Origin of the sequence: Tenacibaculum sp. A30, from assembly GCF_051200845.1 — a bacterium.
GTDB lineage: Bacteria > Bacteroidota > Bacteroidia > Flavobacteriales > Flavobacteriaceae > Polaribacter.
In genome coordinates this window covers 2138604-2253946 of the sequence record NZ_CP195160.1, presented here as the reverse complement: position 1 = coordinate 2253946, position 115343 = coordinate 2138604, and the positions used below count along the sequence as shown (strand labels likewise).

Genomic DNA, 115343 nt, shown 5'->3' with positions numbered 1-115343 from the left:
GGCATTGTGGGTATATAAATACCAACACCACACCCAAAAGCTATCCCAAGAAAAATTTGCAAAGCACCCCTTACAAAAATTATGCAAGGAGCTACACAGGTTTTTGTATCAGCATCTACAATACAAGATAGATACCTACGACCAATTATTACGTAGCCCTGCCTGTGCTTGGGCTACTCGCTCACAGGGATTGGATTGCAAGAGTTATAGCATTTTCGCAAGCTGTGTGTTATTAAATTGTGGGGTTACACACTACTTGCGACGTGTTATACAACAAGAGGGGGAGGGCTACAGCCACGTATATGTAATAGTTCCCAAAAACCAACACACATTTGACCTAAACGACGGGTACTATACCATAGACGGCACCTTACAAACATTCAAAGAACAGGACATACACCAATCTGACGATGTACTAATGACACCCAAAACCCAAGGTTTATCAGGAGCTATTGGTGGAGAACTGGTAAAAGGTGTTGGAAAACTAGTGAACTATGCCGTGAGTGAATTCATACAAGAAATGAACTCCTGTAGTGGTTCGTATTACGATGCCTCAGTAGTAAAACTTAAAATCAGACGTGATTTACGAGACAAGCTACAACAAAAAATCACCCAATTAGGCGAAGCCATCACCTTTAGAAACCGTGCAAGGACACAACACTTGTTCAACGAAATTTTCAAAGAAGTAGATTTAGGTATTGCCCATTTACGCAACGAAACCGCTTATAGTTCCTACGAACATTGCGACGGAGAAACCCTAGCCCATGCGCTAGCCTTTGCGGAAAAATTAAAAACATTTATCGATAATTTTTTCGAAGAATTTAAAAAGCATGCCCCTTATTTCAAGGTAGAAGAATTTACCAAGTCAGCCAATGTGAACAGTAGAACGCTCTATTTTGTGGTGGAGAATGAAACCAACCCCATCGTAGCCGACTACCGCTTTATTGTTCTACGAAAAGAAATATCCACCTATGGACTAGACCCGATATTTCCATTTGAAGCCAATGCAGAAAAATGGCTAATAAACAACCTAGCCCATTTACAAAAAACCTATAACGACGGACGGGAAAAAAGCTATGAAAAAGAAATAACCCCACTGTTAGACAAGGTAAAAGCCTTACGAGCCAAAGCACATTTAGGCGGAGAAATGCTGTATTATTTCGAACAACCCTTACAACGAGAACTCTACAAAGTATGGTTGCGATACGATGCAAACTACACCCAATACCTAAAAGAAGAAGCTCAAAACACACGTACCGCTAATGAATTAGCCCTACGAGACTATCAAGAACGCTTTAAAAAAAATGTGGCAGAAGATAAGCAAGCCAAAAAGCGCAAGCGATTAAAAATCCAAGTAGGTATTGGCGCAGTAGCCTCCGCCTTGCTCGTATTGTTTTTACAAAAAAATAAAAAGTTATGAATGAAGAATTTGACACCATAGGCACGCATGTCCCGTATGGGCTGTATGGTTGGTTCGACGGCTTTTGTCCCTCCAATGGAATTGCCAGTCGATTGAACAACCAAGCCAAAGGCGTATGGGCGCAAAAAGCCGAATGGGACAACAAATACAAGGCACTCCAAAACGGACGACAAGCCGCCGAATGGGAAAGCCTTAAAAAAGAAGTACGGCGCTTAGAACAAGCCATAAAAGCCGAGCAACAACAATTAGCCCAAGAAGAAGGCATCGCTGATGCGTTAGGCTTAGGCGCTTGGTGTAACGGTGCAGTCTCCAAAAGAAAAAAAGCCGAAGAAAGTTTGCGCAATGCAGAAAAGTCCCTAGGACATATCAAAGGCGCTTTTCAAACCTTGGAACGTCAACAGACCCAAGGTATCAAAGAAGCCAATGCAGTCATTAAAGCAAACCAACAAAAGCTCAATGCCATTAAACAAAGCATTGTCCAAGTCAAACAAAAAATTGCAAAGTACAAAGCAGAAAGAGACCATGAAAAAGCCCAAGCAGCCAACGCCACACCCGCCGAGGTTAGCAACGCCAAAAAGAAACGCATTGCAGGAATCGCCAAAGAAAACGCACCGCTGATACTAGGAGGTATTGCACTGTTAGGCGCAGTGGTCTATCTCAATAAAAGAAGTCCAACCCACAAAACGGTGAAGTCCGTAAGTGTATAAAACTAAGAACGATGAATTTGTTACAAACACACCTATTGCTTGCCGAACAAGAAGAAGCTTTAGAAAGCCAAGCACTTTCTAAACCACAAGCAAGCGGACTTCATGGATTTTGGGACGGAGCGAACCTAATGGGAATAATCAATACCGTTGGCGGAACATGGTCGCAAATAGAACAAGCCCGAAACGGAAAACCAGTCTATGTACAACAAGCCAATGGAGAAACCAAGGACATTGCTCCGATGCTAATAGCCAAGTTAGAACAACAAGCACAAGCACAGCAAACCTCGGTAGACAACTTGGTAAAAATGATGCAGCTACAATTACAAACGCAACAAGCCCCTAAAAAAGACAACACGCTGTTGTATGTAGGAGTTGGAGCAGGCATACTCGTATTGTTAGGAGGCATGTACGTAATGACACAAAAAAAATAAACGATGAGAAAAGAATCAATAGAAAACTCGGTAGTCAGTTTGCTAAGTATGAGTGCAGGCGCAATGCTTTCACGTGTAACCGCTAAAAAGCTACCGATGCAAAACACCAAGCTCAAAAAAGGCATGTTAGCCTTAGTAGGGGTCGTAGGCGCAGCCTATTTGGACAGGAAAACCACAGGCAAAGCCATTGCACAAGATATGGCGATGGGAACAGCCGTCACCCAAACAGGCGAACTTGTCAAAGAACTGTTGGATGAAAAGTTACAAAACAATCCGCTATTACATTCCGCTTTAGGATCTCCTTATGACAACTGGAACGAACCCTTTGCGCTAGATAGCACCGACTTTTTATCAAGTTACACCAGTCCCAACTACGATGGAATTTCCGAAGACATTTCCTACGAAACCGTAGAAGATTTTAATAGCTAAAAAAACAAAAAGAGAAAAAGATGAATTTTTTAAGAAACGAAGAACCTTATTTACGAGTAACCGAGTATTTAAAATACAAGAACTCCAAACGCAAAGAAAACGAAAAGTGGAACATCAGTGCGATGAAGCCCATGCCAAGCTTTTTATACGCCAACAAGAAAGTAGATGTAGGCGGTACGGTGTCCCTGTTAACAGGTTCATCGGTAGCCAAAAGAGGCGTTACTAATTTTGACGGAAACTCCCTAGTCAAAGGACGTGTGTTTGTAGCCAATGGCATCACGTTTAAATGCGCCATTGACGATGCAAGTAAACCAGAGCAAGACATTGCCTATAGCATTGCCAAAGTCCCAAATACCTTAATGCAATCGATGGTCGTAGTCAAGCAAAAAAACGAAATCCTAATTGAATTACCGATTTGTGACATTTTAGGCGCTACCGAAAGCGGTAACCACTATTTCAAATTAGGCTCATTTGCCCTGTTGGAAGACGACACCATTACCGAAATCGAAATCCAATACCCAGAAGGAGCAAAAATCACGTTAGAAGACGGAAAAGCCCTGTTCGCTTCTGCACGCTTATCAGGATTTGCCACCTATCAAAAACGCTAAGCTCATTTTTATAACCACACTTTGCGCTAAGACAAGCGCAAAGTGTTACCACAAGCACCAAAGATGAAAAAGATATACAAACGCATAAAAATCAACAAAGACCTTTTAAAGACCAATCTTCCTCCTGAAGAACTCTTACAAAATGAGGTCAGCGACACCATCCCCACAGGAAAAGTAATCGGAGTGTATTTTATCTCCTATATGCCCCCTATGGACACAGGTATGCCCACAGGAGAAACCATGTCGAGATTAGTTCCTTTTGGGATTTCTCAAACAGACATTACCCTGAAAGACAGTAGAGGACATTTGCTGACGGAGACCACGGACATCAAAGACTATGAACACAAAAGCGGCGGCTATAACGAGGGCTTTAAAGAACTTGACTTTGAAAGCAAAAACGAACGAGTGACTATCAGTTGGGAAACCCTAGGAAGCAGACCCATTTGTGGCGAGTTCATTTTTGAGATAGAATCCCCTAACCCATGTTAAGGATGAAAACCATATACCACAGCGAACAGTTTACCGATGATTTTGAGATAAACTTTTCCGAGAAGAACGATTGCAAAGGTGTTGTAAAGCTTGAAATACACCCACACGAGCTAAGTGTCCCTTTGCTTATCAAAGACGGTTCAGGACAGCGAATCACTGCCCAAGCCCCTTTTATCATAGACACCAACCATCCAATTGTAGACGGCTTGATACGCTTTGAATTTTCAGAATATCCAGCACTCACAGCCGTACACACAACACCTTTTAAAAAAGCCATAGTAAGGTATTTATATTGTGAATAATCAATTATCGAACATAGTAGAAAGCCACCTACAAGGAGGAAGCAATCATGTCATCAAGGTATCGAGTAACGGCGTAAAACTTGTCAAGTCTACTTCGGCACAGAAGTACGCCTTTACCTTAGAAGATATTGAAAGCAAATACGGTTCGATAGCCCAATTTTTACAAGCCTTACCCCAAAAAGGATTTAGCGGAGCGGTGGTCTTTACCCTACAAAAAACCTATACCAAGGATGGGAAGACCACCTATCACACGCTACAAACACTCACAGAAAAATTAACACAAGATATGAATGCTACCGACCCCACCACCGCCTTTTTAGGAGCGCCAGAGCTGATGGCAAAGATGGTACAAGCAGAACGTTCGGCAGACTATAAAGAACAAGTACAAGAGCTAAAAGAAACCGTCAAAGACCTGCGTTCTCGCAACCGAGTATTAGAAGAAGCCAATAGCTCGCTTACTATTAAGTTAGAGACAGCAAAAGAACGAGAAGAACTCAGAGTTGAGCGAGAACTGCTGAAGAAAAAAAGCTTTTTAGAAACGCCCGCCTTTGAAAAGACGATGGAAACCTTGGGCGGGATGCTTCCTAAAATCTTAGAAGCTTCAGGAGGCAATGTCGTAGGACACCCGAGCCAGTTAGCAAGCCCGAATGTTTCGCCCATACAAAAAGCCTTTGTACAAAAGCTTTCCACTGCCACCGACGAACAAGTGATGTTTTTTAACTATTTGCTTGACAACTGGCAAGAAGATTTAATCACACAAGTAGCACAGATTATCGAACAACAAGAACACCATGAAGATACAAACTAAAAAAGAAGCCATTGCCCAATTAGAAAAATTACCAGAAAAAGTATTGATACGCCTAGCAGAGCTATCCAGTCATAAAGAAGCACAAAGCTACTTTGCATGCCCGATAAAATACGGCGCAGTCAAGAGCTTTTTGAAGTAGAAAGCAATAATAAGATACAGGAGAAAAAAAGCGATGAAAAAGAAAACAAGTGTATCGAAAATTGCCACCCGAAACAACGCTAAAAAAGCGGTAAGCAAAGCCAATGAAGCCAGTGCCTTTTTACTAGCCAATAAACCTTTACTGATAGTAGCAGGCGGAAGTGTCGTAGCATATTTCCTATACAAAAGACTCAAACAATCAGCCGATGCGGTAACCGAAGTCTTTCAAGACGTAGCAAACGACCATATCGAAGCAGACCTACACATCAACACAGGAAAGCTAAGCATCAATAAAGCACAAGCGAAGATTTTAGCCAAGTCCTTACTAGATGCTTTTAACGATACCGCTTTTGGACTTCCTGCCACCGATGAAGCCAAAGTACAACAAGTCTTTGACAAATTACAAACAGGCGATGACTTTAGGCTCGTGTATAAAATCTTTGGCAGAAGAAAACGCATGGGAGGCAAAACCCCAACGGTATGGCTCGATAAAAAGCTTGCGGACGATTACGATTTAATCTACTGGCTCAAAGCAGAGATTTCAGAGACGTGGGACAGGCAATTATACCACCAAATCAAACAACGAGTACAAAGCGCAGATATGCCCTTTTAAACAAAAAAAATGAAAAAGAACAATGGAAGCAAGTTTACCAATTTACGGGTTGGCATGTCCCGACACCCAACAAGCCCAAGAAGAATTTGACACCAAAAAAAATTGCGGATGTACGATGAATACAACAGCACAACAATTAATCAGCGGAATCATTATCAACGGAAGCACAGGAAAACCCTTTGAAGCAGGGCTTGTCAATGTGTACAATACCCAAACCAAAAAAGGAACAACACCCGATGCAAACGGAGCATTTCAATTGTATGCCAGTCCTACCGATGTGATACACATTTCCTTTGTGGGTTATGATACCCTACAAATAGCAGCTTCAAAACTACCTGCCACCATCACGTTGCAGGAAAGCTCGGAACTACTATCAGAAGTAGTGATAACCGCTAATAAGAAAGGAGATAACAATTATATCTATGCCAGTATGGGACTGTTAGGCTTACTGTTTATCTATGCGATTGCCAAGGATAAGAAAAAGAATAAAACAACGACCTAATGGAATTTATACTCATGCACTGGGAAAAAATCACAGGTATTTTAGGACTGATTTTTTCCTTTTTCGCAGGCTTTAAAATGCGGAAGATACGCCACCAAGAAGCCAAGAACCTAGCCCTAGAAAGACGTTACAAAGCCGATTTACAAAAGCTAGAGAATTACAAACGAGCCTTTGACATCAATGCAGAAATGATAGAAAGCATTAAAAGTGATTTTATGGCTCGTATCGGTTCACTACATCAGTATATCGAACAATTGGAACACATGAACACAAAGCTACACAGCATTGTAGCCAAGCAACAAAAAGAACTCGACAAATACATTACAAAATATGGAAAAGACATTTAAAATACTCAGTGTTGTTTTACTGCTACTGATTACAGGATGTGGGACAACCAAACACAGTAAGACACATAGTTTAGAAACCCAAGAGGATAGTGTTTATATACAAAAAGACAGTGTACACAGCATCACTATCAATAGCGCTATTCAAGACAAAATATTTATAAAGGTTGCCACTGGAGATACCTTACTAGACAGCCTTGTAAATCAAAAATTACAACACTTTGCCAGTAGCAAACAAAGTGGTACAAACAGTTATAGTGTTCGCTACGATACCCAAGCCCAAGGATTTGAGATACGCAGTACCATAGGCACTACCAAGGAAGTTGTAACCAAACAACGGGATAGTATATCAACGAGCCAGTACAAAAAGAAAAAACAAGAGCAAAAAGAGCAAACGACAACACACCGATTGCCCTTGTGGGTTTGGGTACTGCTCTTAGTGCTTGCAGGCATGGTCTATGGAATCGTCAAAACAACCTAAAACCACGAATGAACACAAGAAAGCTATGGGTCGTTGGAGCAGGTATAGGCTTGGTAACCCTAACCGCTTTTATCAACCAAAAGAAAGCCCAACTGACCCGTATAATAGAACAATTACAGTTTCGTGTTTCAGGAATTAGAAATGTGCAGCTCTCATGGCAACACATCGCCTTAGAACTAGACATACAGCTACAAAACCCAACAAAGGAACATTTGAACATCAATACAGGCTTTATAAGTGCAAAAGAGCTACGAGTGTATGAAAAGAAGACAGGGAAACAATTAGCCTTTACCAAGCTGAATACCCATCAAATTAGTATTCCTAGTGGTGGTATGTACCAGTTACCACCTACGCACATTAACCTGCCAGTACTCACCGTAGGACAGTTGGTGTTTGAAGAGCTTCAAAAAAAGAAACAGGACTTTATAAAAGCGTTGCGATTTGAACTGGACGTAGCCACTTTAGGAAACACACGAACCGTACAATTTTAAAAAAGAAGAAAAAGAAAAAAAGAAAATGGCAAGCTATGAACTATTCAAACCCTCTTTAGAACAAGCAGAGGGCGGGTATCAAAACCTAAAAAACGACAAAGGAAACTACAACTCAAAAAAAGAACGAGTCGGAACCAATCACGGAATCTCCGCTAAATTCTATGAAAAGATACTAGGCAGACCTCCGAGTATCAGCGATATGAAAAGCCTTACCAAAGTAGAAGCCCATATCCTTTTTAAAAATGAGTTTTGGGACAAAATGCGAGCCGATAGCATTCGTAGTCAAGCAGTGGCAGAAATGATAGTCGACCATGCAATAAACGCCAATCCAAGAGTAACCGCAGGTATCGTGCAACGCTCTTTAAACCGATACTTTGGCAAAAACCTACAGGTAGATTATGTCATAGGATCTAACACTGTCAAAGCCATTAACTCGGTAGATGCCAAACAGCTTTTTGAGCGTATAGGAAAAGAACGTCTCGCCTATTATAAACGCTTAAAAGACTACCAATACTTTGCTACGAGTTGGACAGGGAGAGTGTTTGCACTAGCCCATAAGTTTGGTGTTGACCTCAAAAAAAAAAGGCAACAACGTTGCTGGTAAGTATTACTAGTATAGCCCTTATCAGCTATGTGATATATACAAAAGCTAAAAAGAAAAAGAAAAAATAAGATGAATACTATACAAAAATTTCAAGCCTTAGACGGCAAGGAAGTCAGCCGAAGTACGTTAGAAAGATTAGTAACACAGGCAAAAAAAGAAAACAATACTGAAGTTATTTATAGAGTCTCAAAAATCTTAAACGACCACCCTAAATACACGACGTTTAACATTTCAGTCAAACGATATGCCACAGGACTGAACGCACCAAGGCATACAGGAGCATACAAAGAAGCCTTAACCAGTTGCGGACGTTTGCGCAAAGGATGGCGTTTTATCAAAGGACGTGTAGTCAAAGCAAGCGCCAAAGTACCCAAACCTACTCGAAAAGGATTGGCAGCCCCAAAAAGAAAAGAGGGATTGACCGCTAGTGGACGTTTGAAAAAAGGCTATAAATATGCAAAAGGAGGTAGGATTGTAAAAGCTACCTCAAAAAAAAAGTGTTGTAGCGCCTGCCACTAAACCCCAACAACCTGCTGAAAATATCCCCTTAGAATTTTTAGCAGGTTTAGACTTCATTCAGGAAGAAGACACCAACACCACAGGGCTGAATGCACCTGTACGTCCCGACCAAATCTATCAGATGATTACGGATAAACTTATCAGTGCTATTAAGAGCGCTAAAGGAACACCAAAATTGGGATGGGATGATGCCTTTTTAGAAAAAGGCGGGTATCTATCGCCTGTAAGCTTTGCCTCCAAAAAAGCCTATAGAGGTATCAATATCATACTGCTAAAAAAAGGCAATCCCTTTGGAGCGTATCAAAACCCTTATTTCTTAACCTTTAAGCAAATACAAGAAGCAAAGGGGAAACTCAAAAAAGGCGCTAAAGGATTAGAAGTAATCTACTTTACCCGCTTGTATAAATTTTCAGATGCTCAAAAAGGACTCGAATACGCCACTTATAACAAACAAAAAATGCAAGACTTTTTACAATCGAAAGGCTATGATACGAGTCATTTTGATTTTCTCGTACAGACCATTCCTATTTTAAAATACTATACGGTGTTCAATGGAGCAGATATTGAGGGGATTGATTTTGGATTGAATAAGCTCACCGCTTTAGAAAAAGCACGTTTAGGCTTTGTTGCACCAAGTACCCCTCATAATACAGAAGAAAAGAACCCGATAGCAGAACTTATCATTCAACACTTTCCGAAAGACAGTGCGAAGATAGTACACGGATTTAAAGGAGCGAGTTACAATGTAGCACAAGACAAAGTAAAAATGCCCAAATACGAAGCTTTTTATCAAAGTGTAGACTACTACAGTACGCTATTCCATGAAATGATACACAGTACAGGACACCCAAGCCGATTGAACCGTCCTTTTGGAAAACGTTTTGGCGATGTGGTGTATGCTAAAGAAGAACTCATAGCAGAGTTTGGGGCGGTGTTTTTATCCGCACAAGCAGGGATTTTATGGAAGACACAAGCAAACCATGCGGATTACCTAAAAAACTGGCAATTGGCGTTACAATTTATGCAAGAAGATACAAAGCTTTTGATGCGTGCAGCTAGTGAGGCACAAAAAGCAGTGGATTATCTCTTACAAGTAGACACCAACAAAGAACCCAAGTTTTACAAAGCGCTGGTAAAAAACAGTCAAAAAGCAAGCCCAAAACCAAGGAAAATACCCGCTTTAAATAAACCGAACAATAAAGTATCAGAGTCACGACCAAAGAATAATATACCAGGGAATCTCAATACAAATTCGGTAGCCTACAAACGAAAGCAATTACGACATAGAACCTTTGAGTATTACCAAATTGAGGATGCTGTATTGGCAAGCTTTTTAGGAAAACTAGAGATAAAAACCAAAGAAAGTTTAGTGATTACCTTAGCAGGGAAACGAGGTTCAAGCAAAACACACTTTGCGTTTAAGTTTATCAATGTACTAGCTCAAAAATACAAGGTTGGTCATGCCTCTATGGAAGAACACCCTGAAAGTGCGTTGTATTGGGATAAAGCAGACATGTATTTTAACGAAGTAGCAGAACGGAATTTATCCAATCCTGATATTGAAAACCTAAACCAATTAGACAAGCTGATTAGAGAAAACGATGTGATTGTGATTGATAGTTTTGCTAAGTTAAAGGAACTGGATAGCAAATTTGAAATTGACAAAGACTTGCGAAAGAAGTACGACGGAAAATTGTTTTTTATCATCTTCCAACAAACGGCAGACGGTAAAATGCGTGGTGGTGCTAAAAGTGGCTTTGATGGGGATTGTATTTTCTTTACCGAGAAAACAAATCATTACAAGACCAACTTTATTTACACGGATAAGAACCGTTATCAAGATAAACCACTCGATGAGTTGAAATACAATATTTATTCAGGGAAACTCGACCCGATTATCTCTGAAGAAGTGGTTACAGAAAATGAGATACCGAAAGAGGTGGAGTTTTAGAAAAGTTAGAAAAAGTAAAAAAAAAGGTTGGTAATGAAACGATTGTTTGACTACTAGTCTTGCTCTTAAAGAGGTAGAAAAGTTACGTGTAAGGATATATAGAGAGTTATTTTTTTAAACGCAAAATATGTAAACGTAACTTTTCATACTCTACTATTTTTCAACTATAATTTCTCGTATTAAACTTTCTATTTTCTTATTACTGAATTGTTTTCTGAATTTAATCTTAATTGTATCTCCAAAGAACTTTTCTGCGTGTCTAATTTTCTGTTTTTCCTCATTTCTCAAGTTCTCTTCTGCTGTGTTTTTTGTTTCTACAACAAAGTATAGTTTTTTCGATTTGTCTTCATAATTCAAAACATAAGCAAAATCAGGTGAATAACTTTTTCCGCCAGCAACAGGAATCTTAATTGAGTTTTTTGGGATTTTAGAGAAAACAACTACTTCTTTCAAATTTTGTTCAATATTTTGTTTTTCTAATTCAGAATCGTAAAACAATTCATCCAATAAATACGTATCGGCAACTTTATTCTCTGAATACATAACACCAACATCAGAAGCAGAAATTTCTGTTTTTACAGTTCCATCTGGGTGTGTGAATTTAGTTGGATGAATTTCGTTGCTCACTTTTTGATATTCAATTCCAAATTTATCTATTGCGTTAAACATTAAATAATTCTCGAATTTTTGTTTAATAATACGAACTGTGGCAATATTTAGAAATTTGTTTATATCAATATTAGAATCAATAAAAGAACTGTTTAAAGTCTTTATATTGATATTTAGTGCTTTTGCTAATTCCTTCAAGAAATTACTGTATTTCATTGTAGAAATTGGCGTTATTTCATTTCCGTAAATTTCTTGTTCTTCTTTAACTCCAGCAATGTTGTCAGTTATTTCAATTTGTGCTGTTCTTTCTTTTATACCTTCAATAGTAAAATTGCTGTTCTGCTCATTCAAGAAATTTATAAAAAGTGATTTGAACTTGTCTTCTTTTTCAAACTTGTATTCTAAAATTACCTTTTCATTTAATTTCTCCCACAGTTCTTTTAATTCGCTGTATTTTTCTGTACGTATACTAACTTGCTTTTTCTTATCAGTAGATTTTCTAACTTTATTAGAGCCAACACCTTCAAATATTTTTGGATAGTTATGTTTGATAAAGTCAAAACCACCTTCTTTGAATTTATTAGACCTTGTAACAACATTATTTTCGTCTAATATTTCAAATAAATCATCTTCTGTCGTTTCGTATAATTCGCAAATTTTCTTAACAATATCGTCTGATATTTTTTCTGGAATATCTTCTATTGAAATTGCTCCTGATTTCTCATTGATTTCATTTACTAATTTATCTACAAAATCACTTTCTGTAAAATCTACAAAGTAGTTTAAATAAAACTGTTCGTCTTTTACTCGGTTACCGTATTCATTTACAGGAAGTCTTAAACCTCTACCAACTTCTTGCAGTTTAGAAATATCACTACCGCTACTTCTTAGTTTGCAAATCTGAAAAACATTAGGATTATCCCATCCTTCTCGTAAAGTCCATTTAGAAAAAATAAATCTTCTGGGATTATCTAGTGAAAGCATCTTTTGCTTATTATGAAGAATTTCATCTAACTGGTTTTCAATATCATCATCCTTATCAGAATCCTTGCCGCTTTTATCAACGGCAAAATAACCTCCGTGGGTTTTTCTGATATCTTCTAAAGTTTTTTCAAGATAAGCTTTGTAAAAGGTGTTCTTTTCAGTTTTGAGTAATGTTTCTACTTCTGCTTTTATTAAACTTTCAATAGTGGTTCTTAAATATCCATTTTCGTTTCTATACTCTTCAATATTATCAATGAAGAAGAGTGTAATAGGTTTAATTTTTACACTTCGTGTAAGTAATTGTTTTTCGTTTTCAAAGTGGCTTTTTATGGCTTTTTGAATCATTATTTCTTGCAGTTTTTCTGCATAAGAATAAGGATTTAATTTATCGCCTTTTGATAATTCAATTCCATTAGATAAAACAACTTTGCTTTTATTTAAACTTTTTACGTACAAATCTTCCATTGCAGAATGTACTCTTTGTAAACTTTCTTTTTTAGTAAGCTTAAATGTCTTTTTACTCTTGTCTTCCAATAATTCAAAAGTGGCTTCTTTTCCGTCCGTATTATTGAGTTTTACAATAGCATTCTTTCCGCTTTCAAACTCTGTAATATGACCTATTACACCTTTTACTAAATTACGATTGAAGGAATCGACCGCAGTTAATGTATAAATTAAGTTATGATAGTCTTTAACTTTCTTCTTTTTTAGTTTACCTAATTCATCTTTAACTTTTATTTCTTTCTCTGGAAATGTAGCACCATAGCGCAATATAAATTGCGGGTTCATTTTCAGAATATTCTCAAAAGTTGTTTTACCTGTTCCAAACTTATGAGGTTCATCTATAATTACGAACGGACTTACTGCTGAAATTGCCTTAAACGGAATAGTGTGCTTATCAAAAATACCTTTATCAAAACTCTTTTGCATTGTTTCAGAGTTTATCATTCCTGCATTAATAACCATTACTTGAATGCTGTTTTTTTCATAAACTCCTGCATTTACAAAACTGTTTACAGCAGGTGGCATAAACGATTTTTTATTTTTACCACCTTTTTTACTTTCTACAATATGCAGTTTAATGGTTTTGCCGTATTGTTCTTTAAAATGTGCTCTTGCACTATCACTTTTTAAAAAATCGACTGTTCCAGCTTTAATAGAAAGTGTAGGAACAATTACAATAAATTTAAAAAGACCGTAGTTTTTATTGAGTTCAAAAATGGTTTTGGTGTAAGTATAGGTTTTTCCTGTTCCTGTTTCCATCATAATATCTATGATGTTACTGTTTAGATTTACCTTTTCTTCAATATTATTTACCTTTTGTAATGCTAATATGTTTTTAGGATAGGTATTATTACCATCATAAATTTTCAAGACAGGATTCAGAAATTGCTTATCAACTCCTTTTGGGTTCTCTATTTCTAAATTATCAAAAACAGATACAGTACTTTTTACCGCTTGTGATTGATGCTGAAGATTTTTTTCAAAGTTAAATCCTTTCATATTAGTAGCGTGTTATAAAGTCAATATCAATACTTTTTTTGTTAGCGTAAGACTTAATATTTTCGCTTATTTCACGTAAACTTTTACTCTCAAAATGATAACCAAAGGCAATGATTGTAGTTGGGTTAAAACTTCTATCGCTATCTATTTTTTCTAACAAGGCTTTTAAATGTTGTGTTTTAAAACCTTTATCCATTAAATACAACTTCTCACTTACATAATATGCTGTATAGCCATTTAAGTCTGTTTCTTGGATGGTTACGGTAAGTGGAACACCATCATAAGTTTTCCAAGTAACCAATAATGCTTTTAAGTCTTCTTCGGTAAGTTTACTTTCGTCAAACATTTCGAATTGACTGCCTAATTCATCTGCTTCAAAGTTGTAATCTTCCCATATTGGCATAGTTTCGAATACTTTAAAGCCTAAATCTTGATTGGATAAGTCTTTGTCTTTGTGGTCTTCTTGTATTTTTTTTGATGCACGAATGAGACGCTCTTTAGTAATATCAAAAATGGTAGGTTTATCTATTTTTAATTCATCTTTCACAAAATCGTAAGCTGTTTTATTGCTTTTTGGGTCTATGAGTTCTGGTAATTGTGCCAAAATAAATTTTCTGTTTCCTCCATCTTCTGCATTGAGTTGCATCACGGCATCTCCTGTGGTGCCTGAACCTGCGAAGAAGTCAAGAATCAAATCATTTTGTTTCATTCCAATAATTAATAGGTCTTTAATAAACGGAACAGGCTTTGGACCTTTAAATATTTTCTTACCAAAAAATGTTTTTAACAGGGTGGTAGCAGTACTTGTGCTATAATCAGATTTATAGAAGAATGATTTAGGTTTTTTAGTAGGTAAATCTCCAAGCTTTGGTCTTTGCTTCTTATAAATTGATTTTCCACCACTTCTTGCATCAGTTACAATCAAATTAAATGTTTCGTTTTTAATTTTAGGCTTACCCCAAGACCAAGATAATTCCTCTTTTTCTTCATTAATGGGATATATTATAGTGTCTTGTTTAGATAATGGCTTATCGTCATCAGTAACATAAATTTTATTTTCTTGAGAAATAAAAACTGGAAACCAACCCTTTGGTCGATTAATTCTTGAAGCATCTTCACCAGTTCTTCTTAATCCATCTGCTTTTTTCCAAAGTCCATATTCATCTTCATTCCAATTATTAAAAATTTCTTCCTCATCAATATCAAATTCAAACAATTCACATTTTTCTTTATTTTTTGCGTAAATCAAAAAATATTCGTGACAGTCTGCAAAGCCAAAATTATCTTGATTACCTTTAAGGTTCATTATTGTCGGAATTTCTCCAACAAAATTTTCCTCCCCAAAAACTTCATCCATCAAAAGTCTTAATTGTGCTACTTCATTATCATCAATAGAAATAAAAATGGCACCATCAACTTTTAGAAGTTGTTTGGCAATATAAAGTCTCGGATACATAAACGTTAACCAAGCAGAATGTGAATTACTTTTGCTTTGTGTAAAGTCTAAAATTCGTTTAGCTCGTTCTTCACTTACTCCTGCCAGCTCCATAAGCGTAGGTACGTCAAATTTACGGTCATCTTCATACACGAACCCATCACTACCAGTGTTGTATGGTGGGTCAATGTATATCATTTTTACTTTTTCATAATAGGCATTTGATAAGTGCTTTAAAACTTCTAAATTATCGCCTTTTATCAATAAGTTTTCAGAGTTTTTATTGTCGCCTTTTTGGTTAAATGTTTCATCTTCTTTTAATAGCGTAGTGGTTTCGTCTGTTGCTAATAAACGAGCGTAAGATTTACCCAACCAATCCATTCCGTAACTTTCTTTTGAAAAGTTGATTTCGTTTTTTGAAAGTTGGGTTTTGAATTTTTCAAAATCAAATTCTCCGTTTTTGTCAAAACAGCTTGGGAAGTTTTGTTTTAGTATTTCCAAATCCTTATTTGGTGGTTGTATGTTGCCTGTTATTTTTTGTTCTTTACTCATCTTATTTCCCAATATTATTTTTCGCTATCTACTAACAAGTCTTTTGCGTTGACTTGAAGTATTTCTGCTATTTTGTATAAGTCTTCTAAACTTGGTTGTCTTTTATTTCTTGCGTATTCATTAATGGTTGGATAACTTTTGTCCATTTTTTCAGCAAGCCAAGTTTGACTAATTCCTTTGTCTTTTAAAACTTCTTTAATTCGGTTCACTTTAAACCTTTTTTATAATTCGGCAGAAAGGTAGCAAAAATTCATTGTTTAATAATGAAAATATTAATTGTATTATAAGAAGCAACGTAGGGAAAAGGTAAGCTCTTTTTGTTTTTTCAGGCAGTACTTAACTTTGTACGTTGGATTAAAAGCTAGAAGTTAGTTTGTTTATACAATTTGATAAAGACTATATTTATAAATGGACAATCTTAGTAAATAAAAAATAGATTATTCTTGAAATACAGGAGTAGCTTAAAAATCAGAAAACTACCTACTTATTTTTCTAAATGTTTTTATATATTTAGGGTCAAAAAATTGTACCACCCTTAAAAAACATCTATGAACATAAAAGCCAAACTCTTTGTGTGTGGAGAGGAACGAGAATTAATCTCTACAAGTTTAAATTACATTCGTCTTACCGATTGGAACGGTAAACCTACATCAGCCCTAATGGGAGGTGCTTTTACCGTTACTTTTGAACCAGAAATGTATGATGATACCTTTATTGAATGGATTATAGCCGATAGAAAAGACAATAAAAAAATACGTCATCCTTTTAATCTTTACCTATTAAGGGATGGGAAAGTAGTTTTTTATGAAGATGATTTTGATGGAGTAGAGCTATTCCAATACAACTTTCAAGACGGTGTACTTATAAATTACCATGAGGTTTTTGATAATCAAAAAGGTATGCAGGTTACCTTAACCATATCGCCTGCAATGCAAGACTATCGTTTTTTTAACAATAGTACCGATTGGCGTAGAAAAAGTAGAACTCGTTATATAAAACCGTGGCAAGAGAGTTTTATACCACCTATAGAAGATACTCCTTATAAGGCGAAAGAAGACACAACACCTCGTGTTGTAAAAGTAAACTGGATTAATAAGAGTAATGAAGTTGTAAATAGTAGTCATTACGAAGAAAACTTAGGTCTTGAAATAGATTTGAATAACCCTAATGGAGGAAAGGTAAAAATTAGTATTGCAAAAAAAGACAATACTAGTTTTGATAATAATACTAAAGAAATAGTATTGGAAGAACATGTTGCTGGTAATAAAGTAACTATAACCGACTTTAAAATAAAGAAAGAGTGGGAAGATTTTAAAAATGTAGAGATAGATGAACTGGTTGCTACTGCTACTTATTTTGACAGTACTAAGGAAAGCACTTCTTTAGAAATTATAGCACCGCCTAAAGTAATTGTAGACTTTAGACCTAGTAAAAATTATAGTGGGGAATACGGTTTTGATTATATAAGACATAAAAAAGAGAAAGATGATTATGTTACTTATGAAGATATTGTAGGACCTAATCAGTACAATGATTTTAAACTAAAAAAACGAGTAAAAAAGTTTAAAAAAGACCCTCTTAAATATAAAAAACTAAAAGACAATGAGTATAAAACGCTTACATTTCCTTGGTATAAAGATAGTGCAGGGAAAGAAATTGAGTACATACAAAGTTGGTTAACTTTATATCCACAGCAAACCGTAACATTAAGCTTGCAGTTAGAAACGATAAATAACCCTAAAAAGTTAGATATTTGTTTAGAATACAACACCGAATTATTTAAGTTAAGTACAGATACTATACCAGCTCAAAGTAAAAAGAAAAAAAGATTAGATGACTTTTTAACCGTTGAATGTTTAAAGGAGTTTAGTACCGACCAAACCATTAAGGTTATGTATGGTAACCAACAATTAGGGCAACTAAACATTTTAGCCAATGCTAAAAGTAAACGTAAAAAATTAGATGTTGTTTTTGTGGAGGTAAAAACTGATTTAAAAGGTAAAGGTAAACCTGTAAAAGGAAATTCTACAGGCAAGAGAACATTTTTAACCCAATATTTACAACAAGCCTTAATTAAGCCCAATATTATAATTGAAACTTTGGATTTAAAAAAAGATAAAACCTTTAATAAGCAAGTTGACCCAAAAGGTCAAGGATATATTGAGAATAGAACAGGCTTACACGATTATTTAAATGGTAAAATGGATACTAAATATAACAACTATTTAAAAGTTTATTTTATTGGCGATCAATGTCCTGTTCTTGATAAAAATGGAAATAAAACAAATAGAAGAGTTAACGGACAGTCTAAAGACTTTAATTCGGACGCAGTTGTATTGTTTAAAGGGCATAACGTGGCTACAGTAGCTCACGAAGCCTTGCATGCTTTAGGTTTGTATCATACTTTTTCTTCAAAAGCAAATTATACATATAAAAAAGGAGAAACCTATAATATTATGGATTATTCGCATTGGGGTATTTATGGTAATAAAAAACGAATATTAACATGGCTTTGGCAATGGAGAAAACTATGGAATAATACACTAATAAAGCCCGAATAATATGAAAAACAGAATATTTACAATATTAATAATATTGTTTACCTCGTGTAACGCTCAAAAAACAACAATTATGAAAAAGTTTGATATAGGAAAGTTTAATAAACATAAAGATACTATTCGTTATGAATATTACCAAACTCTAGAAAATGGAACTGTTATAACGCAAAGAGAAGATAATGATGAATATATTGAAATTATAAAATATAAGGATAAATATATTCAAGAGTTTAATTCATATTATAAAAATGGAAAATTAAAAATAAGCGGTTTTTTTCTTGAAAACGATTTTTATTCAGGTATATGGAAAGAGTACGACGAGAAAGGTAATTTGATAAAAGAAACCAATTATGACAAAGGTTACAATTATACATGGGAAGATTTATTAAAGTTACTTAAAGAACGTGAGGTAAACGTAAAAGACACGAATAATACAACGATTAGAAAGGATGATGGAGAATGGTGGATTTATTATGTGAAAGGACTTTATATTTATAATATCCGTATTAATGGAAAAACAGGAAAAATCACGTTGGATGATAAAGATATTTTTGAAGAAGGCTCATAGCACTAAGTTGTTTATTCTTTATATGGGATTTATTGTTGTTACAGCTTGTAACGCTCAAAAAATAACAACGATGAAAAAAATTGATATAGAAAAATTTAATAAATATAAAGACACAATTCGTAATGAATATTACCATGTTTTAGGTGATGGAACTATTGTAGAACAAATGGAACTTAAAGAAGTTTTTGCAGAAACTATTAAGCAAAAAGAATCTTTTTTTGAAGTAAAAAATCAATACTATAAAAATGGAAACCTTAAGATAACAGGAAAATATTTTAATTCTAGTTTCCAAAAAGGCATATGGAAAGAGTACGACAAGAAAGGTAATTTGATAAAAGAAACCAATTATGACAAAGGTTACAATTATACATGGGAAGATTTATTAAAGTTGCTTAAGGAACGTGAGGTAAACCTAAAAGACACGAATAATACAACGATTAGAAAGGATGATGGAGAATGGTGGATTTATTATGTGAAAGGACTTTATATTTATAATATCCGTATTAATGGAAAAACAGGAAAAATCACATTGGATGATAAAGATATTTTTGAAGAAGGCTCGTAAAGTTAAAAACTATTAAGAACTTATTTTATTGAATGGTAAATGCTCAGTTCTTGATGAAAAAAATAGGCAAAAAATATGAAAAATTGTATAATAGTTTTTATAGGGATATTACTTCTTTCTTGTTCTGTATCCTGTCAAAAGAACACAAATAAAATATCAAATAAACAAACTAGCACCTACTATAAAAAATTTAGTGAAGGCGGATATTTGACCTATGATGATGAAACAGAAATTCTTTTTCAGAAGTTTCATTACTCAGATAATCATACCAGTAAAGTTCATTTTTTAGATATAAAAAAAGATACTGTTGTCGTAAATACAAAAAAAATAAAAGCACCTCCTTTTATAAAAGATTTTTTTTTATTAGAAAAGAACCTAATAGTGCTAAGTTCAATACCAAGAACATTAGGGAAAAATCTAAAATCTACAGATTCTTTGATTAAATATGACAAAAACTTACAAGTTCTAGAAAAAAAAGACATGGATATCTCAAAATATCCAGCAGGTAATGGCTTTATTATTGGGGGTAGTGACAGATTATTTTATATCACAGAAGGATTTAAATATAAGAAAACACCAGAACTAATAATTTCACAAATAGATACTAGTTTTAATATTAAAAATCAAATAAAAATTAAAACTAAAGAAAAAAGTGCCTTTAGATATTACCCTCTGAAATCTGTTTTTATTAAAGATATCGGTATCGTAATTGTATCTACTATTACTTATCATAATAGAGAAAAACCTATTTTTAAAATAGAGATGTTTGATTTTGATTTAAAAAAACAATGGTCTCAAGATATTGAGGCTAGTTCTATAATTGATTTAGGGTATTCTATATCTAAAAACAAAATATTTCTTATTTCTGAAAAACAGGGAAATAAAATTAATATTTGGGACTTTAAAGGAAATAGGCAAACTAAAACTTATTATTCTACTGCTAAATTAATAAGCTCTACATCAAATGATAATTATATATATATACTAAATAATGAAGGTAAAGAAACTTTTGTTAGTATAATTGACTATTCAGGGGAAATAATTGATAAAGTAAAAAAAACAACATTCATACAAATAAAAGAAAGTGAGACTAATATGCTAAAGTACAAACAAAATCAACTTTTTTTAATCAGTATTGATAATTATTTAAATACCTTAACAATAACAAGAGTAAAAGATAGCTTATAAAAAATCTTTACCGTTATTGCAAAGAAATATAATTTACCACCAGCTTTTAACTCCCCTAATTTTTAAATAATATGTATTTATCAGGTTTTAAAGATGCTCCATATTTAATGGTTAAACCAGATTCGGATTTAGAAAACATAAATCCTGATTTTCTAAAAAATAAATATACTGTTAGACTTTTCGGTAAGCATAATAAACTATTCATAGAACGTTTTGTTGAAATTTTTAAAGATGTTAAAAACTTAGATTTAGGAGGTCAATACGGAAATAATGGAGATAATTCTTTTGTTTATAACCTCCCAAAAATAGAAGGATTAGTTATTCCTTTATGGAGGGATTGTGATTTTATTTTAGATTGTTCAAAGCTTCCTAAATCACTATATTCATTACATTTAAATGTCTGGACCAAAAAAAGCATTATAAATATCGAAGCATTAAACAAAACTAATTTACAACATTTAACCATTTCAGATTTTGACGAAAAAGACCTAACAAAATTAAGTAGTTTAACTAATTTAAAAACCTTAAGTTTTAAAACAGCAAAAATTAAATCTTTAAAAGGAATTGAAACTTTAACCAATTTAAAGTGTGTGTCTTTTGGAGGTGTTAGAAGTCTAATTGACATTTCAGACATAACAACTTTACAAAAGTTAAAATATTTAGAATTTGATATTTGCTGGAAACTACAAAATTTTAATCCAATTGGTGAATTGAAAGAATTAGAGGTTTTAAAACTTTTAGATTGTAAAAATTTAGCGTCTATTAAGTTTGTTAAAGACATGCCTAACTTAAGACAATTATATACTTTAGGAACAACTATTATCAACGATTTTGATACAACTCCTGCTGAAAATGTACCTGTATTTTTTGGAAGTCAATATAAAAAGTACAACAAACAATATCCTGAAAAAGAAATACAGGAAGGACAAAAATCTTGGAGTAGTTATTTGTAGTTAGTGTCTATGTTTAGTCTTAACTATTCATTATGTTGATACTCTAAAAAAAACTGCAATAGATGAAAAAGAATATAGATAAAGAAATAGAGAAACTTATTAATCCATCCGTAGTTTTAAGAATAGATGGTTTAAGTAAATCAAACCCTGAGTATGATTTATATTTTTTTAGTACTCTACTACTTTGTATATGGGAAAGTCTCTATAATAAAGATTTGAACCCCTCTTATCATATAAAAGATTCTGTTGGGAATATATATTTTAATGAAGAATTACGAATTAAGATAAATAATGGGGTTAATACAATTGTAAAAACAGCAAAAGGGTTAAGGCTAGAAAACAAGCCAAAACCTTTTTTTATGAGTATATATGACTATTTATATATAGAAGACTCAAATAGTAATAAACTATATTGTTATAGCAAAGAGCTTATGGGGACTAGTCTATTTAATAGTATTATGTTTTTAGTTGAATTAAAAAAGCCTATAGATGAATTAACGCAAGAGGATTATTATAGTTTTCTAGGGAAAAACTTTAAAGAGAATAATGGTCGATTAATAAATGGAAAGGAAGAAAAGGTGTTTTTAACGTTACATAGCTATAATCAAAAGAAAAGAGTGTGGAAAACGCGTCTACTTACATTTTGATAAATATTTTGTGATTATTTAAAAACTAAGAGCATAAATGTAGTGTCACTTAGCTAAAAAAAACAACCCAAGTATTAAATACTTGGGTTGATACCGCTTAAGGGGAAAAAAGCGATTTTTTGGTTTAAAGAAGCCCCTTCACAAACTTCAAAAAACCTAGCCGCCCCCGACTAGAAAATTTTCTTTTTAATACAAAAGAAAAGTCCCGCTTTCTAATTTTTAAATTCTTTGACTTAACAACATAGGTAGTATTAGTTTTAAATAGAGTTATTTAGTCTTTAAGAATCAGTTTTTTGTTTTTAGTCTCTTGTTGCTTTAATTATTGTTTTTCTACTATTGCTACTAATTTTTATAGGGAATCACTATAAATTACCTATATTTGAAATGTTACACGGTGTAAATATAATCACAATTTTGTGATTTACAAATATTTTAATCACAAAATTGTGATTTTTTTTAAAAAAACAAGAAAGTTGTTTTTAACTTGCTACTAATTAATGAACGGTTCAGATTTAAAAGTATTAAGAAAGAAATTTGGTTTATCTCAAGAAGAATTAGGAGAACTAGTTGGTTTGAGTAAAAATACAATTTATAATTATGAGAATAGTGGAGTTGTACCCAAATCTAAAATCCCAATTTTAGAAAAGGTATTCAAAGAATATGATAGAAAACCCAGCTCTGAAACTAAAAACCTTTCTGAGAAAGATGCTTTAGATGTTATAGAGAAAATTCTCTTGCATGAAGATGAACTAATGAAGTATGAAAATTTTTATTTATGGGTCAAATCTCTAAGAACAGATGAGAGAAATAAGACTTTAAAAGAAGTTCTTAAAAATAGATTGGACAGTATAGATTAATTTTCTTTCTATAGTAATTTATACCCAAATTGTTTAAGTTTTTTAAAATCGTCATTATTTAAACTTAAAAACTCCATAATTTGATTACTATTTTCTTCTAACTCTATTATACTACTACTAATATTGTTTTTGATTAATTTAATCTTTTTTAAATTGTCTATTTCGTGTAGGTAAACATCTAATTCAGAAATAGAAATATTTTGTGTATTAACTAGCTCTTTTAAAAGATTTAAAGCAGCAATTTTATCAATCGTGTTATTCTCTATTAGTGTTCTGATTTCTTTAGCTTTTTCAATTTTAATATCCATTTCAATTTATTTATTCTGTTTTTGTTAAAATATCTTTTTTTAATAAATCAATCGTTTCATTAACATCTTGTTTAAATTTCTCATTTTCTAATTGTCTCTTGGTCTTTATTAGATTGAACCTATAAATAATGTATAACATTAATAAAAAACCAATAGTAGTTCCAATGGCATAAGTTTGTAGGTAATAATCATCAAATCTTATATTTGGTCTGAAAATCCATATAAACTGTATTGTATAAATATAAACAGGGATAATATATGCAGTTTTAAACGGTCTAAATGCAGATGCTATTATTAAGAGGATAGGGGATAATGTTTGACTCAAAACCCAAATAAAAGTTGAAGTTTTTCCAAATCCGAATTTATTTTCTAACTCAAAAGGAAAAACCTTGTCTGTAAACAAAATTAATCCAGACAAGGCTACTAAAAAGCTGCCAATTATACTAATTGCTACCTTGTGATCCTGGTCTTTCAATGTCCTTTCTATCGACGTTATAAACTTCCAGACTTTCATTGTTTAATTCTTCTAGTTCTTTAGACTCATCAGTACAACTAGTTAATAAAAATGTAGAAAATACTACTGCTAAAATTAAAGTTACTTTTTTCATAATTACTCTATTTAAAATTAATACTAGAGTAAATATAATAATCAATAATTTGTAGCTTAAACTAGCTAATACTAATAGTTAAATTAAATTGGATACTAGAATCATACTAGAAATAAATCAAGAAAAAGGAATTCTTAGAGTAAATTGATAAGTGTGCCATATTTTAACTGATTTATTTCGGGGGATAATTCTAAGTATCATTATAATACTTATCAACGCTAATATATATAAAATCTTAATTTATAGTACTTTTTTATATAAAAAAGTATTTTGAATGGCAAAAAGTAATTTGTTTCCTACTTCTTTTATATATGGTTTCTAAAAAGTAAGTAAAAATTATTTTTATCTTTAAAGGACGGTTATAGTTGAAGAAAAGGTACAATTTTATTTTAGAGAAAATAAAAAAACTTAACACTATACTTACCCTTAAAAACAAAACCTATTGAAAATCAATAGGTTTATTTTCAAAATGTGACCCAGAGAGGACTCGAACCCCCAACCCTCAGAGCCGAAATCTGATGTTCTATCCAGTTGAACTACTGGGTCTAGAAAAATGGTTACGCTAATTTAGCTTTTACAATCGCTGAAATTGTTTTTCCATCTGCTTGTCCTGCTAATTGCTTAGAAACAATTCCCATTACTTTACCCATGTCTTTCATTCCCTCAGCACCAACATCGGCAATGGTTTTTTCAACAATTTCACCAATTTCTTCATCACTTAATGCTTCTGGTAAAAACTGCTCTAAAACAGCTGCTTCAGCCAATTCTGGTTCTGCTAAATCATTACGCCCTTGTTCTGTGAATACAGCTGCACTATCTTTACGTTGTTTTACCTGCTTTTGAACAATTTTCAACTCTTCTGCTTCTGATAATTCACCTGCTCCTACTTCTGTATTTGCTAACATAAAAGCCGATTTCAAGGCTCTTAAAGCGGTTAAAGCTACGGTATCTTTCGATTTCATAGCTTCTTTCATTTTATCCATTACCTGTTTTTGCAAACTCATAATTTTGTGATTTTTACTATTAAAAAAATCCCGATAAATCGGGATTTTAAAAATACGTGTTATTCTTTTATTAATCTACATTATCGTGTAAAAACGAATTATTTGAGCGTAATAAATCGTTATTATCTGTATTTAATGCAGTGTCTGATTTACTAATATTTGACCCTGAATCAATATCAACTCCTAATCTTTTATAAGCTGGTTGACTTTCAATTTCATCTACGTTTTTTATTCTTTGGTCGTTAAACTTATAGTTAAAACCTTTCATTTTTTCACGTCTTTCTTGTGCTCTTTTTTGCACTTCAGAAATTGTTAAACTCAACGGAGATACTTCTTCACTAGATGTATCTATATCATTAATTTCTTCTTGAGTTTTTGACTTTACTTGAAAACGTAACTCTTCTTCTACCTCTTCTTTTATAGTTGGGGTAGAACTTTTACCAATTGTTGGTTCTGCACTAAAATCGTCTAAAACATATCGCTTTTCTACCTTGTGAAAGGTAATTTCTTGTGCAGTTACTTCAATGTTTTTAATCTCATTTGTAGTTTCAACTAAATGAGAAGCTGGTTTTATTTCTTCGTAAGAATTCAACGGTAAATCAAACAATAAATCTTGTTGAATTGGTTGTTGTCTTACTTCTTCCTCTACTTTTGGCTCAGCGATATTTGTTATGATAAAATCATCTTCTGAAATGGTTTCAACAGCGATTTCGTCATACACTACATCAATATTTTTAATAGCCTCAGTTGTTGGAATTAAATTCGATTTAGGCTCAACAATTTCCTCTTCTAATACGTGAACAACTTTATCAACAGGCTTAGTTGGTAAAGGTTCATTTATACTAGGAGAAGTTTGAATTTTTTGATCTCCAAAATTGTACGTAGCTTTTTGCTCATCTTCTAAGGTATGAACAATCTTTTTTACTTCTGTATTGGTTATATTTCCTTGTTGATCAGCAGCGAAACCCGTTGCTACAACTGTTACAGCTATTCCGTCTTCTAAAGTTTCATCTTCACCAATACCCATAATAATATTGGCATCGTATCCTGCTTCATCTTGAATATAATCGTTGATTTCTCCAATTTCATCTAAGGTAACTTCATTACCTCCAGAAACAATTAACAACAATACATTCTTAGCTCCTGTAATTTTGTTATCATTTAATAACGGTGAATCTAACGCTTTTACAATTGCATTTTTAGCTCTGTTAGCTCCAGTTTCTTTTGCAGATCCCATAATTGCAGTACCACTATTAGACAATACCGTTTTAGCATCGTGTAAATCGATATTTTGTTTGTAGTGATGTGTAATTACTTCTGCAATACCTTTAGCCGCGGTAGCTAACACTTCATCTGCTTTTGAGAATCCTGCTTTAAACCCTAAATTACCATAAACTTCGCGCAGTTTATTATTATTGATAACAATTAACGAATCTACATTTTTACGTAGCTCATCAATTCCTGTTTGAGCTTGTTTTGAGCGCATTCTTCCTTCAAACTGAAATGGCATTGTAACGATTCCTACCGTTAAAATATCCATATCTTTAGCAATTTTGGCAATGATTGGCGCTGCACCAGTACCGGTACCTCCACCCATACCTGCGGTAATAAATACCATTTTGGTATGCGTGCTTAACATTTGTTGAATTTCTTGAATACTTTCAGCCGCTGCTTGTGCTCCTATTTCAGGATTTGCACCCGCACCTAAACCAGAAGTTAAGTGTGCCCCTAATTGTACTTTATTAGGAATTGGACTGTTTTCTAATGCTTGTGCATCAGTGTTGCAAATCACAAAATCTACTCCGTGAATTTGCTTACTATACATGTGGTTTACTGCGTTACTTCCTCCCCCACCAACACCAATTACTTTAATGGCATTCGATTGTGTTTTCGGCATGTCGAATGAAATGTTATCAAATTCTGCGCTCATAATAACTTTTCTTTTTTATTAATTCTTATTCAATTTACACTCTCCTTCTTAGGGGATTAATTCGGAGTAGCTTTTTATATACTTTTACTCTGCGTTATCTAAAAACTCTTTAAATCCTTCTGTGAATCGCTTGGTAAACTTTTCAAAGATTGATTTAGACTTTTCTTTCGCTGGTAGTTCCTTCTCTTCTTGAGCTTCTTCTATAGCTTCTTTTTCTTCTTCAATAGTTGGCTCTACAAACACTTCTGGAGCTTCTTCTGCTGCTACTTCATTTCCTTCTTTTTTCAAGCCTTCCATTAACAACCCAACTGCGGTTGCAAATGCTGGACTTGATAAGACTTCATCAGAATCTCCTGCCAAATGTTCATTTGGATACCCAATACGAACGTCCATTCCAGTAATATATTCTACTAACTGACGTAAATGTTTTAATTGAGCTCCGCCACCTGTTAAAACAATACCTGCAATGAGTTTTCCTTTTTGAGTTTCGTGTCCGTAGCTTCTAATTTCTAAGTACACGTGCTCAATAATTTCTTGTACTCTTGCGTGAATTATTTTAGATAAGTTCTTAAGTGTAATTTCTTTTGGCTCTCTTCCTCGTAACCCTGGAATAGATACAATTTCTGTTTCTTTATTTTCCCCTGGCCATGCAGAACCAAATTTAATTTTTAACAACTCTGCTTGCTTTTCTATAATTGAACAGCCTTCTTTAATATCTTCAGTAATTACATTACCTCCAAAAGGGATGACTGCTGTATGACGAATAATTCCGTCTTTAAAAATGGCTAAATCTGTTGTTCCGCCACCTATATCAATCAACGCTACACCTGCTTCTTTTTCTTCTTGACTTAATACTGCTGATGCCGATGCTAAAGGCTCTAATGTTATATCAGATAAATTTAAACCAGCACTTTTAATACATCTTCCTACATTTCGGATAGAAGACACTTGACCAACCACAACGTGGAAGTTGGCTTCTAACCTTCCTCCGTACATCCCGATAGGTTCTTTAATACCTGGTTGACTATCTACTTTAAACTCTTGAGGTAACACATGAATAATTTCCTCACCAGGTAACATTACTAATTTATGTACCTGATTTACTAAGTTTTCAATGTCTTTTGCATCAATAACTTCTTCGGCATTTTCTCGTGTTATATAATCACTATGATGTAAGCTTCTTATATGCTGCCCCGCAATGCCAACCACCACATTCTCTATCTTTTGTCCTGAAACACTTTCTGCTTCTTCAACTGCTTGCTGAATGGATTGAATGGTTTGCGTAATATTGTTAACAACTCCTCCTTTTACACCTAAACTTTTTGCTTTACCAATACCTAAAACCTCAAGTTTTCCGTATTCGTTTTCACGACCAATCATGGCAACAATCTTGGTTGTACCAATATCTAAACCAACTGCTATTTTATTGTTTTCCATCTTGATTTTGTTTTGTGCACACAACTTGGTTGTGGTATTTTACATTTATCGTTTTGTAATTACTTATAGTTTTGTCTTTAAGAGCTTTGTTATAAAACGCTGTTAGCTTTTTAAATTTTTCTGCTGCATCTTTAAACTCACCAAAAATTATCTCATAATCACCGCTACGAACTGTAAATGTATATTCGTTTTGGTTGTCTTTTTGAATAGCAATAATTTCTTTAGCAAAAAAACTATTGTTATTTATAACCTTTATTAACTCTGTTAATTCTTTGATTTGCTCAGATTCCCCTACTCCTGAAACTAACGGTACCCTTGCTGAAAAATTTGTTGATAATGGTATTTCTGCCCCGTACTTATCAACATAAAAAGATTTGTTCTTATCAACAATGCGAGCTATCGGTGTTCGTTGTTTTATTACTGTTTTTAACACCCCATCTACCGTTAAAAACACCGCTGTTTTTTCAACATACGGATTCGCCGAAACATTAGCCTCCAGAAAGTGTAAATCTACCAATCTTTTCGGTTGGTTTTTAACAAATTCATTATTTTGTATTAACAATTTATCAACCATACTGTGCGTCAAAAAGTTATTATCACCTGCTTCAAACTCGACCACGGTATTTTTAACCTTTTTCAAGCCGTTTCTGTTGATTGTAAAGCCATACAAGAACGCCAAAAACATCAACAACAAGAAAAAAGATAGATAAGTTGCTACTTTTTTCATACTAGATTTTGTGTTTTTCTTTAATTTTATTTTTTACTTCTTCTACCAATAAACCAATATCTCCTGCCCCTAACATCACTACAATTTTTGACTCAGATTTTAGCACTTCATCACTTAATTTTTCTTTAGATACTAGCTTTTTATTTTCTAAGGTCATTTTATCCAACAACCAACTTGAAGTAACTCCTTCAATAGGTAATTCTCTTGCCGGATAAATATCTAACAACAACACTTCGTCAAACAACGATAATGCTACTGCAAAATCATCAACAAAATCTCTTGTTCTACTGAATAAATGCGGTTGAAAAACTGCTAACACTTTTTCATTTGGAAACATTTCTCGAACCGATTGTGCTACTGCTTTTATTTCTGTTGGATGATGTGCATAATCATCAATTAAAACAACATCATCTGTTTTTATTTTATATGAAAATCTTCTTTGTACTCCTCTAAAAGATTTTAATTGTTCCTTTATTTTATCTAACGAAACTCCATATACATCTGCCATTGCTAATGCTGCCAACGCATTCATCATATTGTGATTTCCTGGTAGATGAAATTCGATATCTTTAATTTGGGATGTTGGTGTTTGTACATCAAAAATGTACTTACCAACTTCAACCCTAACGTTAAAAGCTTTATAATCTGCATCTTCATCTACAGCATAGGTCAAACCTTTTAGGGGCAATCCTTTTGCAACAATTAACGTATCTGAAACTTTATTAGCAAACTCAACAAAAGATTGCTGAAGCATTTCATTCTCTCCATAGATATCTAAATGATCGGCATCCATAGAGGTTACACAGGCAATATTTGGAGATAATTTTAAAAATGAACGATCAAACTCATCTGCTTCAACCACCGACACTTTATCTTCACCTAAAATTAAATTGGAGTTATAATTTTCTGCAATCCCACCTAAAAAAGAGGTTGCTTTTTCAGACTGCATAATATGACCCAAAATTGATGAAGTCGTCGTTTTACCATGGGTTCCAGCCACCGCTAAACAAAAAGTGTTTTTGGTAATTTCTCCCAACACTTCTGCTCTTTTTAAAACCGTATATCCGTTATCTATAAAATAGTTTAACTCTAAATGGTTTTTAGGAACTGCTGGCGTGTACACTACTAATGTAGCTTTTTTATCTAAAAATGAAATCGGAATATTCTTTACAGCATCTTCAAAATGAACCTCTACCCCTATTTCTTCTAAACTCTTAGTGATAGGTGACGGTGTTTTATCGTAACCTGCAACTACTTTACCATTCTCGGAAAAATAGCGAGCCAAGGCACTCATCCCAATTCCACCAATACCTACAAAATAAACGTTATGTATCGTTTTTAAATTCACTAACTGATTAATTTTTCTACTTCATTAACGATATTACTTGTTGCATTAGGCAACGCCAATTCGTTAATATTCTCACTTAAACTCTCTTGCTTCCCTTTATCTTTCAACAACGTTTCTAATACCACAGGAAACGTTTCTAACTCATTTTCTTTAACCACAATTGCTCCATGTTCTTTAGCAATTGACTTAGCATTTTTTGTTTGATGGTCTTCTGCCACGTTAGGTGACGGTATAAAAATGGTTGGTTTACCTACAATACATAGCTCTGACACCGAACTTGCCCCTGCTCTCGACACAATAAAATCGGCCGCTGCGTACGCTAAATCCATTCGGTTTAAAAACTGATGTACTTGTACATTTTCTACCTCGTTGTATTTTTTATATTCATCAAAATACAACTTACCACATTGCCAAATAAGCTGTATACCCTGCTTTTTAAAGAAATCTAAATTTGCCTCTATTAGCTGATTTATTTTACGAGCCCCTAAACTTCCTCCTAAAACCAACAAGGTTTTTTTAGAAGTATCTAACTCGAAAAACTCTTTACCTTCTTCAACTTTTACATGAATAAACAGTAAATCTTGTCGGACTGGATTTCCAGTTTTTATAATTTTATCCTCTGGAAAAAAACGTTCTAAATCATCATAGGCTACGCATATTTTCTGCGCGCTTTTTCCTAAAAATTTATTGGTAATTCCTGGATAGGAATTTTGCTCTTGAATCAAAGTTGGAATTCCTCTTTGATTAGCAGCCATTAATGTTGGCCCACTAGCAAAACCTCCTGTACCAATTGCTACATCTGGTTTAAATCTTCTTATAATTCGGTGTGCTTTCCATAAACTACTTAACAACTTGAAAGGAAACATCAAATTTGCTAGAGTTAGTTTTCTTTGGATACCCGAAATCCATAATCCCTCAATTTCATATCCCGCTTGCGGAACTTTTTCCATTTCCATTTTATCTTTTGCTCCTACGAACAAAATATTAGCTTCTGGATAACGAACTTTAATTTCGTTTGCAATAGCTATGGCTGGATAAATGTGCCCACCAGTACCTCCACCGCTTATTATGATATTAATCGACTGTTTCATACAATCTATTTTATTTTAACATTATGGTTGTATGTAACACTCATAGCTGTTCCAACCCATAAACTTATATTTTTAATCAAGTGTTTCATGTAAAATATCTAAAGGGTTATCGTCTAAAATTGTTTCTTCAGTTTCGTTTTTAGAAGCGCTTACACTTAAAATCATTCCTAATGCGAAACATGTCATCCAAATAGAGGTACCTCCACTGCTAATTAAGGGGAGTGTTTGTCCTGTTACTGGTAAAATATTCACCGCTACCGCCATGTTTATCATCGCCTGAAAAACAATCGGGATTCCCACACCTACTACTAATAATGTTGCAAATATGGTGGTAGCTTTTTTAGCTGTTATTAATATTCTAAAGAGTAATAAAAAGTAAATAAAAATAACTACAACTGCTCCTGCCAAACCATATTCTTCAACAATAATTGCATAAATAAAATCGGATGACGATTGAGGTAAAAAATTTTTTTGAACACTTTTTCCTGGCCCTTTTCCAATAACTCCACCTGTAGCTATGGCTATTTTTGCTTTTTCTACTTGATAATTTTCTTCACCATTAGGTTGAGAAAAATTTTCAATTCTACTCTTCCAGGTATTTACACGGTTAGGCATAGCATCAGGAAACGCCTTAGCTAGTAGTATAAAAAACAAGAAAGAGATGAGTCCCATTCCTAATATATAACCAATGTATTTTAACGGGTAACCACCTATAAAAGACACTAACAGAATCATAAAAAACACCATGGCCGTGGTTGAAAAGTTTGCGGGTAATATCAATACCAATACAATACCAACTGGCAACCATAACTGTAAAAGACTCTCCTTAAATGAAATAACTTTTTCTTTATGCTTGGCTAAATATCTAGCCACATACACCATTAACACAAGACCCGCCAACGTAGAAGTTTGAAAACCGATACCTACAAACGGAATTCGTATCCATCTACTAGCATTTGCACCTCCAATGGTTGTTCCTTGAGCTAGAGTAAAAATCAACAGAACAATAACAACTGGAAACATTAAAACAGAACCTCCACTAAAGTATCTATATGGAATTTTATGCACCCCGTAAATCACAGCAAAACCTGTAATTAATAACACGATGTGTTTTATTAAATGTCCTAAAGTAGAACCATTACCCACTACATACACTAAATTGGTACTAGCACTATATATTGGCATAAACGAAAATATTGCCAACATTGTTACGATAGCCCAAATAGCTCTATCTCCTTTAATATGTCGAAAGATGTGTTTCATCAATCTTTTTTAGCTTTTATAAGTTTCTTACAGCTTCTTTGAATTTTCTTCCTCTATCTTCGTAACTTTCAAATAAATCAAAACTAGCACATGCAGGAGATAACAATACTGTGTCGCCTTTTTGTGCAATTTTATACGCAACTTTCACAGCCTCTTCTGCCCCAGCAGTTTCTACTAAAACATCAACTACATTCGCAAAAGTGTCTATGATTTTCTGATTGTCTAATCCTAAACATACAATTGCCTTTACTTTCTCTCTTACTAACGGTAATAAGTCTGAATAATCATTCCCTTTATCAACACCACCTACAATCCAAACAGTTGGATTATCCATACACTCCAACGCATAATAAACTGCATTTATGTTGGTTGCTTTACTATCATTAACGAATTCTATTCCGTTAATTTTTTGTACTTTTTCTAAACGGTGTTCTACACCTTCAAAATCAGACAGACTTTCGGCAATTGTTTCTTTTCTTACTTTTAGCAATCTAGCTGCCATTGAAGCCGCCATTACATTTTTAGTATTGTGTTTTCCTTGTAATGTTAATTCAGAAACCTTCATTAATTTTTCTTCTGTATTTAATTTCATCAGTATCGTATCTTGTCTTAAAAAAGCTCCGTATTCCAATTCTTTTTCTATTGAAAATGGCACTAGCGTTGCTCTTGTTTTGTTATTTTTTAACCAATTTTGAATTGCTTCATCATCGGCATCGTATATTAAAAAATCGTCTTCCGTTTGGTTTTTTGTAATACGGAATTTCGAGTTTATGTAATTATCAAATTTATATTCGTATCGATCTAAATGATCGGGTGTGATATTGGTTATTATAGCAATATGTGGTTTAAATGTTTCAATTCCATCTAACTGAAAACTACTTAACTCCAACACATATTCATCGTAATTATCATCCGCAACTTGTTCTGCAAAACTATCTCCAATGTTTCCGCCAACTCCTACATTCAATCCTGCTTTTTGCAACACATAATGTGTTAACATGGTTGTTGTGGTTTTTCCGTTTGAACCCGTAATCGCCACAATAGTAGCTTCTGTAAACTGAGCAGCAAATTCAATTTCTGAAATTACTTTCACCTCTTCAGAAAGTAGTTTTTGTACTAATGCTACTTTATCAGGAATACCAGGACTTTTCATCACCACATCAGCATTTAAAATTTTACTTTCTGTATGCTGATTTTCTTCAAAATCGATTGAATTATGTAAAAGAACTTTTTTGTATCGCTCTGCTATACTTCCTTTATCTGAAACAAAAACCTCATATCCTTTTTGTTTCCCTAAAAGCGCTGTTCCTACACCACTTTCTCCTCCTCCAAGCACAACTAAAAGCCCCTTAGTCCCCGAAGGGGAAACAACCCCATCACTTCTTTTTTCTTGCTTACTCACTTGTTATCCTCCTTTTTATCTCTTTTATACCCTTTTTTTACTCCCTCCTTTCAGGAGGGCTGGGGTGGGCTTATTTATCTTAACTTCAATGTTACAATGGTAAATACCGCTAGTAAAATTCCAACAATCCAAAAACGGACTACAATTTTACTTTCATGATACCCTGATTTTTGGTAGTGGTGATGTAAAGGCGACATCTTAAAGATTCTCCTTCCTTCTCCAAACTTCTTTTTTGTGTACTTAAACCATGATACTTGTAAGATTACTGATAGGTTTTCTATCACAAATATTCCTGCTAAAATTGGCAACAATAACTCCTTTCTAATAGCAATAGCTATAACTGCTATGATTCCTCCAATAGTTAAACTTCCAGTGTCTCCCATGAACACTTGAGCTGGATATGTGTTATACCATAAGAACCCTATCAATGCTCCTGCAAATGCCAGAATAAATACGGTCATTTCTCCTGATTTTGGTATATACATTACATCTAAATAATCTGCAAAAATGATATTACCCGACACCCATGCAAAAATTGCCAAAGCAATAACCATAATCGCTGAAGACCCAGCTGCTAAACCATCGATTCCATCGGTTAAATTTGCTCCGTTAGAAACACCTGTTACAATAAATACGGTAACAAAAATGAACACTATCCATCCGTACTTCTCATATCCATCACCTAAAAAACTAAATGCTTTCGCGTAATCCAGCTCGTTGTTTTTCATGAATGGAACTGTTGTTTTTGTTGATTTATGAGTTTCTCCAAATACTTTCTTTTTTCCATCAACCTGCACAACTTGTTCTGACACTGGTAACTGCTCTTTAATAGTTACATCTGGATGGAAATACAGCATAGAACCTACTATTAGTCCTAAACCTACTTGCCCTAAAATCTTAAACTTCCCTTTTAATCCAGCTTTATCTTTTTTGAATACTTTGATATAATCATCAGCAAAACCAATGAACCCCATCCAAACTGTAGTTATTAATAGAATTATGATGTATATATTTTCTAGTTTTGACAACAACAACACAGGAATTAATGTAGCTAGAATGATGATGACACCTCCCATTGTAGGAGTTCCTGCTTTTTGTACTTGTCCTTCTAAACCTAAATCTCTAACCGTTTCACCAACCTGTTGTCTTCTTAAATAATTGATGATTTTTTTACCGAAAATGGTTGATATCAATAAAGACAAAATGAACGCCATTGCAGATCGGAATGTGATAAATTGAAACACACTCGCCCCTGTTAGACTAAACTCACTTTCTAAATATTGAAATAAATAATATAGCATTCGTTAGTGTTTTTTTAGTTGATTGAAACAGTTGGTTACTTCTTCTAAATCATCAAAATGATGACGTACTCCATTTACTTCTTGATAGGTTTCATGTCCTTTTCCTGCAATTAGGATAATATCTCCCGACTTTGCTAGCTTACAAGCTGTTTTTATTGCTTGTCTTCTATCTAAAATGGATAATGTTTTCTTATAATTTTCCGCAGAAACCCCTTCCTCCATTTGATCTATAATCAACTGTGGATCTTCAGTTCTTGGATTATCTGAAGTAAAAATTGCTTGATTACTTAATTGTGAAGCAATCAATGCCATTTTTGGACGTTTAGTTGCATCTCGATCTCCACCACAACCTACAACTGTTATTACAGTTTCATTTCCTGTACGGATATCATTAATAGTCTGTAATACATTCTTCAAAGCATCAGGTGTATGTGCATAATCTACAATTGCAGTAACCCCACCATCTGAGATTGTATATTGAAAGCGTCCGCTTACACTTTCTAATTCACTTACAATTCGTAAAATCTCTAATTTTTCAAGTCCCAACAATTCTGCTACACCGTAAATAGCTAATAAATTATACGCATTGAACTCACCTATTAACTTCGTCCAAACTTCAATACCATTGATTGTTAATAAAGTTCCTGAAAAACGTTTTTCTAATACTTTCGCTTTAAAATCTCCTATAGTTTTTAGCGCATAAGTTTGTTTAGTGGCTTTCGTGTTTTGCAACATTACTTGCCCATTTTTATCATCAATATTCACCAAGGCAAATGCCGATTTTGGTAAAGAATCAAAAAATGATTTTTTTACATCGCGATACTCTGCAAAGGTTTCATGATAATCTAAATGATCGTGCGATAAATTCGTAAACACACCTCCTGCAAACTCTAATCCTTCAGTACGTTTTTGATGAATTCCATGAGAACTCACTTCCATAAAACAATATTCAACACCTTCTTCAACCATCATTGACAAATAATTGTTAATTGCCACTGAGTTTGGTGTTGTATGTGTTGCCTTATACTCTTTTTCATCAACCATTATTGTAACCGTTGACAACAAACCTACTTTATATCCTGCCTTTTTAAACAATTGGTACAATAAGCTTGCAATGGTAGTTTTACCATTGGTACCTGTAACTCCTACTAACTGCAAGCTTTTTGACGGGTTGTTATAATAATTTGCCGCTATTATTGCTAAAGCAACATTGGAGTCTTCTACTTTTATATACGTTACTTGTTCACTTCTTCTTTCAGGAATCTCTTCACAAATAATTGCTTTTGCTCCAAGGTTAATAGCCTTCTCAATGTATTGGTGACCATCAACTGTTACTCCTTTTTGCGCTACAAAAACATCATTATCCTGCACTTGTCTACTATCAAACTGAATTGCATTCACAGCAACATCCGTATTTCCGTAAACCTCGCTTACCGATACCTTATATAATATGTCTTTTAAATTCTTCAACTATGATAATTTTAAATATATCGTTGCTCCTTTTTCTACTTTTTTTCCGTTTTCTACCGATTGTTCTTTTACTTTTCCAACACCTGAAAACTTCACTTTTAGCCCCATGTTTTCTAATAAAGCTACGGCATCCATTCCACTCATACCTGTTACTTTAGGCATAATGGTTTTATACTTTCTTAAGTTTTGATAGTACTCTTGGTATTCGTTATCAATTACTTCATCTGAAATTTTATCAGCGACAAATTGCTTGTTAATCGCTGTTGAAGTGTATATTTTTTGAGCTATTTCTTTAAAAATTGGCGCTGCAACTGTAGCTCCGTAATATCCTTTTTCTTTTTTCGGACTATGTACTACCACTATGCAAGAATATTTAGGTTCATCTGCTGGAAAGAACCCTGCAAATGACGCTACGTACTTCTCATTAGAATAATAGCCTCCCTCATATTCACCTTTGTCATTTTTAGTTCGAGGAATATATTTTTTAGCAGTCCCTGTTTTTCCTGCCATTGAAAAGTTAGGAGAATAAATTCCTTTTCCTGTTCCATATTGAATGGTATTCTCCATCACCTTTCTAACCTTATCTAATGTTTCTTGAGATGCAATTTTTTCTTTCAATACTTCTGTACCAAAACTCTGTTCTACTTTACCTCCTACTCTTAACTCTTTAACAAAATAAGGTTTTACTAATTTACCATCATTCGCTACCGCATTGTAAAAAGCTAGTGTTTGTAAAGGTGTTAATGACACTCCATATCCCCATGCCATCCATTCTAATGAAATAGGACTCCAACTCTTTTCTGATGGATCTGGAATATATGGTTTCCCTTCTCCTTTAATTTTCACACCAGTTAATTGATCTAATCCAAAAGACTTAATTCTTTTAGTAAATTTCTCTGGATTTTTATCGTAATATTTCTGTATCGTTTTTACAATTCCAACATTAGAAGAAACCTCAAATACCCTACCCATCGATATTTTTCCGTAACCACCCCTCTTACTATCTTCAACTTTACGATTGTTGATATAAATTCGTCCCTTTTCACAATCTACCACCGTTGAAGTATCCACCACTTTATCTTCTAAAGCCACCATTAAACTTGCCAGTTTAAATGTAGACCCAGGTTCGTGACTCTCCCAAACAGCATAATTTCTTTTTTCGTAGTATTTTCCGTTAGAGGTTTTCCCTAAGTTTGAAATTGCTCTAATCTCTCCAGTTTCTACCTCCATTACCACAGCGCAACCGTGTTCTGCTTCAAAATATTCCATTTGTCGCAACAAGGCATGATGTGTAATATCTTGAATATTCACATCAATTGTCGTTATTACATCACTTCCATCAATAGGCTCTTTTTCATTTACATCATTAATTGGCTTCCATTGACCTTTAGCTATTTTTTGCTTTAGTCGCCAACCATTCTCTCCTTCCATATAATCAGCAAATGCACCTTCTATCCCTGCTCCTCCCCTGTAATCATCATAACCAATAGTACGTTCTGCAATTTTACCTATAGGATGCACGCGCACTGTTTTTTGTTCTGCTATAAATCCTCCTCGATACACTCCTCGATTAAAAATCGGGAAGCTTTTCATCTTTACATAATCGTTATACCCAACATTTCTAGCAATTAATAAGTAACGATTTTTTCGTCTTTTTGCTTCTCGTAATTTATTCTGATAATAACTAGTCGGTTTACCCAATAAACCTGAAAGCGCTTCTGATAATCCTCGGATATTTTTTTCAAAAACTTCTGAATCTACCGCCACCACATCCATACGGATTGTAAACTTAGACATTGAAGTTGCCAACAGGTTTCCGTCAGCAGCATATACGTTACCTCTATTTGCAAAAATGGTATCGTTTTTTGTAGTTTCCTCTAACGAAAGTTTACGATACTTTTCACCCTCAACATATTGAAGATTAAAAACTCTAAAAATGATAACAACAAAGAAAAGCGTCATTAAAACAACTATTACATAGAGTTTGTTTAATATGCTTTTTTTAACTACCATTTATATTATTCTTTATTATATATTACTTTAATTTTTTGAGGAGGTGTTTTTGCAGGATACAATCCTTTAGTTTTTACTTTATCTCGAATACTACTTTCTAACTTCATTTTCATTAACTGCGTACTCGTATCTACATCTTCTGCCCTCAGCTCTCTTTTCTTCTTATTTAGCTCTGCTATTTTAACTACTTTAGCATCTGCACTGTGCGCGCTGTAAATCATCAACAACAATAGCGCTACCACAAAAATTAAGATCCTCCAATTTTTAAACGAGCTTTCATCTGTAAGAAAACTTCCTCTTAAAAAACTGTATACTATACTCTTCTTTCCGTTCGACATTACTTTAACGTTGCTATTCGCAGTTTTGCACTTCGCGCCCTATTATTCTCTTTTATTTCTTCTCTAGTAGGAACAATCATTTTACCTACTTTTTTCATTGGTTCATTCGTGTTCCCGTAGAAATCTTTTTCAGGCTCCCCAGCAAACAATCCTGTTCTTATAAATCGCTTCACTAATCTATCCTCTAAAGAATGATATGAAATCACACTCAACCTACCATCTTCATTCAACAACTGAGGCATCTGCTCTAAAAACTCTTTCAACACCTCCAACTCTTGATTCACCTCAATACGTATTGCCTGAAAAATCTGCGCTAGAATTTTATGTTCTTTTGCCTTCGGAAGAAATCTTTGCAACACTTCTTTTAACTCAAAGCTTGTTTTGATTTCTTTCTCTGCCCTCGCTTCAACAATTGTTTTCGCCAGTGTTCGTGCATTTCGCAACTCACCATACAAAAACAATATATCCGACAACTGCTCTTCAGTATAAGTGTTGATGATTTTCTTACCAGACAATTCTGATTTCTGATCCATTCGCATATCCAAATCAGCATCAAAACGAGTTGAAAAACCTCTTTCCGCCTCATCAAACTGATGTGACGATACACCTAAATCTGCCAATACACCATCCACTTTTTTCACTCCGTAAAAACGTAAAAACCTAGAAATAAATCGGAAGTTCTCACCAATCAACACAAAACGCGGATCGTCAATTTTATTCTGCTGCGCATCTGGATCTTGATCAAAAGCAAACAACCTTCCCTTCTCTCCCAGTCGACTCAATATTTCGCGTGAATGCCCACCTCCACCAAAGGTCACATCTACATACACTCCATCTTCTTTAATATTAAGCGCATCTACACTTTCTTTCAACAAAACTGGACTATGATAACTCATCTTCTCCTATATTACCCATTACCTCTTCTGCCAAATCAGCAAAATCAACAACAGCATCATCTATTACTTTTTCGTATTTATCCTTATCCCAAATCTCAATAATGTTCACCGCAGACGAAAGCACTACTTCTTTTTCAATTTCTGCGAATTGACACAAATCTTTTGGAATTAATATCCTACCGGAAGCATCCATCTCCACCACCTTTACACCCGCTGTAAACCTCCTGATAAAGTCATTATTTTTCTTTACAAATCGATTTAGTTTATTGATTTTTGCCATCACCGAATTCCACTCTTGCATCGGATACAACTCCAAACAAGACTGAAACACAGAACGCTTAATCACAAACCCATCTTGCAACACAGAAGACAACTGCTTCTTGAAAGCTGATGACATCATCATCCTTCCCTTAGCATCTACTTTGCATTCGTATGTTCCAATTAAATTTACCACTTAAAGAAGCTATAGTTTGCATCAAAAATAAAAAAAATCTACCACTTTTTACCACTTTTTACCACTTTGTTAATAAGTTTTGACTTTCACCTTAAAAAACTGATGCTTAAGCCCTTTCAAAGAATATAAACCTCAGAAATAATAAAAATGAAATTTTAACAAAAAAGAACTACATTTGTGGTTAAGTCAAATAAGAAATCTATGACTGAATTTTTAAAGAAAGAAGGCAAATTTACATACGCAGAAGCAGGAGAAGGAAGTCCGATTATTATACTTCATGGCTTAATGGGCGCTTTAAGTAATTTTGACTCAACTTTTAATCACCTTTCAAAAAAAGGATACAAAGTTATTATCCCAGAATTACCCCTATACACCTTACCTCTCCTTAAAACCAATGTTAAGAATTTAGCAAAGTTCTTACACGACTTTATCGAATTTAAAGAACTTAAAGAGGTTACTCTTTTAGGAAATTCTTTAGGAGGTCACATTGGTTTATACTTTACAAAACATTACCCCGAAGATGTGAAAGCATTAGTTTTAACAGGTAGTTCAGGATTGTATGAAAACTCTATGGGAGATAGTTACCCAAAAAGAGGTGATAAAGAATTTGTTAGAAAAAAAGCACAAGATGTTTTTTACGACAAAGAAATTGCCACTGATGAACTTGTAGATCAGGTATACGAAGTTATTAACGATAGAAATACGTTAGTTAAAACATTAGCGATTGCTAAAAGTGCAATTCGTCACAACATGGCCAAAGATTTACCTAGCATGAATCAGCCTACTTGTTTAATCTGGGGAAAACAAGACAGTGTTACTCCACCAGAAGTAGCCGAAGATTTTCATAAATTATTACCTGATGCTGATTTATTTTGGATTGATAAATGTGGACATGCAGCTATGATGGAAAGACCTGAAGAATTTAATAATATTTTAGAAGCTTGGCTTTCTAAACGCGAAATATAACAACAGCTATAACTTAGTAGTATGAAGATAAAATCTGCTGATTTTGTAATGAGTAACAGCAATGTTATCAACGCACCAAAAGAACGTATTCCTGAATATGCTTTTATTGGTCGTTCTAATGTTGGGAAATCCTCATTAATCAACATGTTGATGGAACGTAAGGATTTAGCTAAAACTTCTGGAAAACCTGGAAAAACACAGCTAATCAACCACTTTAAGATTAATGACGAATGGTTTTTGGTTGATTTACCAGGATATGGTTATGCACAGGTTTCTAAAAAGAAACGACAAATTTTTCAGTATTTTATTGAAAACTACTTTAAAGAGCGTGAACAATTAGTTTGCACTTTTGTTTTAATTGATTCTCGTCACGATCCACAGAAAATAGACTTGGACTTCATGCAGTTTTTAGGTGAAAATCGCATTCCTTTTTGTATTGCTTTTACAAAGGCCGATAAATTAGGAAGTTCAAAACTTAACAAACAAATCACCTCTTATAAAAAGAAATTATTAAACTATTGGGAAGAACTTCCTATGTCGTTTGTTACTTCTTCATCAACAGGAATGGGACGTGATGAGTTTTTAAATTTTATAGACCAAGTAAACGAAGACGTAGCTGAGAATTTTAAATAACCTTTCGACTACGCTCAAGGTACTTTTACTATGCACTCTACTAAAGAAAACCTACAAGTTTTACACGAAGACAACCATATTATAGTGGTTAACAAACGTTCAGGTGATATTGTGCAAGGTGATAAAACGGGCGACAAACCGCTTTCGGATGTTGTAAAAGAATACATCAAAGAAAAATACGATAAACCTGGAAATGTTTTTTTGGGAACAGTTCACCGATTAGATCGCCCTACTACTGGTATTGTTATTTACGCACGTACTTCAAAAGCATTAGAACGCCTGAACAAAATGTTACGCGATAAAACCATCAAGAAAACTTACTGGGCAGTAGTGCAGCAGCAACCTAAAAAAGCTTCAGACACCTTAACAAATTACCTAAAGAAAAATCCGAAGAATAATAAATCTACAGCCTTCACCAAAGAAGTTGAAGGAAGCAAAAAAGCCATACTTCACTACAAAACACTTAAAAATTTAGATAATTATTCGTTACTAGAAGTCGATTTAGAAACGGGTCGTCATCATCAAATTCGTGTGCAATTATCTAACATTGGTGCTATTATAAAAGGTGATTTAAAATACGGCGCTAAAAGAAGCAATAAAGATGGAAGCATCCATTTACATGCTCGAAAAATTGAATTCACACACCCAGTTAGCAAAGAATTGATAAAACTTACTGCTCCAACTCCATCTGATTCTATTTGGGATGCTTGCTTGTAATTTTTGTATATTTAGACAAATTTTGCATCACAAAGTCATTACCTAACCTTGTCAGCTTAACTTTGTTTGTCTTGGTTACGTCATTATGGTTTTCAATGATGAATAAAAAATCACAAGACTTATAGCTTATGAATATTCCCGCATTGGTTCAGTCGCAAAAAAACTTTTTTGCCACCCAACAAACCAAAGATATTTCCTTTAGAAAAAATGCTTTAAAAAGATTACAAAAAGAACTTATTGCTAGAGAACAAGATATTATTAAAGCACTTCACGATGATTTTAAAAAATCGGAGTACGAAGCAGTAATGACTGAGACTTCTATCGTGTTGGCTGAGTTAAAAATGGCGATAAAAAATATTCATTCTTGGAGTAAACCTCTGCGTGTGTTGCCGTCGTTACTAAATTTCCCTTCCTCAGCAAAAATTTATAAAGAACCTTACGGAACTGCACTGATTATTGCTCCTTGGAACTATCCTTATCAACTAGCATTCGCACCTTTATTAGGCGCTATTGCAGCAGGAAATACCGTGGTATTAAAACCTTCGGAATTGACACCACATACGAGTAAAATTACTAAAGAAATTATTGAGACTGTTTTTGATAAAAATCATGTAACTGTTGTTGAAGGTGGCGTGGATGTTTCTACTGAATTGTTAGCGCAACGTTGGGATTATATTTTCTTTACAGGAAGTGTTCCAGTAGGTAAAATTATTGCTAAAGCTGCAGCAAATCATCTTACACCTGTTACTTTAGAATTAGGCGGAAAAAGTCCGTGTATTGTTGACGAAACTGCCAATATTAAATTAGCAGCAAAACGTTTGGTTTGGGGAAAATTCATCAATGGCGGACAAACCTGCATTGCTCCTGATTATTTATTGATTCATACATCGGTTAAAGAACAATTTATACAACAATTTAAAGAAGAAATTTTTAGAGCTTACGGAGAAAATCCTCAAAATTCCTTTGATTTTCCACGTATCGTAAACACTAAAAACTTTGATAGGTTAGCTTTGATGCTAGAAAATGAAAATTGTGTAATTGGCGGACAAACCGATAGAGATGACCGCTATATTGCCCCTACCTTAATTGATGAACCTAGCTTGGATAGTGAAGTAATGAAAGGAGAAATTTTCGGACCAATTTTCCCTCTAATTTCTTACGAAAATGAAGCCGACATTGAAAAAATCACTGCTAAATATGATAAACCTTTGGCTTTGTATGTATTTACCAATCGAAATTCTTTTGCTAAAAAAATGATTCAACGTTATTCGTTTGGTGGCGGAACCATAAACGATACCACAGTTCATTTTGCCAATCACAGACTGCCTTTTGGTGGTGTGGGAGAAAGTGGTATAGGCAGTTATCATGGAAAAAAAACTTTTGATACGTTTTCACACAAAAAAGGGGTTGTTTCTCGCGGAACTTGGCTAGACATTCCAACTCGATATGCTCCATACAAAGGAAAGTTACAACAATTAAAAACCTTAATGAAACTAGGATAAATTAGATAAAAGACAAATAGACACAAGAATCAAGACACCTATATAAATGAGTGAAAAAACCGTATCAGAAGCAATTAACTATCGTCGTTCGGTAAGAGTGTACGATCCTGAAAAACCAATAGACACAGCTATTGTAAAAAAATGTTTAGAGCAAGCTAGTTTAGCTCCTACCAGTAGCAATATGCAACTGTGGGAGTTTTATCATATCACTGATAAAGAAATTATAAAAAAAATGGCTCCATTATGCTTTAATCAAAATGCAGCTAAAACTACTCAGCAACTAGTGGTTTTTGTGACTCGTAAAGATTTGTGGCGTAAAAGAGCCAAAGCTAACTTAGCTTTTATGGATGAAGTTTTTGGAAAAAATAATCCTAAATCGGAGCAACGAAGCAGAGAAAAAGTAGCCCGTAATTACTACGGAAAACTAATTCCGTTCACCTATTTTGATGTTTTTGGAGTTTTCGGCTATCTTAAATACTTAATGATTCTTATTGTCGGACTTTTCCGCCCTATTTATCGTGAAGTTCGCAATAGTGATATGCGTGTAGTAGCCCATAAAACTTGCGGATTAGCAGCACAAACATTCATGCTCTCAATGGCTGCTGAAGGTTATGACACCTGCCCTATGGAAGGTTCTGATACTTGGCGTGTAAAGCGTTTATTAGGCTTGCCTCATAGTGCAGAAATTAATATGATTGTTTCTTGTGGTATTCGCAAACCTGAAGGAGTGTATGGAGAACGTTTTAGAATTCCTTTTGAGGAGGTTTATAAGGAAGTATAAAAACCAACTATCTTAGGTTGATTAATAAAAACCTGGATAGTATCAAAAAATTATTATGTAGTAGTTTATTTTTCACTTGTTTTTAAAAATATTTATCTAAAATTTATATATAAATCTTCATTTTACTATAATACTTGTACCATCACTCCATATATTGTAATACTCTCAATAAATCTGCTTCCTCCTAAAGAATAAAAAACTATGTAATTGTTATTATTGAATTCAGAGAAAGTAATGTAGTAATCTTCATACTTCTTTTTACTATTATAAATTGCATAACAATTAACTTCTTTTTCTTCTATGAGGAAATTTAATTTTTTATTTAAATCTTCAAACAACTCTTTATTCTGTATATAAAATACTTCTATTTTTTTTGTTTGAGGCCCAAATAAATTTATCTCATCAACATTAATCTTTACATATGATTGACTGTAAACACTAAACTCACAAGAGGATAGCCAATTATCGTAATTATCTGTAACATTATATTGGTTGACTCCGTCAAAAAAAGTATATTCTTTTACTTCTTTAAACATTATTAAAATTTACAAGCTATTTTCATCTTTTTTAACTCTCCAAAAACCTTCTCCCCAATTTTTATATAATTGATTATACTTAATTCCTTCATACAGTTCCTCCTCAGGAGTTGCTATCATTACTAAATCTCTCACAAAATCAAAAATATTATTAGATATTCGATAAACTTTTTGGGACATTGTTTGAAGTAAAATACAATCTATTTCACTTCCTTTAGTTCCCAAAAGAATTGCTCCTCCATGACCACACATCGCAATAGGTAAATGACCCGCCTCTTCCCAGTCCTCATCATCTTCGAACCCTGAAACTGTAGCTTCTAGAGTGTGAAAATTATAGAACATTACCTCACCTTTATCTTTCTGATACCCCTCAGGACAATAAACTATTCCTCCACAATATTGTTCTCGATTATTCCCATAAACATATTTTACTTGATTTTGGACTTGTCCTACATCAAACATTTTCGAGAATTCCCTAAAAATTGGTGGCACTTCCACTCCATACTCTGCTTCTATTTCTGAAATTGAAACCATCTCATTCATAGGTCTAGTTCTTAATAATTCAAACCCTCTTTTTAATATTTTATATTTCATAATTTCTTATTATTTGAAATTAGGTAATTGAAAAACATACTTCTAACTAATATCATAATCGGCTATCTCCAACTTATCTATAAACTCTTCAAAGTCATCAACTAAAAGAGTTAAAGCATTTTCTAAACCTTCATCCATTCGACAAAAATATACTTTACCATAATCAAACTTTTGAATGGAAATAACAAATTTCCACCCACCTGGATCCCCTGCAAAAGCAACATATTTATTTTCAAATATTATATCATTTAAATTATCATATATTTTCTGAATTGATAACTCATAGTCTTTATCGAAAGGATAAAAAACATCTACTTCTTTACTAGAACCTTCAAAAGGGAAACTATTCTCCTCACTTCCGATTATATTATAATTCAATATGAATTTCTTAAAAACCTCAGGAAACTTTAAGTTATTTTTTCATTCAAATTCATTTATATCATCTAATAAAGGTAAATCAGCTGCTAACTTTATTCTTAAATTTTTCATATACTATTCTATATTTATTTCCAATATAATTTTCATATTGTTTTATAGAACCTACATATGGAATTGCTGCCCTCTGGCTCTAGTGCGTCACGCTTGTGCTTTCTAAAATTCTATAATTCTAATCGCTATCATAACATCTTATTTTTATTTACATTCTTTACTTACTCGTACTGTCACTAGTAAGATACTCGGCTATCGCACAAACAATTGTACTACTTCGGTAAAAACACCAATTTATTTTTACTCTTCTTTATAGCTACCTCATTGAGGCTCATTTTCACAAACTCACCATCTACATATTTTTGAGCTTGGTCTTTGTAATATGGACTAAACACATTTCCTGATTGCCCAGTTGGTAAAATCGCAATACTATTTTCTACATCAGAAAAGTCAATGACTCTACGTGTTGAAGGCCCTCCGTGAATTTTATATACACCTGTACTATCCAACTTAAAAATCTGATTGTTAATCACCTCATTTCCTCCAATGGTTTCAAATGGACCTACATTAAAGAATTTACGTAGCAATCCGCCTGCTTTACCAATAGCGTGCTCATACTCTACAGAAATTACACGATTCCATGTCCAATTATCTACATTTTCTCCTAATTGATTTTGTAAAAATGTGATGGATTTTTGAAAAGCTGTGGTAATTATTTCATTTCTGGTTTCAACTTTATCTGTCGTTGAAATATCATCCCACCAAACTGATTGTTCTCTTTTAGCCTGCTCTGCTAGCACTTGATCTTGTAATTGCGTATCAATAAACAACTGAAAACTGTCTCCTAATTCATCTTTATAAGTAGCAGTTAAAAATTCATATAAAAATCGATTATAAATAGTTGGAGCTACATTAGTTTTTAAATATTCTCCATCCCACTTTTCTAACACCGAATATGCTTTTTTTGCCGAAGGAGATAGTGACGACTTATCTACACTTACCAACAATTCTCTCCCGATTTCTGGAACTACAGGTGAGGTTACATCGTAAATCATTTCAGCTACATCCTCTTTCGTAAAATCGTTTTTAGGTTCTAATAACTGAACAATTCTCTTCGCTCTATCTTCAGGCTGATAATACCCAGGATACAATTTTCCTCTTACCGAATCAGGTTGATTATTTGCTGAATACACATAATTCCAACTAGGGTTTTCAGCTTGCGGATTTTCTTCAAAATCTAAATACTCTACAATTTCATCGTTACCAGAAGCTCCGTTTAAATACATTTTAGAAGATAAACTATCTCTTAATTCATATAATTTAGCCGAAGCAAACCAACCTACATTTCCTTTCGCATCACCGTACATTACATTTAATCCTGGTGCATGAATTTTTGCGGTTCCTGTTTTAAAATCTTCTAACGAATTTGCATGCGACATTTTGTGTGACGCTTCTAACAATTGATTAGGCAACTGCGTATAAATCCAGTTCATTGCAATTGGACTTTCATCTGTTACATGCTCTATTAATCCGTTCATAATCGGGCCATGTTTACTAACTTTAACTTGATATGTAGTATCTTTTCCACCCTTAACCTTTATATGCTTATCCCACAACTCATATTTCTGGTATCCTTGAGGAGTTTTGTACTCCATTGAATTTTCTGGATTATTTTCTTCTTCATAAAAATTTAAGTCATCGTTTGCTAACATTGTTAATCCGTAAGCATAGTCTTTATTATGACCCAATAAAGGAAATGGCATCAACGCTAAATTGAATCCGTAGATTTCAAAATCGGGAGTTTTTATGTGATTTTGATACCAAACCGAAGGCTGAGAAAATTCAATATGTGGATCGTTCGCAAAAATTACCTTACCGTTTTTGGCTTTAGGTGGTGCAATTACCCAAGAGTTACTTCCTATAAAAGGTGCAACTGGCAACTGATCTACAATCTTGCTTACCGCTATAGACATCTCTGCTTTAATTGTACCTTTATTAGTTGTCTTATTCAGTGTTAAATTTTTATCGAAAGAATTCAACAACTCATTTACATAAGACTCACCTAACTTTTCTTTTACTTCAGTTAACAACGGATCAGTTTTATGGGCAATTGCAAAACTAAATGCCATATAACCAAAAACATTATACACATCTTTAATCGTGTAATTTTCCTTATCTAATCCCACCAAATAAAATTCTAAAGGCGTTACTCCTTCTTCAATAAATTGATTGATTCCACTTAAATAGGCCTCAGTTAATTTATAAGCTTCAGAATTTTTATCTAATTCTTGAATCGTTTTTTCAGCAGCTTCTTCAATTCCTAATCCTGAGAAAAATTTATCGACTCTTACCAAATCTTTTCCAAAAACTTCAGCTAATCTTCCAGCCGAAATTCTTCGGATTAATTCCATTTGCCATAATCTGTCTTGCGCATGCACATACCCTAAAGCCGTATAAGCATCCTGCTGATTTTGTGCATTAATATGTGGGACTCCTATCTCATCGTAATACACTGTAACTTTATCTGAAATTGAGGCTAGTTCTAACTCACCTTCGTAAGTTGGATGTAGAGTTTTTGTAAACAACCAAACACCAACACTTAATAACACTAGTAATAACAGAACAATTTTTAATGACTTTTTTAATAACTTCATTAGGGATGATTTTTTATCAAAGATAACAGATTTATTTATTGTTACTCACTAAGAGAAAAGTGTAAAATTTACACAGTTTTGCTTTTAGTTTACACACTTTTTACACACCTCGCTGCGAATCTTCAAAAACCAAAAAACACACAACAAACTGTATAACAACAACGTACAGATAAAAACGATTTTACACACAGTCGTTGGCATGCTTATTTCAATATACCAAGCAAACGATTAGTAATTAAAAAATAAAAATCATGAAAAAATTAATCTTAGCAGTAGCAATTTTAACAGGAGTATCAACTTACGCAGTAGTAAACAATACTGTTTCTCCTATCACACCAGTACACACAGTTGTTGAAAACGATTTTCAAGAAATTTCTTTAGATAAGATCCCAACAACAATCACTAATTCTCTTAAAAACAGTTTTCCTTCTGCTACTTTAAGCAAAGCTTTTGTAAACGAAAAAGAACAATACAAATTAGAAATTAGTGTTGAAAACGAAACTAAAACTCTTTACGCCGACAAAGACGGAAATTGGTTAGACGCTAAAGACGTAAAATAATTAGTATTCACCCCCAAGAATAGTAATAGTAAACAATATATAATCCATTTAAAACTTAATATCATGAAAAATTTAATTTTAGCAGTAGCAATCTTAACAGGAGTATCAACTTACGCAACAGTAAACAACACTGTTTCTCCTATCACACCAGTACACACAGTTGTAGAAAACGGATTCCAAGAGGTTTCTTTAGATAAATTACCTACAGCAATTGTTGATGCTCTTAAAAGCAGCTTTCCTTCTGCTACATTAAGCAAAGCTTATGTTAACGGAAAAGAACAATACAAATTAGAAATTAGTGCTGAAAACGAAGCTAAAACTCTTTACTCTGACAAAGACGGAAATTGGTTAGATGCCAAAGATGTTAAATAATTGGTAATCCCTCAATTTTAGTGAGAAAAGGGCGTTTTATTGTAAAACGCTCTTTTTTTTAGTTTATAAAGGGCTTATATTAGAGGAACTATTTAGAACAAACATATTTTATGAAAACGATTTTATTGGTAGAAGATGATGTTACATTTTCAAATATGTTAAAGCATTTTTTAGAACGTCATCAATACACTGTAGATGTAAGCTATACGATTAAAAATGCTACAACTCTTTTAAAAGAGCATACCTATAATTTAATTTTTACCGATTTACGTCTTCCTGATGGAAACGGTATCGATTTATTAAAATCAAGCAAAGACAATAACAGTAATATTCCCGTGGTTTTAATGACAGGATATGCTGAAGTTTCAACTGCTGTTCAAGCAATGAAACAAGGTGCTTTTGATTATATTTCTAAACCTTTTAATCCTGATGAAGTTTTAGAAGTAATTAGCAATTCTCTTGAAGAAAAAACTGATTTTGTTGAAGTTGTAAAAGAAGAAAAGAAAAGCACCAATACAAATGCTAATATTGTTGCTGGCATTAGTGCTGCTTCTAAAAGTTTATTCGAGCATATTAATTTGGTAGCTCCTACTGATATGTCTGTTCTTATTACTGGTGAAAGCGGAACAGGTAAAGAAGTTGTTGCCAACACCATACACAATCAAAGTTTACGCAAAAACAAACCTTTTATTGCTGTTGATTGCGGAGCGATACCTAAAGAAATTGCTTCTAGTGAGTTTTTCGGACATCAAAAAGGTTCTTTTACTGGTGCAACAAACGATAAAATAGGACATTTTGAAGCCGCTAATGGCGGAACTCTCTTCTTAGATGAAGTTGGGAACTTAAACTACGAAAGTCAAGTACAATTATTACGTGCTTTACAAGAACGAAAAATTAAACCTGTTGGAAGCAGTAAGGAAATCACTGTAGATATACGACTTATTACCGCTACTAACGAAGATTTACTTTCTGCCGTTGAAAGCGGTAATTTTAGAGAAGATTTATACCATAGATTAAATGAGTTTTCGATTAAAGTACCTAGTTTAAAAGACAGGAAGGATGATTTAATTTTATATGCTGATTTCTTTTTAGAAAAAGCCAACCAACAGTTACATAAAGAGGTTGCTGGTTTTTCTCAAGAAGTCTTAGCTTTATTTCAACAATATCATTGGCCTGGAAACTTACGAGAATTGTCTAATGTTATAAAAAGAGCTACGCTTTTATCTCAAACCGAAATTATTGAAAAAGAAGTGTTACCAGAAGAACTAAAAAACCCTGATGTTCAGCACAGTTTTTCTAACAAATTTTCAACCAAAGAAAATGAAAAAACACTAATTATAAGTGCATTAAAAGAAGCTGGAAACAACAAAACAAAAGCTGCTAAACTATTAAATATCACAAGAAAAACTCTATACAACAAATTAAAGGAATACGAAATTAACTAAGGAAATTTCGTATTTCTTCTAATAACTGAACCACTTTTTCGTTAAAACTACCCCAAACTTCTTTATCTATTTTGTTAGCTTCTTCAAAATCTTGAAGAAACACCACTAATGAGTGAATTTTTAGCTGCTTAAACATCCCCAGCATTTTATGACTAATTGTTTGGAAAGATTGTAAGTCATTCTTATCAACTGATTGTTTTAACAACGATAAATTTTGCTCTGTTTCTTTTACAAACAAATGCAGTGTTTTTTCTACCATTAAATTGTCATTACCCAAAAAAGTTTTTAATGAAGCAATATCAAAACTTTGATTTTCTTTATTGTTAACTTCTCTTTCCTCCTCTTTCTCATAATCAAGATTTACATTAAAAAATCGCTGTAAAACTTCCGCGAGTCTTTCGGTTTTAAATGGTTTAATCAATGCATCTGAAAAGCCATTTTTAATATATTCACTTTCTGATAAATTTGCTCTTCCTGTCATTGCTATAATTGGCTGACCTTTATAAGTACTATGTTTTTTAAGAGTTTCCATAAAATGAATACCATTCATTTTTGGAAGTTGTATATCGGTTAAGACCAAATCGTAAGCAACAGTATCAATTTTATTTAATGCTTCTTGAGCATCACTAAAAGAAGTTACCGTAACACCAAATCCTTCTAAAATATTTTTCAATAATGTTCTTAACGAAGTGTCATCTTCTACCACTACCGCATGAATATTGAGTATTTCTTCTTGAAGCTTCTCTTCATTTTCTTTTAGTTTTCTTTCAGCAAAAGTAACTGGTACAAACAATGAAAACTTACTTCCTTTTCCTAAACTACTTTCCAAAGTTAATGATCCTCCCAAAAGCTCTGCTAATCTTTTAGAAATAGTTAAACCTAGTCCAAAACCATTTTGACTATTCTCTTTTTCATGTACTTGAGTGAACTCTTTAAACACCTTGTTTTGTTTATCTTTACTTATTCCTACTCCTGTATCAATTACTGCAATCTCTACATAACTCTTTTCTTTTACCTGTCTTAATTTACTTTGTATCGTTATTGAACCTTCTTTAGTAAACTTACAAGCATTCGTTACTAGATTATAAAGAATTTGTTTTATTCTAAACGGATCACTCACCACTAAAGAGTTGATTTTTTCATCGTGATTTACGTTTACCAATATTGGTTTGTTTTGAACTAAATTTTTTGCACTGTTATATACTTCGTTTAAGTTTTTCTCTAAATCGAAAGGAACTTTTTCTATCGTTACTTTATCATGTTCTAGTTTAGAAAACTCTAACAAATCTTCTACAAGCTGCTTCATATAAACTGAAGCATTTTGTATATGAGCAGCATAATTTTTCTCTTTTGTATTATGTATTGATTTTTGTAATAGTTCGCTAAAACCCGTAATTGTACTTAACGGTGTTCTTAAATCATGGCTTACCATGGATATTAATTGCTCTCTACTTTTTAAAAGTGAAGACGTAGTTGCATTGGCGCTTTCTAACTCTTGCCTGTAATGTTGACTTCTCCAAAAATCATTTAAAATAATAATTGAGAACAGCACTATAATCACAAAACCAACTCCAGCTGCTAACAATATTATAGTTTTACTACGATTTAGAGTTTCTTCATGCTTTTTATACGCTTCATTTGCATTCGAAATAACGTCTCTTTCCAACACACTTAATACCTCTCGTAGTTTTCTTGAAATTGTAACATCATTTTCTATTAATTCTCTCTCTTTGATTCGTAAAAACCTCCTTTTTATATTGGTTTCTTTTTGCGCTTTTTGAAGTATTTCTTTGGATGCTGTTACTAAAGAGTCTATTTGTTTTTGTTCTGTCGCTCCTACTGGTTTATCTTCTTCATCTCTATCAAATAACATTAAATATCTTTCTAGACTTAATCCTGTTTTATCATTGAATTTTTCTGGATTACCGACAAGATCTTTTAATGTCTCTTTTCCCAAAAGCGAATCTATTGACCCTAACTTATCAATAGCTTCATTAATAGATTTATCAGAAGCATTTTGCTGGTTCAATCTTCTTAAACTTGTAATGTTTATTCGTTTGTTATTTAAAACAAGCTTAATACTATCTAATATGTTCTTTTTTGAAACGTCTTCTACAATAAAATTTAACGAATCAATCTTTTTAATCAGCGATTTATTCTCTTCTACATACTCGTTATATCGTTTAAATGAGTTTAATTGAATAGCTGCCCTACCTAGATTTTCATTTTCATAAATATCAGCTATCAACCCTCCTGTTTGTATGATATTATTTCTATCTGAAATCCCCTGTTTTTGTATATCGATATACGTTTTTATTTCAGAAAAAAGTAGCGTTCCTGAAATAACAGCTAACACAACAAGTATAGCATATCCTACTAAAACCTTAAAGGCTATTTTACGTTTCGATTCTTTCATTAATTATCCTTATTCTCTTGTAGCTACAGAACGAAAATTTGTGATTTTTGTTGTTGTTTTCTGCTCATTAAATATACCACAAAACACCCGTTCTCATAAATAAAACGTGACTTTTATAATTTTCCTTAAAGATTTAAAACAATGAAAGATTGTTTGTATTTTTGATGCTTATAAAAATCATGTTCAATGAGAAAAATTCAAATGGTTGACTTACAAAGTCAATATCAAAAAATAAAAGATACGGTTGATGCTTCTATCCAAGAGGTTTTAAATACTTCAGCATATATTAACGGACCGTATGTTCATGAGTTTCAAGCAGATTTAGAAAAATATTTAGGTGTTAAGCACGTAATTCCATGTGCTAACGGTACCGATGCTTTACAAATTGCCATGATGGGCTTAGGTTTAGAACCAGGTGATGAAGTTATTACTGCCGATTTTACCTTTGCTGCTACAGTAGAAGTAATTGGTTTATTAAAATTAACTCCTGTTTTAGTTGATGTTGAACCAGACACCTTTAACATTGACATTGAAGCGTTAAAAAAGGCGATCACACCTAAAACAAAGGCAATTGTTCCTGTACATTTGTTTGGACAATGTGCAAATATGGAAGCTGTTCTTGAAGTTGCTGAAGCACATAACTTATTTGTAATTGAAGATAATGCACAAGCTATTGGCGCTGATTATACTTTTACAGACGGAACTAAAAAGAAAGCAGGTACAATGGGTAATGTTGGAACCACTTCTTTCTTCCCTTCTAAAAACTTAGGATGTTATGGTGATGGTGGTGCTATTTTTACTAATGATGATAAATTAGCACACACACTTCGAGGAATGGTAAACCACGGAATGTACAAACGTTATTACCACGACGTAGTTGGAGTGAACTCTCGTTTAGATTCTGTTCAAGCAGCAGTGTTAAAAGCGAAGCTACCTTTATTAGATAGCTATTGTGATGCTCGTAGAAAGGCTGCAGAATACTATTCAAATGCTTTTGCTAACAATCCTAATATCATTACACCAACCATTAGTGATTTTACCACGCATGTTTTCCACCAATATACTTTGAAAATCACCAATGGAAAACGTGATGAATTACACCAACATTTATTAGACAATAATATTCCTAATGCTATCTATTACCCTGTACCATTACATGCCCAAAAAGCATATCAAGATGACAGGTATAACGAAGCTGATTTTACAGTTACCAATCAATTGATTGATGAAGTAATTTCGTTGCCTATGCATACAGAATTAGATGAAGAGCAATTAGCTTTTATTACGAAAACTATTAACGATTTTATTTAATCGCAGGGCGATAGCCAAGAGTTAACTCCCTAAGTCTTGCCTCGAAACACTTAAAACAACTTCCTTTGAACACCTCCTAGGAAGTTGTTATTTTTAAAAGCAATAAACTATGAAACAGAAAATTAAAACATTAAAATTTATTCATTTAGCTTTTGTAGTAGGAATTACTTTGGCATATTTTATTTTAGGAGATTTTGAAAACATTTTCAAAATGGTTATTGATAATTCTTCTTTGTTATATGCTTTCATTCCTGCAATTGCCTATGTTTTTAGTAATTTCTTATTTAAAAACATGTTGAAAAATGTAAAAAGAGAGGCTAGTAATGAAGAAAAACTTGCGATTTATCAAACAGCTTCAATCGTAAGATGGGCTGTTATTGAAGGAGCTTGTTTTATAATTTTATTTTTAAAACCTGACTTTTTACTGTTAGGAGTAATTTTATTAATCTATATGATTCTCTTAGCACCAAAAGAACACCAAATTTCAAGAACCTTAGACATTAAAGATTCTGAATTACAATCATAAAAAAAGCGAACTCAAATGAGTTCGCTTTTTACTTTTATATAAAATTTGATTACGCTTCAAAACTAGCTCCGCTAGCTGCTACGTTTCTATCAATCTTACGCATTAAGCCTTGTAATACTTTACCAGGACCTACTTCTATAAACTCTGTACCACCGTCAGCAACCATTGCTTGTACACACTGTGTCCATTTTACTGGTGCTGTTAACTGTGCGATTAAGTTTTCTTTAATTTCCGCAGGATTTGTTACAGCCTTAGCTACTACATTTTGATATACTGGGCAAATAGGCTCGTTAAACGTAGTTTCTTCAATTGCTGCTGCTAACTCTTCACGAGCAGGCTCCATCATTGGTGAGTGGAATGCTCCTCCAACTGGTAACACTAACGCTCTTTTTGCTCCTTTTTCTGTTAATGCTGCACATGCTTTTTCAACTGCTTCAACTTCTCCAGAAATTACTAATTGACCTGGACAATTGTAATTTGCTGCTACTACTACGCCATCAATTTCAGCACAAGTATCTTCCACAACTTTGTCTTCTAATCCTAAAACAGCAGCCATAGTTGATGGTTGAATTTCACAAGCTTTTTGCATTGCTAAAGCGCGTTTAGAAACTAATCTTAATCCATCTTCAAAAGATAATACTCCATTAGCTACTAATGCAGATAATTCTCCTAATGAGTGACCTGCCACCATTTCTGGCTTGAAATCATCACCTAAAACTTTCGCTAAAATTACCGAATGTAAAAAGATAGCTGGTTGCGTTACTTTTGTTTGTTTTAATTCTTCAGCAGTACCTTCAAACATTACATCGGTAATGCTAAACCCTAATATATTATTTGCTTTTTCAAAAAGTTCTTGAGCTAATGGTGAATTTTCATATAAATCTAATCCCATTCCTGTAAATTGTGCTCCTTGACCTGGAAAAATATATGCCTTCATGTATTTATTTTGTTGTTTGTTTAACGATGCAAACATACAATTTTTAAAATTACTATCTTCGTTTTATGACGGCACGACTAAAAAACCAAGCGCAACTTATCTACTTAGTTTTAGCAGCTTTATTTATTGCATCTTTAGTAACTTCGAATTTAATTTTTCAGAAGTTTTTTTATTGGGAACCTTTTAATTTGTTCCGTTTTGAGGTTTCTGTAGGTATTCTTCCTTATCCTATCACTTTTTTAATTACTGATATTTTATCGGAAATTTACGGAAAGAAAAAAGCCAACCAAGTAGTAATCGCTGGTATTTTTGCCTCCTTTTTTTCTATGCTTATTATTTTAATGGCAGATTATACACCTGCTATAGATAATTCTCCTATTGACAATGGTACCTTTACAAAAGTTTTTGGGTTGTCTCCATTAGCTGTTTTAGCTTCAATGCTAGCTTATTTAGCAGCTCAATTTATAGATATCCGAATTTTTCATTTTTGGAAGAATTTAACCAAAGGAAAACATTTATGGCTTCGTAACAACTTCTCTACTTTTTTATCACAATTTATAGATACTTTTACCGTATTATTTTTACTAAGTTCTTTTGAAATTCTTCCTTGGAATATCTTTGGAAGTCTTTTACTAAGTGGATTTTTATTTAAAGTAATTATAGCAGCCTTAGACACCCCTATTTTATACATTGTGGTGTATTGGTTCCGAAGAAAATTTGGACTAAAAGTTGGCGAAGAAATAACAGATTAACAACCTTGTACTACTATGTTAAATAAGTTTTTTTATAGAATTTTTAAAGAGCATTTTTCTCTTTCTGAAACCACTTTAATATCCCTTAATCTTTTAGCAAACCTTGTGGTACTTACTCTATTAGGGTATATCCTTTTTAAGGCTTTCAGATACTTTGGTAGAAAAGCTATTCGCAAAATGGCGAATAAAACATCTACTACTTTTGATGATTTACTAATTAAAAACAGAACTTTTTTAAACTTAACAAGAATTATTATTTTCATACTGATTTATAATCTGCTGAAAGAAATTCTTGTTGATTTCCCTAACTTGTTTACCTACGCAGAACGTATTACGACTATCGGAATCATTTTTGCCATCATCTGGTTTATCCGTAGTATTTTATTAACGGTTAAAGATTTTTTACGCACCACCGAAGCTTTTAAAGACAAACCTTTAGAAAGCTATGTACAGATCTTTATGATTGTGTTATGGCTTATTGCAGCTATTTCGTCTTTTTCAGTTTTAACAGGTAAGCCTCTAATTCGTTTTTTAACTGCTTTAGGAGCTTTTTCAGCAGTTCTTTTATTAGTTTTTAAAGATACTATTCTTGGTTTTGTATCAAGTATTCAGGTAGCGGTTAACGATACTGTTAGAATTGGTGATTGGATTACTATGGAAAAATACGGTGCTGATGGTGATGTTGTTGAAATTAACTTAACTTCAGTAATTATTAGAAATTTTGACAATACCATTTCCAGCATTCCTACCTATTACTTAACATCCGATTCGTTTAAAAACTGGCGAACGATGAATAGTTCGGGGGGCAGACGTATTAAACGAGCTATTTTAATTAAAATAAACAGTATTCATTTTCTATCTGATGAAGACATCGAACGCTTTAAAAAAATTGAATTAATTTCTGATTACATTACAAAAAGCAGTGAGGAAATAAAAAAATACAATGAGGAACACAACGTTGATAAATCAGTCTTACTAAACGGTAGAAACCTAACCAATTTTGGAACTTTCCGAATTTATTTAGATCATTATATTCAAAATCATCCAAAAATTAACCAAGACATGTTGCTCATGTCTCGTCAACTAGAACCTACGCCTAATGGAATTCCGTTAGAAATTTATGCGTTTAGTAGAGAAAAAGTATGGCAAGATTACGAGCGTGTAATGGCGAATATTTTTGACCATATTTTAGCTTCTGTTAAATATTTTGATTTAGAAGTTTTTCAAAATCCGTCGAGTATTGACATCAATAATTTGAAAGAATTTAAAAAGAGTGAATAGTAACGCAAGCACATCTTTGTGGCAAATAGCCATCCAAAAATTTAAACGTAGTAAAACAGGAATGTTTAGCTTTTGGTTTATTGTTTTTTGTGGATTAGTAGCTGTTTTCTGCTATATTTTAGCACCAGATAACAGTAACTCCGCTAACCAAATGCATTTAGAAATTCACTCTAAGTCTCCTGGTTTTTCTGTTCAAATGTTGAGCATCCCTTCTGAAAGCAAAAGTCAGGAGTCGTGGTTTTCAGTTTTTATGAACGGAAAAGAACAATCGGCAACTGAAATTCCGATACAATCACACTCAGTTAAAAATAATCAACTAGAAGTAATTAAGTATGCAGATGGTTTGCCAAAGGACTTTCCTGCAGCTTACGAAAAATACATTCAAGAAAAAACATTTTACTTAGGCACCGATAAATACGGACGCGATTTATTGAGCAGATTACTAATCGGAGCTAGAATTTCGTTTTTTATCGGTTTTATCGCCGTTTTTATTTCTCTTGTCATCGGAATTCCTATCGGAGCTATCGCAGGGTATTTTGGCGGAAAAATAGACGATTTTATCATGTGGATTATCAACATTACTTGGTCTATCCCAACACTTTTATTGGTAATTGCAATCACATTAGCTTTAGGAAAAGGTTTTTGGCAAGTGTTTATTGCTGTAGGTTTAACTATGTGGGTAGAAGTTGCACGTGTAGTTAGAGGTCAAGTAATTACTACTAAACAACAACAATATGTTGAAGCCGCTAAAGCCTTGGGTTTTTCTGATTTTAGAATTATTTTCAAGCATATTTTACCCAATATTTTAGCACCAATTATTGTAATATCTGCTGCTAATTTTGCAGCCGCTATTTTGATTGAAAGCGGCTTAAGTTTCTTAGGTATCGGAGCACAACCTCCTACTCCTTCTTGGGGAGCTATGATTAAAAACCACTACAATTACATTATTCTTGGAAAGCCGTATTTAGCTATTATCCCTGGACTAGCAATCATGAGTTTAGTAATGGCATTTATGCTTATTGGAAACACACTTCGAGATGCTTTAGACGTGAAAGCTTAAAAATTTGTACTTTCGCATTCATCAATTATCACAAGGTATCACCATAAGTTGATTGATGAAAACTATTTATGTATTTCGAGGCAAGCCTCAGGGAGTTAACTCTTGGCTATCGCCCTACGATTAAAATTTTAGATATGAGTTTTAGTGTACAATTTAAAACACGATGGGCAGATTTTGATGCCAACATACACATGCGTCATACCGCATACAACGATTATGCAGCTGAATTACGTTTACGTTTTTTTAAGGAGCATACTATTACGGTTCAAGATTTTACAAAAGAAAATGTAGGACCTATTTTATTTGAAGAAAACACCAAGTTTTTAAGAGAAATTCACATGGGAGAAGATATTACTGTGAACTTAAAAGTTACAGGATTATCTAGTAAAGGTGAACGTTGGAAAATTCAACATGAAGTTTTTAACGAAGCTGGAAAACTATCTGCTATTATTACTGTTTATGGTGCTTGGTTAGACTTAGTGAAACGTAAATTAACAGTACCTCCTGCTAAATTTCAAGAAATTTTTAATGAAGTTGAAAAAACAGCAGACTTTAAAGAAATCGTATTAAACAAAGAGCTTATTTCAGATAAATAAAAATGAGTAATTCTAGGAAAATAAAAGTAGTTGTTACAATTATTGCTTTGCTTGTTGGCTACTGGTTACAGCAAAAAGAAGAGGTAAGCACCTCATCTCAATTTTCAACCGAAACAACTAAAAGTGAACCAAACAACTTTAATTATTTTCCAACTTCTACAACTGGGGCTATTATTAAACATAATGGCTATCAATTATCTTATAGTGAACAACACGAACAAGCTGAATGGGTTGCTTACACTTTAGATAAAAGTGATATTGTTTACACTAACTATAAACGTCCGTTTTTCATTGAAGACCCTAAAGTAAAAACCAAATCTGCTGATTGGAGAAATTATAAAAAATCTGGTTACGACAAAGGACATTTATGTCCTGCAGGAGATAGACGCGCTTCACAAAAAGCACATGATGAAACCTTTTACACCTCTAATATCTCCCCTCAAAATCATGAATTTAACGCTGGTATTTGGAACAAACTAGAACAAAAAACTCGTTATTGGGCTAAAAAATACAACCATTTATATGTTGTTACTGGTGGAGTTTTAGAACCTAACTTGAAAACTATTGGAAAGGAAAACGTAAGCGTTCCCAACTATTTTTACAAGGTTTTATTAGATTACACAGAGCCTGAAGTGAAAGCCATTGCTTTTTTAGTTCCACATAAAGACAGTAATAAACCTCTTTCTGATTTTGTAGTTTCTATTGATGAATTAGAGCAAAAAACAGGGATTGACTTTTTTCCTGAACTTCCAGATGATTTAGAAAATAAACTAGAGGCTTCTGCTAATTATAAAAACTGGAGTTTTAGGTAAGTTTATATGCTTACTTCGCTAGGTAAAATTCCGAAGTGATTTTTAAACGCTTTTGAAAACTGACTTAAATTAGAATAGCCCATTAAAAAACCTGTTTCAGACACAGAATAGTTACCTTGTTGAAGGGTTTCCATCGCTTTTTCCATTTTGTTTTTAAGGTGATATTTATACGGTGTTGTTCCTAAAACTTGTTTAAAAAGACGCTTAAACTTAGATAAACTCATTCCTGCAATACCTGAAAGATCGTTTAACAAAATTTCTTTTTCCGGGTTTGTATCTAACACCTTTCTTACCTTCATTAACTGCTGTAAATCGTTTGGATGTATGTTTTGCTTCCCTTCTTTTAAAGGTCTGTCTCCAAAACGAATAAATAAGTAATCGACAATTTGTATAATGTTAGAAATTGATGTTAACCTATTATTTTGGTTTAAATCAATTTTCTTTAATAACTCTTTGAGTTTATAATCTAAATTTTCTGATAAGTATATTGGGCTATTACAATTAAAAAAGCCTCGTAAACTATCATGATCGTCTAATACGTTTTTAAATAACCACTCTTTAGAAATGAGAATATTGAAAGCTTTTATTCTTTTGTTTTTAGGCAATAACGCTTTTGATGCAGTAGTAGAAGAACTCAATACCATATTTACATTTTCAAAACTTTGTTTAAACGTTTTTCCTTCTGCACATCTTATTATTTCTGTATCTGACAAATAGAAATCAACTAAAAAGAAATCATTTGTGCTTTTAGGAATTCGAAACAAACCTATATCCTCATGCAAAGTATAGTCTATTTGCTGCGCCCATAAACCTTCTTGCACTTCTATGTATTTTATCTTTCCTTCACCTAGTTCTTCCTTAAAAACAAGTTCCGTTTCTTTAATTTCTACAGGTAATATTTTACTTAATTCTGCAAAAAAATCTTTGGGTTGTGCAAGTTGATATTCTATTATTCTTTCCTTCATTTACTTACTAATCGTCTAAAACATCAAAAATAATTATTTTTAAATTATCATTTTTATCAAAAAAAAAGAAGTGCCATAAGTTTTAAAAACTCCATGACACTTCTCAAAAAACCACAAACTTATATCCCTATTTAGTGGTAGGTTTTAAAGAGTTTAAATTATTAACAATCATATATTCTAATAACACCTCTTTTGGATAATTGTCAAACAAATTATCAGCATCAAACAAACGACGTTCTAAATCACTTAAATATAACTTGCTAAATAATTCAAGGTCTACATCTGGTCTTATTTCTCCATTTATTTTAGCTTCTTCAAGCAACTTCATTATATCTGTAGAAACTACATCTATAGTAATTTCTTTGTATGCATCGTACGCATTAGGGTAGTACTTTCTTAATCCGAAAAGAAACGACGGTTTAAATTTTACTACATACTTAAAAATTACTTCGTAAATCGCTATTACTTTATCTAAAGCTGATTCATTAGAGTTAAGAATAGGTTCTACATCAATTTTAAACTCATTTATTAGCGCTTTGATACTTTCTATAATCAATTCTTCTTTGGATGAAAAACAAGTATAGATTGTCTTTTTGGATATTCCGAGTAATTCGGCTATTTCATCCATCGTAGTATGTTTACTACCAAAAGCTATAAATTTTTCTTTAGCTACATCGATAAGTTTTTTCCTATTACTCATAATAAAACGATCTTATTTCCAACCGCCTCCTAACGCTTCATATAAATTTACGACGCTTAACAACTGATTTAATTTGTTATTAATAACGTTTAATTCAGCATTCAATGCACTTTCTCTCGCTGTTAATAAATCTAAATAGTTTGCATATCCGTTTTTCAATAATTCTTCAGAATTTACTTCTGCTCTACGCAATGCTTCAACTTCATTTTTTCTATACTCGAACTTTTCTGTTTCTGCGTTATAATCGAAAAGTGCATTAGAAACCTCGTTACCTGCTGTTAACAATGTTTTCTTAAAGTTTAACAATGCTTGTTCTTGTTGTGCTTTTGCTACTTCGTGTTGCGTTCTAATTTTTCTTTGATTGAAAATTGGCTGAGTTAATCCGCCTACAATATTAGCAAACAACGAATTTGCACTTATCAACTCATCTAACTCTAAACTTTGGAAACCACCATTTGCAGTTACGGTTAACGATGGATAAAAGTTACTTTTTGCCACATTCGTCATTTCAAAAGCATTGATTAAGCCATATTCGGCAGCCATCACATCTGGTCGGTTGCTTAATAATGTAGCCGGTACTCCAAGGTTAATAGCCGCATTAAGCTCTTGCTGATCTAACTTACTTCTTTCAATAACTACAGAGGTTCTACCTAATAATAAATTTAACGTATTTTCTGTTTTGAAAATTGCAGCTTCTAAATCAACTTTTAAAGCTTTTGCTTTATTGTACTGAGCTATATTCTGATCGACAGCAACCTGTGTTACTTGTCCAGCATTTTTCAGTTCTTTAATGGTACTTACACTGCTCTCTCTAGTTTCAATAGTTTGTTCAGTAATTTCTAACTGCGCATCTAAAGCTATCAACTGATAATAGGTTGATGCTATAGCTGAAACCAACTTGGTTTTAACTGCTTGGTGAGCTGCTACACTTTGTAAATAACCTGCTTTTCCTGCTCTTTTGTTACTACGTATTTTTCCCCAGATATCTGCTTCCCAAGAAAGATTAGCTGCTAAACTAAACTGATCAAAATGATCGACATCTAAACCTGAAGCTTCTATTTGTCTTCCTGTCTGACTCCCTTTTGAAAAATAATTTCGAGATACAGATCCATCAGCACTTAAAGTAGGTAAATACCCTGCTTTACCTTGCTTCATATAAGCTTCTGCAGCAGCCATTTGTTGTATGGCTACACGAATATCAAGGTTATTTTGTAAACCTTCATCAATGTATTGCTTTAAATGAGCATCTACAAACATATCTCTCCAAGACACATCTGCCATTGAAAGACTATCTTGTGGTAAATTATCGGTACGATACAAGTGTTCTGTTTCTTTTAGCTCAGGACGTGCATAATCTTTTGCAACAAAACAACTTTGTAAGGTTGTAGCCATTACGACTACAACCAAGGTTTTATTTATAAACTTCATAATTAATCTTCTTTAGTTTCAATAACAGCTGGTTTACTTGATACTTTTTCTTGCAACCATTGGAAAAGGATGAATAAAATAGGAATTACAAATACTCCTAAAATTGTTCCAATTAACATTCCTCCTGCTGCACCCGTTCCGATTGAGTTGTTTCCTTCTGCTCCTACTCCTTTTGCTAATACTAACGGCATTAACCCTAAGATAAACGCAAATGAGGTCATTAAAATCGGACGTAAACGTGCTTTTGCTCCATGAATAGCTGCATCTACTATACTTTCTCCATGTCTTCTTCGCTGTACTGCGAATTCTACAATCAGAATCGCATTTTTTGCCAAGAGTCCTACCAGCATGATCAGTGCAATTTGGAAATAGATATTGTTTTCTAAGCCCATTACTTTTGTTGAGAAAAATGCTCCGAATACACCTAAAGGTAACGAGAAGATTACTGCTAATGGTAAAATGTAACTTTCGTATTGCGCCGCTAATAAAAAGTAAACGAAAACGATAACTAATAAGAAAATTACGACTGTTTGGTTACCTGCACTTACCTCTTCACGAGATAAACCAGAGTAAGCTACTTCATAATTACTTGGTAAGTTTTTAATTTCTTCATTTACAACAGCAATCGCATCACCTGTACTATATCCTGGGTTTGCTGCTCCGTTAATTTTTGTTGAGTTATATAAGTTAAAACGTGTTACCGATTGTGGACCATACACTCTTTTTAATTTTACGAACTGTGTAATTGGAGCCATTTCTCCGCTACCTGTTTTTATATATAATTCATTTAATGAATTCGCATCGCTACGATCTTCTGGCAATGCCTGAACATATACACGGTATTGTTTACCAAACCTTGCAAAATCTGCTGCATAAACTCCTCCAATGTATCCTTGTAAGGTTGAGAAAATACTACTTATCGAAACTCCGTATTTTTTAGCTAATGGTACATCAATATCTAATTCGTATTGAGGGTATTTTGTATTGAATGATGATTGACCGTACTGAATTTCTGGATGCTTCATCAAGTTACCAATAAACTGTTGCGTTGTTTTATCTAAATCTTCAAAGCTTCCTCCTGATTTATCTAACAAGTTTACTTCAAAACCTCCTGAAAGACCAAACCCTGGAATACTTGGTGGTGCAAAGAAAATGATATTAGCATCAGGAATTGTAGCTGCAATACCAAACAATTTACCAATAATAGCATTTGCTGATTGATCGTCTGCCTCACGTTTATCCCAATCTTCTAACTTCACAAATCCTAAACCGTAGTTGGTTCCTGCCCCACTAATTAAACTTCTACCATTAATTACAGTTACCCCTCTAACACCTGGAATATCTTTTGCTTTCTTATATAACTCTTGTGTAACCACATTTGTTCTATCCATAGAAGCACCTGCTGGTAACTCTACATTCATAAAGATGATTCCACGGTCTTCACTAGGAACAAATCCTGTAGGCGTTGTATTAGCTGCCCACCAAATTCCTACTCCTGAAAGAACTAACATTAATCCTGTTATCCATTTATTTTTGTACAAGAAGGCTAATGATCTTCCGTAACGCTCTGTAGTAGCATTGAATCCTGCGTTGAATCTATCATAAAACTTTTGTAAAAAGCTTTTGTTTTCATCTTCATGATCATCGTGTCCTTTTAAGAATAAAGCACAAAGTGCTGGACTTAATGTTAATGCGTTTACTGCTGAAATTAAAATTGCCACAATAAGCGTAATACCAAACTGCTCGTAGAATACTCCTGTTGGTCCTTGAATAAACGTTACAGGAATAAATACCGCAGCCATTACTAAAGTAATCGAAATAATTGCTCCTGAAATTTCATGCATCGCATCTAATGTTGCTGCTTTTGCATCTGTAGCTCCTTCATCTATCTTAGCATGCACCGCTTCAACAACTACAATTGCATCATCTACCACAATACCAATTGCTAATACTAATGCGAATAATGTTAACAGGTTAATCGAATACCCGAATAAGTTTAAGAAAAAGAACGTACCTACAATTGCTACTGGCACTGCAATTGCTGGAATTAACGTTGAACGGAAATCTTGTAAGAAAATAAATACTACTAAAAACACTAATAGGAAAGCTTCTATTAACGTATTTCTTACCTTGTTCATCGAAGCTGTTAAGAAGTTATTCGTATCATAGTTAATCTCGTATTTGATTCCCTCTGGAAAATCTTGAGATAAACGATTTAACTCTGATTTGATGTTCTCAATAATTTCTTGTGCGTTAGACCCTGCAGTTTGATAAACTCCCATGTTAACACTAGGATATCCTTCAGTAAAACCATACGAATCGTATCCTTGAGAATCTAACTCAATCTTAGCAACATCTTTTAATCGTAAATACTCTCCGTTATCTAATGCTTTTATAATGATATTCTCGTACTGATCTTCCGTTTTAAAACGTCCGCTATACTTAATGTTATATGAAAATGCTTGTCCGTCGTTTTGCCCTAATGAACCTGCAGAAGCCTCTAAACTTTGCTCTCTTAAAGCTGCTGTTACTTCTGTTGGAACTAAATTATACGCCGCTAACTTCTCTGGTTTTAACCATATACGCATTGCGTAATCTTGATTAGAGAATACGTTTACATTACCTACCCCATTTACCCTTTGAAGTGCTGGTATAACGTTAATTTTTAAATAGTTTTGAACAAAAGTTGCGTTATAATTTTCGTTTTCAGAATATACTGACAAGAACATTAACGCCGATGTTTGTTGCTTTTGCGTTGTTACCCCTGTTTGAATTACCTCTTGTGGTAATAAAGGGTTGGCTCTAGCAACACGGTTTTGTACGTTTACCGCCGCAATATCCGGATCTGTTTTTTGATCAAAATATACAGTAATGTTTGCTGTACCATTATTGGATGCAGAAGAAGTCATATAAGTCATTCCTTCTACCCCATTAATTTGTTCTTCTATGGGAATGATAACACTTTCTAAAATGGTTTCAGCACTCGCACCAGGATAAACTGCGTTTACCTGAATGGTCGGAGGTGCAATATCTGGATATTGTTCAACAGGTAAAGTTGTGTACCCTAAAACACCCAGAATAACTATGATAATCGAAATAACGGTAGATAGTACCGGTCTTTCTATAAATGTTTTTAACATAATTTTACTGATCTAAAATATTATTGAAATAGGGGTTTAATAGGCTTTACAATACTATCGAAAGCTACCTTTTGTGGTTCAACAGGCATTCCGTTTCTTAATTTACCAATACCTTTAACTACAATTAAATCATCCTTTTTTATACCTGACCCAACAACATATAACATGTCGTTTTTATCTTTAACAGTAATTAAAGTTGAGTTTGCTGTATTATTTTCTCCAACGCTATACACGTACGTTTGTCCTTGTTGCTCATAAGTAGCTGATTGTGGAACTACTAAAGCTTTTTCATACAATTTAGGTATTTTAATTGTACCACTATTTCCGTTAGTTAATAATCGGTTAGGGTTATCAAAAACTGCTCTAAAACTTACAGTACCTGTTTTAGCATCAATTTGACCTGTAACAGTTTCAATCGTTCCTTTTTCTTCATAGGCTTGTCCGTTCGCTAAAACCAACTCAACCTTAGGAAAATTCTTAATTTTTTCTTGAAGTGTTTTACCCTCTGTTTGTTGAAGAAAGTTTAAGTATTCTGTTTCATTCATAGAAAAGTATGCAAACACTTTTTGAATACTTGCCACGGTAGTTAACGGTTTTGCACTAGTAGCACTTACAAGTGAGCCTTCTCTGTAAGGAATTGCTCCTACATAACCATCAACAGAACTTCTTACTGTAGCATAACCAATATTTGCCACAACACTATTATAAGCACTTTTAGCTTGCGCTAATTTTGCTTTTGCTGTTTCTAACTGAACTGAACTTATAATGTTTTTTTCTACTAAAGGCTTTAGTTTTTCTACCTCAACCTGAGCTGCGTTAACATTTGCTTTTGCTGCTCCAGCATCTTGACTTAACGATTGCGTTTCTAGTTTGAATAAAGCTTGACCTTTTCTTACTTTTTGACCTTCATCTACCAACACTTTTTGGATATAACCAGAAACTTTTGCTCGTACTTCACTATTAACAGTACCTTCAATAGTTGTTGGATAACTTGTGTATGCTGTAACATTTTTTTGAGGAACAGCTATTACAGCTAAAGGCAATGCTCTTTGCTGATTAGGAGCTTGTTGTTGCTCTTTTTTACAACCTGTAAAAGCCATAGCAACAATACCAAGCATGGTAATACCGTATATTCTTGTTTTTCTCATTTTTTTATTATTAGTGTTTGTGGTTTACAATTGTTTCTTTTAATTTGGTGATAGATGAAATTGCTCCATCTAAAAACTCTATGAAATTATCGTGAAAACCTAATTCAAATTGGTTCTCTTCTTCTAAATTTTCATTAGCTTCTTCTTTATAAGCCTTAATCTCTATATGTAATTGCTTCTCTCCTTTCCATTCTTCAACCATATCACTAATTCCCTGAAGCATAGTATCTTTATTTAAAACAAAATACTTTTTTCTATCTCCTGTTTTAGTAAAATAAGTTAACTTCTTTAAATCTTGCAGGTGATTAAGGTGTGTTGAAATGGTACTTTTACTCGCGCAAAGACCCGACACCAAATCTTCGAAAGTTGTTCCTTGTTTTCCTGTTAAAATGATATGCGAAAAAATTCTTGCCGCCACAGGAGCCATTTGTTCTTTTTTTTCTAAAAAGATCCCCAACTTTTCAACTAATTCACATTTTTTCTTTTCTACTTTATTCATCTTCATTAAAAATTTACTCTGCAAAAATAAGTTTAGTTCGGAACAAACCGAACTAAACGAAGTTAAAAAATTGTTAATTCCTTTTTTAACAAAAATGATATGTATTAATTTTTAGTGTTTTACTTCACCATTTTTAAAAATGAAAGTGTCTCTACTCCTTCTTTGTTATAGAACTTTAACGAATTATCTTCCATTTTAAAGCTAACAGAATTCTGTAACATTTTAAGATAATCAGCACCGATTTGCATATCTCTACACATTTTTTGTGTAGCTGCAATGTGTCCAATTTCAATTTTGTCTTCTGATATTTTATTAATCAGAGCTGTATAATCGTTACATCCATTATTTCCAGACAATCTCATTTCTTCTAATGAAATTTTTATACGAGGAGTTTTTACCATTCGATTAATTGGAGCACCTTCAATTCTAGCTGCAATCCAATCTCCATCTATCAAAGCTTTTGATTCCTTTTTAGCTAATTTTGTGAAAGATACGATTTTTTCTCCTTCTTTAGTAAAGAAAATCAAGTTGTTACCTTTTATCAAATAAGTGTTAATTTCTCCTAAAGCTTTGTTATAACTGTTAGCAACATCCATTTTAAAACACATTTTTCTTGTCGTTGCCACAGCTCCTAACGTTAAACTTTGCGACGTAGCATTCGTTATTTGAGCCGTATAATTATTACAGCTATTGTTTCCAGAAATTCTGTTTTTATTTAAGTCTATTATTAAACTCGGTATGCTTGTTTCTTCATTCAATTCTTTTCCATACAAGCTAGTAACATTCCATTCTCCTGCTAAATGAGTTCTGATATCTAATTGATTTTCTATTGTTTCAATAAGCGTATATTTTAAACTAGAAGCATCGGCAGGCACATCTTTAGGGTTTAATCGCTCTACTTTTACTTTTATTTTTTGAAGGGTTCCTTCTTCAAAAGTAAATCCTTCGATAGGCGCATAAAAAAGCTTCCAATCCGCCTCTGCAATATTATTTCCTTTATAAATATTTAAACAGTTCATTTTACCAGCACCAGCACTACATTCTGTTTTTATACCACTTACCCAAAACACTTCTTCTGTACTTCCTGTATTCTTTAAACTACCACATGATTGCAACACTAATGAAACAATTATTGCCAAAAACAAACTCACTTTTTTCATCTTACTTATTTTTTATTTACAGTATTCATAATCTTTACAAAATTAATCCTCGAAAAAATACACAACTACTCCTTAAGGATTATCAATTACCCTCAAACGTTCAAAAAGTAAGCCAGTCTGTAAAACAACTATTATTAATAAGTGCACAAACTCCACTGAATGTAGAGAAAAAGAACATCAACTCAATCGTAGATCGATGTTTATCATCAAAGAATAATCTTGCATAAAAAAGCTTCTCTAAATTGAGAAGCTTTTTTTATAAAACAGGAGCTAATAAACGAGCTACTCTTTCTGCAAATCGTATAAAAACAGACCTACTATTCCACTGTTTTATATCTATTTTTTCGCTGTGCTTCAAATCTTCTAAAAAGGCTTCTTTTAGCTGAAAAGCTAATTCTTTATCATAAACCAAAGCATTAACTTCAAAATTGAGTTCAAAACTACGTTCATCTAAATTTGCAGTTCCTACAGAGCTAATTAACTCGTCAAAAATCATCGTTTTTGCATGTACAAATCCTTTTTTATACCTGTACACCTCAACTCCTATTTCTAACATTTCTTTATAAAAAGAATTAGACACACCGTTTACCAATTTTGAATCTGAAACACTGGGCACTAATAGTTTTATATTCACTCCACTTAAGCTAGCTATTTTAAGTGCATCTAAAAAAGAAGCTCTTGGAACAAAATAAGGAGTAGTTATCAGTATTTCTTTTTTTGATAATAAAATTGCCTGAATAAGTGCGTACATTATATCTGGATGATCAGAATCTGGTCCGCTAGAAATTACTTGTACCAACTGAGTATGATCGCTTGTAATCTCTTGTTTATCAACAGGAAAAAGTTCTTCTTTAACAATAACATTTTGATCAGCACAAAAGTTCCAGTCTGCTAAAAAAACACGCTGTAAGTTTAACACTGCTAACCCTTCAATCTTTATATGTGTATCACGCCAATAACGATTAAACTTGTTAGGATTTATATACCTATCAGAAACATTAATTCCCCCAATAAAACCAACTTGACCATCAACAACAATAATTTTTCTATGGTTTCGATAGTTGATTCTGTTTGCCAACAACAACCACTTTATTTTATAAAAAGGATACGCTTCAACACCGCTTTCAATTAAAGAGTCTACAAATGATTTACGAATATCTTTACTTCCAAAATCATCGTATATAAAACGTACTTTCACTCCTTGCGCAGCTTTTTCTTTTAAAACAGCTCCAATTTGTTTTCCAATAGTATCGTTTTGATAGATATAATATTCAATGTGTATATGATTCTTGGCTGCTTTTAATGCTTTGATAACTTCTGGAAATTTGCGTTCTCCGTTTAGTAACAAACTAACTTTATTGTTACTTGTCAAAACATTTTCTTGATGTATAAATTTAGAAAGATTGTAAAAATGCTTTAATTGAATTTTTGAAGTTGATAGCGTCTTTTTAGTGTAGTTTTTTAGTTGTTCTTTAAGTTCTATAAAAATGCTTTTATCTACTTCGAGCTTCTTATTATAGAGTTTATAAGTTCTATGGTTTATTCCTACAGTTAGATAAATAATTATTCCCCCGATAGGGAAAAAAATGAGTAAAAATAAGTACGCTATTGCTTTGGGTGGTGTTGCGGTATTGATAATAACAACCGCAACGGTAAAAATAATAGCTATGTATAGAATTAAGAATAATGTTGTGAGCACAGTATAAATACCTTTTCGTTAAAGATATTTAAAATATTAACACCTAAGAGACTCAGTTATAAAAAAATTCAACTAACACAACTACATAACTAAAGGTTATTAATAAAACCGAAATAGTTAGCTTTTACAGTATTAAAAACAAAAAACCTTAATTCTAAACGAATTAAGGTTTTATCTTTAAATTAGTACGGGCGGAGAGACTCGAACTCTCACACCTCACGGCACTAGATCCTAAGTCTAGCGTGTCTACCAATTCCACCACGCCCGCGTACTTTTGAAATTGTGGATGCAAATATAAACATTAGTTGCAAACTACCAAGAACAAGTATACTATTTTTCTTATTTTTGAAGTTCATTAATATTCAACCCATGCAAAACGTAAAAGATTACATAGCTCAACATAAAGATCGATTTATTAATGAGCTTATCGATTTATTAAAAATTCCATCAGTAAGTGCAGATCCAGCTTACAATCAAGATGTTTTAAATACTGCTGATGCTGTAAAAGAAAGCTTAGAAAAAGCAGGATGTGATAAAGTAGAAATTTGCGAAACTCCTGGATACCCTATTATTTACGGAGAAAAAATAATTGACCCTAATTTACCAACGGTTTTAGTATACGGTCATTACGATGTGCAACCTGCTGATCCAATCGATTTATGGACTTCTCCTCCTTTCGAGCCTGTGATTAAGAAAACAGATATACATCCTGAAGGAGCCATTTTTGCTCGTGGTGCTTGTGATGACAAAGGACAAATGTACATGCATGTTAAAGCGTTAGAATACATGACCCATACAGGAAACTTACCTTGTAACGTTAAGTTTATGATTGAAGGTGAAGAAGAAGTAGGTTCAGAAAGTTTAGCGTGGTTCGTTCCAAGAAATAAAGAAAAATTAGCCAATGATGTAATTTTAATTTCTGATACAGGAATGATTGCTAACGACATTCCTTCTATTACCACTGGTTTACGTGGATTAAGTTATGTAGAAGTTGAAGTTACAGGTCCTAATCGTGATTTACACTCTGGATTATATGGTGGTGCAGTTGCAAATCCTATCAATATCTTGACACAAATGATTGCTTCATTACACGATGAAAACAATCATATTACCATTCCTGGTTTTTACGATAAAGTAGAAGAATTATCTCGTGAAGAACGTGATGAAATGGCAAAAGCGCCTTTCTCTTTAGAAGAATACAAAGCTGCTTTAAATATTGATGATGTGCATGGAGAAGCTGGTTATACTACCAACGAACGTAACTCTATCCGCCCTACCCTTGATGTAAACGGAATTTGGGGAGGATATACTGGAGAAGGTGCAAAAACTGTAATTGCTTCAAAAGCGTACGCAAAAATTTCGATGCGTTTAGTACCAGGACAAGAATGGGAAGAAATTACTGAATTGTTCAAAAAGCATTTTGAAAGTATCGCTCCTAAATCAGTAAAAGTAGAAGTAAAACCTCATCATGGAGGACAAGGATATGTAACTCCTATTGACAATATTGGTTACCAAGCTGCTAGTAAAGCATATCAAGAAACCTTCGGAGTTACTCCTATTCCGCAACGTAGCGGAGGAAGTATTCCTATCGTAGCTTTATTTGAGCAAGAATTAAAGAGTAAAACTATTTTAATGGGATTCGGATTGAATTCTGATGCAATTCACTCACCTAACGAACATTTCGGGGTGTGGAATTACTTAAAAGGAATTGAAACCATTCCATATTTCTATCAGTATTTTACTGAGTTATCTAAATAACAACACTAAAAAAGTCATTACAGCTGTAATGACTTTTTTTTATAAAGATATATACCAAGTGGTTCTAAACCATAAAGAGTTTTTCTTCGGTGTATCTAGTAATTTTCCTAAACGATAATCAAGACCAAACTCTAGCTTGTCTTTTTTTGAAAGTTGATAGCCTAAATATGGCGATAATCTCACTTCTAAATCCTCTTCATTAAACTGCCACAAATATTCATTTGACAATTTTACATACCATTCTTTAACATCTACTTTATCTCCTGACAATGCTTTTTCTAACGAGGCTCGATAACGAGTTCTGTATTGAGGTTTTTCACCCGATTCAAAAAATTGTTCAAATCCGAAGCGATGCCCTAATTTAAGTGCATCAAAACTTTGTACTAAATTAAAATGCTGAACTGTACGATGAATAATATCATCATCTTTAAATCGGAGAATATATCCTATATTAAAAGATTTATTCACATCTGATTTTATAGAAAAAATACTAGAAATATCTACCAAACTATGAGAGAAAGCGAATTCATCTTCATAAAAAATCTCCCTAGCCTCTATACTATTTACCCATTTTGTAGTGGATGATGTTTTTGCTGATACCACTACTTTTGGCAACCACCCTGATGTAAAACTTGTTTGTCCTTTAACCGACACCACAAACAATACAAGCACTAAAAATACAAGTTCTTTTTTCATTAGAATTCTAAATTTAATGAGTTAGATGGAGCAAACTTTAATTGTTTTATAATTGTTCCGTCAGCTTTGATTAACACTTCATATAAACTTGTAGACCCCTCTTTTCTCCCCTTAAGCACTATTTCATAAAGCACATCCGTTTTGTTTTCTTTATCACCACGGATTAAACCCAACAATGTTTCCTCATCAGATTTCCATTGAACCTGAATTTTTCTAATTGTAAACTTTTCAAACTCCTTTTTCAATGAATTTTCAATATTTTTTCTAACAGATGATTCAATCTCCTTCCATTTAATCTTCTTTTCAACATCAAGCACATTCCCTTTCAAATCAAATTCTACACTATACTTATAATTCTTTTTATAAGATTTAGCTTCAATAGCTTTTCCATCTTGGCTTTCTTCCATGTACCATTTTACTTTTTTATCAAACTCGATTTGTTTAATAAAATTTTGTGCTTTTTGTGGAACTTCTTCTGTCGAAATTCTAAACTCACGCTCAAACTTTTCTTGAGAAAACCCCGAAAACACACAGAATAATAGAAGTGCTGTTATAAATTTCATACTTTTATTTTTTTCTTCAAAATAACAAATATTTGATTGTTACTTAGACAAATAGTTTATTAATTCTTTATTAAAAAACAAACTCTACATTTGTAGAACTAAAAATTATTTCTACATTTGTAGAGTTAATTCTAATTTTGTAGAAATGCAGTTATCAAAAACCGAAGAACAAGTAATGCAATATTTATGGAAGCTAAAAACAGCTTTTATGAAAGATATTTTAGCCGAGTTTCCTGAACCTAAACCAGCAACAACAACAGTTGCGACCTTATTAAAAAGGATGAAAGACAAAGGTTTTGTAGATTATAAGTTGTATGGAAAATCAAGAGAATATTTTCCTGTGGTTAAAAAATCAGATTATTTTTCTAAGCACGTAAACGGATTGATTAAAAACTTTTTTAACAATTCGGCAAGCCAATTTGCTTCATTTTTTACTGAAAAAACAGATTTATCAGTTTCAGAATTAGAAGATTTAAAGAAAATTATCGATCAGCAAATTAAAAAGCAACAATAATGGTAACGTATTTAATCAAATCAGGAATTTGTTTAGCCTTGTTGCTTGCCTTTTATCATTTGATATTAGAGCGAGAAAAAATGCATCGATTCAACCGATTTTATCTGTTAGGAAGCGTATTGTTTTCATTTTTAGCTCCATTTTATAAAATATATATTGAAGTTGCTCCGCAGGCATCCGAAGTATTTGTTCCGATGATTGTAGACAGCAGTATAACTACGGAGGTCGTTACTCCTCAAGTACAAGAAGTAAACTACACACAATATCTAATCTTTGCCTATGTAATAATTGCTTTGATTCTTTTAATTCGTTTTATAAAAAATCTGGCAAGCATTTATCTCAAAACTAAACACCATCAAAAAATTAAAAAGGAAAAAGCTACGCTTGTTTTAGTTAACGATGTTATTAGTCCACATACATTTTGGAACTATATTTTCATTAACAAAGATGAATACAATTCAAATAAAATAGAAACCGAACTCTATACACACGAATTAACACATGCCTTACAAAAACACACATTTGATGTATTGCTCATTGAGTTTTTACAAGTGATGTTTTGGATAAATCCGACATTTATATTCCTTAAAAAAGCTATTAAGTTAAATCACGAATTTTTAGCAGATAACGAAGTAATTACAACACATAAAAATACAACCGAGTATCAATATTTACTATTGAATAGAACTGCTTGGAACAACGAATATTACTTGGCCAGTAATTTGAATTATTTATTAACTAAAAAAAGATTACTAATGATGACAAAACAAAGTTCACGTACCAAAATCTTACTAAAAAAACTGGCGGTAATACCCGTATTAGCAGGTTTTATATTTCTTTTTGCCGAAAGAGTAGAAGCCTATGAAAACAATAATAAACTGATAGACTCAAAAATTACAAAAGATAAACTTCTAAAAGAACAAATAGCTAATGACTCTTTTTTATTAGAAGATATTAAAAACAAGCTTAATCAGGCAAATTCTCTGAAAATGAGCATTTCGGAAAAGAAAGATACTTTTAATATGAAGCTACCCAATGGAGAACACTTAAAAGTTTGGGAAGATAGAATTACTGACTACAATAAACTAAACAAAGAATATGAGGAACTTAGAAATCAAAAACCTCATTATATTAAAAGTTCTGAAGAAAGACAAAAGCTATTAAATGACTTGTTCTCTAAATTAGGCTCTTTATATTTTAACCTATCAAAAACTGATAAAACAAAAGTAAAGAGACCTATGCATCCACATAGTCCTTACGTTAGATTAAAAAAAGATGGTGAAGTTTATTACAAATTAAAAAATGAATTAACTAAAGAAGATAAAAAGTTACTTCCACCTCCTCCACCAGCTAGTAATAAGGCAAAACACACATCTACAAAAAATGACTCAATACCAAAGCTAAAAAGAATAGTTAACAGAAAAAATGGAACGTTGACTTATACCACAAAAGACGGTAATGTTATTTCTAAAAAATTCTCAGAATTAACTGAGGAAGAAAAGAAAATGATTCCACCACCTCCCCCACCAACTAGATTGAAACAAAAAGCTTTGTCTAATAAATTATTTCAAGATTTAAAAAATACTAAAAAGTATGCCATTTGGATTGACGGAAAAGCAGTTGATAACAATGTTTTAAACAATTATAAAAACACCGACTTTTATAACTACTCAGGAAGTTTTGTACATAAAAATGCAAGGAGCAAACGTTTCCCTCAAGAACATCAGTATCAGTTAAACACAAAAGAATATATACAAAAAATAAAAGAGCAACTTCCACCACCACCTCCGCCAACAAAAAATAAAAAAGAAGTATCAAACATTCCACTTCCACCTCCACCAATGAGTGCAAAAGAGTTAGTTTTCAAATATCCAAATGCTACCTACTATATAGATAATAAAGAGGTTACCCATATAGAAGCCGTTAAGTTTACAAAAAAAGAAAAAGATTTTAGCATACAAACACAGGAAACTAATTCTAAAAAAATAATTAAATTTTATAGTAAGAAGGTCAATAAAAATACCAGCACCATTAACACATCTGATATAAAATATTACTTAAATGGCAAGCTTATTTCTAAGGAAAAATTAGACAAAATAGCACCTAAAAACATAAAAAAAGTTGAGGTTAAAAAAAATAAAGATGGTACAGGATCAGTATATGTTATTAGTAATAAATAACTGACACTTAAAACATATACTTGTTAAAAGCCTCTTAAAAGAGGCTTTTTTTGTAACAAAACCCTAAACCACTCGTTATTAAATTACAAGCTTATTTTATGTTAAAACGATTTTTCCTTCTTTGTTCGGGGGCAGATTTAGTCTTGCTTGAAAAATGTGCCAACGGAGAGCAAAATAAATATGCGGGTATTGGTGCTACCGTTTTCTTCACTGCTTTAATGGCTACCATTGCTTCTGCCTATGCTTTATTTACAGTTTTTGACAATATTTATACAGCTATTTTCTTCGGAATTATTTGGGGACTGCTCATTTTTAATTTAGATAGACTTATTGTTTCTACCATAAAAAAAAGTGAATCTAAACGAAAAGAACTTATGCAGGTGCTTCCAAGATTATTGTTAGCAATGATTATTGCTGTGGTAATTTCTAAACCGTTAGAATTAAAAATTTTCGAAAAAGAAATCAATCAAGTATTGTTGACTGAAAAAAACCAGATGACACTGGATAACAAAACTCAAATTGCGCAACAATTTACTCCTGAAATCGAGAAAATCAATGCTGAAATCACTTCATTAAAAAATGAGATAACCGTCAAAGAACAAGAAGTCAATACACTTTATGAAACTTATATTGCAGAAGCTGAAGGAAGAAAAGGCACGAAACTTATTGGCAAAGGTCCTGTTTATAAAGAGAAAAGAGACAAACACGATGCTGCTCTTACCGAATTGAATCTGTTAAAAACTGAAAACACTAACAAGATTCAGCAGAAAGAAGCTACCATAACCAGTTTACTGGAAAATCAGAAATTGAAAGAAACACAAACCCAACCTATCATTTCTAATTTTGATGGATTAATGGCTCGCGTTAATGCTTTAAACAAATTACCTTGGCTACCTTCCTTCTTTATATTCTTGTTGTTTTTAGCAATTGAGACCGCCCCTATTTTTGCGAAACTTATCAGCTCAAAAAGTGAATACGATTATAAACTAGAAAACCATGAATCTCAAGTAAAAACTTGGATTCAACAACAAGTTCATCAAAGAGAAGCTATTCTACAAACTGACATAAATCTCAACAATAAAGTCTATTCCGATTTAAAAACAGAAGAAGAATTGTACAATTACAAACAAAAAATGGCTCGTAACTTAATGAAACTACAAGCCGATTCTTTTTATAAAAATCAGCAAAAGACTTTATAAAGCTATTGCTATAGAATTTTTAACTTCACCAATAGTAAAAATACTATGGGTACTACCTATATGTTTTAAGGCCGTAAGTTTATTTACCATAAACTCACGATATTCATCCATATCTTTTACGTAGATTTTTAAAATATAATCGTAATCACCACTTACATGAAAACATTCGGTTACCTCTTCTAGTTTATTAATTTCTCTTTCAAAAACAGCAATATATTCTTTAGTATGCTTTTCTAATCGAATATGGCAAAACACCAAAAACGATTTTCCGATTTTGTTCTTGTTTACTAAGGCAACATACTGCTTAATAACATCTTCTTTTTCAAGTTTTTTTATTCGCTCATAAACTGCAGTAACCGATAACCCCAAGTGCAAAGACAACTGCTTAGTTGTTTGTTTACTATCAACTTGAAGTAACTCCAACAATTTCCTATCTATTTTATCTAATTTCATTTGAATCGGTTTTAATTAATTATTCTGATTTACTTAATCCCTCTAGGAGGGTTCATCTGAAAAAAAATCTATTTAAATTACTATCACTACAATAAAAATGTAATAAAGTCTAATATTCATTACAAATTTAGTTTAAAAAACCATAAAAAGCATCTTCTATTGATTTTTTAACCCATAATACTGATTTTAGTAGTCATTAAATAACTAATTCAATTCAACATGAAATTTAAACCTGCAAACAACATACAAGACCTACAATATTTTGGAGAATTCGGCGGTGTAAACCCTTCAATTTCTGATTCTTCTACATACACTTTCTTATCAGCAAAAACAATGTTTGATACTTTTGAAGGAAATACAGACGGTTGCTATTTATATTCTCGTCACTCTTCTCCTTCAAACTTATATTTAGCAGAAGCTCTTGCTGCTATGGAAGGAACAGAAACAGCCAATGTTGCTGCTACGGGTATGGGAGCGATCACGCCAACTATTTTACAAATTTGCGGTGCGGGCGATCATATAGTTTCTAGTAGAACTATTTATGGCGGAACCTATGCCTTTTTGAAGAATTTTACTCCTAAAATGGGAATTGAAACCTCATTTGTAGATATCACAAAACTAGACATAGTTGAAGCTGCTATTAACAAAAACACTAGAATGATTTACTGTGAAACTGTAAGTAACCCACTTTTAGAGGTAGCAGATATTAAAGCATTAGCAACGATTGCAAAAAAACATAATTTACAGTTGGTTGTCGATAATACATTTTCTCCGTTATCAATCTCGCCAGCTCAATTAGGTGCTGATATCGTAGTTCATAGTTTAACAAAATTCATCAACGGTTCATCTGATACTATGGGAGGTGTTGTTTGTGGAACTACAGATTTTATCAATTCACAAAAAAGCGTTATTGATGGCGCAAGTATGCTACTAGGAGCTTCTATGGATTCTTTACGCGCTTCATCTATCTTAAAAAATATGAGAACCCTTCATATTCGCATGAAACAACACAGTAAAAATGCTAACTATTTAGCCGAAAAGTTTGAAGCTGATGGTTTAAAAACAGTATATCCTGGATTAAAATCACATCCATCTCATGAAGTTTTTAAATCGATGATGAATGAAGAATACGGATTTGGTGGTATGTTAACTATTGATGCAGGTTCTTTAGACAAAGCCAATGCTCTAATGGAACTAATGCAAGATAGAAACTTAGGATATTTAGCTGTAAGTTTAGGTTTTTATAAAACCTTATTCTCGGCTCCAGGCACTTCAACTTCATCAGAAATTCCTTTAGACGAACAAAAAGAAATGGGATTAACCGATGGATTAATCCGTTTTTCTATCGGATTAGACAATGATATTGAACGCACTTATCAAATGATGAAAGAGTGTATGAAAGAGGTTGGCGTACTGTAAAAACCTCAATTTTATATTTTTAGACATGTCATTTTAAATAATGTGAAAATTATCAACTTCTTTTACGTTATTTAAAGTGACATTTTTGTTTATCTGTCATTTCTTTTCAATTTTTCTTAAAGAAAGTCATTAACTGATTCGATTTGTGTAATTCTATTCAAAATCGTAACATTACAATCCGAAAAACACTACACATGCAAGACGATAAAAACCTTTCAGAAATCAAAATTGAAGACCAAAAAATAATCCAAAATAAAGAATTGACTATTTGGGAAGCACTGATTCCTGTTTTTGCTCTAATTGCAATGTTAGCGTACAATGTATATGTTTTTGGTGATGATGCTTTAAGCGGTAGTAACCAATTTATCTTATTAATGGGTGGTGCTGTAGCGGCAATTATAGGTTTTAAAAACAAGGTTTCTTATGAAAGAATGATCGAAGAAGTTGCCGAAAACATTAAATCTACCGCAGGAGCCATTTTAATACTTTTAATGGTAGGGTCTTTAGCTGGAACATGGCTTATAAGCGGTATTATTCCTTCAATGATTTATTACGGACTTCAAATTTTAAATCCGACAATATTTTTAGTAGCATGTTTAATAATTTGTGCAGTGATTTCTATTTCAACAGGTAGTTCTTGGACAACCTCAGCAACTGTAGGTATTGCTTTAATAGGAATTGGAGAAGCCTTAGGAATTTCTTTAGGAATGACTGCTGGCGCTGTTTTATCAGGAGCTTATTTTGGCGACAAGATGTCTCCAATGTCTGATACTACAAACTTAGCTCCTGCCATGGCAGGAACCGACTTATTTACGCACATAAGATACATGGCGTTCACCACAGTTCCAACATTTATAATTACCATTATCTTCTTTATCATACTTGGATTTACACAAACAACAACTGGTGAAGCTAACACATTACAAATGCTAACCGATATTAACAAAGCATTTAACATTACTCCGTGGTTATTTATAGTACCTGTATTGGTTATTATTTTAATCATTAAAAAAACACCTCCATTAATTGCTCTTTTAGCGGGTACAATTTTAGGGGGTATTTTCGCTTTAATCTTTCAGCCACATGTGGTAGCACAAGTTGCAGGGGTTGAAAAATTAAATTTTGAAGCTGCTTACAAAGGAGTAATGCAAGCCATTACTGTTGAAACCTCTGTTGCTACAGAAAACGAGGTTTTAAAAGATTTATTTACCGCAGGAGGAATGAAAAAAATGCTAGGAACCGTATGGTTGATTTTGTTAGCGATGGTTTTTGGTGGAGTAATGGATGCTATCGGAGCTTTAGCTAAAATTAGTAGCTTTATGTTAAGTTTATTTGACTCTGTATTTGGTTTATTTGCTAGTACAGTTGCTACTTGTATCGGATTAAATTTCACAGCTTCTGATCAGTACTTAGCAATTGTTGTTCCAGGAAAAATGTATGCGCAAGCCTATAGAGATAAAGGTTTAGCTCCTGAAAATTTAAGTAGAACACTAGAAGATTCTGGTACAGTAACTTCTGTTTTAATCCCATGGAATACTTGTGGAGCTTACCATTCGGGAGTGTTAGGAGTTCCTGTTATAGACTATGCTATTTATGCTATGTTTAATTGGTTAAGCCCCTTTACTACACTAGTATATGCTGCCTTTAGAATTAAAATAAAACAACTTACATCTAAATAAATAATAAAACCTCTATTTTTGCAGATTTTATTATTTGTATGATTACAAAAGCTAACGCGCTAGATGCGGATTCGCTAACTAACATTGCCTTAAAATCGAAAGCTTATTGGGGCTATCCTGAAGAACAAATAGAAAGTTGGCGCCATGATTTAACCATTACGGAAAACATCATGGAAAATATGTTTGTGTATAAATATATTTTAGAAGACACTATAGCTGGATTTTATATTTTAAATCAGCCTAAAAACGATGCTATTGAGCTAGAATTTCTATTTATTTTACCTGAATTTATAGGAAAGGGAATCGGTAAAAAATTATTGGAAGATTCTTACATAAAAGCGAAACAGTTAAATGCTACTACCATGACATTATTAGCCGACCCAAATGCTAAATCATTTTACGAAAGTCAAGGATTTCTTTATTTCGGAGAAAAAGAAAGCAGTATTCCTAATCGTTTTTGCCCCTTAATGAAAAAAGATTTAACACTATAGAAATTAATAAGAGTACCCATGGGGTTCCGTGTAAAAACACATCAAACCAATCCATAAACTTCATGGCATGCTCTCCTGAAAAAGCATTTCCTCCAGCAATCCATTGTAACTTCCCTACAATATGTGGTGGTTTAAAAGGAGCTAAACCTAAAGTTAAGCTTGCTAGTAAAAACAGCTTCCAGTTTTGTTGTAATTTTTCTTTCATACTATTATTAAATAAACCAATTCCATACTACCCCAAAACGAATTACAAAATCTCTATACGGGTAATTTGGTGCTGAATAATAATTCTTTTTAAAAGCAAAAGAACTAACATTGTCTGCTTTAAAATAAATTCGAGTTCTTCTTACGCGTGCATTAAAAAATAAATCGACTGTTGGATAGCCAATTTCAGTATCGTTTTGTAGCGTAAATTCTGCCAATAACGGATTGTAGGCATTTGCTTTGTACTCTGTAAAATACTTAAACGTAGCCCCTATTTGCACCAAGAGAGGTTTTCCTTTAAACCACTCATCAGTATAATACAAAGTATTACGAGTAACAAATTCAGGTACTCTAAAAACACTTTCTCCACTTGCCACTTTTTGGTACATCAACGTGTTATCTAAAGCAAATTTTCCGAAGGTAAACTCTTTAGACACTTTCGCTTTTAAATAATTAACATCTCCTGAAAATTGTTTTGGTTGTCCGTTTTCGTCAAAATAAGTGTAATTGCTAATATTGGTAATATCAACAGATGCATTTCCCCATTTAGAATCAATTACTCCTCCTAAACTATGGGTTCCAATTTGAGAAAAATTGTTTTCCCAGTTATAATCATCATAACTACTTTGATGCAGTAAGAAGTTAAAATTAGGTGATTTATTACTGATTCCTAACCTACCTTTTACAGTTAGCACACTATCTTTTTTATAAAAAGCTTCTCCTGAAAATTGATTACCTGATAAACGTCCGCTTCCCGGAGTAAGACTCCCTGAAGCATTTACATGAAAGTTTCCTATACGTCCGTTCCAATCGGCTCCAAACGAAACAGCATCACCTTTTAATTTGTTTTTAGTAATTCCAACTGTGTTGTTTTGCAAGTTTTCGTATCCGTAGTTATATGAAGTTACTCCTGTTTTAACGCGAAACTTCCCTAAAACATACTTAGAATTAAAATCTAAAAACAACTGATTATCATACAGCAAATATTTCGTCTTGTTATTTATTCCGCTAGAAATATTAGCATTTCCAAATACATATGATGTCGCAGTTCCTTGATTAAAACGATAGAATTTAGAATCTCTCGTAAATGAGTGTCCTAATTTTAGATTTGAAAAATCTCTTTGGGTCACGCTATCTTTTGATGAAAGCAGTTTGAACGTGTGTTCAAAATACAAGCGTTTTGCATCTAAATTGTTTTCAGCATTATTTAAAACCACATCCATCCTACCTCTATTAGTACTAAAGTTAGGATCATCGTTTATAAAAGCTGCTAAAGAGGTTTCTGTTAACCCTCCGCTTTCCTGATTAAAAAAATCTTGATTTACAACTTGTCCTCTTATCGCATATTGTCCTTTCGGAGTTTCATAACTAAAACTCACTCTAAAATTACCTGTACTTGCCAAAGAACGTCGGTATTTCCCTAACGAACGAAGCCCTTTATAGGCGATTGCTAAATTAAATCGTTTAGAAAAGTTTGTGGTAAATAACGCATCTACAACCTGCCCTTGCTCCAAACCTGTTCTGTACATAATTTCAGATGTTGGGGTAGGCACATGGTAATAATTCACATCTTCTACATCCATATAACCGAACATTTTAGCTCTAAAACCAATATCTGGAAATTGTGAAATATTCGTAAAATCGTATGCTAAATTATTAAATGTTTGCCCTTGGTTATGAAAAGCCAACAACTCAAAATTATCTTTTCGTAAAAAGTTAAACTTATATTCTTTTTGAAGTGTAAGTGTCGTATCTACAATTGTAGTGTCGCTCTTATGCGATATAATTTTATAATCGGTATATTTTGTTTTCCCACTTAACCTTATATTAATTTCGCCATTGGAAAGTGAATCTAAATTTTGATTAAATCCTCCTGTAGGTCTAGCTAACCCCCTGTCAAGAGATCTTTTTTGAGCAAAAAACACCTGAACACTAATCAAACAAAAGAATACTAAAAGATTTTTCTTCATAACAGCAAAAGTAAAATAATTTAACGATTAATTTTAAGTTTAATTTCTTTGAAAACTGTTAATTTGTAGCATGTTGAAATTAAACTTTAGCGGACATAAATTAGAAGCTGGCACTGATGAAGCTGGTAGAGGATGCTTATCAGGTCCTGTTGTAGCTGCCGCGGTTATTTTGCCCGATAATTTTCAACACGAATTACTAAACGACTCTAAACAACTTTCTGAAAAAAAAAGACAAGAGCTTCGCCCGTATATTGAAGAACACGCTTTGGCTTACGGAGTATCCTTCATTCATCAAGAAGAAGTGGATGAATTAAATGTTCTACAAGCTTCAATCACAGGTATGCATCGTTCTATTCAACAATTAAATATTCAACCTGAATTTATTATTGTTGATGGGAATAAATTCAAACCATATGAAGAAATCCCTCATCAAACCATTGTAAAAGGTGATGCTAAATTTATGAGTATAGCTGCAGCTTCTGTACTAGCAAAAACATACAGAGATGAATATATGGAGAAAATTCATCAAGAATTTCCGCAGTATAATTGGCAAAAAAACAAAGGATATCCTACTAAAGAACATCGCGAAGCTATTAGACAATTTGGCGCAACAACCTACCACAGAAAATCATTTAAATTGTTACCTGAACAATTGAAATTAGAATTGTAATTTTTCTATTTTTGTCTTCCAATTTTTTAGAAGATGATTAAAAGAACTCGTACCGAAATTAACAAATGTATCATTCATAAAGTCGCTAATAAATACAATAGCGGACAAAATGCTTTTTCTGAAAGTTTAGTGCGTTTTGATGAAGAAAGCTACGAATTGCTACTTCCTTTTTTACTAAAACCATTTGGTTCGGTTACGCAGAGTTATCGTTTTAGCCATCATGCAGATGTTCGCTTAAACGAAATAAACAAATACACTTCAGATATTTTTGAAGATGATAGCAATGAGGTCTTCATCCAACATTCTAAAAACATTGTTAATCACTTATACGAGCAATCAAATTCTGCCAATATTAAAACGGGTGATGTTATTGTTGCTTATTTTGAAGGTATCGAATATAAAGATGTTTTAACCGAAGCCGTTGGAATTTTTAAAATTGAAAGTAAAGTAGACTTCTTCCAAACCTATTTAGACGATGATAGTTTTGATGTAGTAGTTCAAAAAGGAATTTCTACCAAAAGATTAGATAAAGGTTGTTTGATTTTAAACTCTTCTGATACAGAAGGAACCGTAGTTTTATCAGTAGACAATAACAATTACGATGCGCAATACTGGATTAAAAACTTTTTAAGCGTAAAGTATGCCGATGATCGTAATTTACACACGCAAAATTATTTAGAAATGTGTAAGGAGTTTTCTGAAGAAGTGATTAAACCTGAATTTGGAAAACAAGAACAAAGCAACTTCTTAGCCAACACTGTTGATTATTTTAAAGAACACGAAAATGTAGATTATCACAACTTTAAAGATGAAATCTTTGAAGAAGATAAACATAAAAATCTTTTTGAAGATTACAAGCAGCACTTTGAAAAATTGAACGATGTATTAATTCGTAACAACTTTGAAGTATCTGATGTTGTCTTAAAAAAGGAAAAAAGCAAGTTCAAAACCGAAATAAAGCTAGACACCAATATTCAGATTAAGATTGATGTAGATGCTCCTGATGCTTCTTCTGAATATTTAGAGCAAGGTTATGACGAGGAGAAAAAAATGAAATTTTACAAAGTGTTTTATAACACTGAGAAATAAAAAAAGCTGAGTTAATTCTCAGCTTTTTTATTTTAATATTACTCCTTCTCCGCCATTTTCTTGACGTAATCGGTAATAATTACAATTTGTGTTCCGTCTACTTTACCTTCAATATATTTAGCGTTTTCAGGATCTAATGAAATTCTACGTACAGCAGTACCTTGTTTAGCTACCATACTAGAACCTTTTACCTTTAAATCTTTAATCAATACCACATTGTCTCCTGCTTGTAAAATGGCTCCGTTTACATCTCGATGAATAATTTTTTCACTTTCATCTAAATGTTCACCTGTTGCTTCTGCAAAACGCACATCATTATCTTCTAAATAAAGCATATCCAATAAATCTTGCGACCAACCATCCTTTTTAACACGGTGTAACATTCTCCAAGCTACAACTTTTACGGCTCTGAATTCACTCCACATACTATCGTTTAAACAACGCCAGTGATTTGCATCAGTGGTTTCAGGGTTCTCTATTTGCTCAATACAAGTGCTACAAGCCAGTAAACTACCATCTACTCCACCAGTAGAAATTGGTGGTACTTCGTAAATCGATAAGTCATCTTTTGATGCACATAGCTCGCATTGATTTCCGCTTCTATCTTGTAATTCTTGTAATAAACTCATTTTGTTATTTTTTTGCTTCGCAAAAGTACATTTTTAATTTATATTTAAGTTATGTTATTAGAAAGCGAACGATTAATCATACGAGATGCTCTGGTGAGTGATGCTCCTTTTTATTTCGAGTTATTCAACGACCCTGATTGGATTCAGTTTATTGGCGACAAAAACCTAAAATCTATTGAAGAAACCGAGGTCTATTTAAAAGACATTTTATTTAAAAATTCAAAATTAGGCGGATTGGGATTTTTCACGGTTATTTTAAAAGAAACCAACAGACCTATTGGTGCATCTACCGCATTACAAAGAGATTCTCTTGATTTTATTGATGTTGGCTACGCTTTTTTACCTATCGGAAGAGGAAAAGGTTATGCTACTGAAGCTACAAAATTGATTATAGAATACGTTCGAACAAAATTCAAACAAGAAAAAGTATTGGCTTTAACCATGCCTAAAAACGAAAAATCTCAAAAACTGCTAAAAAACTTAGGTTTTAATTACCTAGGAATGCAACAGGTTTTTGAAAGCGGAGAAGATTGTGTGTTTGAATACGTTTTTTAGAGTCCGAAATCATCCAGATTTCTTTTTTTTCTCAAAAACAAACTTCAAAAAAAACAAATTAAACAACTAATAAACAGTTGACTATATTTCAAAAACACACCTTACAAGATTCTGGACGATTCTGTACTCTTATCCATAAAGTTTTACCTATTTTAGCAAAGCGTTATTAATATTTTCGCTTCGACTGCATTCCCCTACCCCTAAACATCTAATTCTTTTTAAAAAAAAGAACTGAATTTTCTTGTTGTATTACACGTAAAAATTTTACATAATTAAACAAAAGGAAATGAAAATTAACCTAAAACCCTCTCAAAAAAGAGCAAAAAGAAAAGTTAGCCGCTTTTTATTCTTCCCTTTAATTTTTAAAGGAGAACTGTATTGGCTAGAAAGAGTTATTGTTAAAAGAAACTTTAACGGTAGAAGCCTTCAAATAACTGATGTTATTAGATCAAAAGATTTGATTGAAAAAGAAATAAACAAACCACATTTTAAATTAAAAGTTGTAAAAGAAGCTATTTAAATTAAATAGCTTTAAATTCTATACTATGAAAAAAATTATTTTATTATTTGCCATCTCTTTAACTTTTTTAAACTGCTCTTCTAGTGATGAAAATGTTTCTGACAACTCATTAATTGGAACTTGGAAAATTTCTGAAGAATATTCAAACGGCGAAAAAACTCAATTAAGAGAATGTCAAGAAAATGATTTTACAGAAATTTTTTCAAACAACACTTTTAAAGCTACATTTTATGAAAAAGTGGACAACGAATGTATAACAAATGATGATTCATCTGGCACATGGAAGCATATTGGTGGTAAAGAATATAATATTATTGTTGGAGACAAAAAAGTTTGGTTAACATTATTAGACAACACCACCTTTAAGCTTTTTGAAGATAAAAACGATGTCGATAGTCATGAAGTTTGGAAACTTCAATAAGAAAAATTACTACAAATAAAAAAACGGAAGGATAACTCCTTCCGTTTTTTTATACTATCTCATTGAAGTATCTCTAAAAATATTATTCTAAATACAACTCAATTAATCCTTCTGGTGTATTTACTTCAATTACTTGATTTTCTCTATCTACCTTTTTAATAAAATCATCTATCATAGGAATAAAGATTTCTTTACCCTCTCTATCTATTTCAAATAAAGGTTGTGCGGAAGTATCATTAATGTTCACAATAGTTCCAACTTCACCAAAAGTATCATCAACAACCGTAAAACCAATAACTTCATGGTAATAAAACTTATTTCCAGAAAGTTTTGGAAGTAAATCTAAAGGTAAATACACTTCTGAACGCAAAATAGCTTCTGCATCAGCTTCAGTATCTACATCTTCAAATTTTACTCTAAACATAGTTCCTTTACTCAATGAAGATTTTTCAATAAAAAAAGGAACCAGATTATTGCCTAAATCGACAAAAACTGATTCCAAATTTTCGTAAAGATCGGGTTCATCAGTATCTAATTTAATAACTACCTCACCCTTAAAACTATGTTTTTTAACGATTTTGCCAAGATAAAAGCAATCTTCTTTTTGCATCATCGTATTACAAGTTTTTATTCTTCGCTATCAGCACCTGTTTCAGCAACAGCTGCATCCTCGCTATCAGTAGCAGGAACAGCAGCAGCAATACGTGCTTCGTTTACAGCTTTTTCAGCTTCTAAAGCTTTAGCTTTAGCATCTTCTTTAGCTTTCGCTAAACCATCAGCTTTACCAGCTACTTTTGATGCTTTTTCTTCTAACCAAGCAGTAAATTTAGCCTCTGCTTGCTCTTCAGTTAAAGCTCCTTTTTTTACTCCACCAGCTAAGTGATTCTTTAATAAAGCTCCTTTGTAAGATAAGATAGCTCTAGCAGTATCAGTTGGTTGAGCACCGTTTTGTAACCACTTTACAGCTCCATCAACATCTAAATCGATAGTTGCAGGGTTTGTGTTTGGATTGTAAGTTCCGATTTTTTCTAAGAAACGACCGTCTCTTTTAGCTCTAGAATCAGCAGCTACTACCCAATAAAATGGTTTTCCTTTTTTACCGTGTCTTTGTAATCTAATTTTTACAGGCATAATGTTTAATTTTTAAGGTTCGCGACCTTGATTATTAATAAATCTTATCATCTCGTGATAAGTGGGCGCAAATTTATAAAATCTTTTTCATTAAAAAGCAAAAAACCTGTTTTATTAAACCAAAAAAGAGCCTGTAAAACAGACTCTTAAGAAAAATAAATTACTAAGGTATATTATAATACTCTAACGCTAACAGCGTTTAATCCTTTTCTTCCTTCTTTTAACTCAAATTCTACGTTATCACCTTCTTTAATCTCATCGATTAAACCTGATACGTGTACAAAGTGCTCTGTGTTTGAGTTTGATTCGATAATAAATCCAAAACCTTTAGATTCATTGAAGAACTTTACTGTTCCTTCTTTCATTGTAAAAAAAATTATATTAAAGTACAAATGTAATCTTATTAATTGATTGTCAATCACTTTTTCTAATATTTATTTTAAACTTAACCTATTAATAACATAATTTTCAGTTACAGTCAACCAATCAAGCCTTTACCTCAACTCAAAAACACTCGTTAATAACTTCTCTCTGTAGCAATCTAAATTCTTCGTATTTTTACACTTTGTTTTACTCAAAAACACTTCAAGTAATTTTTGCCCATGTATTTAATTTTCGATACCGAAACTACTGGATTACCTAAAAGCTGGAACGCTCCAATAACCGATACCGATAACTGGCCTAGAGCCATACAAATTGCATGGCAATTACATGATGAATTAGGAAATCTGGTTGAGCACAATGATTTTTTAATTCAACCAGACGGATTTAACATTCCCTACGACGCAGAACGTATTCACGGAATTTCTACAGATTTAGCTATTGAACAAGGTATTCAATTAAGTGAAGGACTAGAATTATTTAATAATGCTTTACAAAAAACAAAGTTTATTGTTGGGCAAAATGTTGGATTTGATGTCAACATTATGGGATGTGAATTCCATCGTCTGGGTGTTGAAAACAACCTAACCGAATTGCCAGTTTTAGATACCTGTACTGAGCATACAGCAGAAATGTGTCAAATTCCTGGAGGTCGTGGAGGAAAATTCAAACTTCCTACCCTTACCGAATTACACAATCACTTATTCGGAACTGGTTTTGGCGAAGCTCACAACGCGACTGCCGATGTTGAAGCTACAACTCGTTGTTTCTTAGAATTAATTCGTTTACGTCAATATACCGAAGAACAATTAGATGTTCCTTCAGATTATTTTAAACGTTATACAGAGGCAAATCCTAATCCGATTCAAGTTATCGGGCTTAAACACTTAAACCTTAAAAAGGAAAGTGAAAAAATCCGTAAAAGAAAATCTTCAGAAACTGAAGAAGCTACCACCATTTCTACTGCAGAAGGTTTAGCAGAGCTTGAAGGCGTTAAATTTGCCCATTTACACAACCATACACAATACTCAATCCTCCAGTCTACTATCCAAATTGGTAATATTGTAAATGCTGCCGCCAAAGACAATATGTCGGCAGTTGCTATGACAGATACAGGGAACATGATGGCTGCTTTTCACTTTGTACAAGCCGTTATAGGCCACAACAAAGCTGCCGAAGCTGCTAATCAAGAAGCTATAGAAAAAGGTGAAACGCCTACAGAAACTATTTTAAAACCTATTGTGGGTTGTGAGTTCAATATTTGTGAAGATCATACAAATAAAAGTCAAAAAGACAACGGATACCAAGTTGTATTACTTGCTAAAAACAAAAACGGATACCACAACTTAGCAAAAATGTCTTCTATTGCTTTTGTGGATGGTTTTTACTACGTTCCGAGAATTGATAAAAAAATCATTGAACAATACAAAGAAGATGTAATTGTTTTAACAGGGAATTTATACGGAGAAGTTCCTAGTAAAATATTAAATGTTGGTGAAGCCCAAGCAGAGGAAGCCTTACTTTGGTGGAAAGAACAGTTCGGAGACGATTTGTACATCGAATTGATGCGTCATGGACAAGAAGACGAAAGAGTTGTGAATGAAACTCTTTTAGAGTTTTCAAAAAAACATAACGTAAAAATTGTTGCTACCAACAATACCTTTTACTTAGGAAAAGAAGATGCCAACGCACACGATATTTTATTGTGTGTAAAAGATGGAGAAAAACAAGCGACTCCGAAAGGTAGAGGAAGAGGTTATCGTTACGGTTTACCTAACGATGAGTACTACTTTAAATCTACCGAAGAGATGAAAAAACTCTTTGCTGATCTACCAGAAGCCATCATTAATATTCAAGAAATTGTAGATAAAGTTGAGCCTTTTGGTTTAGCTCGCGATGTATTATTACCCGCTTTCGATATTCCTGAGGAATTTAGAGATGAAAAGGATTTAGAAGATGGAGGAAAACGCGGAGAGAATAATTTTTTACGTCACTTAACCTACGAAGGAGCCAAAAAAAGGTACGGAGAAATTACAGACAGTATTCGAGAACGTTTAGATTTTGAGCTGGATGTAATTGCCAAAACAGGATACCCTGGATATTTCTTAATTGTTGAAGACTTTATTCGAGAAGCCAGAAACATGGATGTATCGGTAGGTCCTGGGCGTGGATCTGCTGCAGGTTCGGTAGTTGCCTATTGTTTATGGATTACCAATATTGATCCTATTCAATACGACCTACTTTTTGAGCGTTTCTTAAATCCTGAACGTGTATCGATGCCCGATATCGATATTGATTTTGATGATGAAGGTCGTGGGAGAGTAATGGATTATGTAATCCAAAAATATGGAGCCAACCAAGTAGCACAAATTATTACCTACGGAACCATGGCTGCTAAATCATCTGTTCGTGATACTGCTCGAGTGCTTGATTTACCCCTTTTTGAAGCCGATAGAATTGCCAAGTTAATCCCAGGAATGAAATTGGCTAAAATATTCTCTTTGGATGAAGCCGGATTAAAAGCCAAACTTCGTTCCGAAGAAATTGAAATGGTCAACGAATTAAAAGCTATTGCCGATGGAAATGGATTAGAAGCGGAAACCATTAACAAAGCTCGAATTCTAGAAGGTTCTGTTCGTAACACAGGTATTCATGCTTGTGGAGTAATTATTACTCCTGATGACATTACCAAATTTGTGCCTGTATCGGTTGCGAAAGATTCCGACATGTATGTTACTCAGTTTGATAACTCGGTCGTAGAAAGTGCTGGATTATTAAAAATGGATTTCTTGGGGTTAAAAACCTTAACCCTTATTAAGGATACTGTAAAAATTGTAAAAGCACGTCACGGAGTAGAACTCGACCCAGAGAGTTTTCCTATCGATGATGAAGAAACATATGCTTTATTCCAACGAGGAGAAACCGTAGGTATTTTCCAATACGAATCTCCTGGAATGCAAAAATACATGCGTGAATTAAAACCTACCGTTTTTGCCGACTTAATTGCAATGAACGCCCTATATCGTCCAGGTCCTTTGGAATATATCCCATCCTTCATCCGAAGAAAACATGGTGATGAAGAAATTCAATACGATCTTCCTGCGATGGAAGAATATTTAGCTGAAACCTACGGAATTACGGTATATCAGGAGCAGGTAATGCTACTTTCGCAAAAACTAGCTGATTTTACCAAAGGTGAAGCCGATGTGTTACGTAAAGCCATGGGTAAAAAGCAAGCTGCTGTACTAGCAAAAATGAAGCCTAAGTTTGTCAACCAAGCGAAAGCTAACGGACATGATGAAAAAGCCTTAGAAAAGATTTGGAAAGACTGGGAAGCATTTGCATCCTATGCCTTCAACAAATCACACTCAACTTGTTATGCGTGGATCGCCTATCAAACTGCTTATTTAAAAGCACATTATCCTGCTGAATACATGGCGGCAGTACTTTCAAACAACATGAACGATATTAAATCTGTTTCATTTTTTATGGAAGAATGTAAGCGTATGGGCTTAGAGGTATTAGGACCAGATGTAAACGAATCATATGCTAAGTTCTCGGTAAACAAAGATGGTGCTGTTCGTTTTGGTATGGCGGCTATTAAAGGTGTTGGTGGTTCTGCTGTAAAAGCCATTATTGATGAACGTAAAGAAAATGGACATTATTCTTCTGTTTTTGATGTAGCAAAACGTGTGGATTTACGTGTAGCAAACAAAAAAGCTTTTGAAGGATTAGTCTTAGCTGGAGGATTTGATTCATTTACAAGTACACATCGTGCTCAATATTATGTAAAAGACGAAAAAGGACAAACTTTCTTAGAAAAAGCCATCCGTTTTGGAAATAAATTTCAAGAAAATCAAAACTCCTCTCAAGTTTCTCTGTTTGGAGAAGCCTCTGAAGTTGATTTACCAGAACCTCAAGTTCCAGTATGCGAAACTTGGGGAACTATGGAACTTTTAGCTCGCGAAAAAGAAGTCGTAGGAATGTATATTTCTGCACATCCGTTGGATGATTTTAAAAATGAAATGAATTTTTGCAACGCTACCCTAGCACATTTTAAAAATATTGCACAATACGAAGGCTTAGGATTGTCTTTTGCAGGTATTGTTACCGATGTACAACACCGTGTATCTAAAGCCGGAAAAGGTTGGGCTTCTTTTATTATGGAAGACTACAATGATAGCTACGAGTTCAGAATTTTTGGGGAAGATTACTTAAAATTCAAGCACTTTTTGGTTCCAAATTCATTCTTGTTTATCAAAACAACCATTAAACCTGGGTGGACCAATAAAGAAGGAGTTAAAGGTGAACCTAGAATTGGATTTAATGAGCTTTTATTATTACACGACATCATGGATAAAATGTGTAAAAAACTAACCATTAAAATTCCGTTACAAGAAATAAAAGAAAACACAATTAAGGAGTTACAACACTTATTTGCGACTAACAAAGGTTCTCAAAGCTTATATTTTACTATTTGGGATACCGAAGAAAAAATTGAGCTAAGCTTACCAAGTAGAACTACTAAGATTAAAGTGTCTAGTGAATTTTTAAAAGCTTTAGACGAGCAATTTATTAATTACAAATTGAATTAACTAAATGCCACCTAGCTATCAAAATAGCGCTGATTTACTAAGCAATGTGGCTAACACCAAGTTATATAAAGATCTTATTATTCAACTTAACAAAGATTTTAGCCTAACCGGTATTGATATTGATTTTTCTAAAGACAGTAGCCCTTTAGCATTAAAAGAGTCTCTTCAAAAAATTATTAAGGAGTTAATTCTACAAGATTTTAACTCGTACTCAAATCTTTTGTATCGTATTGATGTTTCTGAAAAAGAAATACAAAACATAACATCAAGTGATATTGATAAGTATTCAGAAAATGCTACTTTTTTAATTTTAAAAAGAGTTTGGAAAAAAGTGTGGTTTAAACATCAGTTTTCTGGGTAGTCAACTCCCTAAACAAGCTTTCTAAGTTTTTGTTTTCAGTATTTAGTCCCAAGATTTTCAACCCGTTTTCTTGAGCAAAATCGAAAATTACTGGACGCATATCTTCTGAAGTATCAAAGGTTAAAATCCAGTTGTTTTCTACGGTGTTTTTGAAGGCTTTAATATTTGGTAATCGTTTGATAAACTGTTCTTCTAATTTGTAATCAAACGTTACTCGTATCACTTGTTCCGTATCTGTTTTTAATTCAGATATCGGCTTGTCAATTACTATTTCTCCTTTATTGATAATGATAACGCGATCACAAACGGCTTCTACCTCTTGCATAATATGAGTAGACAGCAAAACCGTTTTATCTTTACCTAATTCTTTAATCAATTCACGGATTTCAACCAGTTGATTCGGGTCTAACCCAGTAGTAGGTTCGTCTAAAATTAACACTTCAGGATTGTGCAATATAGCAGCTGCTAATCCAACACGTTGTCGGTATCCTTTAGATAATTGATTGATTTTTTTGTGCGCTTCTACCAATAAACCTACTTGCTCAATCACCTCTGCAACTTTTGCCTTATCAATTTTATGTAAAGATGCCTGAAATTGTAAGTATTCCTTAACATACATATCTAAATACAACGGATTATGCTCTGGTAAATACCCTATCTTTTTTTGAGCTTCGATAGGATTTGTAATTACATCTATACCACTTACCAAAACACTTCCTGCTGATGGCTGAATAAAACCTGTTAAGATTTTCATCGTAGTTGATTTTCCTGCTCCATTTGGACCCAAAAACCCAACTATTTCTCCTTTGTTTGCTTCAAAAGAAATAGTATTTACTGCTTTTTGTGTTCCGTAAGTTTTTGATATTCCTGTAAGTTGTATTGACATACTTTTAGATTGATAGATTTTTAGATAAAAGACTCAAGGTTTATTTACTTTAACCTTATATCCTTAATCTTTTCTCTTTTCGTAAGAAACGAAACTGTAATCGTATTTATTTTTCTCGTCTGCTTTAAAATCTTCCCTAGCTACTTCTTTCCAAACAGTTTTATCTATCTCTGGGAAAAAGGCGTCTGCTTCAAACTCGTGATGTACAATAGTAATATCCAAACGATCTACTAAGTCTTGTTCTAAAGCTTGCTTATAAATTTGAGCACCTCCTATGATGAATGCATTATTTCCTTCCGTAAGTTCAATTGCGTCTTCAATATTATTTGCTATTAAACATCCATCTTTAAAATAATCGTTATTTCTGGTAATAATGATAGAAATACGATTAGGCAACGGTTTTCCAATACTTTCAAAAGTATTACGTCCCATTAAAATATGATGATCTGATGTAATTTGTTTAAACCTTTTTAGGTCGGCTGGTAAATGCCAAATTAAGTCGTTATCTTTTCCTAAAGCATTATTTTTTGCAATTGCAGCAATAAGTGTAATCATAAATCTTAGTTGAAGGGTTTACATACTTTTAACCCACTCTTTAATATATCCTGTAAGATCAATCTTTTCGGTACTCGCTTCTTCAAAAGCCTCATTTTTGATATTATCAACCAAGGTGTTAATAGCTTTTAACACATTTTCATCTTGTATATCGGCTATTTTATCGTAGAGAGCATCTTTTAATGTATCAATTTCAGTGGTCATTTTTATAGATTTTAGCTGGTTTCCTACAAATTTACTAAACAAACTACAAAAAATAAAGTTAAATTATACAGCTACAATTCCTTTGATATGAGGATGTGGGTTATAATCAATCAACTCAAAATCGTCAAAAGTAAAATCTTCTATATTTTTTATTGCCGGATTGATTTTCATCTTCGGAAGTGGTCTTGGATCGCGTGATAACTGCAACTCTAATTGCTCTAAATGATTGTTATAGATATGGGCATCACCAAAAGTATGAATAAACTCTCCTGCTTCATAACCACAAACTTGAGCGACCATCATGGTAAACAACGCATATGATGCAATATTAAACGGAACTCCTAAAAAGATATCCGCGCTACGTTGATATAATTGACATGAGAGTTTACCATCAGCTACATAAAACTGAAAAAAAGCGTGACATGGAGGAAGTGCTGCTTTACCATTCGCCACGTTTTCTGCAAACGATATAGAAGTATCTGGTAACACTGACGGATTCCATGCTGACACCAACATTCTACGGCTATTTGGGTTTGTTTTTAGTGTTTCTATCACTTCTTTTAACTGGTCTATTTCATCACTATTCCAATTACGCCATTGATGACCATACACCGGACCTAAATCGCCATTTTCATCTGCCCATTCATTCCAAATACGAACTCCATTTTCCTGAAGGTACTTAACATTAGTATCACCTTTTATAAACCACAATAATTCATAAATAATCGATTTTAAATGTAGCTTTTTAGTCGTTACCATTGGAAAACCTTCACTTAAATCAAATCGCATTTGATAACCAAAAACACTTTTGGTTCCCGTTCCTGTCCTATCTCCTTTTTCGTTTCCGTTGTCTAAAACGTGCTGTACTAAATCTAAATACTGCTTCATCCTTCTCCGTTTAATCGTTAAACTTTCGTATTAAATAATCAAGGTAAAAATAAAAAAGCATCTACACAAAATGTAGACGCTCTTTAAAATTATATTAATAAGTTATTAACTTTTTTGAGTGACTAGGTGAAAGGTTTTAGGTTAAAGGTTGTTGGAAAAGGTAAAGGGTTCTTTGGTTTGGGTTTAAAAGTTTGCTCGGTTGTATTTGATGAGTGATGCTATTCTTTTTTGTAAAACCTGTACTTTTTCTATCACTAAGAAAACTTCATTTTCAGAAACGAAATTTAAATCGGTACAAATAACTAAATGAGACTCTAACTCAAAAGCTGATCCTAAACTAATTTGCAAAAATCTTACAAAATCTTTTTGAGAATCTTTAGCACACCCTTCTGCAATATTTGCAGGAATTGATAACACACATCTGTTAATTTGAGAAATTAATCCAAATTTTTCGGTAGATGGTAAACCGGAAGTAAGTTCGTAAATTTCCTTCACTAACTGTCTGGCATCATTCCAAACATCTAATTTTCTGAAATTCCTCATATACTTTTACCTAACACCTTTTACCCTTCGCCTATTTAACCTATAATCATTCCTGCAATAGTTGCCGACATTAACGAAGCAATAGTACCTCCAATTAATGCTTTCATTCCGAATTCAGATAAGTTTTTACGCTGACCTGGTGCTAAAGAACCAATACCTCCAATTTGAATACCAATTGATGCAAAGTTTGCAAATCCACACAACATATACGTTGCCATAATTATAGATTTATTATATGTTAAATGTGTAGCACTCGCTGCATTTTTTAAATCTGCTAACTGAATATATCCTACAAACTCACTTGCTGCTAACTTAACACCTAATAACTGTCCCATTAATGCCATATCTTCTTTTGCCACACCAATTAACCACATTAATGGCGCAAAAACATACCCTAATATAAACTCCAATGATAGTGCTTCATAAGGTGTATTACTTGCTACAACATCATTCAATGTTGTTATTCTTCCAATTAAATTTAACCCACCATTAATCATAGCTATAAAAGCGATAAACACTAATAGCATTGCAGCAACATTCATCGCTAATTGTAAACCTTCTGTTGTACCATTTGCAATAGCATCTAAAATATTTGATCCTATTTTCTCTGACGATACTTGCACGTCTGTATTCACCTCTTCAGTTTGTGGATATAATATCTTTGAAATAATAATTGCACCTGGAGCTGCCATTACAGAAGCTGCTAATAAGTGCTTTGCATATAATAATCGTAATGCTTCATCATCTCCTCCTAAGAAACCAATATATGCAGCTAACACTGCTCCAGCCACAGTCGCCATTCCTCCTATCATTACCAATAAGATTTCAGAACGGTTCATCTTTTCTAAATACGCCTTGATTAATAAAGGTGCTTCGGTTTGTCCTAAAAAAATATTTCCTGCTACCGACAAACTTTCCGCACCTGAAATTTTAAGGATCTTCGATAACACCATAGCAAAAATCTTAACGATAAATTGGATAACCCCTAAGTAAAATAAAAGCGACGTTAATGCCGAGAAGAATATAATGGTTGGTAATACTTGGAAAGCAAAAATGAATCCGAAAGAATCCATATCAGCTACTAAACCACTGAATAAAAACTCACTTCCTGCCCTTGTAAAGTCTAATACACTTACAAATAGACTCCCTACCAGCTCAAATGCTTTTTGTACAAAAGGAATTTTTAATACTCCAACAGCAATAAGCAATTGAAAAGCTAATCCTAACCCAACTATTTTCCAATCAATCGCTCTTCTATTAGCACTAAATAAAAAAGCAAGGATTAATAATGAAACCATTCCTAAAGCTCCTCTCCACAAACTATGAAAAGAAAAACCTTGACTTGGAATTATTTCACTTGCTTTTTGTTGAACCTCTTCAGCTGCTACCTCTGAAACTAATAAAGGTTCTGTTGTAAACTTATACAACATATTTTTTTCAGAAAGCGTTAATCCATCCTCTGTTAATTCAACCACATTATAATAACGAACAGTATCGTTAGGTTGGTTGTAATTAAAAATTAATAAGTTATTTTGATGAATATAGTTTCCTGAAGCTTGTAAACTATCTTTATCAACTAATGAGTAGTTGAATTTTCCTTCTGACAGATTAAGAACATCTGCAGGGTTTATCGTAACAATTGAATCTCCTTCAGTTGTTGTGATTGATGAGAAATTCCACTTTTTTTCAATACTTTGACTAAAAGTTATCATCGTAACGCAAAGCATTATGAAAGTAAATAGTTTCTTCATTTTAAATGATTTTAATTAAGAACGTTTGCTGATTTCATCACGGATTCTGGCCGCCAACTCATAATTTTCATTTGCTACAGCATCGTTAAGTTGTTCGTGCAATTCTTCTAAAGATAAGTGTGAATAGTAGTCTTCTTCTTTTTCATCCTCATCAAAAGAAAATCCTATTTCATCTTCTTCATCCGACTCCAAATCTTCTTCAATAGTTAACTCTTCGTCCATTTTCAGATAAATACCCGCTTTATCTAAAATATTCTCATACGTATAAATTGGTGCTTCAAAACGAACCGCTAATGCAATAGCGTCTGATGTTCGCGTATCTATCACTTCTTCTACTCCTTCTCGCTCGCAAATTAAACTTGAATAAAACACGCCATCAACCAATTTATGAATGATAACTTGTTTAATTACGATAGAAAATCTGTCTGCAAATGTTTTAAATAAATCGTGGGTAAGAGGTCTTGGTGGTCGAATTTCTTTTTCTAAAGCTATGGCAATTGATTGTGCTTCGAAAGCTCCTATAATAATAGGCAAGGTTCTAGTTCCTTCCATTTCACTTAGCACTAAAGCGTACGCCCCACTTTGTGTTTGGCTATACGAAATCCCTTTTATAGTTAGTTTAATTAAACTCATGTACAATCAATCATCATAAAATACAAAAAAACTGTCTAAATTTAGGCTTTTTGCTTAAAAATTTAGACAGCCTTCTAAAGTGGGCACAATTTACTAAAAATTATGAGTTGTACTCTAATTTCTAACAAAAGAAAAAATTACCCCTATTTTTATGCTTGTTTAAAAGCTTTTAATTTCTCTACTAATTGAGGTACAACTTCAAAAGCATCACCAACTATACCATAATCTGCAGCTTTAAAGAAAGGTGCTTCAGGATCTGTATTAATAACTACTTTTACTTTTGATGCGTTAATACCTGCTAAATGCTGAATTGCTCCAGAAATACCGATAGCAATGTATAAGTTTGACGCTACTGGCTTACCTGTTTGACCTACGTGTTCGCTATGAGGACGCCATCCTAAATCTGATACTGGTTTAGAACATGCTGTTGCAGCTCCTAAAACATCAGCTAACTCCTCAACCATTCCCCAGTTTTCTGGTCCTTTTAAACCTCTACCTGCAGAAACAACGATATCAGCATCAGCAATGGTTACTTTTCCTGTAGCTCTACTGATGCTTTCAGATTTCACTCCTAATTCTGGCAATACAGCATCGAAACTTTCAGTTGATCCACTCACTGCATTTTCATGCGCTCCGTAAGAATTTTTAGCTACACCAACTACTTTTTTCTCTGTTGAAATTTCAGTATAGTTAAATCCTTTGTTAGAAAATGCTTTTCTCTTAACAACAAAAGGACTTGTGCTACTCGGTAATGCTACCGCATTTGAAGCATATCCTGCTTCTAAAGCTACTGCCACTAAAGGCGCTACTGTTAATCCGTCAACGCTAGAATCGACAATTACAGTATTTGCTCCTTTTGCATCTGCAACTTGCTTAATGATTGAAGCATATGCTTTAGCGTTAAATGACGACAAATCATTCTTTACTTCAACAACTTTCTCTGCTCCGTAAGTATATAATTCAGAAGCATCTCCTCCATTAATAGTTAACACTACTAAATCGCTTCCTAATTGCTCTGCTACTTTTTTTCCGTATGAAACAACTTCAAAAGCTGTTTTTTTGAATTTTCCTTCCGATGAATCGGCAAAAACTAATACAGACATATTTATTTAAGTTTTTAGTCGTTAGTGGTTAGTTTTTAGTTGTAAACACTAACAAATATTTTTATTTTTTCTTTTGGACTTTGTTAAAAGAATTCAACAGTTAAACAACTAACTGTTCAAACCTTATTAAATTACTTTTGCTTCGTTGTGTAATAAATTGATTAAATCATCAACATTATCAACTAACTTCACTGCTCCTTTTGGCGCTGGTTTCTCAAAGTTTTGAGTTGCTGTTGCCGCTGCTGCTCCAGTTGGCTCAACTACACTTAATGGTTTTTTACGAGCCATCATAATTCCACGCATGTTAGGAATACGTAAATCTTTTTCTTCTACGATTCCTTTTTGTCCTGCAATCACCATTGGTAACGTTGAAGAAACTTTTTCTTCACCTCCATCAATTTCTCTACTTAACGTTACGTTTATTCCCTCTACTTCAACACCAACACATCCATTAACAAAGTTAAAATCTAATAAAGACGCTAACATACCAGGAACCATTTGCCCGTTATAATCTGCAGACTCTTTTCCTGCTAATACTAAATCGAAACCTCCATTCTTAACAACTTCAGCTAATTCTTTAGCTACCATTAACCCATCTGTAGGCTCAGCGTTTACGCGAATAGCATCATCTGCACCAATCGCCAATGCTTTACGTAATGTTGGCTCTGTAGAAGCTCCTCCTACATTTACAACTGTTACACTTGCTCCTTGTTTTTCTTTAAACCACATAGCACGAGTTAAACTAAACTCATCGTATGGATTTATTACGTATTGAACTCCGTTAGTATCAAACTTTGTGTCATTATCAGTAAAGTTGATTTTTGAAGTAGTATCAGGTACATGACTGATACAAACTAATATTTTCATATATCGTTGTTTTAAAGAAACTTAATTTTGTGCGACGAAGTTAAGCATTTTTTTTAATTTACTATGCGTGCATAATAAATTTTTTACTCAACCTTAATCTGTCTCAAATTTAAGGTATTAATATGACTTAATCATTTGTTGATTTTAAAGCTACAATATTACCCCTATTTTTATTATTTTTGCACTCTTGATAAACAACTACTTATAAAACGTATGAAAACAGTACAATTTAGAGAAGCCGTTTGCGAAGCAATGAGCGAAGAAATGCGTAGAGATGAAAGCATTTATTTGATTGGTGAAGAAGTTGCTGAGTACAACGGAGCATATAAAGCCAGTAAAGGAATGTTAGACGAATTCGGGGCTAAACGTGTAATTGATGCTCCTATTGCCGAATTAGGTTTTGGTGGCATTGCTGTAGGATCGGCAATGAATGGTAACCGTCCTATTGTTGAATATATGACTTTCAATTTCTCATTAGTGGGTATTGATCAAATTATTAACAACGCAGCTAAGATTCGTCAAATGAGTGGTGGACAATTTAACTGTCCTATCGTTTTCCGTGGACCAACAGCTTCTGCAGGTCAATTAGCAGCAACACACTCACAAGCTTTTGAAAGTTGGTATGCTAACTGTCCTGGATTAAAAGTAATTGTTCCTTCGAACCCTTACGATGCTAAAGGATTATTAAAAGCAGCTATTCGTGATGACGATCCGGTTATTTTTATGGAGTCTGAGCAGATGTATGGTGATAAAATGGAAATCCCAGAAGGAGAATATATTATTCCTATTGGAGTTGCTGATATTAAAAGAGAAGGTACTGACGTAACTGTAGTTTCTTTCGGTAAAATCATTAAAGAAGCGTATAAAGCTGCTGATGAATTAGCTAAAGAAGGAATTTCAATAGAAATTATCGACTTACGTACAGTTCGTCCAATGGATCATGAAGCTATTTTAGATTCTGTAAAGAAAACTAATCGATTAGTAATTTTAGAAGAAGCATGGCCTTTCGGAAGTGTATCTTCAGAAATTACTTTTAGAGTACAAGACGAGGCATTTGATTATTTAGATGCTCCTATTAAAAGAATTACAACTGCCGATACACCAGCACCATATTCTCCAGTTTTATTAGAAGAATGGTTACCAAACGCTGATGATGTAATTACCGCTGTTAAAGAGGTAATGTATCGTAAGTAATTAAAATAAAAAAGAAATTGAAAACACATAAAATCCTTTTGGCGCTCGTCAAAAGGATTTTGTAGTAAGTACACAAATGAAAAATCTGTTAACACTACTATTACTTCTAACAACCAGCTATTTAAGTGCTCAAATAACACTGCAAGGTAGAGTTGTTGATGAATTTAACACTCCCTTACCTTTTGTTAATGTAGTTTTAAAAAACACCACTTTTGGTACAACCACCGATGATGAAGGGAAATTCTATTTAAAAACTCCAAAAAATAGAGGTCTCTTAGAAATTTCATTTGTAGGTTTTCAAAAACAAGCAATCAAAGTCAATCAAAAAACAAAATTCTTAAATGTTGTTTTAAGAGAAGAAAGTAATCAATTAGACGAGGTTGTTATTGTTACAAAACCCAAAAAACGCTTAAAAAAGAAAGAAAATCCTGCTTATAAAATCCTAAAAGAAGTCTGGAAACGTAAAAGAAAAAACGGACTGGATTTAGTTGACCACTATCAATACAAAAAGAACACTTCTACAGAAATTGGCCTAAATAACCTAGACACGCTTTTTTTAAAAAAATTATTTAAAGACGAATACAAACAAGCTATTAACCAAGTTCAATACGATAGTGACGGAATTAATTATTACATCCCTATTTATATAAATGAACAGGTTTCTAATATTTATGGCAACAATGTAACTAAAGCTGTAAGAGAAGATATTGAAGCTGAAAAATCAGAAGGATTAAACGCTCAAGGATTTGTTTTTGATAGAATAGCTAACACTTTTCAAAATATTGATGTGTTTCAAAATGACATTACGTTATTACGCAAGTCATTTGTAAGCCCACTATCTACAGATGGTTTTTCTACTTACGATTATGTTTTATACGATAGTATTGTTGACAACAACAAAAAACTATACAACATATATTTCTTTCCTAGAAGAGATGGTGATTTAGCATTTCAAGGGAATTTATGGATTGCAGACAAAAGCTTTTCTATAAAAAAGCTAAAAATGAAAGTTCATAAAAGTATCAATCTAAACTTTGTAAGAGGATTAACTTTTGAAAAAGAATTCGAAGTTAGAAACGATAGTATTTACATTCCTACTAAAAATGCTTACGAAGGAGATTTTACTTTTATTGATAAAAATGACAGTAATAAAGGTTTAACTATTAAGAAAAACATTACGTTTGAAAACTACATTTTAAACAAACCTCTTTCTGAAAACTTCTACGAAGAAAAAATTGAAAAAATAAGACCTAATCAGTATGAAAAAGAAGACACATACTGGGAATCTGTTCAGAGTGATGAAAGCAAAAAAACGTATGAATTAATTAAAAACGTTAAAAAGAAAAAGCAAATAAAAAACATCACGGTGCTTATTAATACGGTCTCTAGCGGATACGTAAACACCAATTTAGGTTTTCAAGTTGGCCCTTTATGGACCATTTTTGCCAACAACCAAGTTGAAGGATTTAGAACCAAATTAGGTTTTAGAACTTTTGTAACCAAAGATGATCGATTTCGTTTAACAGGTCATGTTGCCTACGGCTTTAAAGACAAAAAAGTAAAATATGCTGCCGAGGGTCGTTATTTATTGTCCTACAAGCCTAGAATAGCAGTAGGCGCTGCTTACCAAAAAGATATTGAGCAATTAGGAAGCTCTTTATTAAACACTACCCAACTTTTAGGTAGAAGTTTTGGTACGGCTGCTGTATTTTCTAGAGGCGACAACTACTTTTTATCCAATGTAGAAAAGATTGCAACAAATTTTGATTATCAAATTCAACAAAATTTACACTTTGGAATAAACCTTTCTCATGCAAAAATTTCTTCTGCTGACGAACGATATTTCTCCATGGATTATATTGACGAAAACGGAGATATTCAATCAAAATTAACAGATGTAGCTTCTGATGTTTACCTTACTTATACTCCTGGTAGATTTGTGTATGGTTTAGGAGTAGAAAGACGTTTTGGTAATAATGTTTTCCCTACCTTGGTTTTAAACTACCGTAGAGGATACAAAGATGTTTTCAACGGCACACATAACTATGACAAAATCCAGTTCAAATACAACCAACCTATTTTACTAAGTAAGTTTGGTGTTTTAGACGCTACTTTTGAAGCTGGAAAAACTTTTGGAAATGTGCCAATCGCTTTACTAAGTCCGGTACCTGCCAACCAATCATTTTCTCTAGTTAAAGACACTTTCACCTTACTTAATTATTACGATTTTGTTACTGATGAATATTTAGCAGGACATTTTGAGCATCACTTTAATGGTTATATTTTAAATAGAATTCCATTATTGAAAAAACTAAAACTACGAAGTTTAGTAACTTTTAGAGCCGCTTACGGAACAATTTCAGCAGAAAACAGAGCTATGAACGCTGGAAATGTTAATTACAATGCTCCAAATAAAGTGTACTATGAATATGGTTTTGGACTAGAAAATATAGGATACGGAAACTTACGTTTTCTTAGAGTTGATGCTATTTGGAGAAGTAATTACACACCTCCAATGGGTTCTACAGTTGCTCCAACTCCAAAGTTCGCTATTCGTATAGGAATTAAACCTGGCTTATAATCATACAATTAACCATAAAATAAACCAGTTTTTTCTTAAAAAAAAGTAATAAATCGTTACTTTTGCAAACCGATTTTAGAAACGAAGAAAAGTTAAGAATATATGACCGCAAAAGAGAGAAAAACAGTAGATGTTTTAATTGAAATTCCAAAAGGAAGTAGAAATAAGTACGAATACGATTTTGATTTAGGAAAAATTCGTTTTGATAGAATGTTATTCTCATCAATGATGTATCCTGGTGATTATGGATTCATTCCTCAAACTTTAGCATTAGATGGAGATCCATTAGACGTATTAGTTTTAGGAGCAGAACCAACTTTCCCAATGTGTGTTATGGAAGTAAAGCCAATTGGTGTTTTCCATATGGCTGATGAAAAAGGTCCAGATGAAAAAATCGTTTGTGTACCTGTATCTGATCCAATCTGGAACAAATACAATGATTTATCTGACTTAAACCCACACCGTCAACAAGAAATTACTCACTTCTTCCAAGTTTACAAAGACTTAGAAAAAAAGAAAGTAGATATCGGAGATTGGGGTAACGCAGATGAAGCTTACGAAATCTTAGATAAATGTTTAGAGCGTTATGAAAATAGCGAGCACAAAACAAATGGAGATTTTACTATTTAATACGTAAAACTCACTATAAAATTAAAAAAACCTCTCAGTTACAACTGAGAGGTTTTTTGTTTAGTTATTGATTTTGTTATATTTACGAACACTTATGACTAATCAAATAACAATAACATGAAACAAAACATGATGTACGTGCCTATTATTTTGGCACTTTTAGGACTCATTTTTATGTATACAAAAATGGTCTGGGTTAGAAAGCAAGACGCAGGGAATGATAAAATGAAAGCTATTTCTAAAAGTATTAAAGAAGGAGCCCTTGCTTTTTTAACTGCTGAATATCGATTGTTATTAATCTTCGTAATTATAGCTTCACTAGCGCTATTCGGTATTTCACAATTAGTAGAAACCACAAGTATAATGATTGTTCCTGCCTTTATCATAGGAGCAATTTTCTCAGCCTTAGCTGGTAACATAGGAATGCGAATTGCAACTGATGCAAATGCAAGAACAGCAGAAGCTGCCAAAACTAGTTTACCACAAGCTTTAAAAGTGTCTTTTGGAGGAGGAACCGTAATGGGTCTTGGAGTTGCTGGTTTAGCTGTACTAGGATTAAGTTTATTCTTCCTTATTTTTATTGGTCAATTTATTACTGAAGGAGGAAATTTTTACAATGAAATGACCATTGTTTTAGAAGCCTTAGCAGGATTTTCTCTAGGAGCCGAATCAATTGCTTTGTTTGCTCGTGTAGGTGGTGGTATTTACACCAAGGCTGCAGACGTAGGAGCTGATTTGGTTGGAAAAGTAGAAGCAGGAATTCCTGAAGACGATCCACGTAACCCTGCTACTATTGCCGACAATGTAGGTGATAATGTAGGTGACGTTGCAGGTATGGGAGCCGATTTATTCGGTTCATATGTAGCAACCGTTTTAGCTGCCATGGTTTTAGGAAACTATGTAATTAGAGACATGTCAATAACCTCACAGTTCACTGATGACTTTAACGGAATGGGACCTATTTTACTTCCTTTAGTTATTGCTGGAGTTGGTATAGTAGCTTCTATTATTGGAACTTTTTTAGTGGGGATTAAAGATAACTCTGCAAAAGAAGCTCAAGTTCAAAAAGCATTAGATACTGGTAACTGGACAGCTATTATATTAACCTTAGCAGCAAGTTTCTTTTTAATTAAATGGATGTTACCTGAAACCATGCGCATGAATTTCTTTGGTAAAGGCATTCAAGAAGTTTCTTCTATAAATGTATTCTGGGCTGCTTGTATCGGTTTAGCGGTTGGAGCCTTAATTTCTATGGTAACTTCTTACTACACTAGCTTAGGTAAAAAACCTGTACTGGACATCGTTCAAAACAGTGCTACTGGCGCAGGAACCAACATCATTGCTGGTTTAGCAGTAGGAATGAAATCTACTTTTCTATCAGTTTTATTATTTGCAGCTGCAATTTATGGTTCATATTATTTCGCTGGGTTTTATGGTGTAGCCTTAGCAGCTTCTGCAATGATGGCTACTACCGCAATGCAATTAGCTATTGATGCTTTCGGGCCTATTGCTGACAATGCTGGTGGAGTTGCTGAAATGAGTGAGTTAGAAGATCACGTTCGTGAACGTACTGATATATTAGATTCTGTTGGAAATACTACTGCTGCGGTTGGTAAAGGATTTGCCATCGCTTCCGCTGCTTTAACTGCTTTAGCGCTATTTGCCGCTTATGTTACTTTTACAGGAATTGACGGTATTAACATTTTTAAAGCAGATGTATTAGCTATGCTATTTGTTGGAGGAATGATTCCTGTAATATTTTCTGCCTTAGCAATGCAATCTGTTGGAAAAGCAGCGATGGAAATGGTACACGAAGTTCGTCGTCAGTTTAGAGAAATTCCAGGGATTATGGAAGGAACTGGCACTCCTGAATATGCAAAATGTGTAGATATTTCAACCAAAGCTGCCTTAAAAGAAATGATTTTACCAGGGTTAATTACCATTATTACACCAGTAATTATAGGGTTGGTTTTTGGCCCTGAACCTCTAGGTGGTTATATGGCCGGTGTTTGTGTATCGGGTGTTATGTGGGCTATTTTCCAAAACAACGCAGGTGGTGCTTGGGACAATGCTAAAAAATCATTTGAAGCAGGGGTTGAAATTAACGGAGAGATGACCTACAAAGGTTCAGACGCACATAAAGCTGCTGTTACAGGAGATACGGTTGGAGATCCTTTCAAAGATACTTCTGGTCCATCGATGAATATTTTAATTAAACTTACGTGTTTAGTTGGTTTAGTTATTGCTCCAATATTAGGCGGACACACTTCTTCTGAAACACAAAAACACTCTGAATTCATTCAAGTTACGATTGACAACCATGGTGAAAAACATGAAGATGTCACAACAAAAGCCATCATCACCACAACCATTATTAAAAACGGTGAAGAAACAACTGAAGAAAAAACTTTTGAAGGTACTTTAGAAGAAGTTGAACAGAAAATTAAAGAGTACGAAAACTCAAAAAAAGAATAACCCTCAAAATTATATAAAACTCAAACCCGATAGTAGTATTTCTATCGGGTTTCTTATTTTTGTGGCGATGTCAAGAACCGTCCGTATTTTTTCTATAGATGAGCCAAATAAATTCAAACAAAAGCTGTTTGTTTGGGCTAAACAATTTGAAACTGCTATTTGGCTAGATTCTAACAATTACGAACAGCATTACAGTTCTTTTGATTGCGTGTTAGCTGTAGAAGAATTCACTTCAATTAAAACCGATTATCACGGAGCTTTTGAACAACTAAAAGAATATCAATCGTATACTAAAGATTATATCTTCGGATATATTTCCTACGACGTAAAAAACGATGTAGAAAAACTGACTTCTAATAACTTTGACGGACTTCATTTTCCTGATGTCTATTTTTTTCAACCTCAAAAATTAATATTCATTAAAAACGACACTGTCGAATTTCATTATTTACAAATGATTGATGATGAATTAGAGGAAGATTTTGAAGACATTATTGAAACTAATCCAAACTTTATTTCGAAAGAAGTTGATAATGATTCTGATGAAAACGAACTTAAAATTAAGCTTCGTATCCATAAAGATGAGTATCATCAAAAAGTAGAAAAAGTATTAGAACATATTCACCGAGGCGATATTTACGAAGCTAATTTTTGTCAGGAATTTTATGCTGAAAACGCAGAAATTAATCCGTATGAGGTATACACCCATTTAAATGCTATATCAGAACCACCTTTTGCTACTTTTTTCAGAAATGACAATCATTATTTGCTATCAGCCACTCCTGAAAGGTATATAAGAAAAGAAGGAACTAAAATTATTTCTCAACCTATAAAAGGAACAGCTAAACGATTAATTGATCCGATTGAAGATGAAAAAATTGCATTTGATTTAGCACGAGACGAGAAAGAGCGCTCTGAAAATATTATGATTGTAGATTTAGTTCGCAACGACTTATCTAGAACCGCAAAAAAGGGAAGTGTTCAAGTAGAAGAATTATGCAAAGTGTATTCATTTAAACAAGTACATCAAATGATTTCTACGATAACTTCTGAAATTGACAATAATACTCACCCTGTTGATGTAATTAAAGAAACTTTTCCTATGGGAAGTATGACAGGAGCTCCAAAAATATCGGCTATGGAAATTATCGAAAAACTAGAAGAAACAAAACGCGGATTGTATTCTGGTACTGTAGGTTATTTCACTCCTGATGGTGATTTCGATTTTAATGTAGTTATCCGAAGTATTTTGTACAATTCAGAAAACAAATACGTTTCCTATTCAGTAGGTGGTGCTATTACTGCTAAGTCTACTCCAGAAAAAGAATACGAAGAATGTTTACTAAAAGCAAAGGCTATGAAGTATGTTTTAACACATACTAACAAAAGTTAACTATATTTATAGCAAATACTAGTAACTTGTACTTTACAATCAAAAATCTATTAAAAAAATAAAGAGATGAAAAACACCTTTAAAATTTTACTTTTTATCGCTGTTATTGCTACAGCTGCTTCTTGTAAATCAAACAAATATTCATTTTTAAATGAGTATCCTACTAAAACAGTGCCTTTAGTTGACAGTACAAACTTTAGCAATCATGCAGAAGGAAAACTATTAACCAAATCACAACAAGAGCTTTTAAAATTACCTTCAATTTTTGATGATCAATTAACTGAAGAAAGTAAAATAGGTGTTTCGTACCTTCCAGAATTATCAGAAAATTTTCAATCGGTTGTTTATTATTTTTATCCAAACAACAACGAGCTTATTTCAATGCTAGTAACTTACGATAAACAATTTAATATAATTAATAGTCAAGTATTGGCTTATGATGAAATTGCGGAAGGAATGTTAAAAACCACCTCTACTCTTAATAAAAATAGCATTGAATTAGTAGAATATATTTCTGATTCTCCTTCTACTATTATTTTTAATATTTTAGAAGACGGAAACATTACCAGAGACTAATGACACATCATACGTTTACATTCGATTTTCAAAAGGCTACGTTTTTTGGTCAATATTGGCAACCTGAAACCGTTAAAGCTGTAGTTGTTATTGTTCACGGAATGGGAGAACATTCTGGTAGATACGAGCATGTAGCGCAAAAATTAACCGATAACAATTTTGGTGTAATTGCTTTTGATCACTTCGGACATGGAAAAACAACTGGAAAAAGAGGTCACAATCCAGGATTTGAGTATGTCTTAGAAAGTGTAACCAAACTTATTGAAAAAGCTAAAGAGGTTTTTGGTGACAAACCTATCTTTTTATATGGACATTCTATGGGGGGAAATACTGTAATTAATTACACCCTAAGAAAAGAACATAATCTACAAGGAACTATAGCTACAAGTCCGTTTTTACGATTAGCTTTTGAGCCGTCCGCTTGGAAACTATCACTAGGAAAAATTATGCAAAAAATTGCTCCTTCAATAACTTTAGGCAATGAGTTAGATGTTAATGATGTATCTCGAGATCCTGTTGAAATTCAAAAATATGTTGATGATCCATTGGTGCATGATAAAGTGAGCCCTAATTTCTCGTTATCTTTTATTGATGCTGGTGAATGGGCTATTGAAAATGCTAGTTCCTTAAAAATACCTATGTTATTGCTACACGGTACAGGTGATAAAATTATTGATTATAAAGGAACAGAAGCTTTTGCCAACAATAGCTCGAAAGCTAGCTTAAAATTATACGAAGGTGGATATCATGAGTTACAAAATGACTTATGTAAAGAAGAAATGCTACAAGACGTAGTAAACTGGTTAAACACTCAATTACAATAGTTACCTACAGTTTTTATGCTCCAAGAATTAGCTAAACATATTGACGAACATTTTCCTTTTTTTAAAAGTAAAAAACTGCTCATCGCTATTTCTGGTGGAGTTGACAGCGTAGTACTAACACATTTATTACATCAACTTAACTTTGACATTTCCTTAGCACATTGTAACTTTCAACTAAGAGGAAAAGAAAGTGATAAAGATGAAGAATTTGTTAAAAACTTAGGAAAAAAACTAGGGATTAACACCTATGTAACCCGTTTTGACACGAATGAATATGCTGACAGTAATAAACTATCAACACAATTAGCTGCGAGAGAACTCCGCTACAATTGGTTTGATAAATTAAGTAAAGAATATTCTTTCGAACACTTACTTACAGCTCATCATGCTGATGATAATTTAGAAACTTTTTTAATCAACCTTACTAGAGGCACAGGGTTAGAAGGACTAACAGGCATCCCTCCTATTAATGGAAACATTGTTCGTCCGTTGCTTGTTTTTTCTCGCGAGGAAATTTTAAACTACGCTAAACAAAATAATATTGAATGGCGTGAAGATGAAAGTAATTCGGAAACCAAATATCTTCGAAATAAAATACGGCATCAAGTTACACCTATATTAAAAGAACTGAATGCTAGTGTTTTAAAAAACTTCAATAAAACAATTGATCATTTAAAAGAATCTCAACAAATTATTGATGATAAAATAGAGGACATTACCTACGAAATCATTTCAAAAGAGGGTGATTTGTTAAAAATCAACATTGAAAAACTGTTAAAGTTATCCAACCCTAAAGCTTACCTCTATCAGCTACTAAAGCCTTATGAATTCAGGGAATGGAACGATGTTCAGAACCTTATTTATGCGCAATCTGGAAAGCAGATTTTAACAAAAAATTATACTTTGTTGAAAGACAGAGATTTTTTATTACTTTTACGCACTAGTGAAAAATCCTCTATTAAAGAGGAGGTTTACACTATTAGGGAGGAAAACAAAGAAATTACAGCTCCAATTAAGCTGCTACTGAAAAGGGTTCAAGAAAAAACAGATACTAATCAAAAAAGTATTTATGTTGATAATGAACTTCTTAGTTATCCCCTAAAGCTTAGACGGTGGAATTCCGGCGATTTTTTTTATCCTACAGGAATGCTAGGAAAGAAAAAAATAAGTAAGTATTTTAAAGACGAAAAAATATCAATTATAAATAAAAATAAAATTTGGCTCCTCTGTTCTAGTAAAAATGAGATTATTTGGATTATAGGAAAACGACAAGACAGACGCTTTTTACCAACAGACAAAACGACCAAACTATTACAAATTAGTATTTAATTAACCCCATCAAACTACATAGAATGAAAAAATTCTTTACTCTATTTTTATTATTCATAGGTTTAGCGGTCTATTCTCAATCTGATGATAACCCCGTAGTTGTTACTCCTAAGGTAGAGAAAATCTCTGACACCGAGTACGACCTTATTTTTGACGTATTAATAGCTGAAGACTGGCACTTATACTCTCAGTATAACCCAGAAGATGCTTCTTTACCTATGACAATTTCTCCTGCAGAAGGACAAACTGGATACACCCTAAACGGTAAAGCTAAAGAAAGTGAAACTGAAACACAGTTTAGTGAAATCTGGGGAAAAGACGAGATCTTTTTCGTTGAAGAAGGTAAATTAGTACAACGAATTACTGTTTCTGACTCTACATTAACAAAGGTAACTTTAAATCTTGATGCTCAAGTTTGTAAAGAATATTGTTTACCTTTTGATGAAGACTTTACATTCTCTTTAACAGGAGAAGTGGTAGAACAAACCGTTGCTGAAGTAGATGAGAAAAGTAAAGAATTATCTCAATCTTTAAATTTAGATTTAAAAAACACTGTTTTATTAAAAAGCTCTACAGACACTAGTGTTGATGGAGAAGAAAAAGATAACAGTTTATTAAATATTTTCTTATTAGGTTTTGTTGGTGGATTATTGGCGTTTTTAACTCCATGTGTATTCCCAATGGTTCCTTTAACGGTATCTTTCTTTACAAAACGTACAGAGAAAAAAGGTAAAGGTATTGGTAGTGCAATTTTATACGGATTCTTTATCGTATTAATTTACGGATTAATAAGTCTTCCTTTCCATTTCTTAGACTCTTTAGATCCAGAGATTTTAAATAACATCTCTACCAATATTTGGTTAAACTTATTCTTCTTTGTTGTTCTAATATTCTTTGCGGGTTCTTTCTTCGGATTCTACGAATTAACGTTACCTAGCTCTTGGAGTAATAAAGCAGACAGTGCTTCT

Annotated in this window: 113 protein-coding genes, 2 tRNA genes and 1 pseudogene (2 of these 116 cut by a window edge); 62 read left to right on the top strand and 54 right to left on the bottom strand. The window is 33.2% G+C overall.

Annotation, left to right across the window (positions count from 1 at the left end):
* From ACR9ES_RS10835 to ACR9ES_RS10755, 17 genes are all read left to right on the top strand, one after another.
* Positions 1–1420, top strand: the 3' portion of a protein-coding gene (locus tag ACR9ES_RS10835) for a hypothetical protein (RefSeq protein WP_435254228.1). 137 nt of this gene lie to the left of the window's left edge; the window shows 1420 of its 1557 coding nt (coding positions 138–1557); the start codon falls outside the window, past its left edge; it ends in the stop codon at positions 1418–1420.
* Positions 1417–2127, top strand: coding sequence for a hypothetical protein (locus ACR9ES_RS10830; RefSeq protein WP_369918373.1), 711 nt, complete (start codon positions 1417–1419; stop codon positions 2125–2127). Before ACR9ES_RS10835 ends, ACR9ES_RS10830 begins: the two co-directional genes overlap by 4 nt.
* Before the next feature lie 11 nt (positions 2128–2138).
* A complete protein-coding gene (locus ACR9ES_RS10825) occupies positions 2139–2558 on the top strand; it encodes a hypothetical protein (RefSeq protein WP_369918305.1) in 420 nt (139 codons plus the stop codon).
* A 3-nt stretch (positions 2559–2561) separates the two neighbouring features.
* Positions 2562–2987, top strand: a complete 426-nt coding sequence (locus ACR9ES_RS10820) for a hypothetical protein (RefSeq protein WP_369918327.1) — start codon at positions 2562–2564, stop codon at positions 2985–2987.
* A 20-nt stretch (positions 2988–3007) separates the two neighbouring features.
* Positions 3008–3595: a hypothetical protein gene (locus tag ACR9ES_RS10815; RefSeq protein ID WP_125066256.1), complete on the top strand. Its 588-nt coding sequence runs from the start codon at positions 3008–3010 to the stop codon at positions 3593–3595.
* A 63-nt stretch (positions 3596–3658) separates the two neighbouring features.
* On the top strand, positions 3659–4084 hold the full coding sequence (locus ACR9ES_RS10810) for a hypothetical protein (protein WP_435254227.1): 426 nt from the start codon (positions 3659–3661) through the stop codon (positions 4082–4084).
* Positions 4085–4086: 2 nt separating this feature from the next.
* The gene (locus ACR9ES_RS10805; RefSeq protein ID WP_435254226.1) at positions 4087–4386 is read left to right on the top strand and encodes a hypothetical protein; all 300 of its coding nucleotides are present in this window, start codon (positions 4087–4089) and stop codon (positions 4384–4386) included.
* Positions 4379–5194, top strand: a complete 816-nt coding sequence (locus ACR9ES_RS10800) for a hypothetical protein (protein WP_369918271.1) — start codon at positions 4379–4381, stop codon at positions 5192–5194. The genes ACR9ES_RS10805 and ACR9ES_RS10800 overlap by 8 nt, the downstream gene beginning before the upstream one ends.
* Entirely contained in the window at positions 5178–5333 is a 156-nt protein-coding gene (locus ACR9ES_RS10795) for a hypothetical protein (protein WP_274635355.1), read from the top strand. Before ACR9ES_RS10800 ends, ACR9ES_RS10795 begins: the two co-directional genes overlap by 17 nt.
* A gap of 33 nt (positions 5334–5366) precedes the next feature.
* Positions 5367–5945, top strand: coding sequence for a hypothetical protein (locus ACR9ES_RS10790; RefSeq protein ID WP_369918298.1), 579 nt, complete (start codon positions 5367–5369; stop codon positions 5943–5945).
* A gap of 22 nt (positions 5946–5967) precedes the next feature.
* Positions 5968–6447: a carboxypeptidase-like regulatory domain-containing protein gene (locus ACR9ES_RS10785; RefSeq protein ID WP_435254225.1), complete on the top strand. Its 480-nt coding sequence runs from the start codon at positions 5968–5970 to the stop codon at positions 6445–6447.
* The gene (locus ACR9ES_RS10780) at positions 6447–6794 is read left to right on the top strand and encodes a hypothetical protein (RefSeq protein ID WP_274639606.1); all 348 of its coding nucleotides are present in this window, start codon (positions 6447–6449) and stop codon (positions 6792–6794) included. Before ACR9ES_RS10785 ends, ACR9ES_RS10780 begins: the two co-directional genes overlap by 1 nt.
* On the top strand, positions 6778–7272 hold the full coding sequence (locus ACR9ES_RS10775; protein WP_369918340.1) for a hypothetical protein: 495 nt from the start codon (positions 6778–6780) through the stop codon (positions 7270–7272). Before ACR9ES_RS10780 ends, ACR9ES_RS10775 begins: the two co-directional genes overlap by 17 nt.
* A gap of 8 nt (positions 7273–7280) precedes the next feature.
* Entirely contained in the window at positions 7281–7763 is a 483-nt protein-coding gene (locus tag ACR9ES_RS10770) for a hypothetical protein (RefSeq protein WP_435254224.1), read from the top strand.
* Positions 7764–7788: 25 nt separating this feature from the next.
* Positions 7789–8367, top strand: coding sequence for a glycoside hydrolase family 108 protein (locus tag ACR9ES_RS10765; protein WP_369918343.1), 579 nt, complete (start codon positions 7789–7791; stop codon positions 8365–8367).
* 69 nt (positions 8368–8436) lie between these two features.
* On the top strand, positions 8437–8886 hold the full coding sequence (locus ACR9ES_RS10760) for a hypothetical protein (protein WP_435254223.1): 450 nt from the start codon (positions 8437–8439) through the stop codon (positions 8884–8886).
* Between the two features lie 121 nt (positions 8887–9007).
* Positions 9008–10837, top strand: a complete 1830-nt coding sequence (locus tag ACR9ES_RS10755; protein WP_369919225.1) for an ArdC family protein — start codon at positions 9008–9010, stop codon at positions 10835–10837.
* Between the two features lie 153 nt (positions 10838–10990).
* Here ACR9ES_RS10755 and ACR9ES_RS10750 read toward each other — a convergent pair whose 3' ends face one another.
* Genes ACR9ES_RS10750 through ACR9ES_RS10740 form a run of 3 tightly spaced genes read right to left on the bottom strand, consistent with a single transcriptional unit; the run spans position 10991 to position 16129 of the window.
* Entirely contained in the window at positions 10991–13933 is a 2943-nt protein-coding gene (locus ACR9ES_RS10750) for a type III restriction-modification system endonuclease (RefSeq protein WP_435254222.1), read from the bottom strand.
* Between the two features lies 1 nt (position 13934).
* The gene (locus ACR9ES_RS10745; protein ID WP_435254221.1) at positions 13935–15920 is read right to left on the bottom strand and encodes a site-specific DNA-methyltransferase; all 1986 of its coding nucleotides are present in this window, start codon (positions 15918–15920) and stop codon (positions 13935–13937) included.
* Positions 15921–15934: 14 nt separating this feature from the next.
* Positions 15935–16129, bottom strand: a complete 195-nt coding sequence (locus ACR9ES_RS10740; RefSeq protein ID WP_435254220.1) for a helix-turn-helix domain-containing protein — start codon at positions 16127–16129, stop codon at positions 15935–15937.
* Between the two features lie 339 nt (positions 16130–16468).
* Between ACR9ES_RS10740 and tssD the strand changes: the two genes are divergently transcribed.
* The 7 genes from tssD to ACR9ES_RS10705 all read left to right on the top strand — a co-directional run bounded on the left by tssD (position 16469) and on the right by ACR9ES_RS10705 (position 23256).
* Positions 16469–18481, top strand: coding sequence for a type VI secretion system tube protein TssD (gene tssD / locus ACR9ES_RS10735; RefSeq protein ID WP_435254219.1), 2013 nt, complete (start codon positions 16469–16471; stop codon positions 18479–18481).
* 70 nt (positions 18482–18551) lie between these two features.
* Positions 18552–19046 (top strand): hypothetical protein, encoded by a 495-nt coding sequence (locus ACR9ES_RS10730; protein WP_349264694.1) that lies wholly within the window; start codon positions 18552–18554, stop codon positions 19044–19046.
* A gap of 70 nt (positions 19047–19116) precedes the next feature.
* Positions 19117–19611 carry a hypothetical protein gene (locus tag ACR9ES_RS10725; protein WP_349264693.1) on the top strand — a complete coding sequence of 165 codons (495 nt, stop codon included), beginning with the start codon at positions 19117–19119 and terminating at the stop codon, positions 19609–19611.
* A gap of 75 nt (positions 19612–19686) precedes the next feature.
* Positions 19687–20799: a hypothetical protein gene (locus tag ACR9ES_RS10720; protein ID WP_435254218.1), complete on the top strand. Its 1113-nt coding sequence runs from the start codon at positions 19687–19689 to the stop codon at positions 20797–20799.
* A 71-nt stretch (positions 20800–20870) separates the two neighbouring features.
* The gene (locus tag ACR9ES_RS10715; RefSeq protein ID WP_274635319.1) at positions 20871–21752 is read left to right on the top strand and encodes a hypothetical protein; all 882 of its coding nucleotides are present in this window, start codon (positions 20871–20873) and stop codon (positions 21750–21752) included.
* Between the two features lie 62 nt (positions 21753–21814).
* Positions 21815–22399, top strand: a complete 585-nt coding sequence (locus tag ACR9ES_RS10710) for a hypothetical protein (protein ID WP_274635318.1) — start codon at positions 21815–21817, stop codon at positions 22397–22399.
* A 497-nt stretch (positions 22400–22896) separates the two neighbouring features.
* A complete protein-coding gene (locus ACR9ES_RS10705; protein WP_121145951.1) occupies positions 22897–23256 on the top strand; it encodes a helix-turn-helix domain-containing protein in 360 nt (119 codons plus the stop codon).
* An 8-nt stretch (positions 23257–23264) separates the two neighbouring features.
* On the opposite strand, the gene ACR9ES_RS10700 is transcribed toward ACR9ES_RS10705, so the two are convergent.
* From ACR9ES_RS10700 to mraZ, 18 genes are all read right to left on the bottom strand, one after another.
* Positions 23265–23564, bottom strand: coding sequence for a hypothetical protein (locus tag ACR9ES_RS10700; RefSeq protein ID WP_274633995.1), 300 nt, complete (start codon positions 23562–23564; stop codon positions 23265–23267).
* Positions 23565–23574: 10 nt separating this feature from the next.
* Positions 23575–24039, bottom strand: a complete 465-nt coding sequence (locus tag ACR9ES_RS10695; RefSeq protein ID WP_147431688.1) for a hypothetical protein — start codon at positions 24037–24039, stop codon at positions 23575–23577.
* A complete protein-coding gene (locus ACR9ES_RS10690; RefSeq protein WP_274633996.1) occupies positions 24008–24172 on the bottom strand; it encodes a hypothetical protein in 165 nt (54 codons plus the stop codon). The genes ACR9ES_RS10695 and ACR9ES_RS10690 overlap by 32 nt, the downstream gene beginning before the upstream one ends.
* Positions 24173–24644: 472 nt before the next feature.
* Positions 24645–24718, bottom strand: a tRNA-Arg gene (locus tag ACR9ES_RS10685).
* A gap of 11 nt (positions 24719–24729) precedes the next feature.
* A complete protein-coding gene (locus ACR9ES_RS10680; protein WP_435254217.1) occupies positions 24730–25176 on the bottom strand; it encodes a GatB/YqeY domain-containing protein in 447 nt (148 codons plus the stop codon).
* 70 nt (positions 25177–25246) lie between these two features.
* Positions 25247–27106: a cell division protein FtsZ gene (gene ftsZ, locus ACR9ES_RS10675; protein ID WP_435254216.1), complete on the bottom strand. Its 1860-nt coding sequence runs from the start codon at positions 27104–27106 to the stop codon at positions 25247–25249.
* An 84-nt stretch (positions 27107–27190) separates the two neighbouring features.
* A complete protein-coding gene (gene ftsA / locus ACR9ES_RS10670; protein WP_435254215.1) occupies positions 27191–28543 on the bottom strand; it encodes a cell division protein FtsA in 1353 nt (450 codons plus the stop codon).
* Entirely contained in the window at positions 28530–29270 is a 741-nt protein-coding gene (locus ACR9ES_RS10665) for a cell division protein FtsQ/DivIB (protein ID WP_435254214.1), read from the bottom strand. Before ACR9ES_RS10665 ends, ftsA begins: the two co-directional genes overlap by 14 nt.
* A gap of 1 nt (position 29271) precedes the next feature.
* A complete protein-coding gene (gene murC, locus ACR9ES_RS10660) occupies positions 29272–30618 on the bottom strand; it encodes a UDP-N-acetylmuramate--L-alanine ligase (RefSeq protein WP_435254213.1) in 1347 nt (448 codons plus the stop codon).
* Complete coding sequence (gene murG / locus ACR9ES_RS10655; protein ID WP_435254212.1) at positions 30618–31709, bottom strand: undecaprenyldiphospho-muramoylpentapeptide beta-N-acetylglucosaminyltransferase; 1092 nt, start codon at positions 31707–31709, stop codon at positions 30618–30620. Before murG ends, murC begins: the two co-directional genes overlap by 1 nt.
* 72 nt (positions 31710–31781) lie before the next feature.
* A complete protein-coding gene (locus ACR9ES_RS10650; protein ID WP_435254211.1) occupies positions 31782–32972 on the bottom strand; it encodes an FtsW/RodA/SpoVE family cell cycle protein in 1191 nt (396 codons plus the stop codon).
* A 16-nt stretch (positions 32973–32988) separates the two neighbouring features.
* On the bottom strand, positions 32989–34374 hold the full coding sequence (murD, locus tag ACR9ES_RS10645) for a UDP-N-acetylmuramoyl-L-alanine--D-glutamate ligase (RefSeq protein WP_435254210.1): 1386 nt from the start codon (positions 34372–34374) through the stop codon (positions 32989–32991).
* 74 nt (positions 34375–34448) lie between these two features.
* A complete protein-coding gene (gene mraY, locus ACR9ES_RS10640; protein WP_435254209.1) occupies positions 34449–35675 on the bottom strand; it encodes a phospho-N-acetylmuramoyl-pentapeptide-transferase in 1227 nt (408 codons plus the stop codon).
* A 3-nt stretch (positions 35676–35678) separates the two neighbouring features.
* Entirely contained in the window at positions 35679–37145 is a 1467-nt protein-coding gene (locus ACR9ES_RS10635) for a UDP-N-acetylmuramoyl-L-alanyl-D-glutamate--2,6-diaminopimelate ligase (RefSeq protein WP_435254208.1), read from the bottom strand.
* On the bottom strand, positions 37146–39158 hold the full coding sequence (locus ACR9ES_RS10630) for a penicillin-binding protein (RefSeq protein ID WP_435254207.1): 2013 nt from the start codon (positions 39156–39158) through the stop codon (positions 37146–37148). It abuts the gene before it with no gap.
* Between the two features lie 5 nt (positions 39159–39163).
* On the bottom strand, positions 39164–39496 hold the full coding sequence (locus ACR9ES_RS10625) for an FtsL-like putative cell division protein (RefSeq protein WP_435254206.1): 333 nt from the start codon (positions 39494–39496) through the stop codon (positions 39164–39166).
* Positions 39496–40392, bottom strand: a complete 897-nt coding sequence (gene rsmH, locus ACR9ES_RS10620; protein ID WP_435254205.1) for a 16S rRNA (cytosine(1402)-N(4))-methyltransferase RsmH — start codon at positions 40390–40392, stop codon at positions 39496–39498. Before rsmH ends, ACR9ES_RS10625 begins: the two co-directional genes overlap by 1 nt.
* Entirely contained in the window at positions 40379–40846 is a 468-nt protein-coding gene (gene mraZ / locus ACR9ES_RS10615; protein ID WP_408034713.1) for a division/cell wall cluster transcriptional repressor MraZ, read from the bottom strand. Before mraZ ends, rsmH begins: the two co-directional genes overlap by 14 nt.
* 201 nt (positions 40847–41047) lie before the next feature.
* Between mraZ and ACR9ES_RS10610 the strand changes: the two genes are divergently transcribed.
* The 5 genes from ACR9ES_RS10610 (at position 41048) to ACR9ES_RS10590 (ending at position 45445) form a co-directional block, all read left to right on the top strand.
* Positions 41048–41812, top strand: coding sequence for an alpha/beta fold hydrolase (locus tag ACR9ES_RS10610; RefSeq protein WP_435254204.1), 765 nt, complete (start codon positions 41048–41050; stop codon positions 41810–41812).
* 21 nt (positions 41813–41833) lie between these two features.
* Positions 41834–42445 (top strand): ribosome biogenesis GTP-binding protein YihA/YsxC, encoded by a 612-nt coding sequence (gene yihA, locus ACR9ES_RS10605; protein WP_274634012.1) that lies wholly within the window; start codon positions 41834–41836, stop codon positions 42443–42445.
* Positions 42446–42475: 30 nt separating this feature from the next.
* Complete coding sequence (locus ACR9ES_RS10600; RefSeq protein WP_435254203.1) at positions 42476–43162, top strand: RluA family pseudouridine synthase; 687 nt, start codon at positions 42476–42478, stop codon at positions 43160–43162.
* Positions 43163–43290: 128 nt separating this feature from the next.
* Positions 43291–44664 (top strand): aldehyde dehydrogenase, encoded by a 1374-nt coding sequence (locus tag ACR9ES_RS10595; protein WP_435254202.1) that lies wholly within the window; start codon positions 43291–43293, stop codon positions 44662–44664.
* Positions 44665–44710: 46 nt separating this feature from the next.
* Positions 44711–45445: a nitroreductase family protein gene (locus tag ACR9ES_RS10590; RefSeq protein ID WP_435254201.1), complete on the top strand. Its 735-nt coding sequence runs from the start codon at positions 44711–44713 to the stop codon at positions 45443–45445.
* A gap of 125 nt (positions 45446–45570) precedes the next feature.
* Here the strand turns inward: ACR9ES_RS10590 and ACR9ES_RS10585 are convergent, their stop codons facing one another.
* The 4 genes and pseudogenes from ACR9ES_RS10585 to ACR9ES_RS10570 form a co-directional block, all read right to left on the bottom strand.
* Positions 45571–45981, bottom strand: coding sequence for a hypothetical protein (locus tag ACR9ES_RS10585; RefSeq protein ID WP_435254200.1), 411 nt, complete (start codon positions 45979–45981; stop codon positions 45571–45573).
* A gap of 9 nt (positions 45982–45990) precedes the next feature.
* On the bottom strand, positions 45991–46575 hold the full coding sequence (locus ACR9ES_RS10580) for an SMI1/KNR4 family protein (RefSeq protein ID WP_435254199.1): 585 nt from the start codon (positions 46573–46575) through the stop codon (positions 45991–45993).
* 42 nt (positions 46576–46617) lie between these two features.
* A pseudogene (locus ACR9ES_RS10575) lies at positions 46618–46983 on the bottom strand (SMI1/KNR4 family protein); the annotation flags it as partial.
* Between the two features lie 293 nt (positions 46984–47276).
* Positions 47277–49658 (bottom strand): penicillin acylase family protein, encoded by a 2382-nt coding sequence (locus ACR9ES_RS10570; protein WP_435254198.1) that lies wholly within the window; start codon positions 49656–49658, stop codon positions 47277–47279.
* A 251-nt stretch (positions 49659–49909) separates the two neighbouring features.
* Between ACR9ES_RS10570 and ACR9ES_RS10565 the strand changes: the two genes are divergently transcribed.
* The 3 genes from ACR9ES_RS10565 (at position 49910) to ACR9ES_RS10555 (ending at position 52035) form a co-directional block, all read left to right on the top strand.
* On the top strand, positions 49910–50218 hold the full coding sequence (locus ACR9ES_RS10565; protein ID WP_274634017.1) for a hypothetical protein: 309 nt from the start codon (positions 49910–49912) through the stop codon (positions 50216–50218).
* 63 nt (positions 50219–50281) lie between these two features.
* The gene (locus ACR9ES_RS10560; protein ID WP_435254197.1) at positions 50282–50590 is read left to right on the top strand and encodes a hypothetical protein; all 309 of its coding nucleotides are present in this window, start codon (positions 50282–50284) and stop codon (positions 50588–50590) included.
* Between the two features lie 110 nt (positions 50591–50700).
* Entirely contained in the window at positions 50701–52035 is a 1335-nt protein-coding gene (locus tag ACR9ES_RS10555) for a sigma-54-dependent transcriptional regulator (protein ID WP_435254196.1), read from the top strand.
* Here the strand turns inward: ACR9ES_RS10555 and ACR9ES_RS10550 are convergent.
* Entirely contained in the window at positions 52028–54451 is a 2424-nt protein-coding gene (locus ACR9ES_RS10550) for an ATP-binding response regulator (RefSeq protein ID WP_435254195.1), read from the bottom strand. The genes ACR9ES_RS10555 and ACR9ES_RS10550 overlap by 8 nt on opposite strands.
* A gap of 186 nt (positions 54452–54637) precedes the next feature.
* Between ACR9ES_RS10550 and ACR9ES_RS10545 the strand changes: the two genes are divergently transcribed.
* Entirely contained in the window at positions 54638–55762 is a 1125-nt protein-coding gene (locus ACR9ES_RS10545; RefSeq protein WP_435254194.1) for a DegT/DnrJ/EryC1/StrS family aminotransferase, read from the top strand.
* 109 nt (positions 55763–55871) lie between these two features.
* Positions 55872–56288: an MFS transporter gene (locus tag ACR9ES_RS10540; RefSeq protein WP_435254193.1), complete on the top strand. Its 417-nt coding sequence runs from the start codon at positions 55872–55874 to the stop codon at positions 56286–56288.
* A 49-nt stretch (positions 56289–56337) separates the two neighbouring features.
* Here the strand turns inward: ACR9ES_RS10540 and fabD are convergent, their stop codons facing one another.
* Positions 56338–57225, bottom strand: a complete 888-nt coding sequence (gene fabD, locus ACR9ES_RS10535) for an ACP S-malonyltransferase (RefSeq protein WP_435254192.1) — start codon at positions 57223–57225, stop codon at positions 56338–56340.
* 65 nt (positions 57226–57290) lie between these two features.
* On the opposite strand from fabD, the gene ACR9ES_RS10530 reads away from it, so the two are divergent.
* From ACR9ES_RS10530 to ACR9ES_RS10510, 5 genes are all read left to right on the top strand, one after another.
* Positions 57291–57977: a queuosine precursor transporter gene (locus tag ACR9ES_RS10530; RefSeq protein WP_435254191.1), complete on the top strand. Its 687-nt coding sequence runs from the start codon at positions 57291–57293 to the stop codon at positions 57975–57977.
* A 15-nt stretch (positions 57978–57992) separates the two neighbouring features.
* On the top strand, positions 57993–59258 hold the full coding sequence (locus tag ACR9ES_RS10525; RefSeq protein ID WP_435254190.1) for a mechanosensitive ion channel family protein: 1266 nt from the start codon (positions 57993–57995) through the stop codon (positions 59256–59258).
* Positions 59251–60318 (top strand): ABC transporter permease, encoded by a 1068-nt coding sequence (locus ACR9ES_RS10520; protein ID WP_435254189.1) that lies wholly within the window; start codon positions 59251–59253, stop codon positions 60316–60318. Before ACR9ES_RS10525 ends, ACR9ES_RS10520 begins: the two co-directional genes overlap by 8 nt.
* Before the next feature lie 134 nt (positions 60319–60452).
* Positions 60453–60914, top strand: coding sequence for an acyl-CoA thioesterase (locus tag ACR9ES_RS10515; RefSeq protein WP_435254188.1), 462 nt, complete (start codon positions 60453–60455; stop codon positions 60912–60914).
* Between the two features lie 2 nt (positions 60915–60916).
* On the top strand, positions 60917–61726 hold the full coding sequence (locus tag ACR9ES_RS10510) for a DNA/RNA non-specific endonuclease (protein ID WP_435254187.1): 810 nt from the start codon (positions 60917–60919) through the stop codon (positions 61724–61726).
* A 2-nt stretch (positions 61727–61728) separates the two neighbouring features.
* On the opposite strand, the gene ACR9ES_RS10505 is transcribed toward ACR9ES_RS10510, so the two are convergent.
* From ACR9ES_RS10505 to ACR9ES_RS10465, 9 genes are all read right to left on the bottom strand, one after another.
* Positions 61729–62691 carry a helix-turn-helix domain-containing protein gene (locus tag ACR9ES_RS10505; protein WP_435254186.1) on the bottom strand — a complete coding sequence of 321 codons (963 nt, stop codon included), beginning with the start codon at positions 62689–62691 and terminating at the stop codon, positions 61729–61731.
* A 127-nt stretch (positions 62692–62818) separates the two neighbouring features.
* On the bottom strand, positions 62819–63391 hold the full coding sequence (locus tag ACR9ES_RS10500) for a TetR/AcrR family transcriptional regulator (protein ID WP_435254185.1): 573 nt from the start codon (positions 63389–63391) through the stop codon (positions 62819–62821).
* Between the two features lie 12 nt (positions 63392–63403).
* Positions 63404–64819: an efflux transporter outer membrane subunit gene (locus ACR9ES_RS10495; RefSeq protein WP_435254184.1), complete on the bottom strand. Its 1416-nt coding sequence runs from the start codon at positions 64817–64819 to the stop codon at positions 63404–63406.
* Positions 64820–64821: 2 nt separating this feature from the next.
* Positions 64822–67959 (bottom strand): efflux RND transporter permease subunit, encoded by a 3138-nt coding sequence (locus tag ACR9ES_RS10490; protein WP_435254183.1) that lies wholly within the window; start codon positions 67957–67959, stop codon positions 64822–64824.
* Between the two features lie 20 nt (positions 67960–67979).
* Entirely contained in the window at positions 67980–69107 is a 1128-nt protein-coding gene (locus tag ACR9ES_RS10485) for an efflux RND transporter periplasmic adaptor subunit (protein ID WP_435254182.1), read from the bottom strand.
* 10 nt (positions 69108–69117) lie between these two features.
* The gene (locus ACR9ES_RS10480) at positions 69118–69606 is read right to left on the bottom strand and encodes a GbsR/MarR family transcriptional regulator (RefSeq protein WP_435254181.1); all 489 of its coding nucleotides are present in this window, start codon (positions 69604–69606) and stop codon (positions 69118–69120) included.
* A 119-nt stretch (positions 69607–69725) separates the two neighbouring features.
* Positions 69726–70766: an META domain-containing protein gene (locus ACR9ES_RS10475; RefSeq protein ID WP_435254180.1), complete on the bottom strand. Its 1041-nt coding sequence runs from the start codon at positions 70764–70766 to the stop codon at positions 69726–69728.
* Positions 70767–71022: 256 nt separating this feature from the next.
* Positions 71023–72465 (bottom strand): cardiolipin synthase, encoded by a 1443-nt coding sequence (gene cls / locus ACR9ES_RS10470; RefSeq protein WP_435254179.1) that lies wholly within the window; start codon positions 72463–72465, stop codon positions 71023–71025.
* A 186-nt stretch (positions 72466–72651) separates the two neighbouring features.
* A tRNA-Leu gene (locus tag ACR9ES_RS10465) sits at positions 72652–72733 on the bottom strand.
* A gap of 101 nt (positions 72734–72834) precedes the next feature.
* Between ACR9ES_RS10465 and ACR9ES_RS10460 the strand changes: the two genes are divergently transcribed.
* On the top strand, positions 72835–74223 hold the full coding sequence (locus ACR9ES_RS10460; protein ID WP_435254178.1) for a dipeptidase: 1389 nt from the start codon (positions 72835–72837) through the stop codon (positions 74221–74223).
* Between the two features lie 39 nt (positions 74224–74262).
* Here ACR9ES_RS10460 and ACR9ES_RS10455 read toward each other — a convergent pair whose 3' ends face one another.
* Together ACR9ES_RS10455 and ACR9ES_RS10450 are read right to left on the bottom strand one after the other, a co-directional pair.
* Positions 74263–74919 carry a DUF2490 domain-containing protein gene (locus tag ACR9ES_RS10455; RefSeq protein WP_274633382.1) on the bottom strand — a complete coding sequence of 219 codons (657 nt, stop codon included), beginning with the start codon at positions 74917–74919 and terminating at the stop codon, positions 74263–74265.
* Entirely contained in the window at positions 74919–75482 is a 564-nt protein-coding gene (locus tag ACR9ES_RS10450) for a hypothetical protein (RefSeq protein WP_298996650.1), read from the bottom strand. The genes ACR9ES_RS10455 and ACR9ES_RS10450 overlap by 1 nt, the downstream gene beginning before the upstream one ends.
* Before the next feature lie 145 nt (positions 75483–75627).
* Between ACR9ES_RS10450 and ACR9ES_RS10445 the strand changes: the two genes are divergently transcribed.
* From ACR9ES_RS10445 to ACR9ES_RS10435, 3 genes are all read left to right on the top strand, one after another.
* Positions 75628–75996: a BlaI/MecI/CopY family transcriptional regulator gene (locus ACR9ES_RS10445; RefSeq protein ID WP_274633384.1), complete on the top strand. Its 369-nt coding sequence runs from the start codon at positions 75628–75630 to the stop codon at positions 75994–75996.
* Positions 75996–78176 (top strand): M56 family metallopeptidase, encoded by a 2181-nt coding sequence (locus tag ACR9ES_RS10440; protein WP_435254177.1) that lies wholly within the window; start codon positions 75996–75998, stop codon positions 78174–78176. The genes ACR9ES_RS10445 and ACR9ES_RS10440 overlap by 1 nt, the downstream gene beginning before the upstream one ends.
* Positions 78177–78274: 98 nt before the next feature.
* Positions 78275–79375 (top strand): DUF4407 domain-containing protein, encoded by a 1101-nt coding sequence (locus tag ACR9ES_RS10435; protein WP_435254176.1) that lies wholly within the window; start codon positions 78275–78277, stop codon positions 79373–79375.
* Here ACR9ES_RS10435 and ACR9ES_RS10430 read toward each other — a convergent pair.
* On the bottom strand, positions 79370–79828 hold the full coding sequence (locus ACR9ES_RS10430; RefSeq protein WP_435254175.1) for an Lrp/AsnC family transcriptional regulator: 459 nt from the start codon (positions 79826–79828) through the stop codon (positions 79370–79372). The genes ACR9ES_RS10435 and ACR9ES_RS10430 overlap by 6 nt on opposite strands.
* 219 nt (positions 79829–80047) lie before the next feature.
* Between ACR9ES_RS10430 and ACR9ES_RS10425 the strand changes: the two genes are divergently transcribed.
* The 3 genes from ACR9ES_RS10425 (at position 80048) to ACR9ES_RS10415 (ending at position 83417) form a co-directional block, all read left to right on the top strand.
* On the top strand, positions 80048–81247 hold the full coding sequence (locus ACR9ES_RS10425) for an aminotransferase class I/II-fold pyridoxal phosphate-dependent enzyme (RefSeq protein WP_435254174.1): 1200 nt from the start codon (positions 80048–80050) through the stop codon (positions 81245–81247).
* A 194-nt stretch (positions 81248–81441) separates the two neighbouring features.
* Positions 81442–82926 (top strand): Na+/H+ antiporter NhaC, encoded by a 1485-nt coding sequence (nhaC, locus tag ACR9ES_RS10420; protein WP_435254173.1) that lies wholly within the window; start codon positions 81442–81444, stop codon positions 82924–82926.
* A gap of 38 nt (positions 82927–82964) precedes the next feature.
* Entirely contained in the window at positions 82965–83417 is a 453-nt protein-coding gene (locus ACR9ES_RS10415; protein WP_435254172.1) for a GNAT family N-acetyltransferase, read from the top strand.
* Here the strand turns inward: ACR9ES_RS10415 and ACR9ES_RS10410 are convergent.
* Entirely contained in the window at positions 83374–83622 is a 249-nt protein-coding gene (locus tag ACR9ES_RS10410) for a hypothetical protein (protein ID WP_435254171.1), read from the bottom strand. The genes ACR9ES_RS10415 and ACR9ES_RS10410 overlap by 44 nt on opposite strands.
* A 7-nt stretch (positions 83623–83629) precedes the next feature.
* On the bottom strand, positions 83630–85591 hold the full coding sequence (locus ACR9ES_RS10405) for a putative porin (protein ID WP_435254170.1): 1962 nt from the start codon (positions 85589–85591) through the stop codon (positions 83630–83632).
* A 70-nt stretch (positions 85592–85661) separates the two neighbouring features.
* Here ACR9ES_RS10405 and ACR9ES_RS10400 point away from each other — a divergent pair, with 70 nt between their 5' ends.
* Both ACR9ES_RS10400 and ACR9ES_RS10395 read left to right on the top strand, forming a co-directional pair.
* The gene (locus tag ACR9ES_RS10400) at positions 85662–86261 is read left to right on the top strand and encodes a ribonuclease HII (protein WP_435254169.1); all 600 of its coding nucleotides are present in this window, start codon (positions 85662–85664) and stop codon (positions 86259–86261) included.
* A 33-nt stretch (positions 86262–86294) separates the two neighbouring features.
* Positions 86295–87350, top strand: a complete 1056-nt coding sequence (locus tag ACR9ES_RS10395) for a nucleoid-associated protein (protein ID WP_435254168.1) — start codon at positions 86295–86297, stop codon at positions 87348–87350.
* Positions 87351–87388: 38 nt separating this feature from the next.
* Here ACR9ES_RS10395 and ACR9ES_RS10390 read toward each other — a convergent pair whose 3' ends face one another.
* A complete protein-coding gene (locus ACR9ES_RS10390; protein WP_435254167.1) occupies positions 87389–87979 on the bottom strand; it encodes a PhnA domain-containing protein in 591 nt (196 codons plus the stop codon).
* A 51-nt stretch (positions 87980–88030) separates the two neighbouring features.
* Between ACR9ES_RS10390 and ACR9ES_RS10385 the strand changes: the two genes are divergently transcribed.
* The 3 genes from ACR9ES_RS10385 (at position 88031) to ACR9ES_RS10375 (ending at position 89475) form a co-directional block, all read left to right on the top strand.
* Positions 88031–88534: a GNAT family N-acetyltransferase gene (locus ACR9ES_RS10385; protein ID WP_435254166.1), complete on the top strand. Its 504-nt coding sequence runs from the start codon at positions 88031–88033 to the stop codon at positions 88532–88534.
* 286 nt (positions 88535–88820) lie between these two features.
* Positions 88821–89054, top strand: a complete 234-nt coding sequence (locus ACR9ES_RS10380; protein ID WP_435254165.1) for a hypothetical protein — start codon at positions 88821–88823, stop codon at positions 89052–89054.
* Between the two features lie 25 nt (positions 89055–89079).
* Complete coding sequence (locus ACR9ES_RS10375; RefSeq protein WP_435254164.1) at positions 89080–89475, top strand: lipocalin family protein; 396 nt, start codon at positions 89080–89082, stop codon at positions 89473–89475.
* Positions 89476–89557: 82 nt separating this feature from the next.
* Here the strand turns inward: ACR9ES_RS10375 and rimM are convergent, their stop codons facing one another.
* The 3 genes from rimM to ACR9ES_RS10360 all read right to left on the bottom strand — a co-directional run bounded on the left by rimM (position 89558) and on the right by ACR9ES_RS10360 (position 90971).
* Positions 89558–90085, bottom strand: a complete 528-nt coding sequence (gene rimM / locus ACR9ES_RS10370) for a ribosome maturation factor RimM (RefSeq protein WP_435255644.1) — start codon at positions 90083–90085, stop codon at positions 89558–89560.
* A gap of 17 nt (positions 90086–90102) precedes the next feature.
* On the bottom strand, positions 90103–90606 hold the full coding sequence (locus tag ACR9ES_RS10365; protein WP_408034655.1) for a 30S ribosomal protein S16: 504 nt from the start codon (positions 90604–90606) through the stop codon (positions 90103–90105).
* A gap of 173 nt (positions 90607–90779) precedes the next feature.
* Complete coding sequence (locus ACR9ES_RS10360) at positions 90780–90971, bottom strand: cold-shock protein (RefSeq protein ID WP_274633403.1); 192 nt, start codon at positions 90969–90971, stop codon at positions 90780–90782.
* 237 nt (positions 90972–91208) lie between these two features.
* Here ACR9ES_RS10360 and dnaE point away from each other — a divergent pair, with 237 nt between their 5' ends.
* Positions 91209–95582: a DNA polymerase III subunit alpha gene (dnaE, locus tag ACR9ES_RS10355; RefSeq protein ID WP_435254163.1), complete on the top strand. Its 4374-nt coding sequence runs from the start codon at positions 91209–91211 to the stop codon at positions 95580–95582.
* Between the two features lie 4 nt (positions 95583–95586).
* Positions 95587–95943: a hypothetical protein gene (locus ACR9ES_RS10350; protein WP_435254162.1), complete on the top strand. Its 357-nt coding sequence runs from the start codon at positions 95587–95589 to the stop codon at positions 95941–95943.
* Here ACR9ES_RS10350 and gldA read toward each other — a convergent pair.
* The 9 genes from gldA to ACR9ES_RS10305 form a co-directional block, all read right to left on the bottom strand.
* Positions 95921–96829, bottom strand: a complete 909-nt coding sequence (gene gldA, locus ACR9ES_RS10345) for a gliding motility-associated ABC transporter ATP-binding subunit GldA (protein ID WP_435254161.1) — start codon at positions 96827–96829, stop codon at positions 95921–95923. The genes ACR9ES_RS10350 and gldA overlap by 23 nt on opposite strands.
* 63 nt (positions 96830–96892) lie before the next feature.
* Positions 96893–97384, bottom strand: coding sequence for a dihydrofolate reductase (locus ACR9ES_RS10340; RefSeq protein WP_435254160.1), 492 nt, complete (start codon positions 97382–97384; stop codon positions 96893–96895).
* Positions 97385–97402: 18 nt separating this feature from the next.
* The gene (locus tag ACR9ES_RS10335) at positions 97403–97588 is read right to left on the bottom strand and encodes a hypothetical protein (protein WP_435254159.1); all 186 of its coding nucleotides are present in this window, start codon (positions 97586–97588) and stop codon (positions 97403–97405) included.
* A gap of 63 nt (positions 97589–97651) precedes the next feature.
* The gene (locus ACR9ES_RS10330) at positions 97652–98476 is read right to left on the bottom strand and encodes a thymidylate synthase (RefSeq protein ID WP_435254158.1); all 825 of its coding nucleotides are present in this window, start codon (positions 98474–98476) and stop codon (positions 97652–97654) included.
* 183 nt (positions 98477–98659) lie between these two features.
* Positions 98660–99019 (bottom strand): four helix bundle protein, encoded by a 360-nt coding sequence (locus tag ACR9ES_RS10325; protein WP_435254157.1) that lies wholly within the window; start codon positions 99017–99019, stop codon positions 98660–98662.
* Between the two features lie 35 nt (positions 99020–99054).
* Positions 99055–100770 (bottom strand): NupC/NupG family nucleoside CNT transporter, encoded by a 1716-nt coding sequence (locus tag ACR9ES_RS10320; RefSeq protein ID WP_435254156.1) that lies wholly within the window; start codon positions 100768–100770, stop codon positions 99055–99057.
* A gap of 15 nt (positions 100771–100785) precedes the next feature.
* Positions 100786–101403, bottom strand: a complete 618-nt coding sequence (locus ACR9ES_RS10315; protein ID WP_435254155.1) for a bifunctional nuclease domain-containing protein — start codon at positions 101401–101403, stop codon at positions 100786–100788.
* Positions 101404–101552: 149 nt separating this feature from the next.
* Positions 101553–102506, bottom strand: coding sequence for an electron transfer flavoprotein subunit alpha/FixB family protein (locus tag ACR9ES_RS10310; RefSeq protein WP_435254154.1), 954 nt, complete (start codon positions 102504–102506; stop codon positions 101553–101555).
* 126 nt (positions 102507–102632) lie between these two features.
* Positions 102633–103373 carry an electron transfer flavoprotein subunit beta/FixA family protein gene (locus tag ACR9ES_RS10305; RefSeq protein ID WP_435254153.1) on the bottom strand — a complete coding sequence of 247 codons (741 nt, stop codon included), beginning with the start codon at positions 103371–103373 and terminating at the stop codon, positions 102633–102635.
* Positions 103374–103586: 213 nt separating this feature from the next.
* On the opposite strand from ACR9ES_RS10305, the gene ACR9ES_RS10300 reads away from it, so the two are divergent.
* The 9 genes from ACR9ES_RS10300 to ACR9ES_RS10260 all read left to right on the top strand — a co-directional run.
* Positions 103587–104567 (top strand): pyruvate dehydrogenase complex E1 component subunit beta, encoded by a 981-nt coding sequence (locus tag ACR9ES_RS10300; RefSeq protein WP_435254152.1) that lies wholly within the window; start codon positions 103587–103589, stop codon positions 104565–104567.
* 76 nt (positions 104568–104643) lie between these two features.
* The gene (locus tag ACR9ES_RS10295) at positions 104644–107148 is read left to right on the top strand and encodes a DUF5686 family protein (RefSeq protein WP_435254151.1); all 2505 of its coding nucleotides are present in this window, start codon (positions 104644–104646) and stop codon (positions 107146–107148) included.
* Between the two features lie 102 nt (positions 107149–107250).
* Complete coding sequence (locus ACR9ES_RS10290; protein WP_274633416.1) at positions 107251–107778, top strand: inorganic diphosphatase; 528 nt, start codon at positions 107251–107253, stop codon at positions 107776–107778.
* 117 nt (positions 107779–107895) lie between these two features.
* The gene (locus ACR9ES_RS10285) at positions 107896–110253 is read left to right on the top strand and encodes a sodium-translocating pyrophosphatase (RefSeq protein WP_435254150.1); all 2358 of its coding nucleotides are present in this window, start codon (positions 107896–107898) and stop codon (positions 110251–110253) included.
* Positions 110254–110320: 67 nt separating this feature from the next.
* The gene (gene pabB, locus ACR9ES_RS10280; RefSeq protein WP_435254149.1) at positions 110321–111646 is read left to right on the top strand and encodes an aminodeoxychorismate synthase component I; all 1326 of its coding nucleotides are present in this window, start codon (positions 110321–110323) and stop codon (positions 111644–111646) included.
* Between the two features lie 66 nt (positions 111647–111712).
* On the top strand, positions 111713–112222 hold the full coding sequence (locus ACR9ES_RS10275) for a hypothetical protein (RefSeq protein ID WP_435254148.1): 510 nt from the start codon (positions 111713–111715) through the stop codon (positions 112220–112222).
* A complete protein-coding gene (locus ACR9ES_RS10270; protein ID WP_435254147.1) occupies positions 112222–113046 on the top strand; it encodes an alpha/beta hydrolase in 825 nt (274 codons plus the stop codon). Before ACR9ES_RS10275 ends, ACR9ES_RS10270 begins: the two co-directional genes overlap by 1 nt.
* A 15-nt stretch (positions 113047–113061) precedes the next feature.
* Positions 113062–114375 (top strand): tRNA lysidine(34) synthetase TilS, encoded by a 1314-nt coding sequence (tilS, locus tag ACR9ES_RS10265; protein ID WP_435254146.1) that lies wholly within the window; start codon positions 113062–113064, stop codon positions 114373–114375.
* A gap of 23 nt (positions 114376–114398) precedes the next feature.
* On the top strand, positions 114399–115343 hold the beginning of the coding sequence (locus ACR9ES_RS10260) for a cytochrome c biogenesis protein CcdA (protein ID WP_435254145.1). 1020 nt of this gene lie beyond the right edge of the window; 945 of the gene's 1965 nt are visible here — the first part of the coding sequence; it begins with the start codon at positions 114399–114401; the stop codon falls past the right edge of the window.

Excerpts from the sequence above, each read along its gene's own strand:
- ACR9ES_RS10830 (WP_369918373.1), top strand. The coding sequence starts at position 1,417 with ATGAATGAAGAATTTGACACCATAGGCACGCATGTCCCGTATGGGCTG.
- ACR9ES_RS10825 (WP_369918305.1), top strand. The coding sequence starts at position 2,139 with ATGAATTTGTTACAAACACACCTATTGCTTGCCGAACAAGAAGAAGCT.
- ACR9ES_RS10820 (WP_369918327.1), top strand. The coding sequence starts at position 2,562 with ATGAGAAAAGAATCAATAGAAAACTCGGTAGTCAGTTTGCTAAGTATG.
- ACR9ES_RS10815 (WP_125066256.1), top strand. The coding sequence starts at position 3,008 with ATGAATTTTTTAAGAAACGAAGAACCTTATTTACGAGTAACCGAGTAT.
- ACR9ES_RS10810 (WP_435254227.1), top strand. The coding sequence starts at position 3,659 with ATGAAAAAGATATACAAACGCATAAAAATCAACAAAGACCTTTTAAAG.
- ACR9ES_RS10805 (WP_435254226.1), top strand. The coding sequence starts at position 4,087 with ATGAAAACCATATACCACAGCGAACAGTTTACCGATGATTTTGAGATA.
- ACR9ES_RS10795 (WP_274635355.1), top strand. The coding sequence starts at position 5,178 with ATGAAGATACAAACTAAAAAAGAAGCCATTGCCCAATTAGAAAAATTA.
- ACR9ES_RS10790 (WP_369918298.1), top strand. The coding sequence starts at position 5,367 with ATGAAAAAGAAAACAAGTGTATCGAAAATTGCCACCCGAAACAACGCT.
- ACR9ES_RS10785 (WP_435254225.1), top strand. The coding sequence starts at position 5,968 with ATGGAAGCAAGTTTACCAATTTACGGGTTGGCATGTCCCGACACCCAA.
- ACR9ES_RS10780 (WP_274639606.1), top strand. The coding sequence starts at position 6,447 with ATGGAATTTATACTCATGCACTGGGAAAAAATCACAGGTATTTTAGGA.
- ACR9ES_RS10775 (WP_369918340.1), top strand. The coding sequence starts at position 6,778 with ATGGAAAAGACATTTAAAATACTCAGTGTTGTTTTACTGCTACTGATT.
- ACR9ES_RS10770 (WP_435254224.1), top strand. The coding sequence starts at position 7,281 with ATGAACACAAGAAAGCTATGGGTCGTTGGAGCAGGTATAGGCTTGGTA.
- ACR9ES_RS10765 (WP_369918343.1), top strand. The coding sequence starts at position 7,789 with ATGGCAAGCTATGAACTATTCAAACCCTCTTTAGAACAAGCAGAGGGC.
- ACR9ES_RS10760 (WP_435254223.1), top strand. The coding sequence starts at position 8,437 with ATGAATACTATACAAAAATTTCAAGCCTTAGACGGCAAGGAAGTCAGC.
- ACR9ES_RS10755 (WP_369919225.1), top strand. The coding sequence starts at position 9,008 with ATGATTACGGATAAACTTATCAGTGCTATTAAGAGCGCTAAAGGAACA.
- ACR9ES_RS10750 (WP_435254222.1), bottom strand. The coding sequence starts at position 13,933 with ATGAAAGGATTTAACTTTGAAAAAAATCTTCAGCATCAATCACAAGCG.
- ACR9ES_RS10745 (WP_435254221.1), bottom strand. The coding sequence starts at position 15,920 with ATGAGTAAAGAACAAAAAATAACAGGCAACATACAACCACCAAATAAG.
- tssD (WP_435254219.1), top strand. The coding sequence starts at position 16,469 with ATGAACATAAAAGCCAAACTCTTTGTGTGTGGAGAGGAACGAGAATTA.
- ACR9ES_RS10730 (WP_349264694.1), top strand. The coding sequence starts at position 18,552 with ATGAAAAAGTTTGATATAGGAAAGTTTAATAAACATAAAGATACTATT.
- ACR9ES_RS10725 (WP_349264693.1), top strand. The coding sequence starts at position 19,117 with ATGAAAAAAATTGATATAGAAAAATTTAATAAATATAAAGACACAATT.
- ACR9ES_RS10720 (WP_435254218.1), top strand. The coding sequence starts at position 19,687 with ATGAAAAATTGTATAATAGTTTTTATAGGGATATTACTTCTTTCTTGT.
- ACR9ES_RS10715 (WP_274635319.1), top strand. The coding sequence starts at position 20,871 with ATGTATTTATCAGGTTTTAAAGATGCTCCATATTTAATGGTTAAACCA.
- ACR9ES_RS10710 (WP_274635318.1), top strand. The coding sequence starts at position 21,815 with ATGAAAAAGAATATAGATAAAGAAATAGAGAAACTTATTAATCCATCC.
- ACR9ES_RS10705 (WP_121145951.1), top strand. The coding sequence starts at position 22,897 with ATGAACGGTTCAGATTTAAAAGTATTAAGAAAGAAATTTGGTTTATCT.
- ACR9ES_RS10700 (WP_274633995.1), bottom strand. The coding sequence starts at position 23,564 with ATGGATATTAAAATTGAAAAAGCTAAAGAAATCAGAACACTAATAGAG.
- ACR9ES_RS10690 (WP_274633996.1), bottom strand. The coding sequence starts at position 24,172 with ATGAAAAAAGTAACTTTAATTTTAGCAGTAGTATTTTCTACATTTTTA.
- ACR9ES_RS10680 (WP_435254217.1), bottom strand. The coding sequence starts at position 25,176 with ATGAGTTTGCAAAAACAGGTAATGGATAAAATGAAAGAAGCTATGAAA.
- ftsZ (WP_435254216.1), bottom strand. The coding sequence starts at position 27,106 with ATGAGCGCAGAATTTGATAACATTTCATTCGACATGCCGAAAACACAA.
- ftsA (WP_435254215.1), bottom strand. The coding sequence starts at position 28,543 with ATGGAAAACAATAAAATAGCAGTTGGTTTAGATATTGGTACAACCAAG.
- ACR9ES_RS10665 (WP_435254214.1), bottom strand. The coding sequence starts at position 29,270 with ATGAAAAAAGTAGCAACTTATCTATCTTTTTTCTTGTTGTTGATGTTT.
- murG (WP_435254212.1), bottom strand. The coding sequence starts at position 31,709 with ATGAAACAGTCGATTAATATCATAATAAGCGGTGGAGGTACTGGTGGG.
- ACR9ES_RS10650 (WP_435254211.1), bottom strand. The coding sequence starts at position 32,972 with ATGAAACACATCTTTCGACATATTAAAGGAGATAGAGCTATTTGGGCT.
- mraY (WP_435254209.1), bottom strand. The coding sequence starts at position 35,675 with ATGCTATATTATTTATTTCAATATTTAGAAAGTGAGTTTAGTCTAACA.
- ACR9ES_RS10630 (WP_435254207.1), bottom strand. The coding sequence starts at position 39,158 with ATGGTAGTTAAAAAAAGCATATTAAACAAACTCTATGTAATAGTTGTT.
- ACR9ES_RS10625 (WP_435254206.1), bottom strand. The coding sequence starts at position 39,496 with ATGTCGAACGGAAAGAAGAGTATAGTATACAGTTTTTTAAGAGGAAGT.
- rsmH (WP_435254205.1), bottom strand. The coding sequence starts at position 40,392 with ATGAGTTATCATAGTCCAGTTTTGTTGAAAGAAAGTGTAGATGCGCTT.
- ACR9ES_RS10610 (WP_435254204.1), top strand. The coding sequence starts at position 41,048 with ATGACTGAATTTTTAAAGAAAGAAGGCAAATTTACATACGCAGAAGCA.
- yihA (WP_274634012.1), top strand. The coding sequence starts at position 41,834 with ATGAAGATAAAATCTGCTGATTTTGTAATGAGTAACAGCAATGTTATC.
- ACR9ES_RS10600 (WP_435254203.1), top strand. The coding sequence starts at position 42,476 with ATGCACTCTACTAAAGAAAACCTACAAGTTTTACACGAAGACAACCAT.
- ACR9ES_RS10595 (WP_435254202.1), top strand. The coding sequence starts at position 43,291 with ATGAATATTCCCGCATTGGTTCAGTCGCAAAAAAACTTTTTTGCCACC.
- ACR9ES_RS10590 (WP_435254201.1), top strand. The coding sequence starts at position 44,711 with ATGAGTGAAAAAACCGTATCAGAAGCAATTAACTATCGTCGTTCGGTA.
- ACR9ES_RS10585 (WP_435254200.1), bottom strand. The coding sequence starts at position 45,981 with ATGTTTAAAGAAGTAAAAGAATATACTTTTTTTGACGGAGTCAACCAA.
- ACR9ES_RS10580 (WP_435254199.1), bottom strand. The coding sequence starts at position 46,575 with ATGAAATATAAAATATTAAAAAGAGGGTTTGAATTATTAAGAACTAGA.
- ACR9ES_RS10570 (WP_435254198.1), bottom strand. The coding sequence starts at position 49,658 with ATGAAGTTATTAAAAAAGTCATTAAAAATTGTTCTGTTATTACTAGTG.
- ACR9ES_RS10565 (WP_274634017.1), top strand. The coding sequence starts at position 49,910 with ATGAAAAAATTAATCTTAGCAGTAGCAATTTTAACAGGAGTATCAACT.
- ACR9ES_RS10560 (WP_435254197.1), top strand. The coding sequence starts at position 50,282 with ATGAAAAATTTAATTTTAGCAGTAGCAATCTTAACAGGAGTATCAACT.
- ACR9ES_RS10555 (WP_435254196.1), top strand. The coding sequence starts at position 50,701 with ATGAAAACGATTTTATTGGTAGAAGATGATGTTACATTTTCAAATATG.
- ACR9ES_RS10550 (WP_435254195.1), bottom strand. The coding sequence starts at position 54,451 with ATGAAAGAATCGAAACGTAAAATAGCCTTTAAGGTTTTAGTAGGATAT.
- ACR9ES_RS10545 (WP_435254194.1), top strand. The coding sequence starts at position 54,638 with ATGAGAAAAATTCAAATGGTTGACTTACAAAGTCAATATCAAAAAATA.
- ACR9ES_RS10540 (WP_435254193.1), top strand. The coding sequence starts at position 55,872 with ATGAAACAGAAAATTAAAACATTAAAATTTATTCATTTAGCTTTTGTA.
- fabD (WP_435254192.1), bottom strand. The coding sequence starts at position 57,225 with ATGAAGGCATATATTTTTCCAGGTCAAGGAGCACAATTTACAGGAATG.
- ACR9ES_RS10530 (WP_435254191.1), top strand. The coding sequence starts at position 57,291 with ATGACGGCACGACTAAAAAACCAAGCGCAACTTATCTACTTAGTTTTA.
- ACR9ES_RS10525 (WP_435254190.1), top strand. The coding sequence starts at position 57,993 with ATGTTAAATAAGTTTTTTTATAGAATTTTTAAAGAGCATTTTTCTCTT.
- ACR9ES_RS10515 (WP_435254188.1), top strand. The coding sequence starts at position 60,453 with ATGAGTTTTAGTGTACAATTTAAAACACGATGGGCAGATTTTGATGCC.
- ACR9ES_RS10510 (WP_435254187.1), top strand. The coding sequence starts at position 60,917 with ATGAGTAATTCTAGGAAAATAAAAGTAGTTGTTACAATTATTGCTTTG.
- ACR9ES_RS10505 (WP_435254186.1), bottom strand. The coding sequence starts at position 62,691 with ATGAAGGAAAGAATAATAGAATATCAACTTGCACAACCCAAAGATTTT.
- ACR9ES_RS10500 (WP_435254185.1), bottom strand. The coding sequence starts at position 63,391 with ATGAGTAATAGGAAAAAACTTATCGATGTAGCTAAAGAAAAATTTATA.
- ACR9ES_RS10495 (WP_435254184.1), bottom strand. The coding sequence starts at position 64,819 with ATGAAGTTTATAAATAAAACCTTGGTTGTAGTCGTAATGGCTACAACC.
- ACR9ES_RS10490 (WP_435254183.1), bottom strand. The coding sequence starts at position 67,959 with ATGTTAAAAACATTTATAGAAAGACCGGTACTATCTACCGTTATTTCG.
- ACR9ES_RS10485 (WP_435254182.1), bottom strand. The coding sequence starts at position 69,107 with ATGAGAAAAACAAGAATATACGGTATTACCATGCTTGGTATTGTTGCT.
- ACR9ES_RS10480 (WP_435254181.1), bottom strand. The coding sequence starts at position 69,606 with ATGAATAAAGTAGAAAAGAAAAAATGTGAATTAGTTGAAAAGTTGGGG.
- ACR9ES_RS10475 (WP_435254180.1), bottom strand. The coding sequence starts at position 70,766 with ATGAAAAAAGTGAGTTTGTTTTTGGCAATAATTGTTTCATTAGTGTTG.
- ACR9ES_RS10460 (WP_435254178.1), top strand. The coding sequence starts at position 72,835 with ATGCAAAACGTAAAAGATTACATAGCTCAACATAAAGATCGATTTATT.
- ACR9ES_RS10455 (WP_274633382.1), bottom strand. The coding sequence starts at position 74,919 with ATGAAAAAAGAACTTGTATTTTTAGTGCTTGTATTGTTTGTGGTGTCG.
- ACR9ES_RS10450 (WP_298996650.1), bottom strand. The coding sequence starts at position 75,482 with ATGAAATTTATAACAGCACTTCTATTATTCTGTGTGTTTTCGGGGTTT.
- ACR9ES_RS10445 (WP_274633384.1), top strand. The coding sequence starts at position 75,628 with ATGCAGTTATCAAAAACCGAAGAACAAGTAATGCAATATTTATGGAAG.
- ACR9ES_RS10440 (WP_435254177.1), top strand. The coding sequence starts at position 75,996 with ATGGTAACGTATTTAATCAAATCAGGAATTTGTTTAGCCTTGTTGCTT.
- ACR9ES_RS10435 (WP_435254176.1), top strand. The coding sequence starts at position 78,275 with ATGTTAAAACGATTTTTCCTTCTTTGTTCGGGGGCAGATTTAGTCTTG.
- ACR9ES_RS10430 (WP_435254175.1), bottom strand. The coding sequence starts at position 79,828 with ATGAAATTAGATAAAATAGATAGGAAATTGTTGGAGTTACTTCAAGTT.
- ACR9ES_RS10425 (WP_435254174.1), top strand. The coding sequence starts at position 80,048 with ATGAAATTTAAACCTGCAAACAACATACAAGACCTACAATATTTTGGA.
- nhaC (WP_435254173.1), top strand. The coding sequence starts at position 81,442 with ATGCAAGACGATAAAAACCTTTCAGAAATCAAAATTGAAGACCAAAAA.
- ACR9ES_RS10415 (WP_435254172.1), top strand. The coding sequence starts at position 82,965 with ATGATTACAAAAGCTAACGCGCTAGATGCGGATTCGCTAACTAACATT.
- ACR9ES_RS10410 (WP_435254171.1), bottom strand. The coding sequence starts at position 83,622 with ATGAAAGAAAAATTACAACAAAACTGGAAGCTGTTTTTACTAGCAAGC.
- ACR9ES_RS10405 (WP_435254170.1), bottom strand. The coding sequence starts at position 85,591 with ATGAAGAAAAATCTTTTAGTATTCTTTTGTTTGATTAGTGTTCAGGTG.
- ACR9ES_RS10400 (WP_435254169.1), top strand. The coding sequence starts at position 85,662 with ATGTTGAAATTAAACTTTAGCGGACATAAATTAGAAGCTGGCACTGAT.
- ACR9ES_RS10395 (WP_435254168.1), top strand. The coding sequence starts at position 86,295 with ATGATTAAAAGAACTCGTACCGAAATTAACAAATGTATCATTCATAAA.
- ACR9ES_RS10390 (WP_435254167.1), bottom strand. The coding sequence starts at position 87,979 with ATGAGTTTATTACAAGAATTACAAGATAGAAGCGGAAATCAATGCGAG.
- ACR9ES_RS10385 (WP_435254166.1), top strand. The coding sequence starts at position 88,031 with ATGTTATTAGAAAGCGAACGATTAATCATACGAGATGCTCTGGTGAGT.
- ACR9ES_RS10380 (WP_435254165.1), top strand. The coding sequence starts at position 88,821 with ATGAAAATTAACCTAAAACCCTCTCAAAAAAGAGCAAAAAGAAAAGTT.
- ACR9ES_RS10375 (WP_435254164.1), top strand. The coding sequence starts at position 89,080 with ATGAAAAAAATTATTTTATTATTTGCCATCTCTTTAACTTTTTTAAAC.
- rimM (WP_435255644.1), bottom strand. The coding sequence starts at position 90,085 with ATGCAAAAAGAAGATTGCTTTTATCTTGGCAAAATCGTTAAAAAACAT.
- ACR9ES_RS10365 (WP_408034655.1), bottom strand. The coding sequence starts at position 90,606 with ATGCCTGTAAAAATTAGATTACAAAGACACGGTAAAAAAGGAAAACCA.
- ACR9ES_RS10360 (WP_274633403.1), bottom strand. The coding sequence starts at position 90,971 with ATGAAAGAAGGAACAGTAAAGTTCTTCAATGAATCTAAAGGTTTTGGA.
- dnaE (WP_435254163.1), top strand. The coding sequence starts at position 91,209 with ATGTATTTAATTTTCGATACCGAAACTACTGGATTACCTAAAAGCTGG.
- ACR9ES_RS10350 (WP_435254162.1), top strand. The coding sequence starts at position 95,587 with ATGCCACCTAGCTATCAAAATAGCGCTGATTTACTAAGCAATGTGGCT.
- gldA (WP_435254161.1), bottom strand. The coding sequence starts at position 96,829 with ATGTCAATACAACTTACAGGAATATCAAAAACTTACGGAACACAAAAA.
- ACR9ES_RS10340 (WP_435254160.1), bottom strand. The coding sequence starts at position 97,384 with ATGATTACACTTATTGCTGCAATTGCAAAAAATAATGCTTTAGGAAAA.
- ACR9ES_RS10335 (WP_435254159.1), bottom strand. The coding sequence starts at position 97,588 with ATGACCACTGAAATTGATACATTAAAAGATGCTCTCTACGATAAAATA.
- ACR9ES_RS10330 (WP_435254158.1), bottom strand. The coding sequence starts at position 98,476 with ATGAAGCAGTATTTAGATTTAGTACAGCACGTTTTAGACAACGGAAAC.
- ACR9ES_RS10325 (WP_435254157.1), bottom strand. The coding sequence starts at position 99,019 with ATGAGGAATTTCAGAAAATTAGATGTTTGGAATGATGCCAGACAGTTA.
- ACR9ES_RS10320 (WP_435254156.1), bottom strand. The coding sequence starts at position 100,770 with ATGAAGAAACTATTTACTTTCATAATGCTTTGCGTTACGATGATAACT.
- ACR9ES_RS10315 (WP_435254155.1), bottom strand. The coding sequence starts at position 101,403 with ATGAGTTTAATTAAACTAACTATAAAAGGGATTTCGTATAGCCAAACA.
- ACR9ES_RS10310 (WP_435254154.1), bottom strand. The coding sequence starts at position 102,506 with ATGTCTGTATTAGTTTTTGCCGATTCATCGGAAGGAAAATTCAAAAAA.
- ACR9ES_RS10305 (WP_435254153.1), bottom strand. The coding sequence starts at position 103,373 with ATGAAAATATTAGTTTGTATCAGTCATGTACCTGATACTACTTCAAAA.
- ACR9ES_RS10300 (WP_435254152.1), top strand. The coding sequence starts at position 103,587 with ATGAAAACAGTACAATTTAGAGAAGCCGTTTGCGAAGCAATGAGCGAA.
- ACR9ES_RS10295 (WP_435254151.1), top strand. The coding sequence starts at position 104,644 with ATGAAAAATCTGTTAACACTACTATTACTTCTAACAACCAGCTATTTA.
- ACR9ES_RS10290 (WP_274633416.1), top strand. The coding sequence starts at position 107,251 with ATGACCGCAAAAGAGAGAAAAACAGTAGATGTTTTAATTGAAATTCCA.
- ACR9ES_RS10285 (WP_435254150.1), top strand. The coding sequence starts at position 107,896 with ATGAAACAAAACATGATGTACGTGCCTATTATTTTGGCACTTTTAGGA.
- pabB (WP_435254149.1), top strand. The coding sequence starts at position 110,321 with ATGTCAAGAACCGTCCGTATTTTTTCTATAGATGAGCCAAATAAATTC.
- ACR9ES_RS10275 (WP_435254148.1), top strand. The coding sequence starts at position 111,713 with ATGAAAAACACCTTTAAAATTTTACTTTTTATCGCTGTTATTGCTACA.
- ACR9ES_RS10270 (WP_435254147.1), top strand. The coding sequence starts at position 112,222 with ATGACACATCATACGTTTACATTCGATTTTCAAAAGGCTACGTTTTTT.
- tilS (WP_435254146.1), top strand. The coding sequence starts at position 113,062 with ATGCTCCAAGAATTAGCTAAACATATTGACGAACATTTTCCTTTTTTT.